This window comes from Salmonella sp. SJTUF15591, from assembly GCF_043356435.1.
In the GTDB taxonomy this organism is placed as follows: Bacteria; Pseudomonadota; Gammaproteobacteria; order Enterobacterales; family Enterobacteriaceae; genus Salmonella; species Salmonella enterica.
The window spans coordinates 1-115343 of sequence record NZ_JBEUJO010000003.1; the positions used below are offsets into that span (position 1 = coordinate 1).

96 protein-coding genes and 6 pseudogenes (1 of these 102 running past the window's edge) are annotated in these 115343 nt (G+C 50.9%); 70 read left to right on the plus strand and 32 right to left on the minus strand.

The window, feature by feature from the left end:
- Both siiE and siiF read left to right on the plus strand, forming a co-directional pair.
- Positions 1–10551 (plus strand): annotated as a pseudogene (gene siiE, locus ABVM99_RS07495) (non-fimbrial adhesin SiiE); the annotation flags it as partial.
- Between the two features lie 39 nt (positions 10552–10590).
- Entirely contained in the window at positions 10591–12657 is a 2067-nt protein-coding gene (gene siiF / locus ABVM99_RS07500) for an SPI-4 type I secretion system protein SiiF (RefSeq protein WP_023194815.1), read from the plus strand.
- Positions 12658–12934: 277 nt separating this feature from the next.
- Here the strand turns inward: siiF and ABVM99_RS07505 are convergent, their stop codons facing one another.
- Positions 12935–13216: a YjcB family protein gene (locus tag ABVM99_RS07505; protein ID WP_000719058.1), complete on the minus strand. Its 282-nt coding sequence runs from the start codon at positions 13214–13216 to the stop codon at positions 12935–12937.
- Positions 13217–13777: 561 nt separating this feature from the next.
- Here ABVM99_RS07505 and ABVM99_RS07510 point away from each other — a divergent pair.
- Positions 13778–15379 carry an EAL domain-containing protein gene (locus ABVM99_RS07510; protein ID WP_001651250.1) on the plus strand — a complete coding sequence of 534 codons (1602 nt, stop codon included), beginning with the start codon at positions 13778–13780 and terminating at the stop codon, positions 15377–15379.
- Here the strand turns inward: ABVM99_RS07510 and soxS are convergent.
- On the minus strand, positions 15367–15690 hold the full coding sequence (gene soxS, locus ABVM99_RS07515) for a superoxide response transcriptional regulator SoxS (RefSeq protein WP_000019483.1): 324 nt from the start codon (positions 15688–15690) through the stop codon (positions 15367–15369). The genes ABVM99_RS07510 and soxS overlap by 13 nt on opposite strands.
- 86 nt (positions 15691–15776) lie before the next feature.
- Here soxS and soxR point away from each other — a divergent pair, with 86 nt between their 5' ends.
- From soxR to ABVM99_RS07535, 4 genes are all read left to right on the plus strand, one after another.
- Positions 15777–16235: a redox-sensitive transcriptional activator SoxR gene (gene soxR / locus ABVM99_RS07520; RefSeq protein ID WP_000412686.1), complete on the plus strand. Its 459-nt coding sequence runs from the start codon at positions 15777–15779 to the stop codon at positions 16233–16235.
- Positions 16236–16527: 292 nt separating this feature from the next.
- Positions 16528–17196, plus strand: coding sequence for a glutathione S-transferase family protein (locus ABVM99_RS07525; protein ID WP_000958582.1), 669 nt, complete (start codon positions 16528–16530; stop codon positions 17194–17196).
- A 346-nt stretch (positions 17197–17542) separates the two neighbouring features.
- The gene (gene ghxP / locus ABVM99_RS07530) at positions 17543–18892 is read left to right on the plus strand and encodes a guanine/hypoxanthine transporter GhxP (protein ID WP_000106907.1); all 1350 of its coding nucleotides are present in this window, start codon (positions 17543–17545) and stop codon (positions 18890–18892) included.
- A gap of 149 nt (positions 18893–19041) precedes the next feature.
- Entirely contained in the window at positions 19042–20688 is a 1647-nt protein-coding gene (locus ABVM99_RS07535; RefSeq protein ID WP_052938312.1) for a Na+/H+ antiporter, read from the plus strand.
- 94 nt (positions 20689–20782) lie between these two features.
- Here ABVM99_RS07535 and ABVM99_RS07540 read toward each other — a convergent pair whose 3' ends face one another.
- Positions 20783–21670, minus strand: coding sequence for a LysR family transcriptional regulator (locus ABVM99_RS07540; protein ID WP_023194570.1), 888 nt, complete (start codon positions 21668–21670; stop codon positions 20783–20785).
- Between the two features lie 103 nt (positions 21671–21773).
- Here ABVM99_RS07540 and ABVM99_RS07545 point away from each other — a divergent pair, with 103 nt between their 5' ends.
- Both ABVM99_RS07545 and ABVM99_RS07550 read left to right on the plus strand, forming a co-directional pair.
- A complete protein-coding gene (locus ABVM99_RS07545; RefSeq protein ID WP_000257347.1) occupies positions 21774–22184 on the plus strand; it encodes a CidA/LrgA family protein in 411 nt (136 codons plus the stop codon).
- A complete protein-coding gene (locus ABVM99_RS07550) occupies positions 22177–22866 on the plus strand; it encodes an LrgB family protein (protein WP_001067096.1) in 690 nt (229 codons plus the stop codon). The genes ABVM99_RS07545 and ABVM99_RS07550 overlap by 8 nt, the downstream gene beginning before the upstream one ends.
- Before the next feature lie 38 nt (positions 22867–22904).
- On the opposite strand, the gene actP is transcribed toward ABVM99_RS07550, so the two are convergent.
- The 3 genes from actP to acs form a co-directional block, all read right to left on the minus strand.
- Positions 22905–24554 carry a cation/acetate symporter ActP gene (actP, locus tag ABVM99_RS07555; protein WP_000832536.1) on the minus strand — a complete coding sequence of 550 codons (1650 nt, stop codon included), beginning with the start codon at positions 24552–24554 and terminating at the stop codon, positions 22905–22907.
- The gene (locus ABVM99_RS07560) at positions 24551–24865 is read right to left on the minus strand and encodes a DUF485 domain-containing protein (protein WP_000999620.1); all 315 of its coding nucleotides are present in this window, start codon (positions 24863–24865) and stop codon (positions 24551–24553) included. The genes actP and ABVM99_RS07560 overlap by 4 nt, the downstream gene beginning before the upstream one ends.
- A 239-nt stretch (positions 24866–25104) precedes the next feature.
- Positions 25105–27063 (minus strand): acetate--CoA ligase, encoded by a 1959-nt coding sequence (acs, locus tag ABVM99_RS07565; RefSeq protein WP_000083878.1) that lies wholly within the window; start codon positions 27061–27063, stop codon positions 25105–25107.
- A gap of 431 nt (positions 27064–27494) precedes the next feature.
- Between acs and nrfA the strand changes: the two genes are divergently transcribed.
- From nrfA to gltP, 7 genes are all read left to right on the plus strand, one after another.
- Complete coding sequence (gene nrfA / locus ABVM99_RS07570) at positions 27495–28931, plus strand: ammonia-forming nitrite reductase cytochrome c552 subunit (RefSeq protein ID WP_023194569.1); 1437 nt, start codon at positions 27495–27497, stop codon at positions 28929–28931.
- Positions 28932–28975: 44 nt separating this feature from the next.
- Positions 28976–29542 (plus strand): cytochrome c nitrite reductase pentaheme subunit, encoded by a 567-nt coding sequence (gene nrfB, locus ABVM99_RS07575; protein ID WP_017441244.1) that lies wholly within the window; start codon positions 28976–28978, stop codon positions 29540–29542.
- Entirely contained in the window at positions 29539–30210 is a 672-nt protein-coding gene (nrfC, locus tag ABVM99_RS07580; protein WP_001278025.1) for a cytochrome c nitrite reductase Fe-S protein, read from the plus strand. Before nrfB ends, nrfC begins: the two co-directional genes overlap by 4 nt.
- Positions 30207–31163, plus strand: coding sequence for a cytochrome c nitrite reductase subunit NrfD (gene nrfD / locus ABVM99_RS07585; protein WP_021001034.1), 957 nt, complete (start codon positions 30207–30209; stop codon positions 31161–31163). Before nrfC ends, nrfD begins: the two co-directional genes overlap by 4 nt.
- Positions 31156–33378: a heme lyase NrfEFG subunit NrfEF gene (nrfEF, locus tag ABVM99_RS07590; RefSeq protein ID WP_023194568.1), complete on the plus strand. Its 2223-nt coding sequence runs from the start codon at positions 31156–31158 to the stop codon at positions 33376–33378. Before nrfD ends, nrfEF begins: the two co-directional genes overlap by 8 nt.
- A complete protein-coding gene (nrfG, locus tag ABVM99_RS07595; RefSeq protein WP_000083233.1) occupies positions 33375–33995 on the plus strand; it encodes a heme lyase NrfEFG subunit NrfG in 621 nt (206 codons plus the stop codon). The genes nrfEF and nrfG overlap by 4 nt, the downstream gene beginning before the upstream one ends.
- A 344-nt stretch (positions 33996–34339) precedes the next feature.
- Positions 34340–35650, plus strand: coding sequence for a glutamate/aspartate:proton symporter GltP (gene gltP, locus ABVM99_RS07600; protein WP_000793278.1), 1311 nt, complete (start codon positions 34340–34342; stop codon positions 35648–35650).
- 157 nt (positions 35651–35807) lie between these two features.
- Here gltP and yjcO read toward each other — a convergent pair whose 3' ends face one another.
- The 6 genes from yjcO to ABVM99_RS07630 all read right to left on the minus strand — a co-directional run bounded on the left by yjcO (position 35808) and on the right by ABVM99_RS07630 (position 41837).
- Entirely contained in the window at positions 35808–36497 is a 690-nt protein-coding gene (gene yjcO / locus ABVM99_RS07605; protein ID WP_000771454.1) for a Sel1 family TPR-like repeat protein YjcO, read from the minus strand.
- 176 nt (positions 36498–36673) lie between these two features.
- The gene (locus ABVM99_RS07610; protein WP_011233236.1) at positions 36674–38821 is read right to left on the minus strand and encodes a formate dehydrogenase H subunit alpha, selenocysteine-containing; all 2148 of its coding nucleotides are present in this window, start codon (positions 38819–38821) and stop codon (positions 36674–36676) included.
- Positions 38822–39186: 365 nt separating this feature from the next.
- Entirely contained in the window at positions 39187–40095 is a 909-nt protein-coding gene (gene lpxO, locus ABVM99_RS07615) for a lipid A hydroxylase LpxO (protein WP_023194567.1), read from the minus strand.
- 257 nt (positions 40096–40352) lie between these two features.
- Complete coding sequence (gene phnO, locus ABVM99_RS07620; protein WP_001526214.1) at positions 40353–40787, minus strand: aminoalkylphosphonate N-acetyltransferase; 435 nt, start codon at positions 40785–40787, stop codon at positions 40353–40355.
- 151 nt (positions 40788–40938) lie between these two features.
- The gene (gene yjdN, locus ABVM99_RS07625) at positions 40939–41382 is read right to left on the minus strand and encodes a VOC family metalloprotein YjdN (RefSeq protein WP_001131301.1); all 444 of its coding nucleotides are present in this window, start codon (positions 41380–41382) and stop codon (positions 40939–40941) included.
- Positions 41383–41501: 119 nt separating this feature from the next.
- Positions 41502–41837, minus strand: coding sequence for a zinc ribbon domain-containing protein YjdM (locus tag ABVM99_RS07630; protein WP_000056482.1), 336 nt, complete (start codon positions 41835–41837; stop codon positions 41502–41504).
- 467 nt (positions 41838–42304) lie between these two features.
- Here ABVM99_RS07630 and proP point away from each other — a divergent pair, with 467 nt between their 5' ends.
- Entirely contained in the window at positions 42305–43807 is a 1503-nt protein-coding gene (proP, locus tag ABVM99_RS07635; protein ID WP_000919710.1) for a glycine betaine/L-proline transporter ProP, read from the plus strand.
- A 69-nt stretch (positions 43808–43876) separates the two neighbouring features.
- Positions 43877–43966, plus strand: coding sequence for an LpxT activity modulator PmrR (gene pmrR / locus ABVM99_RS07640; RefSeq protein WP_000844399.1), 90 nt, complete (start codon positions 43877–43879; stop codon positions 43964–43966).
- Between the two features lie 7 nt (positions 43967–43973).
- Here the strand turns inward: pmrR and pmrB are convergent, their stop codons facing one another.
- From pmrB to melR, 7 genes are all read right to left on the minus strand, one after another.
- A complete protein-coding gene (gene pmrB / locus ABVM99_RS07645; protein ID WP_001212189.1) occupies positions 43974–45044 on the minus strand; it encodes a two-component system sensor histidine kinase PmrB in 1071 nt (356 codons plus the stop codon).
- A gap of 9 nt (positions 45045–45053) precedes the next feature.
- On the minus strand, positions 45054–45722 hold the full coding sequence (gene pmrA / locus ABVM99_RS07650) for a two-component system response regulator PmrA (RefSeq protein WP_000697899.1): 669 nt from the start codon (positions 45720–45722) through the stop codon (positions 45054–45056).
- Positions 45719–47362 carry a phosphoethanolamine transferase EptA gene (gene eptA / locus ABVM99_RS07655; protein WP_000919290.1) on the minus strand — a complete coding sequence of 548 codons (1644 nt, stop codon included), beginning with the start codon at positions 47360–47362 and terminating at the stop codon, positions 45719–45721. Before eptA ends, pmrA begins: the two co-directional genes overlap by 4 nt.
- A 133-nt stretch (positions 47363–47495) precedes the next feature.
- Positions 47496–48833 carry an arginine/agmatine antiporter gene (gene adiC / locus ABVM99_RS07660; protein ID WP_000093130.1) on the minus strand — a complete coding sequence of 446 codons (1338 nt, stop codon included), beginning with the start codon at positions 48831–48833 and terminating at the stop codon, positions 47496–47498.
- A 139-nt stretch (positions 48834–48972) separates the two neighbouring features.
- Complete coding sequence (locus ABVM99_RS07665) at positions 48973–49734, minus strand: AraC family transcriptional regulator (RefSeq protein ID WP_001217083.1); 762 nt, start codon at positions 49732–49734, stop codon at positions 48973–48975.
- A gap of 296 nt (positions 49735–50030) precedes the next feature.
- Entirely contained in the window at positions 50031–52298 is a 2268-nt protein-coding gene (gene adiA / locus ABVM99_RS07670) for an arginine decarboxylase (protein ID WP_001651274.1), read from the minus strand.
- A 232-nt stretch (positions 52299–52530) separates the two neighbouring features.
- Positions 52531–53463 carry a transcriptional regulator MelR gene (gene melR / locus ABVM99_RS07675; RefSeq protein ID WP_000106992.1) on the minus strand — a complete coding sequence of 311 codons (933 nt, stop codon included), beginning with the start codon at positions 53461–53463 and terminating at the stop codon, positions 52531–52533.
- A 268-nt stretch (positions 53464–53731) separates the two neighbouring features.
- Between melR and melA the strand changes: the two genes are divergently transcribed.
- Together melA and melB are read left to right on the plus strand one after the other, a co-directional pair.
- Positions 53732–55087: an alpha-galactosidase gene (gene melA / locus ABVM99_RS07680; protein ID WP_001728428.1), complete on the plus strand. Its 1356-nt coding sequence runs from the start codon at positions 53732–53734 to the stop codon at positions 55085–55087.
- A gap of 83 nt (positions 55088–55170) precedes the next feature.
- Positions 55171–56601, plus strand: coding sequence for a melibiose:sodium transporter MelB (melB, locus tag ABVM99_RS07685; protein WP_000028070.1), 1431 nt, complete (start codon positions 55171–55173; stop codon positions 56599–56601).
- Positions 56602–56689: 88 nt separating this feature from the next.
- On the opposite strand, the gene fumA is transcribed toward melB, so the two are convergent.
- The 5 genes from fumA to ABVM99_RS07710 form a co-directional block, all read right to left on the minus strand.
- The gene (gene fumA, locus ABVM99_RS07690) at positions 56690–58336 is read right to left on the minus strand and encodes a class I fumarate hydratase FumA (protein WP_000037187.1); all 1647 of its coding nucleotides are present in this window, start codon (positions 58334–58336) and stop codon (positions 56690–56692) included.
- 95 nt (positions 58337–58431) lie between these two features.
- Complete coding sequence (gene dcuB, locus ABVM99_RS07695; protein WP_000899149.1) at positions 58432–59772, minus strand: anaerobic C4-dicarboxylate transporter DcuB; 1341 nt, start codon at positions 59770–59772, stop codon at positions 58432–58434.
- Between the two features lie 146 nt (positions 59773–59918).
- A complete protein-coding gene (locus ABVM99_RS07700) occupies positions 59919–60185 on the minus strand; it encodes a hypothetical protein (protein WP_001642024.1) in 267 nt (88 codons plus the stop codon).
- A 316-nt stretch (positions 60186–60501) separates the two neighbouring features.
- On the minus strand, positions 60502–61221 hold the full coding sequence (gene dcuR, locus ABVM99_RS07705) for a two-component system response regulator DcuR (protein WP_000611307.1): 720 nt from the start codon (positions 61219–61221) through the stop codon (positions 60502–60504).
- Positions 61218–62849 (minus strand): sensor histidine kinase, encoded by a 1632-nt coding sequence (locus ABVM99_RS07710; protein ID WP_023194563.1) that lies wholly within the window; start codon positions 62847–62849, stop codon positions 61218–61220. The genes dcuR and ABVM99_RS07710 overlap by 4 nt, the downstream gene beginning before the upstream one ends.
- A gap of 355 nt (positions 62850–63204) precedes the next feature.
- Between ABVM99_RS07710 and ABVM99_RS07715 the strand changes: the two genes are divergently transcribed.
- The 4 genes from ABVM99_RS07715 to ABVM99_RS07730 all read left to right on the plus strand — a co-directional run bounded on the left by ABVM99_RS07715 (position 63205) and on the right by ABVM99_RS07730 (position 67708).
- Positions 63205–65634 (plus strand): DMSO/selenate family reductase complex A subunit, encoded by a 2430-nt coding sequence (locus tag ABVM99_RS07715; RefSeq protein WP_023194562.1) that lies wholly within the window; start codon positions 63205–63207, stop codon positions 65632–65634.
- Positions 65635–65647: 13 nt separating this feature from the next.
- Positions 65648–66274 carry a DMSO/selenate family reductase complex B subunit gene (locus ABVM99_RS07720; RefSeq protein WP_000816143.1) on the plus strand — a complete coding sequence of 209 codons (627 nt, stop codon included), beginning with the start codon at positions 65648–65650 and terminating at the stop codon, positions 66272–66274.
- A complete protein-coding gene (locus tag ABVM99_RS07725; RefSeq protein ID WP_000544921.1) occupies positions 66267–67040 on the plus strand; it encodes a DmsC/YnfH family molybdoenzyme membrane anchor subunit in 774 nt (257 codons plus the stop codon). Before ABVM99_RS07720 ends, ABVM99_RS07725 begins: the two co-directional genes overlap by 8 nt.
- 74 nt (positions 67041–67114) lie before the next feature.
- Complete coding sequence (locus ABVM99_RS07730; RefSeq protein ID WP_001584224.1) at positions 67115–67708, plus strand: molecular chaperone; 594 nt, start codon at positions 67115–67117, stop codon at positions 67706–67708.
- 83 nt (positions 67709–67791) lie between these two features.
- On the opposite strand, the gene ABVM99_RS07735 is transcribed toward ABVM99_RS07730, so the two are convergent.
- Positions 67792–69192: a DUF1996 domain-containing protein gene (locus ABVM99_RS07735; protein WP_023194561.1), complete on the minus strand. Its 1401-nt coding sequence runs from the start codon at positions 69190–69192 to the stop codon at positions 67792–67794.
- Between the two features lie 303 nt (positions 69193–69495).
- On the opposite strand from ABVM99_RS07735, the gene ABVM99_RS07740 reads away from it, so the two are divergent.
- Positions 69496–70401: an SdiA-regulated domain-containing protein gene (locus tag ABVM99_RS07740; RefSeq protein ID WP_031607560.1), complete on the plus strand. Its 906-nt coding sequence runs from the start codon at positions 69496–69498 to the stop codon at positions 70399–70401.
- Positions 70402–70696: 295 nt separating this feature from the next.
- Here ABVM99_RS07740 and ABVM99_RS07745 read toward each other — a convergent pair.
- Together ABVM99_RS07745 and ABVM99_RS07750 are read right to left on the minus strand one after the other, a co-directional pair.
- Positions 70697–70831, minus strand: a pseudogene (locus tag ABVM99_RS07745) (hypothetical protein); the annotation flags it as partial.
- 107 nt (positions 70832–70938) lie between these two features.
- A pseudogene (locus ABVM99_RS07750) lies at positions 70939–71031 on the minus strand (hypothetical protein); the annotation flags it as partial.
- Between the two features lie 23 nt (positions 71032–71054).
- On the opposite strand from ABVM99_RS07750, the gene ABVM99_RS07755 reads away from it, so the two are divergent.
- On the plus strand, positions 71055–71237 hold the full coding sequence (locus ABVM99_RS07755) for an ATP-binding cassette domain-containing protein (RefSeq protein ID WP_001727659.1): 183 nt from the start codon (positions 71055–71057) through the stop codon (positions 71235–71237).
- On the opposite strand, the gene rtsB is transcribed toward ABVM99_RS07755, so the two are convergent.
- The 3 genes from rtsB to ABVM99_RS07770 all read right to left on the minus strand — a co-directional run bounded on the left by rtsB (position 71230) and on the right by ABVM99_RS07770 (position 72877).
- Positions 71230–71517 (minus strand): transcriptional regulator RtsB, encoded by a 288-nt coding sequence (gene rtsB / locus ABVM99_RS07760; protein ID WP_001541332.1) that lies wholly within the window; start codon positions 71515–71517, stop codon positions 71230–71232. The two genes, ABVM99_RS07755 and rtsB, sit on opposite strands and share 8 nt — an antisense overlap.
- The gene (locus tag ABVM99_RS07765; protein ID WP_023195838.1) at positions 71514–72389 is read right to left on the minus strand and encodes an AraC family transcriptional regulator; all 876 of its coding nucleotides are present in this window, start codon (positions 72387–72389) and stop codon (positions 71514–71516) included. Before ABVM99_RS07765 ends, rtsB begins: the two co-directional genes overlap by 4 nt.
- A 266-nt stretch (positions 72390–72655) precedes the next feature.
- The gene (locus ABVM99_RS07770; RefSeq protein WP_031623187.1) at positions 72656–72877 is read right to left on the minus strand and encodes a hypothetical protein; all 222 of its coding nucleotides are present in this window, start codon (positions 72875–72877) and stop codon (positions 72656–72658) included.
- Positions 72878–72993: 116 nt separating this feature from the next.
- On the opposite strand from ABVM99_RS07770, the pseudogene ABVM99_RS07775 reads away from it, so the two are divergent.
- A pseudogene (locus tag ABVM99_RS07775) lies at positions 72994–73879 on the plus strand (IS3 family transposase).
- A 337-nt stretch (positions 73880–74216) separates the two neighbouring features.
- Complete coding sequence (locus tag ABVM99_RS07780; RefSeq protein ID WP_023195840.1) at positions 74217–75218, plus strand: DUF1202 family protein; 1002 nt, start codon at positions 74217–74219, stop codon at positions 75216–75218.
- A gap of 87 nt (positions 75219–75305) precedes the next feature.
- Here ABVM99_RS07780 and ABVM99_RS07785 read toward each other — a convergent pair.
- Both ABVM99_RS07785 and ABVM99_RS07790 read right to left on the minus strand, forming a co-directional pair.
- Positions 75306–76379 (minus strand): annotated as a pseudogene (locus tag ABVM99_RS07785) (IS256 family transposase).
- 142 nt (positions 76380–76521) lie between these two features.
- The gene (locus ABVM99_RS07790; RefSeq protein ID WP_000842411.1) at positions 76522–77274 is read right to left on the minus strand and encodes a non-specific acid phosphatase; all 753 of its coding nucleotides are present in this window, start codon (positions 77272–77274) and stop codon (positions 76522–76524) included.
- A gap of 553 nt (positions 77275–77827) precedes the next feature.
- On the opposite strand from ABVM99_RS07790, the pseudogene ABVM99_RS07795 reads away from it, so the two are divergent.
- The 42 genes and pseudogenes from ABVM99_RS07795 to ABVM99_RS08000 form a co-directional block, all read left to right on the plus strand.
- A pseudogene (locus tag ABVM99_RS07795) lies at positions 77828–77905 on the plus strand (helix-turn-helix domain-containing protein); the annotation flags it as partial.
- A gap of 206 nt (positions 77906–78111) precedes the next feature.
- The gene (locus ABVM99_RS07800; protein WP_058799666.1) at positions 78112–79026 is read left to right on the plus strand and encodes a ParA family protein; all 915 of its coding nucleotides are present in this window, start codon (positions 78112–78114) and stop codon (positions 79024–79026) included.
- On the plus strand, positions 79023–80390 hold the full coding sequence (dnaB-PI, locus tag ABVM99_RS07805; RefSeq protein WP_058799665.1) for an SPI-7-type island replicative DNA helicase: 1368 nt from the start codon (positions 79023–79025) through the stop codon (positions 80388–80390). Before ABVM99_RS07800 ends, dnaB-PI begins: the two co-directional genes overlap by 4 nt.
- The gene (locus tag ABVM99_RS07810; RefSeq protein WP_058799663.1) at positions 80387–82102 is read left to right on the plus strand and encodes a ParB family protein; all 1716 of its coding nucleotides are present in this window, start codon (positions 80387–80389) and stop codon (positions 82100–82102) included. The genes dnaB-PI and ABVM99_RS07810 overlap by 4 nt, the downstream gene beginning before the upstream one ends.
- A complete protein-coding gene (locus tag ABVM99_RS07815; RefSeq protein ID WP_058799662.1) occupies positions 82095–82349 on the plus strand; it encodes a TraR/DksA C4-type zinc finger protein in 255 nt (84 codons plus the stop codon). Before ABVM99_RS07810 ends, ABVM99_RS07815 begins: the two co-directional genes overlap by 8 nt.
- On the plus strand, positions 82342–83085 hold the full coding sequence (locus tag ABVM99_RS07820) for a DUF2786 domain-containing protein (protein ID WP_058799660.1): 744 nt from the start codon (positions 82342–82344) through the stop codon (positions 83083–83085). The genes ABVM99_RS07815 and ABVM99_RS07820 overlap by 8 nt, the downstream gene beginning before the upstream one ends.
- An 84-nt stretch (positions 83086–83169) precedes the next feature.
- Entirely contained in the window at positions 83170–83766 is a 597-nt protein-coding gene (locus tag ABVM99_RS07825; RefSeq protein WP_038161978.1) for a DUF2857 domain-containing protein, read from the plus strand.
- Positions 83766–83996, plus strand: a complete 231-nt coding sequence (locus ABVM99_RS07830) for a hypothetical protein (protein ID WP_058799658.1) — start codon at positions 83766–83768, stop codon at positions 83994–83996. Before ABVM99_RS07825 ends, ABVM99_RS07830 begins: the two co-directional genes overlap by 1 nt.
- A gap of 78 nt (positions 83997–84074) precedes the next feature.
- Positions 84075–85307: an STY4528 family pathogenicity island replication protein gene (locus ABVM99_RS07835; protein WP_058799655.1), complete on the plus strand. Its 1233-nt coding sequence runs from the start codon at positions 84075–84077 to the stop codon at positions 85305–85307.
- A 462-nt stretch (positions 85308–85769) separates the two neighbouring features.
- The gene (locus tag ABVM99_RS07840) at positions 85770–86492 is read left to right on the plus strand and encodes a PFL_4669 family integrating conjugative element protein (protein WP_000818555.1); all 723 of its coding nucleotides are present in this window, start codon (positions 85770–85772) and stop codon (positions 86490–86492) included.
- A 13-nt stretch (positions 86493–86505) separates the two neighbouring features.
- Positions 86506–88515 (plus strand): DNA topoisomerase III, encoded by a 2010-nt coding sequence (locus ABVM99_RS07845; RefSeq protein ID WP_058799653.1) that lies wholly within the window; start codon positions 86506–86508, stop codon positions 88513–88515.
- Positions 88516–89144: 629 nt separating this feature from the next.
- Complete coding sequence (locus ABVM99_RS07850) at positions 89145–89636, plus strand: STY4534 family ICE replication protein (protein WP_032676551.1); 492 nt, start codon at positions 89145–89147, stop codon at positions 89634–89636.
- A gap of 72 nt (positions 89637–89708) precedes the next feature.
- Positions 89709–89912 carry a hypothetical protein gene (locus ABVM99_RS07855; protein WP_032676552.1) on the plus strand — a complete coding sequence of 68 codons (204 nt, stop codon included), beginning with the start codon at positions 89709–89711 and terminating at the stop codon, positions 89910–89912.
- 17 nt (positions 89913–89929) lie between these two features.
- Complete coding sequence (locus tag ABVM99_RS07860) at positions 89930–90478, plus strand: single-stranded DNA-binding protein (RefSeq protein ID WP_058799651.1); 549 nt, start codon at positions 89930–89932, stop codon at positions 90476–90478.
- A 78-nt stretch (positions 90479–90556) separates the two neighbouring features.
- Entirely contained in the window at positions 90557–90799 is a 243-nt protein-coding gene (locus ABVM99_RS07865; RefSeq protein WP_001144085.1) for a DUF4160 domain-containing protein, read from the plus strand.
- Positions 90783–91031: a DUF2442 domain-containing protein gene (locus ABVM99_RS07870; protein ID WP_000155614.1), complete on the plus strand. Its 249-nt coding sequence runs from the start codon at positions 90783–90785 to the stop codon at positions 91029–91031. Before ABVM99_RS07865 ends, ABVM99_RS07870 begins: the two co-directional genes overlap by 17 nt.
- A 266-nt stretch (positions 91032–91297) precedes the next feature.
- Positions 91298–92647 carry a TcpQ domain-containing protein gene (locus ABVM99_RS07875; protein ID WP_058799649.1) on the plus strand — a complete coding sequence of 450 codons (1350 nt, stop codon included), beginning with the start codon at positions 91298–91300 and terminating at the stop codon, positions 92645–92647.
- 1 nt (position 92648) lies between these two features.
- Positions 92649–93092 carry a type IV pilus biogenesis protein PilM gene (gene pilM, locus ABVM99_RS07880; protein WP_058799647.1) on the plus strand — a complete coding sequence of 148 codons (444 nt, stop codon included), beginning with the start codon at positions 92649–92651 and terminating at the stop codon, positions 93090–93092.
- Between the two features lie 19 nt (positions 93093–93111).
- Positions 93112–94785, plus strand: coding sequence for a PilN family type IVB pilus formation outer membrane protein (locus ABVM99_RS07885; protein WP_058799645.1), 1674 nt, complete (start codon positions 93112–93114; stop codon positions 94783–94785).
- 3 nt (positions 94786–94788) lie between these two features.
- Complete coding sequence (gene pilO2, locus ABVM99_RS07890) at positions 94789–96069, plus strand: type 4b pilus protein PilO2 (protein WP_072210498.1); 1281 nt, start codon at positions 94789–94791, stop codon at positions 96067–96069.
- Complete coding sequence (pilP, locus tag ABVM99_RS07895; protein ID WP_058799642.1) at positions 96056–96553, plus strand: type IV pilus biogenesis protein PilP; 498 nt, start codon at positions 96056–96058, stop codon at positions 96551–96553. The genes pilO2 and pilP overlap by 14 nt, the downstream gene beginning before the upstream one ends.
- 7 nt (positions 96554–96560) lie before the next feature.
- Positions 96561–98135 carry a GspE/PulE family protein gene (locus ABVM99_RS07900; RefSeq protein ID WP_058799640.1) on the plus strand — a complete coding sequence of 525 codons (1575 nt, stop codon included), beginning with the start codon at positions 96561–96563 and terminating at the stop codon, positions 98133–98135.
- Positions 98125–99240 carry a type II secretion system F family protein gene (locus ABVM99_RS07905; RefSeq protein ID WP_058799639.1) on the plus strand — a complete coding sequence of 372 codons (1116 nt, stop codon included), beginning with the start codon at positions 98125–98127 and terminating at the stop codon, positions 99238–99240. Before ABVM99_RS07900 ends, ABVM99_RS07905 begins: the two co-directional genes overlap by 11 nt.
- A gap of 9 nt (positions 99241–99249) precedes the next feature.
- Positions 99250–99846, plus strand: a complete 597-nt coding sequence (locus ABVM99_RS07910; RefSeq protein ID WP_058799638.1) for a type 4 pilus major pilin — start codon at positions 99250–99252, stop codon at positions 99844–99846.
- Positions 99847–99850: 4 nt separating this feature from the next.
- On the plus strand, positions 99851–100330 hold the full coding sequence (locus tag ABVM99_RS07915) for a lytic transglycosylase domain-containing protein (protein WP_058799637.1): 480 nt from the start codon (positions 99851–99853) through the stop codon (positions 100328–100330).
- Positions 100327–100995, plus strand: a complete 669-nt coding sequence (locus tag ABVM99_RS07920; protein ID WP_058799636.1) for an A24 family peptidase — start codon at positions 100327–100329, stop codon at positions 100993–100995. The genes ABVM99_RS07915 and ABVM99_RS07920 overlap by 4 nt, the downstream gene beginning before the upstream one ends.
- A complete protein-coding gene (gene pilV / locus ABVM99_RS07925) occupies positions 100995–102362 on the plus strand; it encodes a shufflon system plasmid conjugative transfer pilus tip adhesin PilV (protein WP_223195316.1) in 1368 nt (455 codons plus the stop codon). The genes ABVM99_RS07920 and pilV overlap by 1 nt, the downstream gene beginning before the upstream one ends.
- Positions 102363–103108: 746 nt before the next feature.
- Positions 103109–104230: a site-specific integrase gene (locus ABVM99_RS07930; RefSeq protein WP_058799635.1), complete on the plus strand. Its 1122-nt coding sequence runs from the start codon at positions 103109–103111 to the stop codon at positions 104228–104230.
- Positions 104231–104355: 125 nt separating this feature from the next.
- A complete protein-coding gene (locus ABVM99_RS07935; RefSeq protein ID WP_058799634.1) occupies positions 104356–105303 on the plus strand; it encodes a hypothetical protein in 948 nt (315 codons plus the stop codon).
- A 24-nt stretch (positions 105304–105327) separates the two neighbouring features.
- Positions 105328–106041, plus strand: a complete 714-nt coding sequence (locus ABVM99_RS07940; protein ID WP_058799672.1) for a TIGR03759 family integrating conjugative element protein — start codon at positions 105328–105330, stop codon at positions 106039–106041.
- Positions 106020–106643 (plus strand): transglycosylase SLT domain-containing protein, encoded by a 624-nt coding sequence (locus ABVM99_RS07945; RefSeq protein WP_032676575.1) that lies wholly within the window; start codon positions 106020–106022, stop codon positions 106641–106643. Before ABVM99_RS07940 ends, ABVM99_RS07945 begins: the two co-directional genes overlap by 22 nt.
- Positions 106640–107170, plus strand: a complete 531-nt coding sequence (locus ABVM99_RS07950) for an integrating conjugative element protein (RefSeq protein ID WP_032676576.1) — start codon at positions 106640–106642, stop codon at positions 107168–107170. Before ABVM99_RS07945 ends, ABVM99_RS07950 begins: the two co-directional genes overlap by 4 nt.
- Complete coding sequence (locus ABVM99_RS07955) at positions 107167–107724, plus strand: restriction endonuclease (protein ID WP_000214485.1); 558 nt, start codon at positions 107167–107169, stop codon at positions 107722–107724. Before ABVM99_RS07950 ends, ABVM99_RS07955 begins: the two co-directional genes overlap by 4 nt.
- Positions 107725–107944: 220 nt before the next feature.
- A complete protein-coding gene (gene traD, locus ABVM99_RS07960) occupies positions 107945–110056 on the plus strand; it encodes a type IV conjugative transfer system coupling protein TraD (RefSeq protein WP_058800542.1) in 2112 nt (703 codons plus the stop codon).
- Positions 110043–110804: a TIGR03747 family integrating conjugative element membrane protein gene (locus ABVM99_RS07965; protein WP_058799632.1), complete on the plus strand. Its 762-nt coding sequence runs from the start codon at positions 110043–110045 to the stop codon at positions 110802–110804. Before traD ends, ABVM99_RS07965 begins: the two co-directional genes overlap by 14 nt.
- A 192-nt stretch (positions 110805–110996) precedes the next feature.
- Complete coding sequence (locus tag ABVM99_RS07970) at positions 110997–111323, plus strand: RAQPRD family integrative conjugative element protein (protein WP_058799631.1); 327 nt, start codon at positions 110997–110999, stop codon at positions 111321–111323.
- Positions 111314–111559 (plus strand): TIGR03758 family integrating conjugative element protein, encoded by a 246-nt coding sequence (locus ABVM99_RS07975; RefSeq protein WP_001251235.1) that lies wholly within the window; start codon positions 111314–111316, stop codon positions 111557–111559. Before ABVM99_RS07970 ends, ABVM99_RS07975 begins: the two co-directional genes overlap by 10 nt.
- A gap of 12 nt (positions 111560–111571) precedes the next feature.
- Complete coding sequence (locus ABVM99_RS07980) at positions 111572–111937, plus strand: TIGR03745 family integrating conjugative element membrane protein (protein ID WP_058799630.1); 366 nt, start codon at positions 111572–111574, stop codon at positions 111935–111937.
- A gap of 9 nt (positions 111938–111946) precedes the next feature.
- Positions 111947–112327, plus strand: a complete 381-nt coding sequence (locus ABVM99_RS07985; RefSeq protein ID WP_000268263.1) for a TIGR03750 family conjugal transfer protein — start codon at positions 111947–111949, stop codon at positions 112325–112327.
- Positions 112324–112983, plus strand: coding sequence for a PFL_4703 family integrating conjugative element protein (locus ABVM99_RS07990; protein WP_000086096.1), 660 nt, complete (start codon positions 112324–112326; stop codon positions 112981–112983). The genes ABVM99_RS07985 and ABVM99_RS07990 overlap by 4 nt, the downstream gene beginning before the upstream one ends.
- Positions 112980–113879: a TIGR03749 family integrating conjugative element protein gene (locus ABVM99_RS07995; protein ID WP_058799629.1), complete on the plus strand. Its 900-nt coding sequence runs from the start codon at positions 112980–112982 to the stop codon at positions 113877–113879. Before ABVM99_RS07990 ends, ABVM99_RS07995 begins: the two co-directional genes overlap by 4 nt.
- Positions 113876–115343, plus strand: the 5' portion of a protein-coding gene (locus tag ABVM99_RS08000) for a TIGR03752 family integrating conjugative element protein (RefSeq protein WP_058799628.1). The gene runs 59 nt beyond the window's last position; the window shows 1468 of its 1527 coding nt (coding positions 1–1468); the start codon lies at positions 113876–113878; the stop codon falls past the right edge of the window. The genes ABVM99_RS07995 and ABVM99_RS08000 overlap by 4 nt, the downstream gene beginning before the upstream one ends.

Consider the following 115343-nt stretch of genomic DNA (forward strand, 5'->3'; position numbering starts at 1 on the left):
CCGCAGTTCCAGGTGACGGTACCGACGGATGTCAACGTGGTGCGCCTGAGCATTGACGGCGGCAAAACGTGGTTTAACGCCACACAGAGCTCGACGTCGGGAGTCTGGGATTACACCTGGCTGGCTGATGTGGGAGAGGGGAAGCATACCCTGACAGTGGAGGCGACCGACAAGGCGGGAAACAAGGCAACACAGCAACTGGAGTTCACCATCGACACCCTACTGTCAGAGCCGACTATCGCTCTGGACAGCACGGACGACAGCGGAACAAAAGGCGATAACCTGACCAATGTGAATAAGCCGACGTTTATACTGGGCAATATTGACGCGGACGCACGGTATGTCACGGTTGAGGTACAGCATGGCGGCACGAAAGAGGTGCTGACGGCCACCAAAGGCGCGACCGGCATCTGGAGCGTGACACCGACCGGCACATGGGCAGATGGCGACTATACGCTGACGGTGAGGGTGGAGGATGATGCGGGGAACGTAAAATACTCAGCGCCGCTGACGGTCACGGTTGATACCCAAATCACCATTGATGATATTGAACTGGTTAATGACAGCGGTACTAAGGGCGACAATCTAACTAACGACGCCAATCCACATTTCCGCATCACGGTGCCAGGGGATGTCAACGAGGTCAGTCTGAGCATTGACGGCGGTGTAACCTGGGTTAAGGCGATGCAAAGCTCGAAGTCGGGCGTCTGGAATTATACCTGGCCAAAGACATTGGCAGATGATGACTACACGTTAACGGTGAAAGCGACTGATAACGCAGGCAATACGGTGACCAGGACGCTCGACTTCACTATTGATACCACGCTGTCGACGCCGGTTATCGTACTGGATAGTGCGGACGATACCGGTGTCCAGGGCGATAACATGACCAATCGCACCCAGCCGACATTTAACCTGCAACATATTGATGATGATGCCGTTCGCGTTACGGTCAGCGTGGAGCATGGCGGCGGCGTCACCACATTTGACGCGACTAAAGACGCAGGCGGATGGACCTTTACGCCGCCGACATCATGGGGGGCGGGCGATTATACCCTGAGTGTGTCAGTCGAAGATAAAGCGGGGAACACCAGCCATTCTGCATCGCTGAAGGTCACTGTCGATACCCAAATCGGCATCGACAATATTGAACTGGTTAACGACAGTGGTATCCCCAATGACAACCAGACCAACAACGTGCGCCCGCAGTTCCAGGTGACGGTACCGACGGATGTCAACGTGGTGCGCCTGAGCATTGACGGCGGCAAAACGTGGTTTAACGCCACACAGAGCTCGACGTCGGGAGTCTGGGATTACACCTGGCTGGCTGATGTGGGAGAGGGGAAGCATACCCTGACAGTGGAGGCGACCGACAAGGCGGGAAACAAGGCAACACAGCAACTGGAGTTCACCATCGACACCCTACTGTCAGAGCCGACTATCGCTCTGGACAGCACGGACGACAGCGGAACAAAAGGCGATAACCTGACCAATGTGAATAAGCCGACGTTTATACTGGGCAATATTGACGCGGACGCACGGTATGTCACGGTTGAGGTACAGCATGGCGGCACGAAAGAGGTGCTGACGGCCACCAAAGGCGCGACCGGCATCTGGAGCGTGACACCGACCGGTATGTGGGCGGATGGCGACTATACGCTGACGGTGAGGGTGGAGGATGATGCGGGGAACGTAAAATACTCAGCGCCGCTGACGGTCACGGTTGATACCCATATTGCCATTGATGATATTGAACTGGTTAATGATAACGGTATTCCCGGCGACAACCTGACCAATGACGTTCGTCCACACTTCCGCGTCACGGTGCCAGGGGATGTCAACGAGGTACGTCTGAGTATCGACGGCGGTAATACGTGGGTTCGTGCAACACAGGGCACGGCAGGGATCTGGGATTACACCTGGCCGAAAGATGTGACCGACGGGCTACATACCCTGACGGTAGAAGCGACCGATAAGGCGGGAAATAAGACGACGCAGACGCTCGATTTTACCATTGATACCCGGCTGTCAACGCCTACCATCACTATGGATAGCAGGGACGATACAGGCGCCATTGGCGATCATATTACGAGCGTCAAAACACCGGGCTTTACCATTGGCAATATTGACGCCGATGCGCACTCGGTCATTTTGCGGATCACGCAGGGCAGCAATAGCCAGGAAGTGAAACTGACCCAGGTCGGCGGTCAGTGGCGCTTTACGCCAGATGCTGACTGGGCGGACGGTAGCTATACGCTAACGGTAGAAGTCCAGGATAACGCGGGGAATGTCCGCCAGTCCACGCCGCTGATAGTGACGGTAGATACGCAAACCAGCATTACCGATATTACATTGGTCAATGATCATGGCGTGCCTGATGACAATCTAACTAACAGCACCCGTCCGCAGTTTGAGATCACGGTGCCGGCGGATGTGAATTCTGTGCAACTGAGCATTGATGGGGGCGCAAACTGGGTGAGCGCGGCGCAGGGTATCGAAGGCGTCTGGGGCTATACCTGGCCAACGGATATGGGCGATGGAAAACACACCCTTACCGTCATGGTCACCGACAGAGCGGGCAATACGGCGACGCAAACGCTTGAATTTTTCATCGACACCCGGTTGTCGACGCCGACCATTGCGCTGGATAGCACGGATGATACCGGTACGCCTGGCGATGATATGACCAATCGCACCCGACCGACCTTTATTCTGCAGAATATCGATTCGGATGTTATCAACGTTACAGTCAGCGTCACGCATAATGGAACGACAACCTCGTTTACCGCGACACAGGGGGCTGGAGGCTGGAGCTTTACACCGCCAGCGCCGTGGGGCGACGGTGATTATACGCTGACGGTGACAGTGGAGGATCGGGCGGGAAATACGCGTCCGTCTACGCCGCTGACGGTGACAGTGGATACGCAAATAGCCATTGATCATATTGAATTAGTCAACGATAGCGGCGTCCCTGGCGATAATGTGACAAAACATGTGCGTCCGCAGTTCCAGATCTCGGTACCGGATGATGTGGAAAAGGTTCTTCTGAGTATTGACGGCGGCACGACCTGGGTTACTGCAATCAAGAGTTCGACGGCTGGCATTTGGGATTACACCTGGCCGACGGATATGCCAGAGGGACAGCATACCCTGACCGTGGAAGTGACTGACGGTGCGGGTAATAAGATGACAGAGACGCTCAATTTCACTATCGACATCACGTTGTTAACGCCAACCATTGAGCTAGCGCCCGATCAGGATACCGGACAGAATAAGAACGATAATCTGACCAGCGTCACTCAGCCGGTATTTGTGTTGGGGAGTATCGATAAAGATGTTCGACACGTGGAATTGAGTATTGAGCATAACGGCACGTTTAAAACGGTGGTACTCACCGAATCAGCCGACGGCTGGCGCTATCGACCGGATGCTGCTTTGGCGGACGGTAGCTACACATTCACCGTGACGGTAACAGATGTGGCAGGCAACCAGCAAACATCCGCGCCTTTAAAGGTGACGATAGACGGTACGTTGACTACGCCGGTGATTGAACTGGCAGCTGGCGAAGATAGCGGTACTGTTGGCGATCGCCTCACCAATCACGATCGGCCTGTGTTCGACATACGCCAGGTTGATTCTGACGTTACGCGCGTGATGGTCAAAGTAACTTACAACGGTAAAACGCACGAGGAAGCGGCGGTATTCACCAATGGTCAATGGCGCTTTACGCCTTCTGCGAGCTGGGCTGATGGCTCATATCAGTTAGCCGTTGTGGTGGAAGATCTGGCGGGGAATGTAAAAGAATCTGCGCCGTTAGAGGTGCGTATTGATACCACGACAACCATTAACAATATCGTATTGCTTAATGATACTGGCGTGCAGAATGATCAATTAACGAATGTTGCCAAACCGTCATTCAGAATTGACGTTCCCGGTGATGTCATCCAGGTACGCGTAACCCTGGATGGTGGCGCTAACTGGAATGTGATACGCAAAAATGCCGACGGACAGTGGATTTTTGACAGCCCGAATACTCTGGTTGACGGCACATATACCCTTCGCGTAGAGGCCACGGATCAGGCAGGTAATATTGCGAATAAAGATTTAGTATTTAATATCGATACTAATATACAGGTTCCGACTATTGCTTTAGACGCAGGACAAGATACCGGAGCGAATACCGCCGATAATATCACTAATATTTCACGACCCACCTTTACGATTGGTAATGTTGACCCCGATGTTATCAAAGTCGTGGTGACGATTGATGGTCATGATTATAACGCGACTAAGGTTGGGGCTGGTTGGCAATTTACACCAGGCAATGCCATTCCGGATGGTTCTTATAATATTACCGTTACGGTTGAAGATAAGGCCGGAAATACCGCGACATCGAAACCATTACCTGTTGTGATAGATACAACGGCTGAAATTGAAAGCGTCACGTTGGTTACAGATAGCGGTGATAGCGATGTAGATAACATTACCAAAGTCGACAAGCCGCAGTTTAGTATTGTTACCGCTGATGATATTACCCATGTGCGCGTTAAAATCGATAACGCCGCTAATTGGATTGAACTCACAAAAGGAGGGGATGGTCGCTGGATATTTAATGTCGGTTCGGCATTACCTGATGGGCAACACACTCTCTTGGTTGATGTGACTGATATCGCCGGCAACGTTGCGCAAGAAACGCTGCAGTTTACGATTGATACGACTCTGCGAGAGCCGACAATTGTACTCGATCCCACCCATGATACTGGTGATGATGCTAATGATAATCTTACCAGGATTAACAAACCGGTGTTTATTATCGGTAATGTCGATAATGATGTATCACATATTGTGATTCATATTGATGGTCGGGATTACACCATTGAAAACACAGGGGGGAATTTAACCTTTACGCCGGAACAACCGCTGTCTGACGGTCAGCATACGATCTCTGTTACCGTAACGGATATTGCTGGCAATACCAAAACATCGGCCGAACTGCAGATTGAAATCGACACGCAGGTTCAGATTGACAGTGTTACGTTAACAACAGATAGCGGCGTCAACGATCACGATAATGTCACCAATGCTACCCGTCCCTCTTTTGAAATTGCAACGCCTGATGATGTGACATCGGTGCTGGTTTCTTTCGATGGCGTAAACTGGACGCCTGTCAGTAAAAATGCGGCCGGGCAGTGGCAATTTACTGCAGGTAGCGCATTGTCTGATGGTCATTATACTCTCCATGTCCAGGCGACGGATCGGGCAGGGAATACGGCAAATTCCACGCTGGGCTTCACCGTGGATACGCAGATTGACGGCCTGAGCGTCGTGATGCTGGACGACGCCGGAAAGGATTCTACGGATGGTATTACGAATATTACCTCTCCACGTTTTGAAATTTCAGCCAGAGAACCGCTGCAGAGCGTGACGGTAATTTTAAACGGGAAATCCAGCACACTGACTCAGGGGGCTGGTAATAAATGGCTATTTACCCCTGATACACCGTTAGTGGATGGAACTTACAAAATAGAAATAGTGGCTGAAGATATCGCAGGTAATAAAATTAGCAAAGAGGTATCATTCACAATAGACACTATTGTTTCTGATCCCAGTATTGATTTGCTGGATGCGGATGATACTGGCGAAAGCGCTGTTGATAATATTACGAGTGTCACTAAACCACGTTTCGTTATTGGCAATGTACCCGCCGATATTGATACTGTGGTAATCAGAATTAACGGCGTTTCTTATCCGGTTACGGCAAATGGCAATAACCTCTGGGAATTTCAGGTTCCCGTTGCGTTAAACGATGGCGTATACGAAGCCGTTGTTGTCTTCAGAGATATTGCCGGAAATACTTCTGAAACTAAGCTGCCCTTTACCATTGATACCACGACAAGCGTCAGTGTCAGAATGGAGCCAGCGTCTGATACCGGCAGCTCCAATAGCGATAACCTTACGAATAAGCAAAATCCCAAATTCGAAGGTACTGCGGAGCCTAATGCGAAACTGGTGATTACCATTGTTGACGATAAGTCAGGTCGGGAGGTTCTAAAACACACGATTACGGTTGGCGCCGATGGCAACTGGAGTGTGACGCCGAATATACTGCCGGATGGCATGTATACCATCAACGTCGTCGCAACAGATGTCGCGGGAAATACTGCGCAAACGCAGGAAAGATTCACTATCGATACGGTTACGATCGATCCCACCATTCGCCTTTCGGATCCATCTATTGATGATCAGCATGAAGCAACCAGCCTACGTCCTGAGTTCAAAGGGCTCGCCGAAGCGTTCTCGACGATTATGATTCAGTGGGATGGGAAAGTGGTCGGCTCGGCAAACGCCAATGCGAATGGCGAATGGAGTTGGACGCCGCCATCAGTATTAGCGCCAGGCTCCTATGTTGTGAGCATTGTTGCCAAAGATAAAGCGGGTAATGAATCGTCGCAGGTCGACTTTCCTGTAGTAATACCGGTTATTGATGTCACGCCTCCAACCATAAAGCTCAGCGAGGAGAGCGATAGTGGTGCCTTAGGAGACTTTACCACGAATAATAAAACGCCGACCCTGGTTGGGAACACGTTACCTAATGCGATTGTGAGTATTTATGTGGATGGCGTGAAGGTCGGCGAGGCGACAGCGGATACAGCGGGTCGATATACTTTCCAGTTATCGGAAATGAAAGATGGCCATTATGTCGTCCAGGTGGGTATCGTCAACCCTCGCGATAATAGCGAACTGCGTTCCACCGCCGTTGATGTCACTATCGATACCGAGGTTGCTGAACTGGTATGGAATATATCTGGAATGCATGAGGGCGGATATATCAATACGGTGACGCCGGAGATTGGCGGTACCAGTGAGCCAAACAGCAAAATCACTATCTTTGTGAATGGCGTTGAAAAAGCGATTGCTTATACGACAGGCGCAGGACACTGGGGCGTAGTATTACCCGCTTTGGGTAATGACGGTAATTATGAATTAACGTTTAAAGTTGAAGACGTTGCCGGCAATATCAGAGAGTTTGGTCCGCAGAATGTAATACTGGATACAGTAATTTCGCCGTTAACCGTGGTATTACGCGAAGCTGATGACAGTGGCAAAGTTGGCGACTGGATCACCAATAAATCTCATGTCACCATCGATGGTACTGCCGAAGCCGGAAGTACTTTAACCATCAGGAATCCGCAGGGGGTGGTTATTGCTACCCTGGTGGTAGGCAATGATGGTCGATGGAGCGCAGAATTAGATCTGCGTGAAGGTAGTAATGCCTTTGTCGTGGTATCGGAAGATAAAGCGGGCAACAGTCAACAAAAAGATATTCTGATAGAACATGATACGCAGATTGAAATCAGCGATATTTCATTAAGTCGGGATACTAATAGCGGTGATAAATATGATCTGATTACCAATAATAAGTCTCCGGTACTGGTTGCCATGACCGATCCCGGCGCGACGGTACAGGTTTATATTAATGGTGTGTTACAAGGCACAGTAGAGGCGAGTTCGTCAGGTAATATTAGCTATACCATGCCGGCAAATAGCGCCGACGGCGAGTATCAGGTGCAATTTGTTGCTACGGATACTGCTGGTAACCGGGTTGAGTCTGCGATTACAACCGTGACAATCGATTCTAAAATTGCTGTCTTTGACATTGATGAAGATTCATTACCGGTCCTCTCTAATAACCGGGCGTTGTCAGTCTCAGGTGTCGGGGAGGCTGGTTCTCAGGTCAGCATCTTTGTCGATGGTAAATTAGTCAACGTTGTTATGGTTGAGGCTGATGGCACATGGCGCGCGCCGATACTGCTGCAAGATGATGGTAAGTTTAATATTCATTTCAGCATTACTGACGTTGCTGGCAACACTGAAGTGAGCAAGGATTATAGCGTGGATGTCGATTCATCAACCGCCTTCCCAACGCTCAACCTTGAAGATGCGAGCAACTCTGGTTCACTTGACGATCTGATTACTAGTCACAACAAGCCTGTGTTAGTTGGCACCGCAGAAGCGGGAGCCACAATCCATATTTATGTGGATGAAAAGATCGTGGCAAATGTGCTTGTGCTTGAAGATGGAACCTGGTCCTATCAGTTTGATAATGCGTTAAAAGATGGTGAATATTCTATCCGAGTGGTTGCCGAAGACCCGGCAGGTAATACGGCAGAATCGCCTCGCTTACTCGTCACGATAGATACCAGTACGTTTATCGATAATCCTGTTATGATGGCAGGTTCTGATAACGGTATTTTCAGTAATGATAGTATAACGAGTCAAACCCGGCCTGCGTTTAGTATTTATGGAGAAATGAACCAGAGTGTTCAGATTTTCATTGATGGGGTGTTAGTCGATACGATCACGGTGACGGACAGAAATCAAGTTTATCGACCTGAGTCACCGTTGGGCGATGGTTCCCATAGCATTTATTATGTTATCACCGATAAAGCAGGCAACACGGCTACCTCGAAAACGCTAAACTTTACTATCGATACCTTTAATACGACGCCTGTCGCCATTGATTCTATCGGCGGACAAACGTTAGCAGAGATGACCGGTAGTGATGGCAAAATATATATAACGGACACGACACGTAACTTATTGTTTAGTGGCAGTGCCGAGCCCAATAGTAAAATAGAAATCATCATTAATGGCTTAAATGTGGGGGAAGTTTGGGTTAATGACAAAGGCCACTGGCAGATGCCGGTGAACCCGCTTTATTTCACAGAAGGCCAGCTGGATATCACTGTTAAATCTACGGACCGTGCTGGTAACGTCAATCAGGAAAAGTATTCCATTTGGGTCGATACGCATATCCAGGTATTTACCAGCGAGCTTGATGACAATAAATCATCATCGAAAACGGACTGGTGGAGTAATAGCTCCACTATTACCATGAGAGGTATGGGGGAAATTGGCGCTACGGTATCATTAATCGTGGCAGGGGTCACGCTGGCAACCGCTGTCGTTGCGGCTAATGGGCAGTGGGAGTTATCGACCGATCAGCTTCCGGAAGGGAAATACGATATCACGTTGAGTATTGAGGATAACGCAGGCAACCGTAAGGAAGAGGTACATGAAATATTTATTGATCGAACGCCGCCAAACGCTCCGGTCGTAACGTATTCAGATATTGTCAACGATCTAATTATTATGCAGGGGACGGCGGAAGCCAAATCTCAGCTAATAATAACCGATAGTAATGGGAATACTTATACGTTAACCGTTCCTGATAATGGTAAATGGAGTATGGCGATCCCGTATCCATCGGAAGGGAAGTTTACCATTACGAGTGTGGATGCGATTGGTAACCGGAGTGATGATGTCCCTCTCGATATCATGAAAGAGACTCCTGTTATTTCATTATCTCCAGACTCAGACAGTGGTACGGCGGGCGATAATATTACGCGAGATAATCAGCCTACCTTTATTATCGGGAATCTGGAAAGCGATGTTGTGGTCGTTCAGGTCGATATCAATGGGACCGTATATAATGCTGAAAAAAATGCCGATGGCGTTTGGTTCTTTACGCCAGGTACACCGTTAGCTGATGGTTCCTACACGATATCGGTAATCGCAAGCGATGCCGCGGGTAATCAGAAAAACTCGTTACCCATTACCGTTACGATCGACAGTACGCTGACCGTGCCGGAGATTGCGCTGGCAGCAGGTGAAGACAATGGCGCTTCAGACAGCGATAACGTGACGAATCACAATCACACCCAGCCTAAGTTCACGCTGCAGCATATTGATGCTGATGTGACCGGGGTGACTGTAAACGTGACGCATAATGGCGTGACAGACATCTATCAGGCGACGCAAGGCGCGGATGGCTGGACCTTCACGCCGCCAGCCGCCTGGAATGATGGTACTTACACGCTGAGCGTGACGGTGGTGGATCGCGCGGGGAATTCACTGCAATCTGCTTCGCTGGAGGTGACGGTTGACTCAACGGTGACGGTAACAGCGGATAGCCAGCATGACGATGCGATCGATGACGCCACGGCAACAGCGGTTACTCCACCGGTGTCTGAAACAGTGAATGCCGAAAGCGCTACGCATCTCCGTACAGTGCCGTCTGCGGCGGAAGAAAGCGTGGTGAAGGAGACAGCCTATAGTATTACATTGTTAAACGCTGACTCTGGGGATGAAATAGATCGTTCAATTAGTCAGACACCTTCTTTTGAAATATCAGTACCTGAGAATATTGTTAATGTCAGTGTTATGTTTGAAGGAGAAGAGTTTACTCTGCCGATAACTAACCAGAAAGCAATATTCGAAGTTCCGCTATCTTTGGAAGATGGTGAATATACTATGGACGTGAAATTCATTGATAAGGACGATGATTTCCTGATTAAGGAAAAAACATTCTCAGTCGATCACTCCTCGGCGGATATTGTGAACGCAATGAATGCAAGAGGAAAGACCGAGGACGATATTAATGATTCCCCTTCCACGAGTTCTGTAGGGCACAACAATAACGGCGCTATTGATGTTTTCGCCGTTAATGAAGTTACGCTACCTGTAGATAATCAAGAAGAACACGCATAATAACGGAGACCCCTCACCTTTGGGTGAGGGGGTTTACTTATGGATAAAAAACTAGAACCTTATTATTTAAGTGCGGAAACGGCATTATCTATAGTGTCTAAAAAATTCAACATAAAAATTGACATCAAAGAGGATGATATAAATTTAAGATTTAAAAAATACGACAGAAATAACACTGATGACTCTATACAAATGAAGAATTTCTTTTTGTCGTTAGGGCTTTCTCTACAGGATATATTATTTAATAATGGTGAGGATTTACTAAATGAGCCTATGCCGATTTTACTATTAACACCAGAAATGAAGTGGATGGTGTGTGTGAGTGGCGGGCAAAAAATAAAGTTGGTAAACGCGCGCGGTGAACTCTGTTATGTTGAAATTGAAGATGAATATTTAAAAGAGTTATCTGCATTTAGTATACTACCTTTAAATAAAGTTGTTGATAGTATAAGAGTAAAAAATATCATAAAAAACTCTTTATCGATGAACAAGATTTTTTATACTAAATACTTCTTTTCATCTCTTTTTATGGCAATTTTTGCGTTAACTATTCCAGTATTTAGTAATCTGTTCTATGATAAGCTTGTTCCAAGTGCTTCGGTTTCATCTTTATTTGGCGTGGCTATAATTGTTGCTGTATTTATTGTTTTTGAGTTTATCCTTCGTACTTCGAAAGATATTTATCAGTCTATCACAGCAAGGCAGGATGACGTCGATATTGATATCGCATTTCTTGAAGCGGTCCTGTATAGTAAAAAGAAAAATGGCAGATCCATGTCATCAGCATTTGTGCTATGGAATGAGTTTCAGAAAATTAAACCCGTTTTATTAAACTCGATCTTTCAACGTATAGCCGATATTCCAATATTTATTATATTTCTCATTGTTATATATGTAAATTTAGGTCTGGTCGTTATTGTCCCTGTTGCCATGTTTATCGTCTCTATTATTATTTCCCTCGTTAACCACCATTATACTAATGAGTTAATGAACAAACAAAAAGAAGGACAGAAGAACAGGAATATCTTCATCTCAGAGGTTTTCTTATCTATTAAAATGATCCATACCTTAAATAATCAAGGTTTACTTTTTGATTGGGTCAACACATCAAATGAACAGTCGTATCTTAACCTGAAGATAAGGAAATTAAATCTTATCTATCAATCTATATTGGGGAGTATGTCATCTATTACCCAAATAACTATTATGGTAATAGCCTTTTTTATGGTAATCAAGGGTGATGTTACTACTGGCGCAATTGTTTCATCTGTCATTGTCTCTGGTCGTATTTCCGGGATCATTTCGAATTTTTCTTCTACATTAATCTCTATTTTATCAGCAGAAAAAACCGGTAAGGATCTGCTTTCTTTTTTTGATGAAGATCAGGCAGAAAAAACACCGGCATTACAGTCTATATCAAAGTGCAATGGCGATATCTCTATTCGGGGTGTGAGTTATCAGTATGACGCTCAATCTCCGCTGATTATTAACCGACTGTCTATAGACATACCTGCGGGGCAGCGTGTCGCAGTGATAGGCGAATGCGGTGCAGGAAAAAGCTCATTACTGGGAATGCTATCTGGCTACCTTTCGCCAACAGACGGCGCCATCTTATATGATGGATATAACTTAGGGCATTTATCGCAGAACTTTTTTTCTCAGCATTTAAGCGTGGTGACGACACATGATGTTTTATTCACCGGAACCATTGAAAGTAATTTCGCGTTAAAACCGCAAAACGACAGGGGCCGGGTACTCAAGGCGCTTCATCTGGCGAACTGTGGTTTTATCTTGCAACATCCTATGGGGCTGAAGTTTCCGGTGAATTTTATGGCTAAAAACCTGTCATCCGGACAGCAGCAGCAGTTATTATTAGCACGTAGTCTGAGCAGTAACGCCAGCGTCTTTTTATGGGATGAACCAACATCAAATCTGGATGAGAATACCGAGAAGCAAATTTTTGATAACTTAGATGAGTTTATTCATGGGAAAACGTTGATCATGGTGACGCATCGTCGATATCTGATAAAGTATTTTGACCGGGTCCTGGTAATGAAAGGTGGAAAAATAATCCGTGATTGTTCTCCGGATAAATTATTAATGTAAAATAAGCAGCGCTTGTCGCTGTTATCAGGTGGTACTGCTTAATAAAAAAGACCCGTTGCACAAACGGGTCTTTTTTGTCATTTAACGAGTCGGCAACGTCTTCAATAAGTTTAGCTCGATTCTGTTAGGGCTATTCCACTTGCCATTTTTGGATAACCACACCTGGCGGCCCTCATCAACGGCAATGCGAGGGACGTGATGGTTCGCAAGGCTGCCCCTGGCGCGCGGTTCCGCGTTGAGATAACCGGTGGGCGGCTTCAGCGGCAGCGATAGCCTATCAGGTCAGCACCATCGGCCATTCTGGCGGGGTCTGGCTCATCGTTTCGACCATTACGGCTTCAATGTTATGCCAGATCGCAGCGAGATCCATCATGGTAATACCGAGTAAACCGGTGGCAAACCAGCAGGCGGATACCACGCCCAGACCGCTACTGATCACCGCCAGACCAATATAATCTGATTTACGGAAACGGATATTGAGCGTGCTGGCTAAAAACATGAGCACGGCGCTCAGCAGTTGCCAGCGGAGAAGAACGACACCAGTGGTTATGGCAGCCATGAAACATTTCCTCTGAATAGACCTTTGTCCAGGACAGCACGGCGTTGTTCCCGGGAAACGTGGGACATTCTGGCTATCAACGGACGTCACATCAACATCGAATGAAACATTGTTTCTATTTCATTGTTTTTGTGAACTATATCACAAAAACCAGCTTGTTCGCCAGATCGGCAATGTATTTTTTGTGCGTTTTATAACCGTATTTTTTGTGTGACTTCTACGCGTCCGTAGAGAAACTGCCGGAAAGCAAAGATGTATTATTACTACTCTTTTATTTTTTTCGTGAAATTCAGACCTGATAAAAATATCAAGTTATTTATCAAAAGAAAGGAGTAAAGATGTATACCCCATCGTTTACTTAGGTATAAATCTGATATTATCAAAAATATTTAGCGTCCTGCCTGGTATGCGAAAGAGATTGCGCGTAGTTATTAATGGTAAATGTTGATCGGTAAAAGTCTGTTGCTAATATTGATAAATTCATGCACCGTAAACCTCCGTTTGGTTCATGTCTTATTTTGCCAACAATAGTCACAAATAATGCAGGGAAATAGGCTGAAAATGAGTCAAAGCACACGACGCAAGGTGTTGAGATTTCTCGGAACGATCATTGTGGTGTTACTTCCTGTATTGCTGGCGATCTGGTTTGCTCATATCCGGGCAGTCTCTGAAACCAGAAATCAGTTACATTCATTTGCGCAGTTGGTATTAGATAAAACGGAGCGGGTTATCCTGCAAGCAGATTTAGCCCGCGATGCCGCTGAACAATATCAGGGGCAAGCCTGTACGCCAGCCCATCAACAGCGAATGCTGAATATTATCCGCGGTCGTTTGTACATTAATGAGTTGATTTATGCTAAGGGCCAGCGTTTTCTATGCTCTACGGTTATGACGCCAACAAGTCCTTATTTTATTCCCCGCGCTGACTATAAACGAAAGCCTGACATCGCTATTTATTACTATCGTGATACGCCTTTTTTCAACGGTTATAAAATGACATATATGCAGCGGGGAAACTATGTCGCGGTTATCAATCCCTTATCTTATAGCGAGGTGATGTCAGACGATCCGGCGTTGGCCTGGGGAATGTATGATACGGTGACCAACACCTTTTTCTCCCTGAGTGAACAGGCGCAGGCTGATCAGCTATTACCTTTGGTACGACGGAGTGAACCTGTGTTCCAACAGGGTGAGCGTTTTTATACTCTGGTTAAATCAGCAAAACGACCGGTTGCCGCGATTGTTTCAACCTCAAAGCAACGCTTTTACCAGAACCTCTTTCATCAGCTTACGTTAACGCTACCGTTAGGGATCATCTGTAGCATTATCATCTTATTTATGTGGTCACGATCCCGGCAGGCATATTACTCACCGCGTCGATTGCTGCAACGGGCCATTACCAGGCACCAGCTTTGCCTTCATTATCAGCCGATCATTGATATCCGAAACGGGACATGTGTAGGTGCCGAAGCGCTATTGCGTTGGCCGGGCTATCACGGTCCGGTGATGAGCCCGTGCGAATTTATTCCGCTGGCGGAAAAAGAGGGGATGATTGAGCAGATCACCGATTATGTCGTCGAAGAGGTATTTAATGATTTAGGTGGTTTTCTGGCCTCGCACCCGCATCTTTATGTCTCTATCAATCTCTCTGCCGCCGATTTTCTCTCTTCCCGACTAATTGTGATGATTCATGAAAAAACGCGTCAGCATTCAGTGCTTGCGCAACAGATAAAGGTTGAAGTGACCGAGCGCGGATTTATTGATGTGCCTAAAATGACGCCGATTATTCAGGCGTTTCGCCAGGCGGGATACGAGGTGGCAATTGATGACTTTGGTACCGGCTATTCGAACTTGCATAACCTGTACTCATTAAATGTCGACCTTTTAAAAATTGATAAATCTTTTGTCGACACGCTAACCACTAATAGCGCCAGCCATTTGATTGTGGAACATATTATTGAAATGGCGCAAAGTTTGCGGCTAAAAATCATTGCTGAGGGGGTTGAAACGGCTGAACAGGTTAGCTGGTTGCTAAAACGCGGCGTTCAGTATTGTCAGGGATGGCACTTTGCGAAGGCGTTACCACCGCAGGAATTCATCTCCTGGCTACAACAAACGCCCGCGCCTCTGACGATACGCGGGCAGACGCCTTACAGGCGGTGACGGTAATCGCTGGGAGTGCGATCGAACTCGCGGCGGAATACACGCGAGAAGGTTTGCTGCGATACATAGCCCAGGTCCATCGCGATATCAAAAATCGGGCGCTCGGTCGTTCGTAGCTCAACAGCCGCCAACAGGAGACGGCGCTGGCGAATATACTCGCCTAATGTTTGATGCGTTACCGTACGAAACATCCGCTGCAAATACCACTTGGAGTAGCCCGATTTTTTTGCCACCACATCAATGTTTAGCGGTTGGTCGATATGTTCATCAATCCATTCGATAAGGGTCTGAATTATCTGCTGATGCGACATATTGTTGCCTCTTAAACAGTATTCGATTCGTCGTTTTGTCTGCGGGCGAGTATAATTCCTCAAGTTAACTTGAGGTAAAGCGATTTATGGAAAAAAAATCTCCCCGTTTAAAAGCCTTACTGACGCCGGGGGAAGTTGCGAAACGTAGCGGTGTTGCTGTGTCCGCCCTGCACTTCTATGAAAGCAAAGGGCTAATTACCAGTATCCGTAATAGCGGTAACCAACGGCGATATAAGCGTGACGTGTTGCGTTATGTCGCGATTATCAAGATCGCCCAGCGTATCGGCATCCCGCTGGCAACTATCGGCGACGCGTTTGGTATCTTGCCGGAAGGACATACGTTAAGCGCGAAAGAGTGGAAGCAGCTCTCCTCGCAGTGGCGCGAAGAGTTAGACCGACGTATTCATACGCTGGTGGCGTTGCGCGATGAGCTGGACGGTTGTATCGGCTGCGGCTGTTTATCGCGTAGCGACTGTCCGCTGCGAAATCCAGGCGACAGGCTTGGCGAACACGGGACGGGCGCCCGGCTACTTGAAGATGATTAACATGCACTCGGCCATCGGGCTGAGTTCACCTAAAACTAAAGCGCCGCTAAGGGCGCTTTAGTTTGTTTCCGGTCTTTGTCTTTCGCTCTATCCCGCTGATTACAGGAGGGTTTCCCCCGGCGTCAACACCCCTCATATCGAGCACGTGGTGGAGGTTCCGGTTTGTGTTGATACTGTAAGTGTAAGCGACGACGCCCTGTTCGCCAGCGAAATGCTGATTTTTTAGCCGAAATTTTTACGGCAACTGCCATAATTTTCTATAGTTAGTTGGCATACCTTACAGGAGACAGCCATGCTGACGGTGCACCATTTAAATCAGTCTCGTTCGCAGCGCATCCTCTGGGCGCTGGAAGAGCTGGCGTTGCCTTACCGGATTGTGCGTTACCAGCGTGAAAAGACCATGCTGGCGCCGCCGGCATTGAAAAAAGTGCATCCGCTGGGCAAGTCTCCGGTTATCGAAGATCACGGTATGGTTATTGCGGAATCGGGCGCCATCCTGGAATATTTGCAGGACACTTACGACAGTATCGGACGCTTTAAACCTGCGGATGCGCAGGGGAAACAACACTATCGATTCTGGCTACATTATGCTGAAGGTTCGCTCATGCCCTTGCTATTGATGAGACTGCTCTTTACCTCTCTGGGTAAACCGCCGGTACCATTGGGCCTGCGAACGTTGGGCGGCGTTATCGGTAAGGGCGCGCAAAAAGCGTACCTCAATCCGCAACTGGAAACCCATGCGCGCTTTATTGACGGGCATCTGGCAAATCACCCCTGGTTTGCCGGAGAGCAGTTAAGTATGGCGGATATCCAGATGAGCTTCCCGCTATTTGCGCTGCTTGCCCGAGGTGGAATCGCTCATCTCGACCATATCAACGCATGGAAAGCGCGGGTAGAAATGCGTCCAGCCTGGCAGCGAGCGATTCAGCAGGGCGGTCCGTTTACCATTCCCGGCGGATAATGGCGTTTTTGTGAGCAGATTGCGCAACGTATTTGCTAACAGCGATGCGAAAAATTGTTGCTGGATTGCGCAGGGACGATAACGTTTGCGCATCGTCTGGCGATTTATTGAGCATACTAAGCAGAAAAGCATAAAAAGCGGCAAAGTTCAGTTGAAAAAGCGTTGATGATCGCTGGATAATCGTTTGCTTTTTTTTGCCACCCGTTTTGTATACGTGGAGCTAAACGTTTGCTTTTTTGCGGCGCCCCGGTTGTCGTAAATGTAGCACAAGGAGATAACGTTGCGCTGTTAGTGGATTACCTCCCACGTATACCGACGAATAATAAATTCTCAGGGGATGTTTTCTATGTCTACGCCTTCAGCGCGTACCGGCGGTTCACTCGACGCCTGGTTTAAAATTTCACAACGCGGGAGCACCGTTCGCCAGGAAGTCGTTGCTGGCTTAACCACGTTTCTCGCGATGGTTTACTCCGTCATCGTAGTGCCAGGGATGCTGGGTAAAGCCGGGTTCCCGCCTGCCGCCGTCTTTGTAGCGACCTGCCTGGTCGCAGGCGTCGGCTCTATTGTTATGGGGCTATGGGCGAATCTGCCGCTGGCTATCGGTTGTGCTATCTCGTTGACGGCGTTTACCGCGTTTAGCCTGGTCCTGGGGCAGCATATTAGCGTCCCGGTCGCGCTTGGCGCCGTATTCCTGATGGGCGTACTGTTTACCGTTATCTCCGCCACCGGCATTCGTAGCTGGATTTTGCGTAACTTGCCGCAGGGCGTGGCCCACGGAACCGGTATCGGTATTGGCCTGTTTTTGTTGCTGATTGCCGCCAACGGCGTCGGCCTGGTCATTAAAAACCCGCTGGATGGCCTGCCGGTCGCGCTGGGCGATTTCGACACCTTCCCGGTGATTATGTCGCTTGTGGGGCTGGCTGTTATTCTCGGTCTGGAAAAGCTGAAAGTCCCCGGCGGCATTCTGTTGACCATTATTGGCATTTCTATTGTGGGTTTGCTCTTCGATCCTAACGTCCATTTTTCCGGCATTTTCGCCATGCCTTCGTTGAGCGATGAAAACGGCAACTCACTGATCGGCAGCCTGGATATTATGGGCGCGTTAAACCCTGTCGTTCTGCCAAGCGTACTGGCGCTGGTGATGACGGCGGTGTTTGATGCGACCGGAACGATCCGTGCGGTCGCAGGGCAGGCTAATCTGCTGGACAAAGACGGACAAATTATCGATGGCGGCAAAGCGCTAACCACCGACTCCCTGAGTAGCGTTTTCTCCGGCCTGGTCGGGGCAGCGCCAGCCGCGGTGTATATCGAGTCTGCGGCCGGTACGGCGGCGGGCGGTAAAACGGGCCTGACGGCGATTACCGTGGGCGTGCTGTTTTTGCTGATCCTGTTTCTTTCGCCGCTCTCTTATCTCGTTCCCGTCTACGCAACCGCCCCGGCGCTCATGTATGTCGGTCTGCTGATGCTGAGTAACGTGGCGAAAATCGATTTTGCTGATTTCGTCGATGCGATGGCGGGGCTGGTAACGGCTGTATTTATTGTACTGACCTGTAACATTGTCACCGGGATTATGATCGGCTTTGCCACGCTGGTCGTCGGGCGTCTGGTTTCCGGCGAATGGCGTAAGCTGAATATCGGAACTGTCGTCATTGCGGTCGCGCTGGTCGCTTTTTATGCTGGCGGCTGGGCTATCTAGTTCTGCCTTCATTCTGAAAAACGGGCGGCGTTGGTCGCCCGTTTTCATTTTCAGGACACATCACGTTACCTTTTGCGTTAATCTGAAGAAGGTGAAACCGAGGCATGATGCCTTTCTCCATCATAAAAAACATCGCAAACAGGGAACGCATGGAAATTTTCTTCACAATACTCATCATGACCCTTGTGGTCTCGCTGTCGGGGGTATTTACGCGTGTATTACCCTTCCAGCTTCCTTTACCCCTTATGCAGATTGCCGTTGGCGCGCTGTTGGCGTGGCCGACGTTTGGTTTGCATGTGGAATTTGACCCGGAACTCTTCCTGGTGCTGTTTATTCCGCCGCTGCTGTTTGCGGATGGCTGGAAGACGCCGACCCGTGAATTTCTTGAGCATGGACGAGAGATTTTCGGGCTGGCGCTGGCGCTGGTCCTGGTAACGGTCGTGGGAATCGGCTTCCTGATTTATTGGCTGGTGCCCGGCATTCCGCTGATCCCCGCATTTGCGCTGGCCGCCGTGCTGTCGCCGACCGATGCGGTAGCGCTCTCCGGAATTGTGGGCGAGGGGCGCATCCCGAAAAAAATCATGGGCATTCTGCAGGGAGAGGCGTTAATGAACGACGCCTCCGGTCTGGTATCGCTGAAATTCGCCGTCGCGGTGGCGATGGGGACGATGCTCTTTACCGTCGGCGGCGCGACGCTGGAATTTTTTAAGGTCGCTATCGGCGGTATTCTGGCGGGTTTTGTGGTCAGTTGGCTGTATGGCCGCTCGCTGCGTTTTTTGAGCCGCTGGGGCGGCGATGAACCCGCGACGCAAATCGTCCTGCTGTTTCTGCTGCCCTTCGCGTCTTACCTGATTGCCGAACATATTGGCGTCTCAGGCATCCTGGCCGCGGTTGCCGCCGGGATGACCATCACCCGTTCTGGCGTAATGCGCCGCGCGCCGCTGGCAATGCGTTTGCGCGCGAACAGTACCTGGGCGATGCTGGAATTTGTCTTTAACGGTATGGTCTTTCTGCTGTTGGGACTGCAATTGCCGGGTATTCTGGAATCTTCGCTGGCGGCGGCGGAAGCTGACCCGAATGTCGAAACCTGGATGCTCTTTACCGATATCGTGCTGATTTATGCGGCATTGATGCTGGTTCGCTTCGGCTGGCTGTGGACCATGAAAAAGTTCAGCCTGCGCTTTTTGAAGAAGAAACCGATGGAGTTCGCCAGCTGGACGTCGCGTGAAATTCTGATTGCCTCCTTCGCTGGCGTTCGTGGGGCGATCACCCTGGCTGGTGTGCTCTCTATACCGTTACTTTTGCCGGATGGCAGCGGATTTCCGGCGCGTTATGAACTGGTATTCCTGGCGGCTGGCGTCATTCTGTTCTCGTTATTTGTCGGCGTGATCATGCTGCCGCTGCTGTTGCAACATCTGGAAGTCGCCGATCATGCGCAACAGTTGAAAGAGGAGCGTATCGCCCGCGCGGCGACGGCGGAAGTGGCGATTGTCGCCATTCAGAAAATGGAAGAGCGTCTGGCGGCGGATACCGAAGAAAACATCGATAATCAGTTGCTTACTGAAGTAAGCTCACGTGTCATTGGTAACTTGCGTCGCCGTGCCGATGGGCGAAATGATGTCGAAAGCTCCATACAGGAAGAAAACCTGGAGCGACGTTTCCGTCTGGCGGCGCTGCGTTCCGAACGCGCCGAGTTGTATCATCTGCGCGCCACGCGAGAAATCAGCAATGAAACATTGCAAAAGCTGCTGCACGACCTGGATTTGATGGAAGCGCTACTGATAGAAAATCAGTAGTCCTTGTGGCCCGGTGGCGCCATGCTTACCGGGCCTACAAGTAGGCCGGATAAGGTGCTTGCGCCGCCATCCGGCAAGGGTTTTAACCCATGGTTTACGGTTGATTCAGCCAAAACCCTTCGCAACAGGTTAACCATGCCCGGGCGCTGTGCGACAGATACACGCCCTCTCGCCAAATCATGCCCAACTGCCAGCGGAGATCGCTTTCCAGCGGTAGCCAGCGCAGCGTGGCCTTATCCAGACGCTGACAAATCGGCTCCGGCAAAATGGCGATACCGACGCCCGCTTGCACCATGGCGGCGAGAAAATCCCATTGCCCGCTGCGCACGGCAATCCGTGGTTTTACGTCATGCTGGCTAAATAAGGTCATCAACTGGCGGCTCAGGGCAAAGTCTTCGTTATAGATAAGAAGAGGATGCTCCGCCAGAGCTTCAGGCGCGATGGAGTCGCAGGTTGTCCACTGACCGGAACGGGGAACCAGCACGCACAGCGGATGACTGAACAGCGATAACGTCGTCAGCCCGCTCGCTTCTTCCACCGGGAGCGCGGTCATCGCAACATCCAGCTCACCATTCATTACCGCCTGCTGTACCGTCAGGCCGCCAAACTCCGAAATTTTGAGTTCAACGCCAGGGTAGCGTTGTCGAAACAAACTGATTGGCCCGGCCATCAACATGCCGACCATCGGGGGAATACCCAGCCGCAGCACGCCCTTATTGAGATGGTTAATATCGCTCAACTCAGCCTCTAACTGGCGAAACTCAGCGAGGATCGCCAGACCGCGTTCAAACACCACGCGTCCGGTATCGGTCAGCAATAACTTACGTCCGTCGCGGATCAGTAGCGTACAGTTAAGCTCATCTTCAAGATTTTTCAGCATCTTGCTAATGGTGGGCTGGGTGACAAATAACTTCTCCGCTGCGCGGGTGAAACTTTGCTGACGCACCACCTCGACAAAATAACGCAGCGTTCTGATATCCATGATTATTCCTTCCGACTATGCCTGCAATGATTTTAATTCATTTCTGCCCGTGACGGAGGTTCTCTATACTGGCGCTCCGTATTATTTTTCAGGACATTCCCTCATGGCTGTGGCGATAAGCCGCGTTACGCCTGCCGTTGTGCAACGACTCCAGGTACCGGTTCAGGTACTGCTCTATGCAGGTTTATTCATTTTTTCCCAATATCTTGTCTCCTGGCTGCATCTGCCGTTGCCCGCGAATCTGGTTGGCATGGTGCTTATGTTGGCGCTGATCGTTTGCCGGATTATTCCGCTTAGCTGGGTACGCGCAGGCGCACGCTGGCTGCTGGCGGAGATGCTGTTATTCTTTGTTCCCGCCGTCGTGGCGGTAGTGAACTATGCCCATCTGTTACTGGTGGACGGCTGGCGCATTTTCTCGGTGATAGCGATCAGTACCTTAATGGTACTCGGCGCGACGGCGTGGGTGGTGGATAAAGTGTATCGCTATGAGATGAGTAGGCTAAACCGTGAATAACGTTCAGTTAAGCGTACTGTGCCTGGTGATTACGCTGGGAATTTACTTCGCCAATAAGCGTCTGTATCGCCGTTTTCGCAAATTGCCGTTGATGCCATTAGTGTTGACGCCGGCACTGCTGGTGTTAATGCTGGTGTTCGGTCATATCTCCTGGCAAAACTACATTGGTGAATCGCACTGGCTATTGTGGCTGCTCGGCCCGGCGACTATTGCCTTTGCGGTGCCGGTGTACGATAACCTCGCGATTATCAAACGTCACTGGATGTCGCTCACCGCGGGCGTAGTGACGGCGACGGTGGTGGCGGTCACCAGTTCCGTTTGGCTGGCGCGTCTGTTCACGTTATCGGATGAGATTCAGCGTAGTCTGGCGGTACGTTCCGTTACTACGCCGTTTGCGCTGGCGGCGGCAGAACCCCTGGGCGGGCAGCCGGATCTTGTAGCGCTGTTCGTGGTCGTCACTGGCGTGTTTGGCATGGCGGTCGGCGACGCGCTATTTTTGCGTCTCTCTATCCGGGAAGGCATGGCAAAAGGGGCAGGATTCGGCGCGGCGTCACATGGGGCGGGCACGGCGCGTTCCTATGAACTTGGTCAGCAGGAGGGCGTCGTCGCCAGTCTGGTCATGATGCTGTCCGGCGTGGTGATGGTACTGGCTGCCCCGCTGGTGGCGAGGGTGATGTTCTGATTTTCCTCCGACCCACAGGGCCGGAGGAAACGGTAAGATTAATGCGCACGTCCTTGTTGTACGCCGAATCCCGTTTGGGAGCGGATAAACTGAGCGCGGAACTGCTCACGTTCACGGTTGCCTTCTGCCGAGTTATCGGTGGCCGAGAAGAACCAGATCCCCAGGAACGCCACGCTGATAGAGAACAGCGCCGGATACTCATACGGGAAGATCGCTTTTTCGTGGCCGAGGATCTGCACCCAAATGGTAGGGCCAAGAATCATCAGCACCACCGCTGTCAGTAAACCTAACCAGCCGCCCAGCATAGCGCCGCGCGTGGTCAGTTTTGACCAGTACATGGAAAGCAGAATGATGGGGAAGTTGCAGCTCGCGGCGATAGCAAACGCCAGGCCCACCATAAAGGCGATGTTTTGATTTTCAAACAGGACGCCGAGGATAATGGCGATCACGCCCAGCACCAGGACGGTGATTTTCGACACCTTCAGCTCTTCACGTTCGGTTGCGCCTTTGCGGAACACGTTAGCGTACAAATCATGCGACACCGCCGATGCGCCCGCCAGCGTCAGACCGGCGACCACTGCCAGAATGGTGGCAAACGCCACTGCCGAAATAAAGCCGAGGAACAGGTTACCGCCTACCGCGTTGGCCAGATGTACCGCCGCCATGTTATTGCCGCCAATCAGCGCGCCCGCGGCATCTTTATAGGCGGGATTCGCCCCCACCAGCATGATAGCGCCGAAGCCGATAATAAAGGTCAGAATGTAGAAATAGCCCATAAAACCGGTGGCGTAGAACACGCTCTTGCGCGCTTCGCGGGCATCGCTGACCGTAAAGAAACGCATCAGAATATGCGGCAAGCCGGCGGTGCCGAACATCAGTCCCAGACCCAACGACAATGCCGAAATCGGATCTTGCACCAATCCTCCTGGGCTCATAATCGCCGTGCCTTTCGGGTGTACCGCCATGGCTTCGGTAAACAGATTATTGAAGCTAAAGCCGACGTGTTTCATCACCATAAAGGCCATAAAACTGGCGCCAAACAGCAACAGGACGGCTTTGATAATTTGCACCCACGTTGTCGCCAGCATCCCGCCGAACAGCACGTACATCATCATCAGCACGCCGACCAGCACCACGGCGATGTGATAGTTGAGGCCGAACAGCAGTTCAATCAGTTTACCGGCGCCGACCATTTGGGCGATGAGATAAAGCGCCACCACTACCAGGGAGCCACAGGCCGAAAGAATACGGATTGGCCCCTGTTTCAGGCGATAAGAGGCAACGTCAGCAAAAGTATAACGTCCCAGATTACGCAGGCGCTCGGCAATCAAAAACAGGATGATTGGCCAGCCGACAAGGAAGCCCAGCGAATAGATCAGCCCGTCATAACCGGAGGTAAACACCAGCGCGGAAATGCCGAGAAATGACGCGGCGGACATATAGTCGCCGGCAATCGCCAGGCCGTTCTGGAACCCGGTGATATTGCCGCCAGCGGTGTAGTAGTCGCTACGGGAACGTACGCGTTTAGAGGCCCAGTAGGTAATACCGAGCGTAAACACGACGAAAATCAAAAACATGATAATCGCCTGCCAGTTGGTGGGCTGGCGTTCAACCGCGCCGCTAATGGCATCCGCCGCATGAGCGGCGAAGGGGAGTGCGGCGGCGAGCGCCGTCAGAACTCTCTTCATAATGCTTTCACCTCATGCAGTACGGCGTTATTAAGACGATCGAATTCGCCGTTCGCCCGCCAGATATAAATTCCGGTCAACACAAAAGAAATCACAATCACCCCGACGCCAATGGGAATTCCTCGGGTGACGCTGGTTCCCGCATGTAGAGGCGTGCCCAGCCAGCCAGGCGCGAAGGCGATCAGTAAAATAAAGCTGATATAAACCGCCAGCATGATAACCGACAGAATCGTGGCAAACCGTTGCCGTTTTTCAACTAATTCCCTGAAACGCGCACTGTCTTCTATCCGCTGATAAATTTGGTCATTCATCACAGAGCTCTCCAGAGGTCCCCCTGCGTCTTTCGCGCTACAGGCGCGTTGGCCGCACTCGCGCGCCCCAGCCACATAGTGAACTATGCTGCTGAGGATGTGCTCGCTTGCCGCCTTCCTGTAACACGAAATCCTTTGGGGGAGGGTTTTTTATATTTCCCTCTCCCGGTTTGAGAGAGGGCAGGGGTAGGGTCGTAGGCCGGATAAAACTCGTTCGCGTTGCCATCCGGCATTTATGGTTATGACGGCATCGCGATGGCCTGCTTCTCTTCGAGCAGTTTCTCCACCACGCCAGGATCGGCGAGAGTCGAGGTATCGCCCAGATTGCTGGTATCGCCCGCCGCGATTTTGCGCAAAATGCGGCGCATAATTTTGCCGGAACGGGTTTTTGGTAGTGAGTCGGTCCAGTGCAGCACGTCCGGCGTCGCCAGCGGGCCAATCTCTTTACGTACCCAGTTGCGCACCTCCGCGTACAGTTCTGGCGACGGCTCCTCGCCGTGGTTGAGCGTCACATAAGCGTAAATCGCCTGGCCTTTGATAGCGTGTGGAATACCCACCACCGCCGCTTCGGCGATCTTCGGATGCGCCACCAGCGCTGACTCGATTTCCGCCGTACCCAGACGGTGGCCGGAGACGTTTAACACGTCATCCACGCGACCGGTGATCCAGTAATAGCCGTCTTCATCGCGACGCGCGCCGTCGCCGCTGAAATACATATTCTTAAAGGTAGAGAAATAGGTCTGCTCAAAACGTTCATGATCGCCGAACAGAGTACGCGCCTGGCCCGGCCAGGAATCGGTGATGACCAGATTGCCTTCCGTCGCGCCTTCTTGCGGATGGCCTTCGTTATCCACCAGCGCAGGCTGTACGCCAAAGAAAGGACGGGTGGCGGAACCGGCTTTCAGTTCGATAGCGCCCGGTAGCGGCGTGATCATAAAACCGCCTGTTTCAGTCTGCCACCAGGTGTCGACGACCGGACATTTTTCATTGCCGATCTTCTTCCAGTACCATTCCCACGCTTCGGGATTGATCGGCTCGCCGACGGAACCCAGAATGCGCAGTGAAGAACGGTCGGTGCCTTCAATGGCTTTATCGCCTTCCGCCATCAGCGCGCGGATGGCCGTCGGGGCGGTATAGAGAATGTTGACCTGGTGTTTGTCGACCACCTGGCACATGCGAGCGGGCGTTGGCCAATTCGGCACGCCTTCAAACATTAAGGTGGTCGCGCCGCAGGCCAGCGGGCCATACAACAGATAGCTGTGCCCCGTCACCCAACCCACATCGGCGGTACACCAGTAAATATCGCCAGGGTGATAATCAAAGACATACTTAAAGGTGGTCGCGGCGTAGACCAGATAGCCGCCGGTGGTGTGCAGCACGCCTTTCGGCTTGCCGGTGGAGCCGGAGGTATAAAGGATAAACAGCGGATCTTCGGCATTCATCGCTTCAGGCTGGTGCTCAGGGCTGGCTTTTTCAATCAAATCGCGCCACCACAGGTCGCGGCCTTCTTGCCAGTCAATGTCGCTGCCGGTGCGCTTCAGGACGATCACATGCTCAACGCTAGTGACATTCGGGTTTTTCAGCGCGTCATCGACATTCTTTTTCAGCGGGATACTGCGTCCGGCACGTACACCTTCGTCAGCGGTGATCACCAGCCGCGAGCTGGAGTCGATAATGCGTCCGGCGACGGCTTCCGGCGAGAAGCCCCCGAAGATCACCGAATGCACCGCGCCGATGCGGGCGCAGGCCAGCATTGCCACCGCCGCTTCCGGTACCATCGGCATATAAATCGCTACCACATCGCCTTTTTTAATGCCCAGATCCAACAGCGTATTCGCGAAACGGCAGACATCGCGATGCAGTTCGCGATAAGAGATATGTTTACTCTGCGACGCGTCATCGCCTTCCCAGATAATGGCGGTGCGATCGCCATTTTCCTGCAAATGGCGGTCAAGACAGTTCGCCGCCAGATTCAGCGTGCCGTCCTCGTACCATTTAATCGACACATTGCCTGGCGCAAAGGAGGTGTTTTTCACTTTTTGGTACGGCGTGATCCAATCGAGAATTTTTCCCTGTTCGCCCCAAAACGTATCGGGGTCGTTAATAGACTGTTTATATTTAGTCTCATACTGCTCTGGATTTATCAGGCAACGATCCGCAATGTTGGCGGGAATGGCGTGTTTATGTGTTTGGCTCATGCTGTTGTTCTCCTTGTAGGATGTTAATAATATGTCGCATAAACGTTAAATGTAGGGTCTTAATAAGTTTTGTTTAGTATTTGGGCGACAGATCACGCAAAAAGGGAACTGTGCAAATAAGCAGCAATCTATTTTTTGATTGTGTCCCGCAAAATTAGATAAATTTTCGGGATAACATGACGTTATATGAAATTTTTTAAAAAAGTGATCCGTGTCCGGAAAACAGAAAAGAGAGGGAGTTTTGTCCAGGTTACTAACTCTAAAGTGGTATTTTACATACACTTACAATTGATTAAAGACAACATTTTGAGTGTGGTTATTTGTTACACATAGAGGAGATCAATGTAATAACAGTATTTGTGCGGTTGCTGTTATGGAAAACGATAAAAAATCGCCATTAAAGATAATGGCGCAATCTGGATGAGACCTCTATGGCAAGGAAAACACTACGCGCACGCCGTTTCTTCAGCCTTATATTTCCTTTTTTCTTCATTACCTCTGTTTACGCTGAGCAAACGCCTGAATCCGCAAAAACCGTTACTGTTGAAGCGAAAAATGAAACGTTCGCGCCTCAACACCCCGACCAATATCAGTCATGGAAAGCGACGTCAGAACAGTCTGCCCGTGAAGATGCGCTGGCGGAAGACCCTCGTCTGGTGATCCTGTGGGCGGGCTATCCCTTCTCCCGTGATTACAACAAACCACGCGGCCACGCGTATGCGGTAACTGACGTGCGTGAAACGCTGCGTACCGGCGCGCCAAAAACGGCGGAAGACGGCCCGCTGCCGATGGCCTGCTGGAGCTGTAAAAGCCCCGATGTCGCGCGCCTTATCCAACAAGAAGGCGAAGACGGCTACTTCCATGGCAAATGGGCGCGCGGCGGCCCGGAAATTGTCAACGATTTGGGCTGTGCCGACTGTCATAACACCGCGTCGGACGATTTCGCCCAGGGGAAGCCAGTGTTAACGTTGTCGCGCCCCTATGCTGAACGGGCGATGGAGGCTATCGGCAAACCGTTTGAGAAAGCCGGTCGCTTTGATCAGCAATCGATGGTCTGCGGTCAGTGCCACGTGGAGTACTACTTTGACGGTAAAAACAAAGCCGTTAAGTTCCCGTGGGATGAGGGCATGAAGGTCGAAAATATGGAGCAATACTACGACGCCATCGCCTTCTCCGACTGGACTAACTCGCTGTCGAAAACCCCAATGCTCAAAGCGCAGCACCCGGAATATGAAACCTGGAGCGCGGGCATTCACGGTAAGAACAACGTGACCTGTATCGACTGCCACATGCCGAAAGTACAGAACGCCGAAGGCAAGCTCTACACCGACCATAAAATCGGCAACCCGTTCGACAATTTCGCGCAAACCTGCGCCAACTGCCACACCCAGGACAAAGCGTCCCTGCAAAAAGTGGTCGCCGAGCGTAAACAGGCGATTCATGACCTGAAAATCAAGGTTGAAGATCAGCTGGTACATGCGCACTTCGAAGCGAAAGCCGCATGGGATGCGGGGGCGACAGACGCGGAAATGAAACCGATTCTGAACGATATTCGCCACGCGCAGTGGCGTTGGGATCTGGCGATTGCGTCACACGGTATTCATATGCATGCCCCGGAAGAAGGTCTACGGATGTTAGGCAGTGCGATGGATAAAGCCGCGGATGCCCGAACTAAACTGGCGCGACTGCTGGCGACCAAAGGCATTACCCATGAAATTCCGCTGCCGGATATTTCGACGAAAGAGAAGGCGCAGAAAGCGATTGGTTTGAATATGCAACAAATCAACGCGGAGAAGCAGGACTTCATCAAAACGGTGATTCCGCAGTGGGAAGATCAGGCGCGTAAAAACGGTCTGTTAAGCCAATAACCCCATTCCGCCCCGTAAGGGGCGGATAACTCAACGGAGTGAATATGAGCGTATTACGTTCGTTATTAACTGCTGGGGTGCTGGCGTCAGGCCTGTTCTGGAGCCTGAGTGGAATCACTGCCACGCCAACGCAGCAGGAGTCGGATCAACGCTGGACGGTCACCCAGCAGCGTAATCCGGATGCTGCCTGTCTGGACTGTCACAAGCCGGACACCGAAGGTATGCACGGTAAACATACGGGCGCTATCAACCCGAACAATAAATTGCCGATAACCTGTACCAACTGCCACGGTCAACCGTCGCTTCACCACCGTGAAGGGGTGAAAGATGTGATGCGTTTTAACGACCCGATGTATACGGTAGAGCAACAGAACAGCGTCTGTATGTCCTGCCACTTGCCTGAACAACTGCAAAAAGCGTTCTGGCCGCACGATGTTCATGTTACTAAAGTGACCTGCGCCAGTTGCCATTCCCTGCATCCGCAGCAAGACACGATGCAGACGCTAAGCGAGAAAGGGCGGATCAAAATATGCGTGGATTGCCACAGCGATCAGCGTACTAACCCGCACTTTAATCCGGCGTCCGTTCCGTTGCTTAAGGAGCAGCCATGAGTTGCACCCGACGTCAATTTATTACCCGCGTCGGCGCGCTGGCGGCGGTCAGTGGGATGGCAGGACGCGTTGTAGCGAACACGTTGAATATTAACGGCGTGCGTTATGGCATGGTACACGATGAGTCATTATGCATCGGCTGCACGGCCTGCATGGATGCCTGTCGGGAAGTCAACAACGTGCCGGAAGGCGTATCGCGCCTGACGATTATTCGCAGCGAGCCGCAGGGGACGTTTCCTGATGTGAAATATCGCTTCTTCCGCCACTCGTGCCAGCATTGCGACCATGCCCCCTGCGTTGACGTCTGCCCGACCGGCGCATCATTCCGCGATGCCGCCAGCGGTATTGTCGACGTGAACCCGGACCTTTGCGTCGGCTGCCAGTACTGCATTGCCGCGTGTCCCTACCGCGTGCGCTTTATCCATCCGGTGAGCAAAACGGCGGATAAGTGCGATTTCTGCCGGAAAACCAACCTGAAAGCGGGCAAACAGCCCGCCTGCGTTGAGTCATGCCCGACGAAGGCGCTGACGTTTGGTAATCTGGACGATCCCAACAGCGATATCTCCCGTTTGTTGCGGCAAAAAACTACCTATCGTTACAAGCTGGCGCTGGGCACAAAACCGAAGGTCTACCGCGTTCCCTTTAACTATGGGGAGGTGAGCCAATGACACCCGCTTCTGCATTCCATTTTGCATCACTGGTGTGGGACTGGCCCATCGCCATCTATCTGTTCCTGATTGGCATCTCCGCCGGACTGGTTACGTTGGCGATTCTGCTGCGCCGCTTCCATCCGGAGGCGGGCGGTTCGGACAGCACGCTGTTGCGCACTACGCTGGTGTTAGGGCCGGGGGCGATTATTCTTGGTCTGCTGATTCTGGTCTTCCACCTGACGCGTCCGTGGACCTTCTGGAAGCTGATGTTCCACTACAGCTTTACCTCGGTGATGTCGATGGGGGTGATGCTGTTCCAGTTGTACATGGTGGTGTTAGTGCTGTGGCTGGCAAAAATCTTTGAAAAAGAGGTGATTGCCCTGCAACAGCGTTGGCTGCCGCGGTTAGAGATCGTGCAGAAAGTGTTGGCGCTAATAACGCCGTTTCATCGCGCGCTGGAGACGTTAATGCTGGTACTGGCGGTTCTGCTCGGAGCGTACACCGGCTTTCTGCTGTCGGCGCTGAAATCCTATCCGTTCCTGAATAACCCGATCCTGCCGGCGCTGTTCCTGTTCTCCGGCATCTCCTCCGGCGCGGCGGTGGCGCTGATCGCTATGGCGTTACGCCATCGTAGCAACCCGCACAGCACCGAGGCGCGCTTTGTACATCGCATGGAAACCCCAGTGGTATGGCTGGAGATCTTCCTGCTGGCGGCCTTTTTTATCGGGCTGGCGCTGGGCGATGACGGCAAAATGCGCGCGCTGGCGGCGGCGCTGGGCGGCGGATTCTGGAGCTGGTGGTTCTGGCTTGGGGTCGTAGGGCTGGGATTGATTATCCCGCTGCTGCTGAAGCCCTGGGCAAACCGTAGCGTCACGTTTCACGGCGTGCTGGCCGTTTGCGGCGCCAGTTTGACCGGCGTGCTGCTGCTGCGCTTTTTCATTCTTTATGCGGGACAGCTAACGGTTGCATAATCTGGACATCTTCCTTCCTGAAGCCGGATTTCTGGCGCTGTTGTTGAGTCTCGGGGTCAACGTGTTGACCCCGCTGGCGACGTGGTGCGGGATGGGGCTGCACTGGCGCGGCGTCATGCGCCTGACGACCTGCGGCGCGTGGACGGCGTTCACGCTGCTGCTACTGGCGTTTGCGATTCTGGTTAGCTGTTTTCTGACCAGCGATTTTTCGGTCGTTTATGTTGCGCAGCATAGCCATAGTCAGTTGTCATGGGGACTGAAACTGGCGGCGGTATGGGGCGGTCATGAAGGCTCGCTCCTGCTGTGGGCGCTGCTTCTTTCGGGGTGGACGGCGCTATTCGCCTGGCGCTCCCGGCATGAATCTGACGCGCTTTTTCCGCTGACCCTGAGCATCTTGTCCCTCATTATGGCTTCGCTGCTGCTATTTATTGTGCTGTGGTCCGATCCGTTCCTGCGTATTTTCCCTCCCGCCATGGAAGGGCGCGACCTTAATCCCATGCTGCAACATCTGGGGCTGATCTTACATCCGCCGCTGCTCTATCTGGGTTATGGCGGCCTGATGACCGCGGCGAGCGTAGCGCTGGCCTCGCTACTGTGCGGCGGCTTTAACGCGGCAACCGCCTGGGTGTGCTGGCGCTGGGCGTTACCCGGCTGGTGCGCTCTGACGCTGGGGATCATTCTCGGATCGTGGTGGGCGTATTGCGAACTGGGCTGGGGCGGCTGGTGGTTCTGGGACCCGGTGGAAAATGCCTCGTTGTTGCCGTGGCTTGCCGCCAGCGCGTTGCTGCACAGTCTGTATGTCAGCCGCCAGCGCGGGGGCTTCCGTCACTGGTCGTTGCTGCTGGCGATACTGACGCTGATCCTCTCGTTGCTGGGAACGCTGATTGTGCGTTCCGGCATTCTGCTCTCCGTCCATGCTTTTGCGCTGGATAACGTGCGCGCGGTGCCGCTGTTTACCCTTTTTGCCGCGTTAAGTCTGGCATCGCTTGCTCTGTACGGCTGGCGGGCGCGGGAGCCGTATCCGGCGGCGCGTTTGGGCGGCGGAAAGTGCGAAACGCTCATTCTGACGACGCTGCTGCTCTTTAGCGCCGTCTTGTTGATCGTGCTGGTCGGGACGCTCTACCCCATGATTTATGGTTTGATGGGCTGGGGAAGGCTTTCGGTGGGCGCGCCCTATTTTAATCGCGTCACGCTGCCGTTTGGCCTGCTGATGCTGGTGGTTATCGTGCTGGCGACAATCAGAAGCCGCAAAGTCTCTGTGCATCGTCAGCTTCCGGCGTTGCTGGCGCATACGGGCGTATTTATCTTCGCCGCCGGGATCATGGTTTCCAGCGGCAGTCGGCATGAAATCAGCCTTAACCTCAGCCCCGGTCAGCAGGTGGTACTGGCGGGCTACATTTTCCGCTTTGAGCGTCTGGATCTGGAGGCCAAAGGCAACTACACCAGTGAAAAAGCGCTGATCACGTTGTGGCGGAATGAAAAACGCATTGGCAGCCTGCAGCCTGAAAGGCGCTTCTATGCCGCGCGTCGCCAGCAAATGATGGAGCCGGGGATTCACTGGAACCTGCTACATGACTGGTACGCGGTGATGGGCGAAAAAACCGGAGCGGACCGTTACGCCATGCGCTTATACGTGCAGACCGGCGTGCGCTGGATCTGGGGAGGGGGATTGTTGATGGTGTGTGGAGCGCTGCTGAGCGGATGGCGGGGGAGGAAGCATCCTGAGTTATTGCCTGATGGCGCTGCGCTTATCAGGCCTACGAGTGAAAAGCATGGTAGGCCGGATAAGGCGTTTACGCCGCCATCCGGCAAGACGATGTTACTTGTGGCTTTTCTGATTTTTCTGCCTTTTAGCACCCACGCCCAGGTGGTGGATACCTGGCGCTTTGACAATCCACAACAGCAGGAAAAAGCGCTGTCTATTGCCGGTCAACTGCGCTGTCCGCAGTGTCAGAACCAGAATTTGCTGGAATCCAATGCGCCCGTGGCGGTCAGTATGCGCCATCAGGTTTACAGCATGGTGGCCGAAGGTAAAAGCGAAGCGGAAATCACCGCCTGGATGACCGACCGTTATGGTGATTTCGTACGCTACAACCCGCCGTTGAATGAGCAAACGCTGCTGTTGTGGGCGCTGCCGTACCTGCTGTTATTGCTGGTGGGCGTGGTAGTCTGGCGGGTGAGAAAGCGTCAGCACGCAGAAGAGGGAGAACAATGAGCCAGTCTGAACACTCCACTGCGCCGTTACGTCCCATGCCCGTAAAGCGTCTGGCGGCTGCGGCGGTGTTGATGGTGGCTGCCTGTGTCGGCGGCTATCTGTTGACGCCGAAATGGCAGGCTGTGCGTAGCGAGCAACAGCGTCTGGCCGATCCGCTACGTGACTTTACGAACCCGCAAACGCCAGAGGCGCAGCTTTCCAGGCTGCAAGAAAAAATCCGCGCCAATCCGCAGGATAGCGAGCAATGGGCGCGGCTGGGCGAGTATTATCTCTATCGCAATGCGTATGACAATGCGCTGCTGGCATATCGTCAGGCGTTGCGTCTGCGAGGCGATAACGCGCAGCTTTTCGCCGCGCTGGCAACGGTGCTGTATTACCAGGCCGGACAACATATGACGCCTGCGACGCGTGAAATGATTAATAAAGCGTTAGCGCTGGATGCGACAGAAGTGACCGCGCAGATGCTGCTGGCGGCGGATGCGTTTATGCAGGCGGATTATGCGCAAGCCGTGTCGCTGTGGCAAACCTTACTGGATGCTAACTCGCCGCGAGTGAATCGCACGCAGCTGGTAGAGGCCATTAATTTGGCTAAATTGTTACAAAATCGGCAGAAATAATTTTTTCTTTTTTGTGACTTTTGTCATGTGTGCTGTTTAAAAAAACGGCGAATGAGACACAAGTAAAAATTAATTACCTCAGTGTATTATTCGTTTTTGACGAAGTAAAAAACTTTCCATAACAAATAGTTATTCATCATTAACGCCATAAACTCGCGTTATTATGCATAAAAACAGCCAAAAGCCCTGTTATGAAAGGGTTGCGCAAGACGCTATGCAAATGATACTGATTATGCGCGTTAAAAAACTCTACAAACCAACGCAACACAAATCATACCCTTTCAGTATGTATTGCTCTCATGCTTTCGGCGGAGAGCAACGCTTCATCGAGGAAGTCTGTTGTTATGAAAAATTTGAAAGTCAGCCTGGCCTGGCAAATTTTGCTGGCTATGGTGCTGGGCATTCTGTTGGGCAGCTATCTGCATTATCACAGTGACAGTCGTGAATGGCTGATTGCCAACCTGCTGTCGCCTGCTGGCGATATCTTTATCCACCTGATTAAAATGATCGTCGTGCCGATCGTGATCTCGACTCTGATTGTCGGCATCGCCGGCGTTGGCGATGCAAAACAGCTAGGCCGTATCGGCGCCAAAACCATTCTCTATTTTGAACTGATCACTACGGTGGCGATTATCCTCGGCATTACGCTGGCGAATGTCTTTCAGCCAGGCTCAGGCATTGATATGTCGCAACTGGCGACCGTCGATATTTCGAAATACCAGAACACCACGGCGGAAGTACAAAGTCATGCGCATGGGCTGATGGGGACGATACTGTCGCTGGTGCCGACCAATATCATCGCATCGATGGCCAAAGGGGATATGCTGCCAATTATCTTTTTCTCGGTCCTGTTTGGGCTGGGGTTGTCATCCCTGCCGGCAACGCACCGCGAACCGCTGGTGACGGTATTTCGTTCCATCTCTGAAACCATGTTTAAAGTCACCCATATGGTGATGCGCTATGCGCCAGTGGGCGTTTTTGCGCTGATCGCCGTCACGGTGGCGAATTTTGGTTTCGCGTCGCTGTGGCCGCTGGCGAAACTGGTGCTGCTGGTACACTTTGCCATTATCTTCTTTGCGCTTGTAGTGCTGGGCATCGTGGCGCGCCTGTGCGGGTTAAGTATCTGGATTCTGATTCGCATTCTGAAAGATGAATTGATTCTGGCGTACTCGACCGCCAGCTCTGAGAGCGTGCTGCCGCGCATTATCGAGAAGATGGAAGCTTACGGCGCGCCAGCCTCTATCACCAGTTTCGTGGTACCGACCGGTTACTCATTTAACCTCGACGGCTCCACGTTATACCAGAGCATCGCCGCCATTTTTATCGCGCAGCTATACGGTATCGACCTGTCGCTGTGGCAGGAAATTGTACTGGTGCTGACGCTGATGGTGACGTCGAAAGGGATTGCCGGCGTGCCTGGCGTTTCCTTCGTGGTGTTACTGGCGACGCTGGGCAGCGTGGGCATTCCGCTGGAAGGGCTGGCGTTTATCGCTGGTGTCGACCGTATCCTCGACATGGCGCGTACTGCGCTAAATGTGGTGGGGAATGCGCTGGCGGTGCTGGTGATCGCCAAGTGGGAACACAAGTTTGACCGCAAAAAAGCGCTGGCCTACGAGCGCGACGTGCTGGGCAAATTTGATAAGACCGCCCAATAACGGATTGCCGGATGGCGCTTTGCTTATCCGGCCTACAGCGAAAGAGAATGTAGGCCGGATAAGGCGTTCACGCTGCCACCCGGCAACCTACTCCGGGTTGCCTGATGGCGCTACGCTTATCAGGCCTACAACGACTACGTTCATCCGACAATAAACATCAGCCATTTGTTAGCGTTTCGAACTCTTCGCAACCGGTATCAAACCCTTCCAGACAGCTTAGATTCAACCAGTGCAACGCCTTCTGCTTGTTCTTTTCAATAAAGCCCGGTTCACCGTTTAAAAACATCATTCCCGCCCAGTATTCTGAATAGCCGGTACGGGAAATGGCGGAACTGCGTTTGAAATACCAGGCGGCTTTTTCATCATCGGCGGCAATGCCCACGCCGTTGGCGTAAATCAGGCCAAGCAACATTTGCGCATCCACCGCGGAGTCGTTATCCAGATCTTCAGAGGCCTTTTGCAGCAGCGAGATGGCTTTTGGGTAGTCCGGGCGCCCGGCCTGGGTGTTGACCAGGATCCGCGCCAGCGTAATTTCTCCCGCTTTACTGCCCGCGTTAGCCGCCTTTTCAGCCAGCTTTTTCGCGTCGGGATAATCCAGGCTTACCGGATTAGTGATTTTGATTTGCGCCAGTAGCGCGCAGGCGTCGGCGTCGCCACTGTCGGCGGCTTTTTGCGCCCAGTATTCAGCTTTGTTCAAATCGCCATAGCTCAACCAACTGTCGGCCAGAAAATATTGTGCGCGTCTGTCACCTGCCTCTGCTGCCTGCAAATACTGGCTACCCGGCTCAGGATCTGCGGCATGGGCAAAGAATGTCATAAACAACATCAATGCAAGAAGTAGTTTCATTTTGAGTTTTATTTAGGGTACGGAAAAGACAGTATAAAGAGATCGTATGGATAAAAAAACAGCCTCCGGGCGGAGGCTGTTATAGGGAAAATGCCTGATGGCGATGCTAATGCATCTAATCAGGCCTACAGTAGACGCAGGCCGAATAAAGCATTCTGATGCCGCCATCCGGCAGATCAACCCATTGCGCTTTCGCGCAGGCGGGTTTTCAGCTTGTTGTACTCATCAATCACATACTGCTCGGCGGCTCGCTGATCGGCGATCGGCTCAACGCGTACGGCGCAGTATTTGTACTCCGGCGTTTTGGTAATCGGGCTGAGGTTTTCAGTCACCAGCTCGTTACAGGCGCCAATCCACCACTGGTAGGTCATGTAAATCGCCCCTTTGTTTGGGCGATCGCTGACCTGCGCGCGGGTGATGATTTTGCCTTTGCGCGAATGAACCCACACCAGCGCTTCATCTTCAATGCCCAGACGCGCGGCGTCGGCGGTATTGATTTGCGCATAGCCCGGTTCATCGGCCAGCGCGGCCAGCGCCGCACAGTTACCGGTCATTGAGCGGCAGGAGTAGTGGCCGACTTCGCGCACCGTCGACAGTACCATCGGGTACTCTTCGGTGAGTTTATCGATAGGCGCTACCCAGTCGCAGGTGAAGAACTGCGCCAGACCGTTGGGGGTATCGAACTTCTCTTTAAAGAGGTACGAGGTTCCCTGATCGGCATCCGACGTGTCGCGGCATGGCCACTGGATATAGCCCAGCTCGCCCATTTTCTCGTAAGTGGCGCCGTAGAAATCCGGGCACAGATGACGCAACTCATCCCAGATCTCCTGGGTATTGTTGTAGTGCATCGGATAGCCCATCCGGGTGGCGATTTCACTGATAATCTGCCAGTCGGTTTTCAGGTCCCACTTCGGTTCAACGGCTTTAAAGAAGCGCTGGAAGCCACGGTCAGCCGCAGAGAAGACGCCTTCATGCTCGCCCCACGAAGTGGAGGGTAAAATCACATCCGCCGCCGACGCGGTTTTGGTCATGAAGATATCCTGCACGATGACCAGTTCCAGATCCTCAAACGCTTTACGTACTGCAGAGAGTTCCGCATCGGTTTGCAGCGGATCTTCACCCATAATGTACGCCGCGCGCACTTCGCCATGCGCCGCACGGTGCGGCAGCTCGCTGATGCGATAGCCGGTATGCGCAGGCAGACTTTCTACGCCCCAGGCTTTAGCGAACTTCTCGCGGTTTTCCGGGAACTTAACGTACTGGTAGCCTGGATAAGTATCCGGCAGCGCGCCCATATCGCACGCGCCCTGAACGTTGTTCTGGCCGCGAACCGGGTTAACGCCCGCGCTTGGCTTGCCGAGGTTACCGGTCAGCATCGCGAGGCTGGTCAGTGAACGCACGGTTTCCACACCCTGATAGAACTGGGTGACGCCCATACCCCACAAGATCGCTGCGCTTTTCGCGCTGGCATACATCCGCGCCGCCTGACGAATTTCCTGTGCGCTCACGCCAGTGATCTCTTCGACGGACTCCGGCGTATAGCCTTCGACAATCTTACTGTACTCTTCAAAACCTTCGGTACGGCTGGCGACAAACGCTTTGTCGTACAGGTTTTCTTCAATAATGACATGCCCCATTGCGTTGAGCAGCGCGATATTCGAGCCGTTTTTCAACGCGATATGCATGTCAGCGATGCGCGCGGTTTCAATTTTGCGCGGATCGCAGACGATAATTTTCGCCCCGTTGCGTTTAGCGTTAATCACATGATTCGCCACGATAGGGTGGGAATCCGCCGGGTTATACCCGAAGACGAACACTAAATCAGTGTTATCAATTTCGTTGATCGCATTACTCATTGCGCCGTTACCGACCGATTGGTGCAGACCTGCAACCGATGGGCCGTGTCAGACGCGAGCGCAGCAGTCAACGTTATTGGTACCAATAACGGCGCGTGCGAATTTTTGCATTACATAGTTGGTTTCATTTCCGGTACCGCGAGAGGAGCCGGTTGTCTGGATTGCATCCGGACCGTACTTCGCTTTGATGGCGCTCAAACGTTCAGCGACGTAATTGAGCGCTTCATCCCAGGAAACAGATTCCAGTTTGCCGCCACGCTGGCGACGGATCATTGGGGTTTTCAGGCGCGGGGTCAGGATCTGGGTATCATTAATAAAATCCCAGCCGTAGTAGCCCTTCAGACACAGGGTACCCTGGTTGGTTTTCCCCTGCGCCGCCTCAGCCCGGACGATTTTGCCGTTATCGACCACCAGATTGATTTTGCAACCTGATGCGCAATACGGGCAAACCGTGACGACTTTTTTCATCGGTTTCGCTCCAGTTAATCAAATCGCGCATACGCGCTGTCGCCCTCAGTATGCATGTTTTATGCCACTTTTTTAGTATGGGCTTTCCCTGATATTACGGGCGAATTTTGCTCAAAACCCTGACGAAAAACAGGCTATCGTCAGTTTTGACGTGTCGAAAGAAAATACCGCATGACATTTATTATGGGGAGAAACGCGGAGCGCAGGCCAGATAGGGCGGAGCCGCCATCCGGCAATCTGCTCTGCCTGAAGTGGGGGTTTTTAATAAATTATCCGGATGGATAGACTCAAGGCCAGGGAACGCTTTGAGACTAACGCCAGGATAGAACAGGCCGCGGCAGGCAGTTCCATACCGCGGCCCGGCTTCAGAGGAGGCTGAAAAGGATTATCGCGGCAAAAATAGCGGCAATAACGAGATATTTCAGCGCGTAATAGAGAGTGCGGTTTTTCTTTTTCAGCCGTTGCCCGGCATCGCGTGCTGCGTGAACGTATTTAAAGATGCGATTAATCGCACCGGTGCGATCGTTCTCGTCGTTTGGCGAACTGGCGGCGGACATCAACGATGCGCCGACCCAGTGGTTTACGCTCTGCGCCCAGCGCCATTTCATTGGGCGCTCAATATCGCAAAAGAGGATAATACGCGTCTGCTCAGTTTTATTTTCCGCCCAATGAACGTAGGTTTCGTCGAAGATGACGGCTTCGCCGTCGCGCCAGCTATGGCGCTGTCGATCAACTTCAATAAAACAGCGGTCGTCATTCGGTGTGCTTAATCCAAGATGGTAACGTACTGAACCGGCATAGGGGTCGCGATGTTTTCCCAGATAGGCTCCGGGAGGCAACTCGGCGAACATCGCCGCTTTAATAGAGGGGACGCTGTTGACCAGCTTTGTCGTTATCGGGCATAACGTTTCCGCCGACGGGTGGGCATCGGAATACCATTTAAGGTAAAACCGTTTCCAGCCGCGCTTGAAAAAGGTGTTGAATCCGGCGTCGTTATTGGACTGCGCGGCTTTTATGTGATGCTGAAGCCGTAGCGCCTCTTCACGAATCACCTGCCAGTTTTCCGTCAGCTTCTGCAGCTCTGGAAATGCCGTGGTATCAAAGTACGGCTGCTTTGCCGGTAACGTTGAGAAGCGAGTCATGAACATATTGATCGGCGCCATAAACGTCGAGTGGTCAAAGAGCTGACGGGAAAGTTTTTGTTTTTCCACACCGCGTGAATGCGCATAAATGACGCTGATAATAAAAATACCGATAATGATTGCTGCGAACATAACGTCACTGTCCTTCTAAGAAAACCTCATCCCGGGATTTTCAGGCAACCCTCCCGGTGATGCCAAAGAGAAAAGTGTAGTTCGTTGACAATAAATTTACATTTCTACAACTTAAAAGGGCCATTTTTGCTAAAGAAGCGAGTCAGCCCGTTTAACCTTTATCCAGGCTTGCCGACAGTAGAATTGAGATGGCTCCGCTACTTCACCCGGTGACGGCTGATTACGTTATGCCTTATCTCCTGATGACGGCTGCCCGATCACAATGCTTTCGTAAACCGAAAATGACTTTGCTTGTAACCTTCGCGAAGATAAAAACGGTGTGCATCGCGGCGTTTAATATTTGTGGAAAGCTCCGTTAGCTCGGCGCCCGCCTGACGTGCTTCTTCTTCTGCCCAGGCCAGAAGCTGACTGCCAATTTTTTGTCCCCGCATCGGCGGTAATACCACCAACTCCTGAATTTCGCCAATCCAGTTGGCATGATGGAGATGAAACTGCATATGCAGGCTGATCATGCCGACTACCTCTCCGTTGCGCAGCGCTAAACGATAATGAACGTTGGGGTCCAGTAAATTAGCGGCAAATCCATCCCTGAAAGCCTGATAATCAAGCTCATTTTTAAGTAACTCACAGATAAGCGCGTAAACAGAATCGGTATCCTCTGTTGTCGCGTGGCGTAATTCACAGACTGGCATAATGTCCTCCCGACGCTTCATCAGGATCAACCATCTTTCGCCAGACTGTAGCAAACTACCGTCATGATTTATTCTATGACAGTTAAACGGCGGATAACGTACAGCCAAAGATCACTCTGATGGCAAGGGGGAGGGCGATCCTCCCGGGGAGTTAGGTGGCAGGCTGATGTTTAACCACGTTAATCATCCACGGCACACCGAAACGATCGCTGACCTTGCCGAAACCCTGCGCCCAGAAGGTCTCCTGCCAGTCCATTTCGATTTGCCCTTGTGCGGCAAGGTTATCAAACCAGCGCTTCCCTTCTGCTACATCCTGGGTATCAAGCACCAGCGTAAAGCCGGAATAATGCGCCGTTCCCGACGCGCTGGCATCACTCATCATGATATCGCTGCCGGCAATGCGCATGTTGGCGTGGGCGATAGCAGTATCGGGAAAGCGCATTCCTGACGGGCAGCCCTCTTCGTTATCCGCCGCCGAGGGGGGCATTTCACCGAAGCTGAGTTTATAAAGCAGTTCTGCGCCTAACGTTTGTTGATAATACGCGATGGCGTCGGCACAGTTGCCGGCAAAAGAGAGATAGGGACTTAACGGCATGATGGTTACCTCAGGTAAGAGATGCTCGTTAAGTGTAGTTCGAAATTGGCACAATATTGTTGGTGGCAGGGCCGCTCAGGCCCGGTAAGCGAGGCGCTACCGGGCAATGACGCGGTAAATCAGTTCTTTTTCACGAACTCGGATTTCAGTTTCATCGGGCCAAAACCATCGATTTTGCAGTCGATGTTATGGTCGCCTTCAACCAGACGAATGTTCTTCACTTTGGTGCCGATTTTCAGCATGGAAGAGCTGCCTTTTACTTTCAGATCTTTCACGATGGTGACGCTATCGCCGTCCGCCAGCAGGTTGCCGTTGGCGTCTTTGACAATCAGTTCATCGCTCTCCTGAGCGGGTTCCGCATCGTTCCATTCGTGAGCGCATTCCGGGCAGATGAACATGCCGTTATCTTCGTAGGTATATTCGGAGTTACATTGCGGGCAGTGGGGTAATGACATGTTGGTATCCTCAAAAAGTCAGCGGGGGCAAACGCGCCCAAAAATGGCAGATCGCCGAAAAAGGCCGCAATTATACACAAAATCCTTAGCGTTGTCGGGACTATTGCCGCTTTTATAAAAGGGTCTGCGCCACGCCAGTCAGCAATGGTTTACACTCGAATAACCGCTTTTTTACTGTCACCACAGCGCATTAGGGCGTCCTTATTTACACCTTTTGACCGAATTGACATATATGTGTGAAGTTGATCACATATTTAAACCCTGTTAGGGTAAAAAGGTCATTAACTGCCCATTCAGGCGTCAACAGGTTCGGTTGTACAGTCCGTAACCGGACAGTGTAAGTAAACCTGCTACGCTTGTATGAGGGATAGCGTTCGCGCCCCTCCCTCCGCTCGACGGCGACGCTGGCGCGGTATGCCAGTGCCCGCCGTATATAGCGCTACAGGGCTTAGCCTATGAGGACAGCTATGCTGAAAAGGAAAAAAATAAAACCGATTACACTGGGCGATGTGACCATCATTGATGATGGTAAACTTCGCAAAGCGATTACCGCCGCCTCGCTGGGCAACGCGATGGAGTGGTTTGATTTTGGTGTTTATGGATTTGTTGCCTACGCGTTGGGTAAAGTCTTTTTCCCCGGCGCCGATCCCAGCGTCCAAATGATTGCCGCGCTGGCCACGTTTTCCGTTCCCTTCCTGATTCGTCCGCTCGGTGGGTTATTCTTTGGTATGCTCGGCGATAAATACGGGCGCCAGAAGATCCTGGCGATCACGATTGTGATTATGTCGATCAGTACCTTCTGTATCGGGTTAATCCCCTCTTACGCGACGATCGGTATCTGGGCGCCAATACTGTTGTTGCTGTGTAAAATGGCGCAGGGCTTCTCGGTTGGCGGGGAATATACCGGCGCGTCGATCTTTGTCGCGGAATATTCGCCGGATCGTAAACGCGGATTTATGGGAAGCTGGCTGGATTTTGGTTCCATCGCCGGGTTCGTGCTGGGCGCGGGCGTGGTGGTCTTGATCTCGACGATTGTCGGCGAGGAGAATTTCCTGGAGTGGGGCTGGCGTATTCCGTTCTTTATCGCCCTGCCATTGGGGATTATTGGTCTCTACTTACGCCATGCGCTGGAGGAGACGCCAGCGTTTCAGCAGCACGTGGATAAACTGGAGCAGGGCGACCGCGAAGGGTTGCAGGATGGGCCGAAAGTCTCCTTTAAAGAGATTGCCACCAAACACTGGCGTAGCCTGTTGTCATGTATCGGTCTGGTGATTGCCACCAACGTGACCTACTACATGCTGCTCACCTACATGCCGAGCTACCTGTCGCATAACCTGCACTATTCTGAAGATCACGGCGTGTTGATTATCATCGCCATTATGATCGGGATGCTGTTTGTGCAGCCGGTGATGGGGCTGCTGAGCGACCGTTTCGGTCGACGTCCATTTGTGATTATGGGCAGCATTGCGCTGTTTGCGCTGGCGATCCCGGCCTTCATCCTGATTAACAGTAACGTTATTGGCCTAATTTTTGCCGGTTTGTTGATGCTGGCGGTGATTCTGAACTGCTTTACCGGGGTGATGGCCTCGACATTGCCGGCGATGTTTCCGACGCATATTCGTTACAGCGCGCTGGCGGCGGCTTTTAATATCTCTGTATTGATTGCCGGTCTGACGCCAACGCTGGCGGCCTGGCTGGTGGAAAGCTCGCAGGATCTGATGATGCCGGCGTATTATTTGATGGTCATCGCGGTGATCGGCTTGATTACCGGTATTTCCATGAAAGAGACGGCCAATCGTCCGCTAAAAGGCGCAACGCCAGCGGCGTCGGACATCCAGGAAGCGAAGGAAATTCTGGGTGAGCATTACGATAATATTGAGCAGAAAATCGACGACATCGATCAGGAAATTGCGGAGCTGCAGGTCAAACGTTCGCGTCTGGTACAGCAACATCCGCGTATCGATGAATAAATTTCGCGCTTAAGGTTCGCTTAATCTCTCGCGGGCATACTCTCCTCCATACCTTTGGAGGAGAGCGTCATGAAAAGCTATATTTATAAAAGTTTGACGACCCTGTGTAGCGTGCTGATTGTCAGCAGTTTTATCTATGTGTGGGTCACGACGTATTAAACGCCTGTTATGCCTTTTTCAACAGCACCCAGGCACGGGTGCCTGTTCTTTCCGTACGGTTTTGCAGGAAAAACTGTCCCTGATGTAGCTGGGTGATGCGGCTGACGATACTCAGCCCCAGGCCAATTCCGCCATAACGGCTGTCCATCCGCACGAACGCTTCGCTTAGCTTCCCGCATTTGCTTTCATCAATACCCGGCCCCTCGTCTTCGACCGCCATAATAGCGTCGGGGTCGGCGCTAATGTGGATAGTGATATGGGTTCCTTCAGGGCTATAGCGATGCGCGTTTTCCACCAGATTTCGCAACAGCATACGCAGTAATGTCGCGTCACCGCGCACCACCACGTCCGCCGCGCTTTCCGGCAGCAACAGAGTTTGCTGGCGCGTTTCCAGCATGGTGTTCAGCTCATCGTAGGAGGGGAGGATCACATCTTCCAGCAGTTTTACTTCCTGATAATTCCCGGAAGAGAATGACTGGCCCACGCGCGCCAGTTGCAGAAGCTGGGAGACGCTATCCATCATCTGGTCAAGACGGGCGATAAGCGGCGCGACATCAACATTGTGGGTTTTTGACAATAATTCCAGATGCAAACGCACCCCCGACAGCGGCGTGCGTAGCTCATGGGCCACATCGGCGGTAAAAAGGCGTTCATTGTCGAGCGTGGTGGTCAAACGCGTAACCAGTTGATTGATCGCCGAGACGACGGACTCAATCTCAAGCGTGGAGCTGTGAATGGCGATCGGCGCCAGATTATCCGCCGTCCGCGCTTCCAGCTCTTTTTGCAGTTCGGCGAGCGGACGGGTAATACGCCGTACCGCCTGGTAACAAATTAGCAGCGTCAGGCTAACCATAAATACGCCGGGGACGATCAGGCTGGCGACCGCCTCGCGAATTTCGTGCATGATATGGCGATCGTTATTGCGATTATCCCGCAGCGCCTGCTCGAACAATTGGATTTGCTCAGTGCTTTCATGCCATAACCAGAAGGTACTGATTAACTGGAACACCAGCAGAATAAGACCAATTGTCAGCATTAAACGCTGGCGAAGGGTCATCGCTCTTCGCTGAAAACGCATCAGGCTCACTTAGCTTTCCTCAGTGGCAACCAGCATGTAGCCAAACCCGCGAACCGTGCGAATGCGCGACTTGCCGACTTTGTCGCGCAAATTATGTATATGCACTTCCAGAGTGTTGGTCGAGGGTTCGTTATCCCAGTTGTAGATATCGTTATAAAGAATTTCCCGGTGCACCGGACTGCCTGCCTTGAGCATCAACCGTGAGAGCAACGCGTACTCCTTAGGCGTCAGGGTCAGTTCCTGTCCATCCCTCCATGCCTGATGGCGGCCTATATTGAGCGTCAGATTGCCAACCGTCAGTTCACTTTCACCCTGATTATTATGGCGGCGCAGCAGCGCGCGGATGCGGGCGTGCAACTCCTCCAGGGCGAAGGGTTTAACCAGATAATCATCTGCGCCGACATCCAGCCCGGTAATGCGATCGTTGAGCGTATCGCGGGCGGTCAGAATGAGTACCGGCAGGGTGTATTTTTTCTGTCGGATTCGCGTCAGGAAATGCAGGCCATCCTCATCGGGCAGCCCTAAATCCAGCACCATCAGACTGTAATGACCAGACTCCAGACTATGCTCGGCGGCACGCGCTGTCGAAACGCCATCACACGCATAGCCTTCGGTTTGCGCGGCGAGTATTAACCCCTGTAATAATAGCGTGTCGTCTTCAACAATCAGTATCTTCATTCGCTTAGTCTCCTGCACGGTTGCAGAATATCATCTGCGGCCTGGTAATACGTCGTTTGTACGCCGGTTAATCCCAGCATGGTTGAGAAAAGATTGTCCTGTGAATAATCCAGCGTGCTCGCCCGTTTTTGCAGGCAGGCCTGATCCACCTGATAACGCTGTTGATAATCTTTAGAAAGCCAAATGAGCATCGGGACATGTTTTTGCGTATCCGGCGCAATGGAATACGGCAAACCGTGTAAATAAACGCCATTTTCACCCAATGATTCGCCGTGATCGGAAAGATAGACCAGGCTGGTGGTGAATTTATCCTGATGAGATTTCAGCAGGTTAATAGCTTTATCTACAATATAGTCCACGTACAGCACGGTATTATCATAGGTGTTGATCAACTGCTGTTGGGAACAGTTCTGAATTTCGTTAGTGTCACAGGTTGGGGTAAATTTTTTAAACTGCGGTGGATAACGGTTGTAATAGGTTGGGCCGTGGCTGCCGATGGTATGTAATACAATAACGCCATCGCCTTTCAAATGGTCGATATAGTCTTCCAGACCGTGAAATAACACTTCATCGTAGCACTCGCCGTCGATACATTGTCCGGGCAGGTTTAGTTCGGTGACATTTTGATGCGGAACGCGATCGCATGCGCCTTTACAGCCGCCGTCATTATCATTCCACAGTACGTTAATCCCCGCGCGCTGGATAATATCCAGCAGCCCTTCCTGGTGATGCGCCAGCTCTTCATCATAATGTTTGCGCGGCATATCAGAAAACATGCAGGGAACGGAGATCGCGGTCGCCGTACCGCAAGAGGTGGTATGCGGGAAGTAGATCACATCGTCTTTCGCCAGCCGCGGATTGGTGTCGCGCGGATAGCCGCCAAGAGAGAAATCATCGCCGCGCGAGGTTTCGCCAACGATGAGAATCGTCAGGTTTTTGCGATCGCCTTTCAGCATTAATGGATTGCGATGGGCATCCTCGCCAATGCGTACCAGCGGCAAATTCGCCAGCCGTTGATGCGAATACCATGACCAACTGGCGACAATACTGTTCGATGGGCTTAACGCTTTGATCAACTGTTTATTATTTCGAAATAACGAGGCGTAATCTTTATAGAAAAAGGCGGCGACCAGAATAACTAATAAAATAGAGATCAGGACGCTGGCCAGGCGGTAAAGCCCGCTACGTAAGCGCGGCGTCGCCGGACGGATTTTGACCCAGAAGGCAATCACGGCTGCCAGAACGCCGCTTAATCCCAGCGTCAGCACCATTTGCGGCGTCATCAGCGCAAAGGTTTCCGCGGGCGTGGTATCCATCATATTGGCGATCATGGAACGATCGATGATGATGCCGTAAGTCAAAATAAAATACTGCGCGGCAGCGCCGACCAGAATAAAAACGCAGGCCAGCAGTCGGTTTAGCCAAATAAATGAGGCCAGCGTCAGCACACTATTGACCACGCTAAACGCGACGACCGGCATGGAAATAAACACCAGCACATTGCGCAGCGAGTTTAACGGTAGGTCTTGTAGTACCTGCTTGTAGAACGCAATGTTCAGGCAGACGGCAATATAAAAGGAAAAAAGCAGAAGCCAGGCGATTTGCCCAAGAACAGGTCTTTTAAGAAAGCGCTTTAACATGTTGATGCGTCCATCGATTCGGTGACGCTAATCGTGACAAAGTAAAATTAAGTGAACCTTAAGAACTTAATGTTGGTGGCGGCCGGATAACCTGCGCTATCCGGCCTGTTGCGATAACATTAACTACACGTGGTCAATCCTGTTTAACCGGCGCATCCAGCGGATACGGGTTTTTGTGAATACGGTTGTAGTTCAACGCATACAGCGCGGTGATCACCATCAACGTGACGAACGACCACATCACTTCTTTGGCGCCGGAACCGATGACCGCCCAGATGCAATACACAAACGCGACGAAGGTAATCAGCAGATACAGCGGGCGCGCTTTACCAAAGTGACCGTGGCCCAACAGCAACAGCGCGGCACAGGTGTAAAGATAAGGCACCAGGGTGAAGATAACCGACACGGAGGAGACCAGACCAAACTCTTTCGCGGCGTTCGGCGACATACTGCTGAACTGGAAGATAGTCATCAGCACGCCGACGATAAGCAACCCAGCCACTGGCGTACCGGCTTTATTAACCCGCGCGAAGATTGGCGGGAAGAGACCATCGTCCGCCGCCGCTTTTGCGGTTTGACCGGCAAGCAGCGTCCAGCCGCCGAGAGAGCCCAGGCAACCCGCTGCCGCACAGAAGGAAACAATAGCCCCTGCGGTATCGCCCAGCGCCATACGCGCCGCGTCACCGAAAGGCGATGCCGACACACGCAGCGCCGCGTTGGGGATCATCCCCATAATCGCCGTTGTGGAGAGTACATAGCAGACGGCGGCGATCAGTACCCCGCCGATGGTGGCGATAGGCACGTTGCGTTTCGGGTTTTTTACCACCCCGGCCGCAACGGAGGCGCTTTCTACCCCGATGAATGACCACAGCGTAACGTTCAACGTGCTTTGAATTGCGCCGAAAGTATTCATGCCGCTCACGTTCCAGGCCGCCATATAGGTTTCGCCTTTAAACCAGAACCAGCCGAAGACCGCAATCCCTACGATAGGCACCAGCGCCAGTACGGTGGCGACGGCCTGTACGCGGGTAATCATTTTCGGCCCGACGATGTTCAGCAGAACAAAAATCCACAGCACCGCGACGCAGGTAAGCGTTAATACCAGCGGATCTTTCAGAATCGGGAAGAAATAGCTCAGATAGCCGACGCCGATAACGACCATCGCGATATTACCGATCCAGCATGCCAGCCAGTACAGCACGTTCGTTTGATAGCCCAAAAACGGCCCGAAGCAGCGGCGTGCGTAGGCATAAGAACCGCCGGGACTGGGATCTAAGGACGACATTTTGGCATAAACCATCGACAGCGCCAGGGCGCCGATGATAGTGACCAGCCATCCGTAGATTGCAATCCCGCCAGTGGCCGCCAGGTTGGCAGGGAGTAAGAATACCCCTGAACCCATAATATTCCCCGATACCATTAAGGTGACGGGGATTAGGCCCACTTTGTGAGCATCAGCATCCGAAGACATAATTTGGACTCCTGAAAAGGTGACTTCGTTACGATAAATTACGTCGTATCATACCCCCTCAGAATGCCGCTGAATTATGTCGGAGACGGGTTATCGCCAATGCTGTTATTATCGTGTCTTATCGTTGAGTGTAGAAAAATTAGGCAGCCGATCGTTCCCGATGTTGGCTAACATAATGCAGGGGGGTCATACCATAAAACTCTTTAAACACGGAAATAAAGTACGATGTGCTGTTATACCCACACAGCTGTGAGACTTGAGAGATATTCTTTCCGTCCATTAATAATTGGTTTACGGCATAACGCATTCGGCAGGTCGTGATTATTTGGCTATAACTGGTATTCTCGTTTTTGAGCTTTTTCTTTAACAAGCTTGGACTCAGGCACAGGCAGCTGGCAACGGCGCTCAGATTCCAGTCTTTATGAATATCGCTCTGAATGATGTGGTAAACGCTGTCACTGATGCGGCTGCGCAGCATGTGCATTAACAAAGAAATAAATTTTTTGTGGTCAAGAAAGCGGGATAAAACGGTGAAAAGGAGCGCACGGGTACGTTCACTAACAATTTCATCCGGTGTTTCCATCGCGCTGTAGCGGGCGGCGACCCTGAAGATATCCGGCGTCAGACAGTTGGCGGTCAATAAGGGATCGGCGTTGCGTTGCCAGACGGGAAGGTGTGAGAGATCTTTATTCAGGAATTGTAGATAGTCTTTAATATTATTGCGACTCACTTGTATTACTAGCACGCTATTTAATGATGAAATGTCAATAACGTTATTTTCACAAGCCAGAATGGCCATATAATTCGCTTTTAAACTGATTGGCTCCTTACCATTTACTCGTAACCATGTATCTTTTTCGGTTAATAACACTATGCAAGGCTCGTTGCTGCAAATCCTCATACCCGAACTCCTGGAATATGAACATAAAAGACCGGATCTCGCCAAACGGGAGAGATAACGGGGACTGAGTCAATTGTGTGATGAATTGAAACTGCACTAAAATAACTTTCCTGAATAATATTACAATATTTGTACGATGAATTAGGGTGTACAAAAAGTTGTACGCGAGTGGCAACTTGTCATTTTTGTATAAAAAAAGCGCGGGATGGGGCCCGCGCAAAAAGGTATGACAGTATTATTGTTTTGCAGCAATACTCAGGGAATACATGCCATCCTCAAAAAAAGACTCTTTGTGATTAGGCTTTCACGCACATAACGTGATATACGCCATCAATAATTTCCGTGCCTTCGGTTTCATGCTCAAAGCCAGGGAAGTGATGATCCCAGGATTGCAGTGAGCGTAAGTAACCCACCTGCGGACTGTTTTCATCGCCAAAGTTTTCACCGGAGAGCAACATCGGGATGCCTGGCGGGTAAGGAATAACGGAGTTCGCCGCAATGCGACCCGGTAGATTTTCAATCGCCACCATTTCAATATTGTCGTTCACGATCGCGTTGTAGGCGTCGCGCGGGGTAATCTCCGCAACCGGCAGGGTGGAATAGGCGGCGTTGAGACGGGCGCCCGGGTTATTTTCACGTAGCCAGGCAAACATTTTATCGCCCAGGTCATGAATACCCATGTTCGCGTAAGTGTCAGGATAATCCTGCACCAGTTCCGGCATCACCTGCGCCAGCGGCGTATTCGCGTCGTAATGATGTTTGAAGGAGCACAGCGTGTTGATCAGCGTTCCCCATTTCCCGCGAGTTACCCCCATAGAGAACAGGAACATAATCTGAAAGTCGGTGGTGCGGGTCGGCACGATACCGTGGCGGCCAAGCCATGCTGTGACCAGCGCAGCAGGTACGCCGGATGCTTCCAGTTCGCCATCGTCGCCCATACCCGGCGCCAGGATACTGACTTTAATCGGGTCCAGCATACTCCAGTTATCCGGCAGGTCTTTAAAGCCGTGCCAGGTTTCCCCGGGGCGCATGACCCAGCAGTTCTGGTCGGTTGCCAGCAGTTTTGCCGGCGCGTCAGCGAAGTCATATGTTTTACCGGTTTGTGGATCGGTGACGACGTCTTTATTCCACGGTTTAAAGAACCAGTCGCCTTCATCGGTAAACTCTTTATAAAGACGCGCCATCGCCTGACGGAAATCAACCGCTTCGTCAATCACCTCTTGAGTCAGGGACAGACCGCTGTTACCGTCCATCATCGATACCGCCACATCGTTGGATGCGCAGATGGCATATAACGGAGAGGTGGTGGCATGCATCATATATGCCTGGTTGAAGCGGGAGAAATTCACCGCGCCACGGCCTTCACGGACGTGAATGTAGGAAGCTTGTGAAAGCGCATTCAGTAGTTTGTGCGTGGAGTGGGTGGCAAACACGGTCGGACCGTTATGGTCGCCTGGCTCGCCGCGCATCGCGTAGTGATCGCAATAAATCGGGTTGAAGCGCGCATAGCCGTACCATGCTTCGTCGAAGTGAATGCGATCGCTGGTTTTTGCCAGCAGATCCTGCGCCTCTTTGGCGTTATAGCATACGCCGTCATAGGTACAGTTGGTCACCACGCTGTAAGACGGTTTCTGTCCGGATTTGGTTTTGGTCAGCGGGCTGGCGCTGATTTTTTTCTGCAAGGTTTCAGGCTGCATTTCCTGCGGGTAGATTGGCCCGATAATGCCGTAACGGTTACGGCTTGGCACCATATATACCGGTTTGGCCCCAGTGAGGATCAGCCCCTGCTCGATGGATTTATGGCAGTTACGATCCAGTACAACGACATCATTATCCGTCATACAGGCCTGCATAATAGTACGGTTAGAACCGGAGGTCCCGACAACCACGGACCAGGAGCGGTCAGCACCGAATACGCGGGCGGCATTTTTCTCGCTTTCGCCAAACGCGCCGGTATGGTCGAGGAGTGAACCGAGCGTGGTACGCTCAATCCCCATATCGCTGCGGAACAGGTTTTCGCCATAATAATCGTGATAAAAGCGACCGGCAGGCGTTTTAGTGAAACCGACGCCGCCCTGGTGTCCCGGCGCCGCCCATGAATATTCATGAATGTCGCTGTATTTCATCAACGCGTTAAACAGCGGCGGTAACAGTTGCTGGCGATACCGGGTCATGGCGGCAACGGCGCGTCCGGCGATAAAGTCAGCGGTGTCTTCCAGAATCCAGGCGAATTCATCGACAAGCTCCAGCAGGTCGCGGTCCAGCGATGCCGTCGCTTTTTCCCTGTCGCCTAACAGGAAAACGGGCACGTTTTGCTGACGCTCGTGAAGCTTACCGATCAATTGCCTGACGCTCAGGTGCTCATCCGGTTGTTCCATTTGGTAGCTAAACATCAGACAGTCAATGGCTTCGTTCGCGGACAAGATGGCATAGCCGTCATCGAAGGATGTCGATTTAATGACGGTAACATTTTGTTGGCTCAAGGCATCCGCCAGACGCTCAACCGCGTTGCCAACCCAGGTGTCCTGATGCAGAAACTCACTTTCAACAATTAATACTTTCATCATCTTTTACCCGGTTGTGGAGGCCGTGCAATTTACGCCTTGCCGACCCGCCGTATGAATGTGACGTGGGCAAGTATTACCCCGTCAAATAGGGGGTGTAAAGTGATGGAATAATGGTCAGTTATTGATATTTATTTTTAATAAACAATGGGTTAATTATTGATATCGAGCGATTTCACCCGCCGTTTATCGACAGGTGAATTATTTTTTTGGCTGATAGTGGTATCCGGCTTTAGCCGGGCATCGTCTGGCGTCGTTGCTGGCTAAGCTTGCGGTATTGTTGCGGCGACATGCCGACAAATTTGCTAAAAGTACTGTAAAAACGGCTGCTGGATCGGAACCCGGCAGTCAGAGCGACATCGAGGATCGTTTTGTCAGTATCGCTCAATAAGGCACGTACGTGATTGATGCGCATCGCCGTGATGTACTGCTTCATCGTCAATTGCATAACCCGCTGGAATATTCCCATCGCGTAATTAGCATTGAGTTTGACATGCTCCGCGACGTCGTTAATGGTGAGCGCCTGATCGTAGTTATCGGCAATAAATCCCAGCATCTGGCTTACGTAAAACTGCGCATGGCGTGAGACGCTATTCTTGTGGGTGCGTGATGTTTTATTGAGCAAAATGGGTTGCCAGCCGGAAAGGCTAAAGCGTTTAAGCATCAGGCCGATTTCATCGATCGCCAACTGGCGAATTTGCTCATTCGGGCTGCTTGTTTCCTGCTGCCAGCGCAACACTTCAAAGGTGCTAAGCTGCTGGGTCGCCAGTGATTTAACCACCATCCCGTGCGTGACATGGTTGATAAGATCGCGATCCAGCGGCCAGGAGAGAAACAGGTGCATCGGCAAACTGAAAATCGCCATCTGGCGGCAGTTGCCGGGGCGGGTAAGTTGGTGTGGCGTACAGGCCCAAAACAGGGTGATATGCCCCTGCTTTATCTGCACGACTTCATTGTTGATTAAATACTCCACATCGCCGTCAAACGGAACATTCACTTCTACTTGCCCATGCCAGTGACTGCTGGCCATTCTGTGCGGCGGCCTCAGTTCAACGTCCAGTCGTTGATATTCGGAATAGAGCGACAGCGGGCTACGGGTTTGCTTTTCATCGCCGTTGCACATGTGCGGGTCGGGCGGGAGGAGGGATATTGCTTGCGTACTCATCGTCACTCCATTTCCTGAATTATCAGAATTATGCCCCTTTAGCCGGGAGGAAACCGGGAATCCGGACACAGAATCCGTCGATATTGTAGAGCGTAGCCTGACTATCAGGCCGAATACTCTGCTTTTTACGCCATTTTGTCCCAAAAACTCAGATCTCCCGCGCGCCAGCATACGATCTGAGTTTTCGGGAATGCTCATCGGGGAAGACGGAGGTTTTCACCGGGAACGCGTGCCACCATGAAGGTGTTCACTACTGTTCTGGAGAGTCATGATGACGGCACCCAAAATTACCTTTATCGGCGCAGGTTCTACGATTTTCGTCAAAAATATCCTCGGCGATGTGTTTCACCGCGAGGCGCTAAAATCAGCGCATGTCGCCCTGATGGATATTGACGAAACCCGGCTGGAAGAGTCGCACATTGTGGTACGGAAACTGATGGACTCAGCGGGCGCTTCTGGCCGGATTACCTGCCATACCCACCAGAAAGCGGCGCTACAGGATGCGGATTTCGTGGTGGTCGCCTTTCAGATTGGCGGCTATGAACCCTGCACCGTGACCGATTTTGAGGTTTGTAAGCGTCATGGCCTGGAACAGACGATCGCCGATACGCTGGGGCCGGGCGGCATCATGCGCGCGCTGCGGACCATCCCGCATCTGTGGCGGATTTGCGAAGACATGACGGAAGTCTGTCCGAAGGCCACCATGCTCAATTACGTCAACCCGATGGCGATGAATACCTGGGCGATGTATGCCCGCTATCCGCATATCAAACAGGTCGGCCTGTGCCATTCGGTACAGGGAACGGCGGAAGAACTGGCGCGCGACCTGAATATCGATCCCGCCTCGCTGCGCTACCGCTGCGCCGGCATTAACCACATGGCGTTTTACCTCGAACTGGAGCGCAAAACGGCTGACGGGACTTATGTCGATCTCTATCCTGAATTGCTGGCGGCCTATGACGCCGGACAGGCACCGAAGCCCAATATTCACGGCAATGAACGCTGCCAGAACATTGTGCGCTATGAGATGTTCAAAAAGTTGGGCTACTTCGTCACCGAGTCATCAGAGCATTTTGCCGAGTACACGCCGTGGTTTATTAAACCGGGACGCGAGGATCTGATTGCGCGCTACAAGGTGCCGCTGGATGAATATCCGAAACGCTGCGTAGAACAACTGGCGAACTGGCATAAAGAGCTGGAGGAGTATAAAACCGCCGAGCGTATCGACATCAAACCGTCCCGCGAGTACGCCAGCACCATTATGAACGCTCTGTGGACCGGCGAGCCGAGCGTGATTTACGGCAATGTGCGTAACGAGGGGCTGATTGATAACCTGCCGCAGGGAAGCTGCGTGGAAGTGGCTTGTCTGGTGGATGCCAACGGCATTCAACCGACGAAGGTGGGGACGATCCCTTCTCATCTGGCGGCGATGATGCAGACCAACATCAACGTGCAAACGCTGTTGACCGAAGCCATCCTCACGGAAAACCGCGATCGCGTGTATCACGCGGCGATGATGGACCCTCATACCGCAGCGGTGCTGGGTATCGAAGAAATCTATGCGTTGGTTGACGATCTGATCGCCGCGCATGGCGACTGGCTTCCGGCCTGGTTACGCCGTTAATCTCCAGCCGCGCTGGACGGCAGATCCGGCGTTTAACCTCTACTAACAGAAGGCGGGCGCTGGTAACAGCGACCCGGTACCCTATGAGCATCTCTCTGACAACAAAGCTGAGTTACGGGTTCGGTGCGTTTGGTAAGGATTTCGCCATCGGCATTGTGTATATGTACCTGATGTATTACTACACCGATGTGGTGGGACTCTCGGTCGGCCTCGTCGGCACCCTCTTTCTGGTCGCGCGAATCTGGGATGCGATAAACGATCCCATCATGGGCTGGATTGTCAACGCCACGCGTTCGCGGTGGGGGAAATTTAAGCCGTGGATATTGATCGGCACCTTAACCAATTCGCTGGTGCTTTTCCTGCTGTTCAGCGCCCATCTTTTTGAGGGAACCGCGCAGGTTGTATTTGTCTGCGTAACTTACATCCTGTGGGGCATGACGTATACCATTATGGATATCCCATTTTGGTCGCTGGTGCCGACCATTACGCTTGATAAGCGAGAACGCGAACAACTGGTGCCGTTCCCGCGTTTCTTCGCCAGTCTGGCTGGCTTCGTCACTGCCGGTATAACGCTGCCGTTTGTGAACTACGTTGGCGGAGCGGATCGTGGGTTCGGCTTTCAGATGTTTACGCTGGTACTGATTGCGTTTTTTATCGCCTCGACTATCGTGACATTACGCAACGTACATGAGGTGTACTCCTCCGACAACGGTGTAACGGCGGGCCGCCCACATCTGACGTTAAAAACGATCGTTGGATTGATATACAAAAACGATCAGCTCTCTTGCCTGTTGGGAATGGCGCTGGCGTATAACATTGCCTCCAATATTATCAATGGGTTTGCGATCTACTACTTCACCTATGTGATTGGCGATGCCGATCTTTTTCCCTATTACCTTTCTTACGCCGGCGCGGCGAATCTGCTGACGCTGATTGTCTTCCCCCGGCTGGTGAAAATGTTATCGCGGCGGATATTGTGGGCGGGCGCCTCCGTGATGCCCGTTCTGAGTTGCGCAGGGCTCTTCGCGATGGCGTTGGCGGATGTCCATAATGCCGCTTTAATCGTGGCGGCGGGTATTTTCCTGAATATCGGGACCGCGCTCTTTTGGGTGCTTCAGGTGATCATGGTGGCGGATACGGTCGATTATGGGGAATTTAAGCTCAATATTCGCTGCGAGAGTATCGCTTATTCCGTACAGACGATGGTCGTGAAGGGCGGCTCGGCGTTTGCGGCGTTCTTTATCGCTCTGGTGCTGGGGCTGATTGGCTACACGCCGAACGTGGCGCAGTCTGCGCAAACCCTGCAGGGGATGCAGTTTATTATGATTGTCCTGCCGGTACTGTTTTTCATGATGACGCTGGTTCTCTACTTCCGCTACTACCGTTTGAACGGCGATATGTTGCGCAAGATTCAGATCCACCTGCTGGATAAATACCGGAAAACGCCGCCATTCGTCGAACAGCCGGATAGCCCGGCGATTTCTGTGGTAGCGACCAGCGATGTAAAAGCGTGAGCATGGTCTCTCGTGCAGGCCGGATAAGCGTAGCGCCATCCGGCAATTAACCGATAACGCGGCCCGGGAGAACGCCGGGCCTGCCAGGTTATTTCGCGCAGTTAGCGCACTGTTTGCTGACAATCTGCTGGAAGAAATCGTTGCCTTTGTCATCCACCAGGATAAAGGCCGGGAAATCTTCTACTTCAATTTTCCAGATAGCTTCCATGCCGAGTTCCGGATACTCGACGCACTCCAGATGCTTAATGCTCTGCTGTGCCAGTACCGCCGCCGGGCCGCCGATACTGCCCAAATAAAAGCCGCCATGTTTTTTACAGGCATCCGTGACCTGCTGACTACGGTTGCCTTTCGCCAGCATGATCATACTGCCGCCGTGGGATTGCAGTAGATCGACATAAGAGTCCATTCGGCCTGCGGTGGTGGGGCCTAATGAGCCAGATGGATAACCTGCCGGCGTTTTTGCCGGACCTGCGTAATAGATGGGATGGTCTTTAATATACTGCGGCAGGTCTTCGCCGGATTCAATACGCTCTTTTAGCTTCGCGTGGGCGATATCGCGACCTACGATAATGGTGCCCGTCAGCGACAGGCGAGTCGAGACCGGGTACTGCGATAGCTGGGCGAGGATCTCTTTCATCGGACGGTTAAGATCGACTTTCACCGCGTCGCCTTCGCCCGCCTGACGCAGCGCTGGCGGAATATACTGGCCCGGATTGTGTTCCAGTTTTTCGATCCAGATGCCTTCGCGGTTGATTTTCGCTTTGATGTTACGGTCTGCCGAGCAGGAGACGCCCATCCCCACCGGACAGGAAGCGCCGTGACGCGGCAGGCGAATTACGCGAATATCGTGGGCGAAATATTTCCCGCCGAACTGGGCGCCGAGGCCAAGTTTATGCGCTTCTTCCAGCAGTTCCTGTTCCAGGTGGAGATCGCGGAATGCCTGGCCGTGCTCGTTACCTTCCGTCGGCAGCGCGTCGTAATAGTGGGTGCTGGCGAGCTTAACGGTTTTCAGCGTGCTTTCCGCCGAGGTGCCGCCAATGACAAAGGCGATATGGTATGGCGGACAGGCCGCGGTGCCCAGCGTGCGCATTTTCTCAACGAGGAAGTTTTTCAGCTTGCCTGGGGTGAGCAGCGCTTTGGTCTCCTGATAGAGATACGTTTTGTTTGCTGAACCGCCGCCTTTCGCCACGCAAAGGAACTTGTACTCGTCGCCGTCGACGGCATAGAGATCGATTTGCGCTGGCAGGTTGCTGCCGGTATTGACCTCTTTGTACATATCCAGCGGCGCGTTCTGCGAGTAGCGCAGGTTATCTTCGATATAGGTATTAAACACGCCTTTGGATAGCGCGGCTTCATCGCCGCCGCCCGTCCAGACGCGTTGGCCTTTTTTACCCATGATAATCGCCGTGCCGGTATCCTGGCAGGTCGGCAGAATGCCTTTGGCGGCGATCTCGGAGTTTCTCAGGAATTGCAACGCCACATATTTGTCGTTTTCGCTGGCTTCGGGGTCATGGAGAATGGCGGCGACTTGCTGCTGGTGTTCAGGACGGAGCATAAAAGACGCATCATGGAAGGCCTGCTGAGCCAGCAACGTTAACGCCTGCGGCTCAACGTTGAGGATAGATTCTCCGTTGAATTCACTGACGCTGACATAATCGGAGGTGAGCAGATAATACTCTGTTTTGTCCTCTCCCATCGGGAAAGGCGCCTGATAGATAAACTCTTTTTTCGACATGTGCTTCCAGCCTAATAGTAAGAAAATGTATTAAGAGCCTCATGGGCCAGACTCTAAGTCGCGCGCCGCGCATAACCGGGCGGCGCGCGCGGCCATTACAGGAATCCGTACATTGCGGCAAAGATCCAGCCAAAGACGCAGGAGACGCTCACGCCAATCAAACCCGGCAGAATGAAGCTGTGGTTAATGACGAAGCGGCCAATACGGGTTGTGCCGGAACGGTCAAACTGAATCGCCGCCAGATCGCTTGGGTAGGTCGGCAGGATATAGTAGCCATAACATGCCGGCGCAGAGGCCACGATATACGCCGGATCGACACCGATAGCCAGCGCGACGGGAACAATCGCCGCCAGCGCCGCTGCCTGGGAGTTAACAAACTTGGAGACCAGCAGCAGAACGATGGCATAGGCCCACGGATACTCTTTGACCATTTCGCCCAGCACGCCCTGAATTTCCGACATATGCGCGCCGAACATGGTTTCCGCCATCCAGGCGATCCCGTATACCGCGACAATCGCAATCATACCGGAACGAAAAACTTCGTTTTTTGAGATAGACGCAGGATTGGTTTTGGTCAGGATGATAATGAGCGCCCCGGTCAGCAGCATGAACATCTGAATGACCAGCACCATCGACAACGGTTTGCCGCCGAAGGTTGGACGTAAGTCGGAGTCCGCGCCCAGGAGAGCGACCACGGCAATCGCCGCCAGGAAGATCCACATCGCCAGCCAGTTGCTTTTCGGCAGTTTTTTATCCAGCAGCGTCGCGGTATCGCCGTACACGTACTGACGGTTTTCCGGTACGGAAATAAATTTCTGAAACGCTTCGTCTTTATCCAGATCTTTACCGCGGAACCAACTAAAAATACCGATTGCCAGGATACCGAGCAGGGTAGACGGGATGGTGATCGACAGCAGATCGAGGAACTCCAGATGTTTTCCGTCAAATGTCACGTTGCCCAGCATCGCTACCAGAGAAACAACGGCGACGGAAACCGGACTGGCGATGATGCCCATTTGCGCGCCGATAGAACTGGCCGCCATTGGACGTTCCGGACGGATATTATTCTTGATCGCCACATCATAGATAATCGGCAAAATGGTGTAGACCACGTGGCCTGTCCCACACAGAATCGTCAGGGTACAGGTGACGAACGGCGCCACAATAGAGACGTATTTGGGGTTGCGACGCAGCAGCTTTTCGGCAATCTGCAGCATCACATCCAGCCCGCCTGAAGCCTGCAACGTTGCCGACGCGGCGACTACCGCGATAATGACCAGCATTACGTCAACGGGCGGTTTACCTGGCTGGAGATGGAAAACAAACACCAGAATGACCAGACCAATACCGCCCAACAACCCGAGCGCGATCCCGCCCTTTCGGGCGCCATAAAACAGACATATTAATATTATGAGAAGCTGTATACTAAATAACATTTTTATTTATCCTCGCGATAAACCCAGTCAATTTTGATAAATGGATCACAGCCATCCTCTGATTTGTGTGAATGAGCATCAGGAAATGGCGAATATTCAATGCGCCAGTGGCGACGATTAACGATTAAGGTTTTTACAGAGTTGCTTTAAGTAATTATTTTCTTGCGATGGTGATGTTCAGAGGGAAGCACCCTCTGGCGATGGGCAGGTGGAGTCAGCGAGAGCAGTAAATTATGATTTGTCTGTTTTAAAAACAGGCGTTTATTATTTAATTTTTGTGTCTCGCCATCAGGTAAATCACGAGATAAATCCAACAGAATGTGACTTATGTGATCATTGTCACGCCATTTTTTTAAATTATTAGTATGGCGTGTGGAGACGCGTATCTGCTCACCAATATACGTATTGTCCATAGGCGTAGCACAAGCTCCATTGCTACAAACATAATTTTATTTAAGTGTCAGGAAAATTCCGGACAAATCCCTTTTTTAATAAAAATACACACTCTCGGCATGGGATAATACTTAATTAACTTTTGTTAGCGTTTTGAAATTAAAAACAGCGCAGAGCGCTGTAATAATAGAAAATAACGTTAACAGGCCTGGGTTGAGTATATTTGATCTGACACAATTTCCCAGATTTGTTATTAATGTGATAGCGTTTTTATTGGCATTGTTATAATAAATGTTACCAGGATATAACGCTTCGCGTCGGCTTTATGCGGTATCCTTACTGACAATATTGTTTCAGTAAAGAGTAATGTTCCGGCTGAACGCGGTAGCGGTAAACCGGCCTGCCGGTCACGCCGTAATGAATACTGGTAAACAAGATATGGCAATTCACCAGCCAGATGAGATATTTACGGCAGGAGACGCGCGAGATATTCACTTCGTTGGCCAACTCGTCGGTAGAAAATTCCTGCTCCTGATGCGCATCAATCCACTGGCATAAGGTGCGTAGCGTTTGCTGCGTCAGCCCTTTTGGCAGCCGGCGAGGCTCCTGCTCGCTGGATGAATTACCGTGAATGAGCAGGTCAAGCTCAGACTGTTCGTAATACTGGCGTTTTTCCATCGCCGTTTTCTTACGTAGCCAGCCGGTCAGCGCTTCTTCAAAGCGCGTGGCCTGAAAAGGCTTGATCAGATAATCCACCACGCCGTAGTGAAGCGAATCTTTAATGGTGGCGGCGTCAGCGGCAGAAGAAATGACAATAACGTCGCTTTTGCAGCCTGCGCTGTGCAGGACAGGCAGCAGATCCAATCCGTTTTCCTGCTGCATGTAGATATCCAGCAGGATTAGGTCAATGTGATTTTCACTGTTGAAGATAAACTCTTTCGCTTTTTCCAGCGTCGAAGCGGTTCCACAACAATGAAAACCGGAGATTTGCGCGACATAGCGGCGATTTAACTCCGCGACCATCGCATCGTCATCGACAATTAATACATTGATCATAGGCTGGTCCTTTCTCCATCCCAGGGTAACTGTACAAAAAATTGTGTGAAGATCCCAGGCTCGGACTCCACGGAAATTACGCCGCCAAGCGCTTCAACCTGCTGTTTAACCAGCGCTAAACCGACGCCGCGTTCGGCGCCTTTCGACGAGACGCCTTTTTCAAAAATCGCCTCGATGCGCTCAGGTTCGATACCCGGACCGTCATCGCTCACTTCGCAATGCAGCCAGCCATGGCGGTAGTGTAACGAGACGCTGATTTCGCCGCCGGATTCCTGGCTCAATGCTTCCAGCGCGTTTTCAATCAAATTACCCAGCGCCGTAATCAGCACCGTAACCTGATCTTCATTGTTATTATCCGGTAACTGGCTGTCGCTGCTTATCACCAGGCTGTGCCCGAAATCAGAGGCGCGAGTAATCTTACTGAGCAAAAAGCCAGCGATAATCGGCGACTTTATTTTACCCAGCAGCAAACCGATCTCTTCCTGATAGTTATTGGCCGTCTTGATAATATACGCTTCAAGCTGCTTATAACTCTTCAGGTGCAATAATCCCAGAATCACATGTAATTTGTTCATGAATTCGTGGGATCGTTCACGGAGCGCATCCGCGTAGTTCACCATCCCGTCCAACCGCTGCATCAGTTGGCGAACTTCTGTTTTATCCCTGAAGGTGGATATCGCGCCGATAATTTCGCCGTTGCTGCGCACCGGAACGGTATTCACCAGCAGCAGGCGGCCTTTGACGATGATCTCTTCATCGCGGCGCGGCGTACCGTCACGCAACACTTCGCTAATGTCCACCACCTGCGACCAGGCATGACTCAGGGTGGATAATCTGGCGTCATCCTGCGTTTTTCGGTAATCGAGCAGCGCCTGCGCCGCATGGTTAATCAACGTGACTTCGCCGCTACCATCCACGGCGATAACGCCCTCTTTGATTGACTGCAGCATCGCCTGGCGTTGTTCAAACAGGGTTGAGATCTCATAGGGTTCGAGGCCAAACAGGATACGTTTTAGCACCTTGACCAGCGCATACGTGCCTAATAACCCCACCAGAGCGCCGAACAGAATGGACCAGATAATACTGCCGCGGCTATTGTTGATCTGCTGCGTAACGTGACTGAGTTCCAGGCCAATCGCTACCACACCGATCTGCCGGTGGCGTTCATCATAAACCGGTGTGAAAACGCGCAGCGCTTTGGCAAGAAAGCCGCGATTAATGGCAACGTTTTCCTTTCCCTGCAGTGCGAGCAGAATGTCATCGCCTTTGAACGGTTGACCGATTCGCTGCGTTTCTGGGTGCGAATAACGGATGCCCTGCATATTGGTCACCACAATAAACAAAAAGCCATTATGCTGGCTCACCGCTTCGGCGAGCGGCTGAATGCCGCTTTCCGCAGGCGGTTTTTTCAGCCCCTCGCGAATTGCCGGAGAGTCCGCCAGCGAGCGAGCCACCGCCAGCGCTTTATCTGCCAGCGCGTCGCGCGTCATGCTGCTGATTTGCGAAAAATAGATCAGATGGACCACAACGAGCACCGAAAACAAAACGGCGCTGACCATCAGAATGACGGTAGTGCCGAGTTTCATGGGGCGTTTGCGTAACGCCCGGCATGGCAGGGAGTGTTTCATAGTGGACCTGAGCGGACGAATCGTAAGGTTATTATCCCTGATGAGGCGTCTAATTCAAAGGCATAGGCGATGTTGCTCCAGTGTTGAAAAGCCCGTCTGGTCTTGCAGGGCGCGCTACCTGCTCATGTCGTTAATTAATATCGCCGGATACCGTGATGGGTAATTTATTTTCATCAGAATTACATAAAATAATTTTTCATTAATTTTTATAATAACGTATGCGGTATCACATTTTATTTTTACTGACGTTCAGAATGCGTTTGATCACAATCAATCAGCACAAATATTTAATCTATTATGATTAGTTTTCATTACATATTATTAATAATTATGGAAGCAATGTGAGAAATAAAAAATGGAAATAAAAAAATGGCTGAACACAACCATAACCCGACGTGATGCTATTGTCGCTACCGCAAAAGTAGGGGCGGCGGTGACGCTAAGCCAGGCGATTACGCTGCCTTTTGCTACCACTGCCCAGGCGCAGGATACCCCGACACCGAAGGATGCCAACGGCGAAACCGTCAGGCACAGCGCCTGTCTGGTCAACTGTGGCAGCCGATGCCCGCTTAAGGTTATCGTGAAAAATGATCGCATTGTGCGTATTGAACCGGAAGACGCGAAAGATGACGCGGTATTCGGCGAGCATCAGATTCGTCCCTGCCTGCGCGGGCGTTCCAGTCGCTGGCGGGTCTATAGCCCGGATCGCATTAAGTATCCGATGAAAAGAGTGGGAAAACGCGGCGAAGGAAAATTTAAACGTATTTCATGGGATGAGGCCACGGCCTTTATTGCGGCGGAATTAACGCGCGTTAGCGAAAAATATGGCCGGGAAGCTATTTATTATAATTATCAATCCGGCGCGTATTATCACACGCAGGGTAGACCCGCCTGGATAAGATTACTAAATCTCACCGGCGGTTATTTAAATTATCACAACACCTATTCCACGGCGCAAATCGCCACCGCCACGCCTTATACCCACGGCGATTATGTCGGTAGCCATTTTACGCAGATCGCGCATTCCGATCTGGTGGTGCTATTTGGCCTGAATCTCTCAGAAACGCGGATGTCCGGCGGCGGTCAGGTTGAAGAGCTGCGCCGGGCACTGGAGACCTCGAAAGCCCGGGTCATTATTATCGATCCGCGCTATACCGATTCGGTGATTACCGAACACGCCGAATGGCTACCGATTCGCCCAACCACGGACGCTGCGTTAGTCGCCGGCATAGCGCATACGCTGATTACCGAACAGCTTTTCGACGAGGCGCTGGTAAACCGCTATTGCGTCGGCTATGACCGTAGCACATTGCCGGACACGGCTGCGCCTAACGCCAGCTATAAAGATTATGTTCTTGGCACGGGCGATGACGGTATCGCGAAAACCCCGGAATGGGCGGCGGATATCACCGGAATTCCTGCAACGCGTATTCGCCAACTGGCGCGCGAAATCGCCTCGGCGCGCGCCTGCTATATTTGCCAGGGCTGGGGGCCGCAGCGTCATGCCAACGGCGAACAAACCGTGCGTGCTATTCAGACGCTGCCTGCGTTAACCGGCCACTTCGGGCGGCCCGGCACCAACAATGGCAACTGGCCTTACGGTACGCCGTATGGCGTGCCATTGTTGCCTGTCGGTAAGAATCCGATCAAAACCTCTATTCCTTGCTATCTGTGGACGGACGCCATTCAGCATCCGGAGAAAATGACCGCGACGACAATGGGTGTGAAAGGCGCGGACAGGCTAAAAACCGGAATTAAGCTGTTTTTCAACCAGGCCGGTAATACCTTGCTGAATCAGCACGGCGAAACGAACCGCACCCGACAAATTCTCGCGGATGAATCGCTGTGTGAAACCATTATCGTGATTGAAAACCATATGACGCCCAGCGCGATGTATGCGGATCTGCTGTTGCCGGAGACCAGCTATCTTGAGGCGGAAGACCTGGTGGACAGCTCCTATGCGGCGGGATCGCATAACTATATGATTGCGATTCAGAAAACCGTTAAACCGATGTGGGAAGTGCGCAGCACGTATGACATCTGCGCGGATATCGCCGGGCATCTTGGACTGCGCGAGCAATATACCGAGGGCCGAACTCAGGCGCAGTGGGCGGAGATGCACTATCAGCAGATCCGTGAAAAACGTCCATACCTGCCGGAGTGGAGCGTGGCGAAAGAGATGGGCGTGATTGACCAGCGTATCGCTACCGAGCAGCAGAGCCTTGCGTTTGCCGATTTCCGCGCCGACGCCGAGGCTAATCCACTCTCCACGCCGTCGGGCAAAATTGAAATTTACTCCCAGGCGCTGGCGGATCTGGCGCAAGCGTGGACGTTGCCAGAAGGCGAGCGAATTCCCGCATTGCCGGAATTTTGTCCGGCGAAAGAGTCGCACCTTAACAAAGCGCTGACGGCGAAGTATCCGTTGCAGTTAAGCGGCTTCCATACCAAAGGGCATACCCACTCGACCTACAGCAATGTGCTGATGCTGCATGAGGCGGTGCCGGATGAAGTCTGGATTAACCCGATTGACGCCAGCGCCCGCCAACTGAAGTCCGGCGATCGGGTGCATGTATTCAATGACCGCGGCGTGGTGGAGCTTCCCTGTAAAGTGACCCAGCGCATTTTACCCGGCGTGGCGGCGATGCCGCAGGGCGCGTGGACGCGGCTTGACGGCAACGGCGTTGATGTCGGCGGCTGTATCAATACGCTGACCAGCCACCATCCTTCGCCGCTGGCGAAAGGCAATCCGCAGCATACCAATCTGGTTGAAATTAAACGCGCTTAAGGAGTGATGTACGATGAAACAGTATGGCTTTTATGTTGACTCCTCGCGCTGTTCAGGCTGTAAAACCTGCCAGGTAAGCTGCAAGGATAATAAAGATCTGGATGTCGGTCCGAAACTGCGCCGCGTCTATGAATATGGCGGCGGAAGCTGGGTGAAAGAGGGGGAAAGCTGGCATCACGACACCTTTACCTACTACCTCTCTATTGCTTGTAACCATTGCGATGAGCCGGTATGTGTCTCCGGCTGTCCGACCGGGGCGATGCATAAACGCAAAGAAGATGGTCTGGTCGTGGTGGATGACAGCGTATGCGTCGGCTGTCGCTATTGTGAAATGCGTTGCCCCTACGGCGCGCCGCAGTTTGATACGCAAGCAAACGTGATGCGTAAATGCGACGGTTGTCTTGACCGACTGGAGAACAATCTGCGCCCTATCTGTGTGGATTCTTGCCCGCAGCGAGCGCTGGATTTCGGCCCTGTCGATGAATTACGGGCAAAATATGGCACGGAGAATCAAATCGCGCCGCTGCCTTCAGCGTCGTTCACCCATCCTAACCTCATTATTAAACCGCATCCGAAAGCGAGACCCACGGGCGATACGGAAGGCGCAATCATGAACATTCGGGAGGTGCGCCATGCATGAGTTACCGCTGGTCTTTTTTACGGTCTTTACCCAGAGCGCGGTCGGCGCGTTTATTCTGCTGCTGATTGGCGGCGCAATGGGGCTGGTCGCGCCGCGGCGTAAGGCTATCGGTCTGTTCTCGGTGATGTGCCTGTTTGGGCTTGGCGTCATTGTCGGCATCTTCCACGTCGGGCAACCGCTGCGCGCGCTGAATATGCTGCTGCGCGTCGGACATTCGCCGATGAGTAACGAGATTGTCTTGTCGGCGGCTTTTGCGGCGCTCGGCGGTCTGGGGGCGCTCGGTTTGTTGCTGAACCGGGCGACGCCGCTGTGTAACGCGTTGGTATGGTTGGCAGCGATAGTCGGGGTGGTCTTCTTATACGCCGTTCCGCAGATTTACCAACTGCCGACGGTGGCGACCTGGCGTTCATCTTACACCACGGCAATGATGATATTGACGCCGTTGATTGGCGGCGGCGCGTTGGCGGCATTGTTTGGCGTGCGCCGTCTGGGGCTACTGGTCAGCGTGTTGGCGATTTTGGTGAGCTTTTGTCTGCGCCCGGGCTATATGGCGACGCTGATGAGCGCCGATAGCGCTCTGACCGCCGCGCAACATAGCTGGTTTACCGCCCAGGCGATATTGCTGGCGGCGGGCGTGGTCGGGGTGGTGGTCTGCGCGCGCCTGAAATCGAGCGCTGCGGTGCTGGCCATGACGGCTGTGGTGGTTATCGCGGCGGAGTTGGCGGGTAGGATTGCGTTTTACAATCTGTGGACGCTGCCAATGTAGTTTTTGCCCGGCTTGTGCCATGTAAGCCTGATCAGCGTAGCGTCATCAGGCGAAATATTTCAGGAGCTATTGCTATGCCTTCCCGTGCTGTTTTGCCGCGTATCCTCGGCGCACTGTTTTACTACTCCCCTGAGAGGCCGGAGGTGAAAGCGTTGTTCGATTGTTTGCCAACGTTGCCTGAGCTTTACCCCTGGCGCGATCGCGGACATATTGAATCACTGTGTGCGTCATGGTCGCTACCGGATGATGATGCGCTTACATGGCAATTTTCTGTGTTGTTTGAAGGCCAGGGAAAGATGCCCGTCCCACCCTGGGGATCGGTCTATCTGGAAAAAGATAATTTGTTGATGGGGGAAACTACCGCCGATTATCGAGCTTTTTTACAGTCGCAGGGCATGGTATTCACTGACCGTGAACGCGAGCCGGAAGATCAGTTTGGCCTGATGCTATTGGCCTGTAGCGATCTGCTGGCACGAGGCGACAACGTGGCGGCCAACCGGTTACTGGAGGCGCATCTGCTGCCCTGGGGATTCCGCTATCTGGAATTGCTGCAACGCAATACCGTTAGCGCCTTCTATGCCCGGCTTGCCGTCGTAGCGACCTGTTATCTGCAGGATGTTCAGCAGCAACAGGGACTACAGCCTGAGAATAAACGGTTGTTTTTCTGAGGTATTGGTCGGGTTTTGATGGCGTGCCGTAATACTTGTGCCGCCATCGTGCCCGCTGTTGCGTCAGCGGGCACAGTTTACTATTACAGCTCCGGCGTCTTTTTGAAACCGGTCAGCATCAGCACCAGGCTCTGTTTTGAGTCCGCTGGCGTGAAGTCGTAGTGATTTCCCTGACGGTCGCCGCCGATATACCAGGATATTTCCGTTTTCCCTTCCGCCAGCGCTTTTCGCACCGCTTTATCGACATCAACCATGCGATACTCATGTGAATGGTCCAGATATAACACGGCATCGGAACGGTAGTTGATCGCTGGTTTATTGTTCCAGGACACAGTACTGACGTGCCAGTCACTGCTGGTCGGGTAAAAGAAAATTTGATCGGCGCCGTTCGCTTCCGTTTTGCCGCCAAAAAGGCGAATACGGTATTTGAATAGCGAAGCGTCCATATTGGCAGGCAGGGGCGGGATCTTAAATTTCACTAGCGTGAGCGTTTCCGGGTGCTGCGTGCGTCCGCCATTTGTCCAGTCATCCTGTACGTACAAGGTATCGACGCTGGCATGAGGCTTGTCGTCTTCGCTGCTTACCCAGGTATTTTCTTCCGCTTTACTGTAGGCGTAAGGAACCGTAGTGCCGCAATCCAGTCCCTGATTCATACACAGATCCGTCATAAACTGCGCGCCATCTTCCGTCCAGCCATTCATAAAATCGGCATGGGCGGTATAAAGACTTCCCCAGCGCTCTTCCCGGGTTTCGCCATGCATTACCGGGTCCATCGACAATTCCACTTTAGACGTATCCAGCGAGGAGATCTGCGGGAGTACCCAGGCGATGTTCATATTCACCGTCGGGATTTTGACCGGATAGTCTGCGGAACATTTCCCGTGGTCGGCATAGATAGCGTTATTGTGGCTATGGGTCGGTTTCAGGTTGACGCCATCCCAACAGTTGGGGAAAGCGATCCCGATATTAAACTGGACGGCATCGCCCGCTTTACGCAGGCCGCATATTTCGCCTACCTTGTTGGTGTAACCTTTGCCGTTGGCACATAAAAAGGTGATTGCGGAACTGGGGCCAGTACCGTGATGATCGCCTGCCAGTAACTCCAGCCCGGCCGGGAATGGATGGAGCGGATATTGCGCTACATTTGTGGATTGATAATAGGTCTTTTGGTAGGCCGGATTTACGATTTCACCATCAGGTAATTTCATGGACGGCGCCCAGTAAGCGGAGCTGTCGGCTTTATTATCACAGGTGGTATCGGGTTGCGCGCGCAACGTCTGGTAGGTAGAGACCGCGTCGGTGTGGGTGTTGCCAAAAAAGTCATGCCACATCGCCTGATTCGCTTTACCAAACATCATAATCGCGTCATCGCCCAGCGTGTGGTGATAGCCGCACACGACATGTGCCTGAGGGTCGGCATGGGCCGGGAATGCGCCAGCGGCAACGAGCGTAGCCAGGCTGACGGTAATAAGGTTGAGTTTCATTTTTTTGCTGCCCGGTTGAATAGAAGTGGGAGCAGCAATAGCAGATCAGATTGCGGTGTTACATCTCATTAATTATCACTTTTTGTCATTTGCCCTGCATACAGGGGCGAATTTGCAGACGTACTATTTAAATAATTAGCCGAAACTACCCTCCTCTTGATTATGTCAATTTACAAAAAGGGTACGTTAGTGATTAAAATCGGGCTTTTTGTGATAACCCTCACTATTTCATTTTGCCTATGCTAATGGCGCTCGCCATAACCGAATAACGATTCTATCGGACATCGGCTTTATTTTTAAGAAATGCGTTACGACATCAGTCGTGACGCGATCTGCTATGGGTTTTTTATGAGATTACTAAAACGCGTTATTGTGGTTGTACTCTTGGGCGTGATTTTATTTATGGTCAGGGACGATATACGCTATGTTTATCAACTGATCCTCAAATATGGTGATAAACCCTCGGCGCTGGCACTGAGTAGCTATAAAGCGGTTATTCAGCAAAAACCAGTCGCAGGAGTTAAGAGTAACCTTTCAGGTTTGACCTACTCCGCCGAAGACAGGATGCTTTTCGCCGTTATTAATAATCCCCCTGAACTGGTCTGGTTAACGACAGAAGGGCAGTTGGTAGGGCGGATGCCGCTCCAGGGCATCCACGACCCGGAGTCTATTGCATGGAGTGGGGGCAACCAGTTCCAGATAGGCAGTGAGAAAGATGGCGCGGTCTATAAAACACAGGTGGATATTCAGCGCGGCACCATGCAGATAATCTCCATGGTGAAGCTTGAGGGCTATGACAAAGCAAAAAATAAAGGGCTGGAAGGTACGGCATGGGATGCGAAAAATGAGAGATTATATGCCGCAAAAGAAAGAAAACCCATAATGATCAAAGAAGTAGAGATGAGCAAAAATGGTATCACCAGAGCGTTGCCTTCTGCCATCACTGCAAGTGTGAGCGATGTCTCCGGACTTGAATACCATGCCCCAACGGATTCGCTGCTGGTGTTGTCGGACGAGTCAAAAATGATCCTTGAGGTCAGTTCCGAGTGGCGGGTGCGCGATCGATTGTTCCTGACGGCGGAGTGGTCAGGGCTCAGAGACGATATCCCCCAACCAGAAGGGATTGCCATGGATAATGAAAATAATTTGTATATTGTGAGTGAACCAAATCTGTTTTATAAATTTTCGTGTGATATACAGAATGGCTAAAATCTATTTTTACTGTCACAGTATGCTAAAACAGAACAAGGTTATTAATACCATGATTTGACGATTGTTTGATTCGTTGATTCATTGTTGGGGATATTTATGTTTTACTTACCTCAGTAACGGATTACTTTGTGGTGTAGCGTAACGGTAATTGTCCTCCTCATATTTGCGGCAGCATAGTCTGCCGCTTTTTTTTTATAAATTAACTCTCTCTGTAATAATTAACAGACAATAAATGTTATTCTGTTTTTTTCAGCAGGCCTCCGAAGAGGCCTCGCAGGGTGATGTTTAGTTATCAGGCATAATATTCTTCATCAACACTTACCGAATGCCATGTCACCTCGCTAAGTGAAATCATTTCATCTACGCCGGAACTCTTGTTAACCGGGGTTTCCGTCGGCGATGTACCTGTAAATGTTCCATTGGCTGTGGCGCTATTCCCGGCGGGATCGGTGGCCGTTATGATGTACTGATTTGCCCCCGACAGAATAGCGGATTGCGGAACAGAAACATGCCAGTTACCGGTATCGTTATCAACACTGGCGGTGTAGAGTTGATCGTCAGCCAGCCGATAGACAGCGAAGAATTACCCATAGCGTTTGCGACGAACACTGATTGATCAGCTTTCATTCACTGCTGTTCCCGGAGAATTTATGGGTATTATCGGTACATCAGGTTCAGGTAAATCTTCTTTAATCAAAGCACTATCAAATTCCAGTCATTGCTATACGGGAACAGTTAAATTAAACAACGTAGATATCACACCGATCTCTGAAGATGATATCCAGAATTGCCTTGCCTACCACTCTGGCAACATTTTAGAAAAAATTACGTAATATCGACTGATATGTAAAACTCATTCAGCATCAAATGGATTAATTCAACATCAGTAGTAATATCCATTTTTTTATAGGCTGATCTCTTTTGTGTTGAAATCGTTTTTATATTTCGATCTAATAAATTTGAGCAACTTTTAACAGATAATCCTGCTGCCACGTAATAAATAACTTTTTTCTCACTCAATGTTAGATCGAATTTTTTAGCGAGCAACAGAATTCCATCTTTTATATTAATATGTTTTGCTTTGTTCTTATACTGCATTGTCAGATATCTCAATTAACATATTGGTGACGAGAGGAAGATAAAAACGCTAAAAATTCTGATGGTGTAGTTTTGAAGTGTTTTTTAAAAACGCATGTAAAATAAGAAGCACTATCATAACCACACATATAAGCCACTCGGGTAATATTATATTCACTATTGCGTAGAAGTTTTGTCGCTTTATTCATTCGCGCATTAAGGTAAACTTCGCTGAATGAGGTGTTCTCTTGTTTCAATTTCCTTTTTAATGTGGAACAACTCATATAGAGTGAGTCAGAAATATCCTTGAGTGCCCATTTTCGACTTATGTCGCTTATAATAATATTATAAATGTTTTCGGCTAATGTATTTTGCGATAGTTCTCTGAAGAGAGCAAATGCTTCGGGTTCATAGATGAACTCTGAAAGTAGAAATCTTATTAAATATTCCTTTTTATCTTGGGATAGTTTTTGGCTTTTATTTGAAGAGTGTAAGAGGTTGAATACTCTTGCTACGCCTGTTTCTATTGGCGCTAACAGATGTTTTGTCATCGGTTTTGTTAATGGGGCCGAAAAGTCTGCATGTTCATACAGAAAAAAATTATAAGCATTTTTTATTGACGCTGAATCTAATTCAATTAAATTATAATTTAACTGTTCATGAGTCTCTTCCATAGTGATATGAATAGTTTGATCTTTAGCTAAAAATATTAACATTGGCCCTGATGCCGTAATATACTCCCCGGACGATGTCGTAATTGAAATTTTACCCGTGGTGAGCTTGATGAGTACGGACTGCAGTAAATTTAATCCCTGGAGTGATAAGGATTTCCTCTGCCAGTTTTGCGCTGATTGTAAACATTCAATGCTCCCCACCTGGACAGGTGAGGGATTAAATACTTTTAGCATGATAATTTCCTTTTATTAAATGTGCGTGTAAATCAAAAATTATTCTGAAAAAATATTTCAAAAGAAAACTAATATATAGCTATATAATTATTTGCGAACTTAAGGTATCAGGTGGCGATCTTTTCATTTTCTATGGAAAATGCTATTTTATATTGCATTTCTACATATTATAGTATCGTTAAAAAACTATGTCGCGTATAAAAAAAAGATGGAAATTTACAAGAATTGGCTCATGTTATTATCAAATTATCTCTTTAAAATTTGAATTAAGTAATAATTGCCTTTAATCTTTTAGAGAATAGCTCTTTAATTTCATGGAGGTAGTTAGCATGAGGTATAAGATCTGATGTTAATTTGTGATAAGGTTTATCCTGGAGGTAAATATTAACGTTCTCGATCAGGAAAGGCATACAACGCGGTAAATATATACGGCGGCGGATAGACGGTGTAGCGATATCCGGAAGTTTTAGGGGAGGGGAAGCATTCAATCGTATGGTTGGCTTTATGAAAAACTGTATAACACGTTATTGAGGATCTTTGATCTTACCCAGCAATAGTGGTCACGTGACTAAGTGAGTAAACTCTCAAGCAAGAGGTGACTCATATGAAAAAACCAGCATCAACCACCAAAAAGCCACGCAAGCAGCACACGCCTGAATTTCGTCAGGAAGCCCTGAAACTGGCTGAACGCATTGGGGTGGCCGCTACCGTCCGCGAGCTTAACCTGTATGAATCACAACTCTATAACTGACGAAGCAAACAGCAAAATCAGCTCTCTTCTTCTGACCGCGAACAGGCGATGCCCGCAGAGATCGCCCATCTAAAACGTCCACTGGCAGAAGGGGATGAGGAACTGGCCATTCTCCAGAAGGCCGCGGCATACTTCGCGAAGCGCCTGAAATGAAGTATGTCTTCATCGAAAAACATCAGGCTGAATTCAGTATCAAAGCCATGTGCCGTGTATTTCAGATTGCCCGTAGCGGCTGGTACGTCTGGCATCAGCGTCTTCATCAGATAAACCGGCGTCAGCGGTTCCGCCTTGTCTGTAATAACGTCGTCCGGGAAGCATTCAGTGACGCAAAACAACGCTATGGTGCGCTACGCCTGACGGATGTATAACATAAAAACCGTGGCGGTCAGCCTGCGATGCGTTACAGATGGTGCAATGGCGGCGTAAACGACTGGGAAAAGTCAGCGTGCATACAGACAGAGGTGGTCAGTACTATTCAACGGATTAGCAGAGCTTACTGAAACGACATAATCTGCGGGGGAGTATGAGCGCCAGAGGCTGTTGTTATGACAATGCCTGTGCAGAAAGCTTCTTTCACACGCTGAAGGTGGAATGTATCCACGGAGAGGACTTTGCCAGCTGGGAAATAATGCGGACAGCAGTGTTTAATGATATCGAGTGTGATTACAATCAATGGCGTCGTCACAGTGCCTGTGGTAGTCTCAGTCCGGAACAATTTGAAAACCAGAACCTTGCTTAGGGTTGTGTCCATATTACGCGGGTAGGATCAGTCCATTTCTGTAGTCTGCCTGTTGTTCTTCATCGTCAGTTGAAGTAACAGCTTTACCTCCGGCTACAGTAAGGATGATTGAAAAAATCATTTTAATGGCTTCAGCCAGCCCATTAAAAAATTACTTTCCAACTATCTGATTTATTAGAGGTATTGTCTTTCATTAAGATAGCGAGTCCTGGTGGTTTAAAAATAAAGACACAGTATTATAATGAAAATAACGCATCATTAAATATTGAATTTGCTAACTCGTTGTGTGATGCTGAAATGATTTTATTGCATATTATTAATTTCTGGGATGAATGTTATGAATGGAAAATTTTTGTGTGGTTTATTGGTTTCGCTATTAATTAGCGGATGCGGTGACGATAACACCCCTACAGAGAAAGTCTTGAAAGAACAATTTAGTAATCAATTTCATGGGCGTCTTATCCTTGATTCAATTGATATCAAGGAAACATCGGTTGATGGAAATAAGAGAACATATGCTGCTGATGGCTTACTTTCTACTGGCTACGATCTGTATACGCCAGTTGCCTCGTTAACTGATTATATTGTTGTTCAAAAATCGTGGGATAAAGGCAAAGATATTAAATTCTCAGCAACTTTGAACAGTCTTGGTAATAAAGATACTGGATGGAAAACAATATTTTCTTCATTACAAATGTCAGAAACACCAAAAGGCAATCCAATTCCTAATGTTGAAACTGACGGTAAATATATCATCATGGATGGAGTAGGTTTTGATGATAAACTAAATGCAATTAAAGATGAATATGCCAGGAAGAAATCAAAACTAAACGAATTAAATAATGATATCGCAAAAGTTAAAACTAATATATTAGTTATTAATAAAGAAATCGATGAGTATTGGGGGAAAGGGGAAGATGGAAAAACACAAAGCCGTTATTTTGTTCAGCGTGATTTGAATAAAGAGCTGGAACTCTTTAATAAAGAAAATGCTCCTTATTATTTTGAGAAAAAGTACAATGCTGAAGTTTTCGACCCAGCAATGAAGGCTCGCCGGGAAAAATTAAAGAATTACAGGTTGAGTGATTTTGATGACATAAGGGCGGAGAAACGTGCTGTATTAGAAAAACATAAAGAAGAATACTCCGTAAAATATAATGAAATTAATGAGAAGATAAAAGCGAAAATGAAGGTGCTCGATGATGGTTTACAAGAGTTGATAGCAAAGAAACGTGGTCTCATACAGCAGCAATCAACCATCTCAGACGAGATTCACAATCTTGATTATCAATATAAAAATTGGGTAAATTTTATGGAAGAGCTAAATAAAAGAAAATAACTGACTATTATTATGAGTGATAAAAAAGAGACTGAAATCTGGTCTCTTTTTTGAGCCTGTCAGTAATTCTATATAACTGCCAATATATTAAAGGTGATTGCTCAGGCGGTCACCGAATTCGATAATAAAGCGGCCCATCGCCAGTCGCCAGTTCTGGATCGGCATACTCCATTTTTTTGATGCATCCTTGATTGCCAGATAAATAACTTTTCGTACCGAGTCATCCGTCGGGAACACTTTGCGTTTCTTAATCGCGGCACGGATCACGCTGTTCAGGGATTCGACTGCGTTTGTAGTGTAGATGGTAGATGGTAGATGGTAGATGGTAGATGGTAGATGGTCTTGCGGATATCCGGCGGATAACTGAAGAGCGTATTGAGGTTTTCCCAGTGCGCACGCCAGCTTTTGCTGATTTGCGGATATTTCGGGAAGACGCTGTTTATCGCATCCGGGAAGCCCTTCAGACCGTCCACACAGGCAATCAGGATGTCCTGAAGGCCCCGCTTTTTCAGCTCCGTCAGCACGCTTAGCCAGAACTTTGTGCCTTCATTTCCGGACAGCCACATGCCGGCAACCCTTTCTGACCTTCGGTATTGATCCTCAGCGCAGGGAAAACTGCTTTGTTTATCACACTGCCATTCTGATGAACTTTGACAACATACAGTCCATATAAACAAAGGGATACAGCGTATCCATTTGTCGGTTTTGCCACTCAGTGACCTGCTCTTTTACGGCGTCGGTGACTTTAGATGTCAGCGTTGGCGACACATCGGAGTCGTACATTTCTTTGAAGGTGGCAACGATTTCGCGGGTAGTCATGCCTTTGGCGCAGAGGGATAAAATCTGGCTGTCCATCTGCGTAATGCGCGTCTGGTGCTTCTTAATCAGCTGTGGTTCGAAGGTATTTTCACGGTCACGCGGCGTGTTCAGTTCGATCTCGCTGTTATTGCATAACACCGTTTTTGACGAGTAGTCATTGCGGGTGTTTGAGCCTGTTTTGGGCGCATTTTTCTCATACCCGGGGTGGTCAGCCAGCTCCGCATTGAGCACTGTTTCGACGGTAAGCTTCGTCAACATGCGGGAAAAAGCATGGAGATCGGCTTCGGTTTTAAGGCCTTCAGCCACTTCAGCCGCAAGGGCTTTAAGTTTCTTTTCGTCCATAATTGCCTGTCTCTGTTGTTGGAGTGAACATATCAAAAACAGGCAATTACACAATTTTAATTACAGTCTCACGCCCGGTCGTCCCTACGCAGTTGCACTTCCTTTCATTTGCTGTGGCCAGTTTGCGGGAAGACTTTCACCTTCAGTAATTAAGTTTGGGGTGATCTTCTTTACTCAATAAATTATTTTTGTCGTTCAGCTCCTCACGGACTTTTGCCAGTGACTTCTGAAAAGCCGGGATTGTTTGCAGCCTTGCAAACTCTACTGCTCCCACATAACGGCCAGCATCAACATCGCTTTGCCAGTGAGCACCGCATATCACTCTGCTTTGCCCGAACTCCCATCCTCGTCTGGCGAGCTCCTGCGCGCGTTCCGGTCTGGCCTGGGATAATACTAATGCCAGAAGTGTACCATAAGCAGTATGCCCGGAAGGGTAAGAGCCATCTTTTCTCAAAGTATCCTCATCTTCAGGACGGCAGGTAGAATGATTAAATAAGACAAAGGGACGAGTACGCATATAATATTTTTTTGCCGAAGCAGTAGCGTAGTAGCCGCCCATTTTCAGAAGATTCTGTAACATATTCCAGGTTTCTGGCGTATCTTTGGGATTAATTTTAGCACCCACTACTGGCGAGAATATTCTGGCTATATTTTCCACGCTTACATCTGCATCCTCAGCAGCTTGTTTCCATCGTGGGGAACCTTTTATCGCATAGCCCTTAAAATAAGCCTCCTTATCATAGCGGAAAGCCGGATCATCATTACCTGGCGGTGGTGGTAAGTAGAACTGACTGTTCACTGATTCTTCAGGAGAATGAAAGGGTTGCACTGTTTCTGCTGATGTATATTTAGCTACGATCAGTGGTAGAAAAAATAGTAAATAACGACTTTTCATAAAGACTCACTCCGGATCAGGAAATAATAAACAGATGTAATCCTATAATGATTTATTGCAATGGTTATTCAACATACAGGTAAAAAAGCAGGACGCTGTACTGGCATTATCGTCTGTCCATACCGGACTGACTGCAACGGACAACAGAACAATACTGGTACTTCCGGCTAACAGCATTTTGTTTAACTTTTGTCCCCGGTTATTTTTTATCTGCGTGCCTGACTGACACGCATTAGGTTAAAATGTTTACGTAATAACAAAGTATGAATAAGTATTTTAAAATATGTGCCCTGTTACCCCGACAGTTACCACCAGTTATGATGTGCTGAGTATTAATTTATGATTATGAACAAGAGTCGGAAACAGTATTTAAGAATAAAGAAGCCGACAAAGAAAAAATGCCAAAATTGGCGAAGGGATTATTGTTTTCAGTGATGAAAAAGTTCATGGCGGAGATATTGGATTCACTTGTCGGGGTTAGCGAACCGTCAGATGAAGTGATAGGCGTTATTACTGGTAATAATCTCCCTGTAGCTAAGTAAGCTTTTGACCCTGGCCCAAAGGGGAAAAGCTGATCGACGAAGCGCTGGGCGTTGCGCCAGAGAAAATCTGGCCTTCTCGTTATAGCTAGTCAGGCCAGAGATGGGGGCTACGGATTTCCATTCCCAGAAAAGCAAAAACCCAGCCATAGGCTGGGTTTTCTGAATAAGTGGTGCCCGGACTCGGAATCGAACCAAGGACACGGGGATTTTCAATCCCTGTGACAAAATGTTAAATTCCATAGAAGAATGATCGGTATTTGTTGAATCGCATCCTGATTAATTTTCAGGTGCTAAAATGCATTTACAATCAATCGATTATCCAACGTTGGGCGTTAAGCCTCGTATTATACCTGTTGTTTCCACTAAGGGCGGCGAGGGTAAGTCTACTCAGTCAGCTAATCTTGCAGGATTTCTGGCCGATGCAGGCATCAAAACACTTCTGATTGATGGCGATCATGCTCAGCCAACGGCCAGCAGTATATTCCCGCTTGAATACGAAGCCCCTGGTGGTTTGTACGAACTGTTGATGCAGACAGTTGATCTATCCGATCCCGATAATCTGATCTCCCGTACGTCAATCAATAATCTGGACATTATCGTTTCCAACGATCCTCGTAATTTTCTCCCTACTGCAATGCTGAATGCGCCTGATGGGCGAGTTCGTCTCCGAAATGCTCTTTCACATCCCCTTTTTAATTCATATGGCGTGATTATTGTCGATTCACAAGGCTCGCGGTCAGTGATGTCTGAGTTAATCATCCTTGCTTCCACCGGAACCATGGTGGGTATTGCCAAACCAATTCTTCCTGATGTCAGGGAGTTCATGCGCGGTACAGTCGCGCTGATGGAAGAATTGCTGCCTTATTGTGCGTTTGGCATTCAGCTTCCGGTCACAAAATTGCTTATCAACTGTATGGAATACGACAATCTGTCTGTTGAGACCCTCGCTGAAGTCAAAGCGATCGTTGAAGATAAACGCTACAGCGCCCATGCAGACAAAATTCATATCGACCTGCTGGAGACATGTATCTATGACCTGACTGTCTATGTTCTTGGGCATGTTAAGGGCGTACCGGTACATCGTCTTGAAAAAAATACCCGACGTAAAAGCGACTCAGCGTTTACGTCAATGTATCAATTGGCTTGTGAACTTTTCCCAGAGTGGAAAACGAATTTTGATGCGTTAGCTAATGCGGGGGGCGAGGAATGACCTCTAACAACCGCAGAAATGTTTCGGGGCTGTTTTCTCAGGATGCTGAGCAGAGCGTCATTGGTGGCCTGATGCTGGATAACGACTGCTGGGATGAAGTGGCGCTCCGTCTCGATACCGATGATTTTTATTTCAAGGTTCACCAGGTCATCTTTCATGAAATGGCGCGTCTGGTTGCAGCAGGGCGTCCGATTGACCTGATCACACTTGCTGAGAGCATTGAAAACCGTGGTAAGGATGCGCTTGAGCAACTTGGCGGATTCGCCTATCTGGCAGAACTTTCAAAAAATACTCCAAGTGCGGCCAATATCGTCGCTTACTGTGACATTGTTGCCAGATACAGCCAGGGGCGACAGTTGGTCGCCATTGGTGCTGAGATAACCGAAACTGTTAAGGCATCCGGTGCTGATATCGGGGCGGTGATGGAAACCGCAGAGCAAAAAATTACCCGGCTGGCAGAACGTTCAGAACCACAGCAGGCCGTGACGCTGCTTGACGGCATGGAAAAACTCCTTACAGAGCTGGAACGTCGTTGCAATGTGCCTGATGGTATTACTGGTACGCCTACGGGATTTGAAGATTTTGATGCCATGACCAGCGGGCTGCAGGCAGCTGATCTGATACTTATAGCAGCAAGGCCTTCAATGGGGAAAACTGCCTTTCTGATCAGCCTGATTTTGAATTCACTTCTGAAAAAAGCCGATACACATGCGCAGTTTTACAGCCTTGAGCAGCCCACCGAGCAGATCCTCATGCGTATGGTCGCTTCACTTGGCAGTGTAGATTTAACACATTTAAAAAATGGCCAGATGGATGATGAGGACTGGGCGCGTGTTTCAAACGCGTCTTCACTATTGATGGGTGACCTTAAAGACCGCCTCATCATAGATGACACAGGCTCATTGACCCCCGCCATGCTCAGAATTCGCGCCCGTCGTAACGCCCGCCGTTATGGTCACCCTTCAGTCATCGGTCTTGATTACCTGCAACTGATGCGTTGTCCGGATCAGGAGAACCGCACACAGGAAATTGCTGAAATCTCGCGGTCACTCAAAGCGCTGGCGAAAGAAATGGGTTGTCCGGTTGTTGCCCTTTCGCAGTTGAATCGTCAACTAGAGAGTCGTGCTGATAAACGGCCTAACAATGGCGATCTTCGTGATTCCGGTGCACTGGAACAGGATGCTGACGTAATTGTCTTTATCTATCGTGATGAGGTCTATCACGAAAACACTGAAGACAAGGGGGTTGCTGAAATTATTGTCAGCAAACAGCGTCAGGGACCAATTGGTACCATCCGACTGCAATACGAAGGCCGATATACGCGTTTCTCTGCTAACCCTGGTCAGACCGGGAGGTTTGCATGAGCAATGCCCGTGGTCTCAACCTTGGCGACGCCATGTTGCAGCGAGGAAAATCACCAGCTCAGGCTGCTGATAATAATACTCCCCCTGTAACACAGCCAGTAAACGAAATGGCAATGGTTCTTACCCTTGACCAGCTTCGCCCCAATCCGGATAACCCGCGCAAAGGGCGCAACCCTCGTTTTGAGGAAATCAAAGCTTCCGTCCGTGCTCGAGGATTGGATTCGATTCCAAAAGTAACCCGCGATCCGGATGGTGATGATGTTTATATCTTTAGTGACGGAGGAAATACCCGGTATCAGATCCTCTGCGAACTCTGGCAGGAGACTGGTGATGAACGTTTTTATCGCGTTCATACAATCTTTAAACCCTGGCCTGGACGTCTAAAATGTCTGGTTGGTCATCTGGCTGAGAATGAGGTCAGGGGAGATCTTACCTATATAGAAAAGGCATTTGGTGTTCATAAAGCGCGCGTAATTTATGAAGAGCAACTGGGTCGAAGTGTGACTTTGCGAGAGCTTTCGGATCTGTTGGGTAAGGAAGGTTATCCTATTGATTACTCCAGCGTAAGCCGAATGGAAGATACGCTTAATTACCTGTATCCACATATGCCCCAGTTGCTTGAAAGTGGTATGAGTCGTGGTCAGGCAACACCACTCCTGAGCCTTCGTTCTTCTGCTATGAAGGTCTGGAAATCTTTCAGCGGTGACGTAAACCCAGAATGTTCTCTTGATGATGTGTTTGGTGCAGTTTGCCGGTGTTTTGATGAACCTGAAAGCTATGCCCTTGATATTTTCAGGGATGAGTTTATCGGTCAACTGGTTAAGGCTCTTCCCCATCCAAGCCTGAATTATGACCGCTGGTTAATTGAACTTGATCCTCGTGAGCAAAAACGCCGGGAACAGTTTGGCGAGCCACCTCCACTGCCAGCACCTACACCTGCGTCTGAACAGTCAGGTGGGCGGGAGCGCACAACACCACCAGTTACGACCCTGCCTGCAGATAAATCATCCCAGCCCCCTGTTACTGGTCTGCGTAGCGGTACGCTGACCACGCCAGGGCGTCCGGAAGCTGTACCAGAACTTCAGGACAATACTGCACTTCCCGGCGGTATGTCTGTTGGAAGTGAGACGCGTCGTGAAGTACAGAATGACCTGTTTGGCGGAAATCCTGTGGTTACCGGTCAGACAGAGAATCCTGATAGCGCCGGAGAATGGCAATTTAAGTCAGATGTTAATTCCAGCGCCCTCATTTCTGCTTTTGGCGAACAGGATGAGTCCTCCATCTCTTCAGTTAGCTCAGTGGCCTTCGCGGCAACCGGGCTGGAGCCGGTCAATGATATCTGGCACATCCCTGCATTACAGGACGACATCGAGCACCTGCAGGATATGACTTATCGGCTTACTTTCGAAATTGCTGAAGCGATGGGCTGCGCGGACTGTGTTCGGGAGGATAAAGACCATCATTCAGCTGGTTTCTCCATTTCAGAGAACGCCAGCGAGTTTACTCTTTTCCTCGCCGGGCTATCAGGTTCACTGCCTAACAAACAGTTCAATATGTTCATGTTCTGCCTAAATTTTTTTGGCTCTCAGGAACCTGCAGATACTGCCGTTTTCGATGATGTCACTGTTGTAAAAACAATGCGTCTTATTCGTGTAATACGTCGTCTGCGTGAGCTGCAGCGTCTGGCTGCGAAGGGAGGGGAAAATGTCTGAAGACCTGAATGATGAAATGGCTCAGGCCAGTACCGCTATTTTCACCCAACGCGGTATCGATGCTATCAGGGCAAAAGTGCACTCATTACGCCCGTCAAAAGAGATTTGCGAATGCTGCGGCGCGGACATTCCCGCAGCCCGCCAGCTGGCAGTACCGGGCGTGGAGTTGTGTGCTGCTTGTCAGGATGTGAAGGAGAAGCAGGATGTTCACCGTGCTGCCGGCAGCAGGGGGCTACACCATGTCTGAAAACACAAAAGTGATTGCACGTATCCGGCGACTGATGGCGCTGGGTACCCGGAACAGTAATCCACACGAGGCGGCCCGTGCAGTGGCGCTGGCTCAACGGCTGATGCAGCGTCATGGCCTGACCCCTGACATGCTTTCTCTTCATGATATCCAGGAGTCCGTTTGCCAGAACCTGACCAGTAATGCTGAAAAAGTGCCAGCCTGGCTAAGTTCTCTTGCAACGGTGGTTTGCATGGCTACGGGCTGCCGCTGCTGGTTTGGCTGGCATGTCCACACAAGTTGCAGTGGTGTAAAAAGCGTCCGCCGATCTCTGCACTTTTATGGTTTCAGCGGGAGAGCCGAAGTTGCGCTCTATATCTATACCGTTTTACAGCGGCAACTTCGTGCAGACACTGACGGTCAGATTGCCGGATACCGGAAGCGCCGTATTCTTAAGAACACGCTCCGTCGCCGAGCCGATCAGTTTCGTGAAGGGTGGGTATCTGGCGTCTGGCAGGTACTGCAGTCATTTGCGCCTTCAGAATGTGAGAATTCCATGCTTCAGCGCTGGCTTGCCCAGCGTCACACCGGCGACACCCTGGGGACTGTAAGCGTCAGGGCAGCTGGTAAATGCCGTGGCGACAGAGCAGCACGCGTAGCGGGCTGGCTCGCAGGGCGGGATACCGAAGTTCATCAAGGCCTGACTGGTGCGCAGGCTCAACAGCAGATTACGGCGGGAGGCTGTACACATGAGTGACATTTTTTTATGGAGTGCCTGCCTGTCGGGCTGGCTTTTTGATGTTCTGCTTGTTGCCGATCAGATGATATCAGGAGGGGGCCTATGAGCCAGCACAATCTTTCACAGGCCACCACGGCCATCCTTTCTTCACTGCTGATGGATGTCAAAAACGGCAATATCCGCCGCTGTGAGTCGCTGGGAATGTCTCTCGAGGAGATACGCGCACTGAGTCAGCTAAGCCTTGATGAGCTGCACTATTTGAGCCAGTCACACGTTTCTGTGCTTGATGTTAGCCTGAATCACGAAAATTTTTGGCTGATGCTCAACCAGGCACGTAATGAGCAGAAACGAATGCTGATGATAGACCGGGCGCTTGAGCTTGGCGGTTCAATGGAACTGATTGATAAATACTTCGGCCTGTCTCCATCAGAGGTTAGTGCACGGCGTCGTCTGATGGGGATAGAGTCTCGCCAGGGCCGCACACAGTCTCTGACGGAGCCACAGGATTCGGCACTATGGATCGAGTGGAAGGCTGCCGGGCTATCATCCCCGGACTCTCATCAGGCTCTGGAAGCGATGATGCTTGCCGCTGAGCAGCATGGCCTGTCACTGACCGCAGTCTGGAGCAGGGTCTGCCAGTGGTGCAGGGAGACAACGCCAACCCGCAAGAGTGAATCACAACAGCGCAAGGAAGCATGATGCAGATGACCGACTTTTCTTCACGTCAGCACGTTTCCCCCTCGGTTCGTCGCAGGGCGCAACGGCTGTTCAGCGCAGTATGCTGCGGTGAGAAGGTGTTCCGTCGGTTGACGATGAACGGCTATCTCAAGATAGATGTTGGGCCGTTCTGGCGCATCCTCAGTAAGGATGGAGGTAAACACTGGTGGCTGATGGATCATGAGACCTATAACCGTGAAATACGGCGGTAACGGAATGCCGCTGCTGACCGTACAATGCCGGGTTCGTCCCGGCATTGTGCTGTCTCAGGTTGAAGAGGAGAGCAGAAAATGACCATTCCGGCAGACAGCATAGTTGCTCATACACTGTCCAGGATGCAGCGTAGTCTCGAACGGCGTACAGACACTGGTGATGTCGGTCAGGAGCGCAGCGGGCTTCTTTTTATGGGAAATGTACATGATGCGTTTCCCCGGCAGCTGTTTCTGGATACCCGCCTTTCGCCACTGGATAAAACCGCCTGGGTGATGATCCGGTTGTATGCACAGCAGAATGAAGGTGCTGTTTTCCCGACTTATGATGAGCTCCAGGTTCAGCTGGCGTCGGCACATTCAGAGAAGGCCTCCAGAGATACGGTCAGCCGCGTTCTGCTGATGCTGCGTCTTACAGGCTGGCTCAGCCTGTGTAAGCGTGTTCGCGACGACCATGGTCGTGTGCGGGGCAATATCTATGCACAGCATGATGAGCCGCTGGGCTACCGTGATGCTGAGACTTTTGATCCAGGCTGGCTGACCCTTGTTGAAGAGAGTTGCCTGAGCAGGAATAAAGCCGTCCGTATGACGGCGCTGGCTGTAGTCAATGATATCCTTCATGATCCGGGAATGCGCCACCGTCACAGCCGCCTGGCCATTATTGAGAGCCGGCTAAGTGCACCTGCCACACCAGAACAAATGGCTCGTCAGCGACAGGCTGTGCAACCGAGTCCGAAATCAGGACTCAGTAAAAAACGCATAAAAAACAGCCCGAATTCACTGAGTCCGGAAAACGGACTCAGTTCCCTTAAACCTGATAATTCACAGAGTCCGGAAAATGGACTCAGTAAAAAATCAAGGACTTACACCGGAGTCCGAAATTCGGACTGTAACGTACGTTCTTTCACACACAGTGTGAATAAAAAAACGTACGTACCGTGTGGTGAGCAATTCCTGCCAGATGATTTTCTGAACGCTCTGAACAGTGAAGACAAGCAGATGCTGAGTACGCAGATGGCTTCGCTTCCGGAGACAATGGCAAAGGCCCTTGCTGATATGCTGCGTGAGCAACAGGCCCTTGGAAGGCTCAACAATCCGGTGGGCTGGATGTTCTCTATGCTTCGCAAGGCGCGAAGTGGTGAGCTGAAAATTTCAGAGGATACGGCGACTGCCAGTTCTGGTGGAACAATTTCCCGCCCGGTTGAATCACGTACTGTACCCACAGCCAACATCCCTGTTCAACCTGCGAAACGCCCGTCTCAGGGGCAGGTAAGGGCGATGATTGCGGCTATTCGGCAACAGGTCCAGAAATGATTATGGCATCAAATATCTTTTCTGATTAAAAAGTGAGCTTGTTGCGGGGCGCAACAAGTATAAAAAATAATCAACTCTGATGTGTAGTGGTTAATGTTTCGCGGGATGGTTTCACAGCTGATTAAAAAGTGAGCTTGTTGCGGGGCGCAACAAGTACAAAAAATAATCAATTCTGATGTGTAGTGGTTAATGTTTCGCGGGATGGTTTTACTACTGGTTAAATAATGACCTTGTTGCGGGGCGCAACAAGTACAAAAAAGAATCAGGTTTCGAGGTGTTGTGGTTGGGGTCTTGCGGGAAAGTATTGTTGCTGGTTAAAAAACGAGCTTGCTGCGGGGCGCAGCAAGTACAAATTTTAACCAACTTACAATTTCGTTCTTGGAATTATGAGTTTCGCGTTGTTGGAGATACCGGTGTTTCAGGACTATGCCTGCTCATCTTAACTGAGCACAGGTGACAACGATGGCAGAAAAAAATGAGAAAAGAACTGGTGCGCTGCAGTCTGAAATGACGATCGCACTGCATACGAATTACGCAATCGGGCTATGGCAAGGGCGTCAGCCTGAAAAACAGGACGGTGAAAAGCCTGCAAGGCATGGAATTATCGGTATGCCTCAGTTTTTCCACCGTGCGACTCTGATTAACCAGGATTCCCTGCGAAATAATCCATGGGCTGATGTTGCTATGTTTAACCTGGAAGAAAAGATCAAGGTTGCATCAGATTCTATGACTGCTTTGATACAGCAACTTGATGCTGAAATGTCCATGCTGCCGCCAGGTATTACATTGACAGAAGTTGCATCTGTTGAGCCACTCGATATCCAGGTATTTACACGAACCCCTCTGGGTTACAGGTGTGTATTTCTGTTAGTAGGTTTCGATCAGTTTGCGAAAAAGGCACTACAGGCATCGCATTATGGATTAATTACACGTTCTCGCCGTGATCATCATCTTAGCGAAGGCGGCAGATTAATTCGTCAGGTCTATGGCTCTGTTTTATCTTATCGCCGTATCGATGCTACCCGGTTTGATGCTGTGGAAAACAACGAAACATGGAAACAAGCCTGCGAGGTGGCGGGAGAGCCAGATTTGTCTGTTCTTCTTGGTGAAAAACGTTCAGCTTTCTCACCGCCGGTTAATGAATCGAGCGTTAACCTGCTTCGTATGCGATATCGGGCTGCCTGACCGGGGAACCACCATGCGGTTGTTTATCTGCGAAAAGCCCTCACAGGGGCGAGATCTTGCGAATGTTTTGGGTGCCACCCGACGTGGCGACGGTTTTCTAACTGGCCCTGGCGTCACTGTTACCTGGGCAGTAGGGCATTTGCTGGAGACCGCACCGCCTGAAGCATACGGTCAACAGTATGGCAAACCATGGTCGCTCTCTGCTCTGCCGATCCTGCCTTCCCCATGGCAGGTAGTGGTAAAAAAGGAGACGCAGTCTCAGTTCAAGGTTATTGAGCGGCTGCTGCGCCAGGTCGATGATGTGGTTATCTCCACTGATGCGGACCGGGAAGGAGAAGTAATTGCCCGTGAATTGCTGGAATACTGCCGCTGGGACGGTCCTGTACAGCGGCTTTGGCTTTCTGCCCTTGATGAAATGAGCATCCGTGCAGCTCTCCAGGATCTGCGCCCGGGTGCCGAAACTCTTGGAATGTATCATGCGGGACTTGGTCGCGCTCGTGCCGACTGGCTCATTGGAATGAATCTGTCCCGTTTGTATACATTGCTTGCGGTACAGTCAGGATTCGACGGTGTGATTTCTGTCGGGCGGGTGCAGACTCCCACCCTGGCACTGGTTGTCCGACGTGATCGGGAGATAGCGACATTCATCCCTAAACCTTTCTGGCAGGTTAAGGCGCTTCTGAGTGCGGGAGGAAAAACTTTTCCGGCGCAATGGGTACCAGCTAAGGTTTATACCGACGAAGAAAAACGCTGTGTACACCAAAACATTGCGCAGCAGGTAGCGCATCTTTGCCGGCAGGCTGGCGCAGCGACAGTAACAGAATGTGAGACGAAGCGTGAAAAAGCGTCTGCGCCGCTGGCTTTTTCGCTCGGCACTTTACAACAGGCCTGTGGCCTGCTCTGGGATATGTCCCCCCAGCAGGTGCTTGATACTGCGCAGAGCCTCTATGAGAAACACAAGGCAACCACTTATCCACGAACTGATTGTGGATACCTTCCTGAGTCTATGCGTGAGGAAATCCCCTCGGTTCTTTCCGCTATTGGCCTGTCTGATCCAGAGTGTAGTTCTATTCTTTCAGGTTTAAACACTTCGTTTGTTTCACGGATATGGAACGACAAAAAAATCACAGCTCACCATGGCATTATCCCTACCCGAAACGCGTTTAAGTTTTCTGCGTTAAGTGAGGCAGAGCGAAGGGTATACACCCTTATCCGCCGAAATTATCTGGCACAATTTCTTCCCCTGCACGAATCTGATATTACTCGTCTGCAGTTTGACATTGGCGGGCAACTGTTCCGCACAACAGGAAGGACGGAGATTGTAATGGGCTGGAAGGTCCTTTTCAGTAAGGAGGAAGAGGATAGTGCAGGGGATGATGATCTCAGTATTGAACTTCCTCCTCTCAGGAAGGGTGACCGTTGCGGAGTAATCGGTGCAGAGGTCGTGCAGCAAATGACTCGTCCGCCGGCTCACTATACTTTCGCAACACTCATCGGCGCTATGATGAACGCGTCAGCGTTTGTTACCGATATTGCTCTTCGTAAGGTACTGAAGGACAACGCCGGACTAGGCACGGAAGCCACCCGTGCAGGTATCGTTGAGCAACTGCTGAACCGCAGATTTATTGTGCGCAAAGGTAAGCAGCTTCGCGCGACTGATCTTGGTGCTGATGTCATTGATGCTCTGCCCTCGCAGTTAACCGACCCGGGAATGACTGCACTTTGGGAACAGGCTCTGGATGAAGTAGCAGAAGGACGCCTTACCCTGAATGATTTTTTGCAGCGACAGGTCGGATGGACCCGTAACCTTGTCAGCTTGGGGGGGCAGCAGCGGGTAAGCATTAGAATACCACCCACACCATCGTGCCCTTTATGTGGGGGGAAAACTCGCCTAAAAAAAGGACAGAAAGGAGAGTTTTGGGGGTGTATTCGTTATCCTGATTGCAAAGGGATCATAAACAACGACACCCAGAAACGTAAAAGCGCGCGTAGCTCTAAGGCTGTAAAACCAAAGAATAATTAATTCCTTGTCATTCATTGCGGGGACAGGATGCCTTTGCTATTGTTGCGACGGCTCTGAAGCCGCACCCCGTGACTGCGGGTCCTGTGAGCATCAAATGCAGTGCTTGCTGGATACAGTCTTGTTGGCCGCGTCCACACCTGAACGTGAGTCAAAAAGGCACAAAACTCCGTGAAACCGTGCCGGGTCCTGAACACACCCCCGGAGCAACTGCGTAAGCAGGTCAACATCAGGTCTAATGGTGCAGACCTCACAGGCGGTGCCGAAAGGTGCCGCTTTTTTTATTTTTTGGCATTGATGATTTTTTACGCACACTGGCGTTGACATCTGCTGCGTCTGAATAAATGATAAAGAGGCTAATCGTTGTCATCGACAACTGCCAATGCCCTGGTGATTTGAGAAGGGCGCCTTCGGGTAATCACATGCCAATGCCACATAAAACCTGAGAGTGGCGCCTTCGGGTGGTAAACCTGTTTAACCTCTGAGAACAGGTACTCCTGGCGAGTTGAGGTCCATTTCACAAATACAGCCCAGTCGGCAAAAATTTGCTGACTTCCCTGCGGGAAACGTTATCCCGCAAGGGATAGATGTTTCTCCGCTACCAGTTTAGTTTTCACTCCGGAGATAACATCATGACTGCTACTACAACTGCATCTTCTTCCACCACCTCTTCCTCTGCCAGCCAGAAAAAAGAGTATTTCAATCTTAACGTAAGCGGTATCGGCTACCTGAGCTCGATTCGTCGTGTACAGGGCCAAAACGGTGAATTTACCTGCGCTGTCATTAATGCCCTGACTGGACCTACCGACAATGCGTCATACACTCGTTTCGATGTCACTGTTGCGGGCCCAGAGGCTACAAAACTCATCAACCGCTGCCAGAAGGCCGTGGATGAAGAGGAGAAAGTATTGCTGGGGTTTGTGCTGAGCGGCCTGAAAGCTGACGTGTTTACCCTTCAGTCGGGTGAACATTCCGGTGAATCCAGACCTTCTCTGAAGGCTCGCCTGATTAAGGTCGAGTTCATTAAGAAAGGCCAGGAAGTCGTTTACACAGCGCCAAATGCATCTCAAACCCCGGAACAAGGTTCTGCGGCTCCTAAAGACTACGATCCGAACTCGTTTTAATTCTTTTTTCTTACATCCGGTAAATCTCTTTCGGGAGATTTACCTCTCTCGATAACGTAACGGAGCTCTCGCATGGGAAATCCATTCGGTTTACTGGCTTCAGAAGCTGGATATCAATTACAGATCCAGGTTCTGTCCAGTCAGCGCGGTTTTTATATCGGAACCGCGAACGAAATGGGACCCGTGTCCCGTGAATCAGTCGAATACTACAAAACCAGTCTGCAGGCCGATATTGCTCTTGAAAAAGGGGAATGGACGCAGCGTGAATATGATTAGGTACAGGAGATTACATCATGGCAAGTCGCGGAATTAACAAAGTTATTCTCGTTGGCCATCTCGGTCAGGACCCCGAAGTACGTTATATGCCCAATAGCACAGCTGTTACAGGGTTCAGTATTGCAACGTCGGAGTCATGGCGTGATAAACAAAGCGGTGAAATGAAGGAAAACACTGAGTGGCATCGCGTTGTGTTGTTTGGCAAACTCGCCGAAATAGCCGGTGAATATCTGAAAAAAGGTTCACAGGTATACATTGAAGGCCATCTGCGGACCCGCAAATGGACTGATAACGGCGGGGTTGAACGCTGGACAACAGAAGTTGTGGTTGGCGTGAACGGTACGATGCAGATGCTGGGTAGTCGTAATGCTCCAGCAGGTACCGGTAATGCTCAGCAGCCTGGGCAAGCTCAAGGTGGTTGGGGGCAGCCTCAGCAGCCTCAGCCTCAGCAGTCAGCTGCGCCACACAATCCTGCTAATGAACCTCCGATGGATTTTGATGATGACATACCGTTTCTGGGGCATGGTTATGGGATCTGCCGAAAAGCGATCTACGCCATTTCCTGATTGGATTTTACAGAGGCGCCAGTTTGACTGGCGCTTTTTTATTCAAGATAATCTTGGCAGGAGCGGGGTACTTTTTTAATGCCAGTTATACTGAGAATTAACGGATTCAAATTTTTCTTTTACTCGAACGAGGGAAATCCTCTAGAACCCGCTCATATTCATGTCCGTAACGCTGATGGTGAAGCGAAATTCTGGCTTGAAGATGAAGTTAAACTGAGCAGGAACGATGGCTTCGATGCCCGGACTCTTAAAGAGTTGACTAAGATGGTTCAACATAACCAGACGATGTTTGTGGAGGCCTGGAATGACTATTTCAGCTAAAAATGTACGATTTGATGAGACCACCATGTGGGTCGAATTAAACGATGGCAGGGTGATGGGCGTACCAATCGCCTGGTTTCCTCGTCTGCTGAATGCCACAGACAAAGAACGTAATGACTATGAACTGAGTAAACGTGGTATTCACTGGGATAATCTCGATGAGGATATCTCAGTCGATGGCTTGCTCGCTGGCCGTGGTGACGTGACCCATGTTCCACATCGCGTAGCCTGATAATCACAAAGTTGCAGACTAAGGCGCCGGATTTTCCGGCGCTTTTCTTTTAAAAGTATTGCCAATTGGCTGGATTAATCGGCCTCGTGTAGCTCCTTTCCCTGTGTCCGAAAACGGTGAAAGCCCTTGGAACTGGTTATCCTGGTCTTTCGCGGTTGCCCCACCGAGGAAATTTTCTTCAGTTCGCAGTAATAGTTTTGCATTGTCCGAAAAGGCATCCCCGCCAGAATATCCGACTTGTTTCGGACAACTCCTGGGGATTCCTGATGGTAAAAATAAACCTGCAGACACGTTATCGGCTTGGGGCCATCACGCTATGTCTGCTTGCCGCTGGCTGCACAGACTTTAGTTCTCGCTCTGAACCCATGAGTAGGCTTCAGGGTTCTCCCCGTGTTCAGGATCTTTATCAAAACCGTTCCCCTGAAGTTGTTCGTTACGATCGTTACACACTTGCCAGTACGCGACCTGTAGATGCTCAGCGTGACCCACTGAATCAGATTATCGATATCAGGATGCCTTTGCAGATGGTGAATACCATTGGGGAAGGTATGCGATACGTGATGCTTGAATCAGGTTATTCACTGTGTTCAGGCGAACCGGGTGTATTCTCTGAATTGTTCGTTAAACCATTACCGGCTGTGCAGCGTTCAATAGGACCTGTGAAGCTTGGAGATGCTTTACAAATCCTGGCCGGGCCTGCCTGGCGTATGCGCGTAGATGACCTGAATCGAGAAATTTGTTTTGTTCTGCGTGATGAATATCGACATCTTGCCCTCTCAACAACAGGTCCCTTGCAGGCGAGTGTAGCAAGTCATGGAACAGGGAAATCTGCTTCTACAGGCACACTACTTAACGGTTCTAAGGGAATTTCTGGTACTGGAAATAATAGCTATCCGTTGCCTCCGGCTCGGCCAGAAAGTTCCATTTTGTCACCAGGGACACCAAAAGTTACCTCTCAAGCTGTTTCCCCTTTATCTGTTGCAACGACAGCAAAAACACCTCGTAACCCGTTCTCTGCCAGCGAGCCTGGGGAAAAATCTACGGTTCCGGTGCAGAAAACACAGGCAGGTCCCGCAGCTAAGTTAACATCTGGCAAGGTAAAACCATCAACAGAGTTGGCTCCTGCGCCTGCGCCGTCAGCATTGTCAGTTGCGTCAACACCTCTGAATAAAGCTGCTCTTGGTGTGCCTTTAACTCCATCTGGTGCAGTGAAACCAGGTGGAACGGTTCAGAACAGTAATCCACCTTCCACTGTCATCTCTCCTACTGCTCCGGTCAGCGGAAAAACTGTTTTCACTCCGGGAGCAATGCTTTCCTCGTTACCAGACGGACAGGCCTGGACCGCGCAGGCAGGCACTACGTTAAAAGAGACTCTGATCCAATGGGCTACATCGGTTCGCTGTGAGAGTGGCAGTAGTCCTACCTGGGTAGTTATCTGGCCAACGCCTGTGAACTACCGCATCGATGTACCATTTACGCTGCGCGGTAATTTCGAGTCGGTTATCGTGCAGCTGTTTAGGTTATATCGCCCTGCAGAAAAACCCCTCTATGCAGCACCAAATCGTCTTCAGTGCCTGGTATTCGTGGACGATAAGCCGATTCAGGACGGGAAATGATATGGGATATGCGCTGCCAGTTTTCGCGCTTTGTCTTGTCATCATCTTGATAGCCGGTGATGCACAGCACCACTCATCAGAGCATGTACGGCTTGCGCTGCAGCAGACTCAGCCTGAACAGCTTGCAGCAGACATGCTTCGGACTGCTGATGTCGTAAATAACTGGCGTCACGGGCGGTCCATAACAGATGGCCCCGTATCAACCGCACTGACTGGAATGGTGCCGTTACCAGACAGTCGCATCAAAAGCATTATTCAAAACGGTCGCCTGTGGATCTGGGTACCTGAAACAGACGGTGTTTATGCCGCGTTGCGCGCCCGCTCAGTGACTTCTGCGCTTGCCCTGACCGTAAGCGGCGGTCGTCTGCGGATGGCGGATGGCACTGATATGAACCTGTCTCTGCCGTCTGGTGTGTCGGAAGGCAGCATTGTTTATCTTAACTAACAGAATCAGGGAGCTGCGGATGCCGCGTATACCTTTCTGCCTGACAGTACTTACCGCTGCGTTTGTGCTGTCATCATGTTCGCTGAATGAAATCAGCAAAATAGACAAGGAAGCCGTTGGGCAGGCCGATACGGCTCAGCGAGTGTTGCAGAGTCGTCAGTCCATATCACAACCATCTGTTGTCTGGATGGATAAGCCCTGGGTAAACCTGCAGCCAGTCACGCCGGTGGTCTCCACTCCGGACGAAAAGAATCTGCCTCCCTGTCAGATAACGATTAATCGTCCTGACGGCATTTCACTGCCTGAGCTGGGACAGCGCATCACTGCGCTATGTGGTATACGAGTCTCCATCACACCAGATGCATTTGCTGCGCTGAGCAACGTGAGTACCGGCAGCGTGGTAACTTCTCAGATGAGTGGTCAACTGCCGGCGCCGGATGACAATGGTCGGGTTCCCCTGGCACAGATGGGGGCTACGTCAGCTCAGCCCGTCTCCGTTCAGCCATCACCGGCGCTCATGCGTGGCCTTAAATTCCAGGGAGATGTTCGTGATCTGCTCGATGTCGAAGCCAGCGGGTACGGGCTGTCATGGCGCAGTGACGGAAACGGAGTTTATTTTTATCGACAGGATACCCGCACTTTTCAGCTCGTTATCCTGAATACGAAAGTAAACAGTAGCGCATCAATTAACTCCGGCTCTGGCAATCAGCTGGGCAGCGGTGGCGGCACATCGGGGGGGACGAGCGGAGACATTAGCTCTAATCAGAAGACCGATTATGGCATGAACAGCGACCTGTACGACGACATTCGTAAAACCATCGAGCAGATGCTGACGCCAAAATCTGGTCGTTTCTGGCTTTCAGCAGCTACTGGCACGTTGAGTGTTACTGACACACCGGACGTTCTGGAGCGTATTGGTCGTTACATTGAGTATCAGAATAAGGTTCTAAGCAGGCAGGTCCAGCTCAACATACAGATTGTCAGCGTCAACCAGACGCGTAATGAGCAACTGGGTCTTGACTGGGGGCTAGTATACAAATCCCTGCACAATTTTGGCGCCACTCTGACCGGTTCAATGGCCAATGCTTCGACTTCAGCAGGCAGTGCCGGCATTTCGATTCTCGACACGGCAACAGGCAATGCCGCCAAATTTTCCGGCTCCAGCCTGCTGATTAAAGCGCTTTCCGAGCAGGGCAACGTCAGCATGGCGCTGAACCAGACCGACCCAACAGCAAATTTGACGCCGGTAGCTTATCAGCTCTCAAACCAACAGGGCGTTCTGACAAGTTCCAGTTCAACTGCAACAGCTAACGTCGGGGTTACTTCCTCACAGACCGTAACCACAATCACCACCGGTTTGTTCATGACCATGCTGCCGTTCATCCAGGAAAACGGTGACGTGCAACTGCAGTTCGCTTTTAGCTATACCAGTCCACCGCAGATAGAGAAATTTATCAGTAGGGACGGGAATACCCGTAACGATATACCGAATACCTCGACACAGGGGCTGGCACGTAAAGTTAACCTGCGCTCAGGCCAGACACTGGTATTAACCGGATCTGAGCAACAGAACCTTTCTGCAAACAAGCAGGGAACATTCACACCCGACAACTTTATCCTGGGCGGTGGCCAGAACGGTACGCGCGGTCGTAACACGCTCGTGATTATGATCACCCCTGTTCTGCTGAGGTAATCCATGTCATCAAAGAAAAAATCTTCACTCCGTAGCGGCATTCGTGTCACCCACCACCGTCGCGACTGGATGGCAGGACTTCATTGGGAGCAGCAGCGGAGCGCACTGTTAACGCGATTCCGGGGAAAAGCCTCACCTGACACGCATGTAGTAGTTGCCGGCAGGCGTAACGCATCAATGATGGGGGTCGTTTCCCCCGGGCGTGTGCGACGGAGCCCTTACTCTCTTGCAGTAGCATTCCTGCTGTCTGAAGGGGGAAATACATGGGGGATATACCGTCTCAGCCGCAACGAAGATCTCTGGGTTTTCTTTGCAGCCAGCGGTGGGCAGCTTTCTGTCATGGGTGATGTGACCGGTTCACGCGCGAAGATAGAATCAGCAGCAGAAAACTTCCTGCGTTTTAACGATGCTGATACACCGGGTCTGCGCTGTGCTGCAACCGCAGATGATAATTGTGATGCAACCTCGCTCACTGACAGGCTGAACCGTTCTCAACTGAAGCGTTGCCGCCTGGGTAAGCGCCTGACGACGATGTCGCTCATTATGCCTGCTGCGCTTATTACACTCGTGGCAGCAGCAGGAATTTACTGGTACGACGACGTTCAGCAAAAAGCGGAACAGGCTGCTGCAATGGCAGAGTTTCGCGCCCGAATGGCGATGTCTGCTGATAAGCCAGCTGCGCCAGCCCGAGCGCCGCATCCGTGGGCCTCTCAGCCACCAGTTTCGCTTTTACTTGGTAATTGCTGGCTGACACGCGAACCACTTTTCGCCTCGGTGGCTGGCTGGCGCTTTACGGACGGTGAATGTGTCCCTGAAGGCCTGCGCTTGCGTTACCTCGCCACACCTGGTGCGACGGTGGAGGATTTCTCCCACCGCGCAAGGGTGCTTCTTGGGCATTCTGCTGTTTTCAACCTTCAGGAGGGAGGTAAAAACGGCGACGTATTCATTCCCTTCCGGAAATACAGCGTGAGTGAGTATACCGACGAGGCCTTGCCTGGCGCGGATGCCCAACTGATGCGTTTCATTTCGCACCTGCAGCGCCGCAACCTGGAAGTCAAGTTCAGTGAAGTGAAACCGCCAGCGGTCGCGCCAGGACAAGAGAAAGCCATGCCCGTACAGGACTGGCGCGAATTCACTTTCACTGTCAGCTCTCGTTTGCAGCCTGAACGTCTGCTGCAGGATTTTGATGCGACCGGGCTCCGCCTGAACAGCGTGTCAATCACTATGAGCCCGCAGGGGCAGTTCGACTACACCATGAAGGGGAGCATTTATGCGCAGAATTAATCCCGCCGGAACGGGCCTGCTGCTGTCCGCTCTGTTCTGTGGGCAGGCAGTGGCAACCGTAACCAGTGATGCGCTTCCGCCGAACGTTACGCTTGGCGAACTCGAAGCAGCTCAGGCGCGCAACCTCATTCTGGAGCAGAAAGTGCAGACGGCGCGTCTGGAGCAGCAGCTACGCGAAAGCCAGTCCGGACAGAGTACTGACAGGAATTATCTGTCTACTGCCGCCCAGCCTGCCATGCCGCTTATGGCGCAGCCAGCTCCTACACAACAGACTGCCAGTGCTGCCAGTGAAAAGCGGACCGGTGGTGTGCGCCTTCAGGAGATTTACGGTCGCGGCTCGCAGTTGCGTGCACGCATTGTTCTGCCGGATGGCGGAGTCACAGAAGTAGCAAAAGGCGATCAGCTTCCCGGAACCTCAAAGCGGGTCACGGAGGTTACGTCCACGATCGTACGCCTCAGCGACAATTCTGAACTTTCATTCTGAGGTGATGATGTCTCCTGATAAAGAAATCATGGATTTTGTCTTTGCCGAGCAGCATCCATCCGGTGGGGTTACGCTACTCATCGACGGCAACCGGCGAAAAGACCCTGGCATACAACGCTGGGTTATGGATGTCACCCGTACATGGTCTGACGCAAAAACTGAGTTTGTTACTCTCAGCGAACTGAACCGGCGGCGTGAAGTGGCAGAACGTCAGGGCCGAGGGCTTAACCAGGGCGTGAGCGAGGCGGATCTAAGTAACCGTGACGTCAGTGTGTCGCAGGATAAGGTCATCAGCTATATGAGGCTGGGTAACGACTTTAATGCTTCTGATATACATATGGAAATCAGCGGTGACCGCAAGATTTGCATCGTTCAGCTGCGAATTCACGGCGAGCTGGAGGTGGTGGATGAAGTGAAAGATGTGGAGGGTATGACGCTGGCCTCCACATCTTATCTTTCCATGTGCGACGTGCGCGAGCAGTCATTCTTTGCCGGTCGTGAGCAGTCAGGGCGCATCGATGCAAAGTTCGCCCGCCGCGCCGGCCTTTATGGCGCGCGCTACGAACACCGTCCTACTCCGGATGGGCTGATAGTGGTCATGCGTCTGATCCCGGATGACGGGGACAACATACCGACGCTACCGCAACTGGGTTTTCTGCCGGAGCAGATTAAGCTCATCATGCAGATCCTGCGTATGCCGGAAGGCATGACGCTGCTGACCGGGCCTACTGGTTCAGGGAAGAGCGCCACGCTGCGCGTGCTCAGTGATATCTGGCTAAAACTGACCGGCGGTAAAAAGCGCCTGCTCACGCTGGAAAACCCGCCCGAAGGGCGTATTCCGGGTGGTATTCAGACCCCTGTTATGCCGGATGACAATTCACCGGAGGCCATCAGCCGCGCCTGGAGTAACGGAAACGCCTCTGCACTTCGTCTCGATCCGGATGCCATCCTGAACGGTGAGATCCGTGACCTGTATTCCCTTCTCGCCGCCATTTTCGCCAGTGAAACCGGCCACCTGGTGCTGTCGACCCTGCACACCCAGAGCCCTATCGGTTCCCTGCGTCGTATGGAGCATTTCGGTATTGATCGCCACCTTCTGGCGGATGCTGCACTCATCACCGGCCTGATTGGCCAGCGTCTGGTGCCGCTGTTGTGTGAACACTGCCGGGTACCGTGGGAAGTCAAAGCCCCTGAGCTTGATGAAGAAACCCGCGCGCGTCTCGAAAAATATTGTTCTGTCGCTGGCCTGTGTGAACCGAAAAATCTCTTCTTCCGCAACTATGAGGGATGTGAACACTGCCGGAAAACGGTACCACTGACCGGACGCATTATCAGTCGTGGCGTTACTGGGCGAACGGCAATTGCCGAAGTTGTCCGGACAGATGCTCGCCTGATGCAACTATGGCTTTCACATGGGCCTTCAGTTGCCAGACAGTACTGGGTAAACCAGGGGGGGATTACTCGCCGCATGCATCTGTTGCGTTATCTGGCAGAGGGTCTCGTTGATCCGCTGGAAGGCGATCTCATCTGTCCGCTGGATGAGGATGACATCATGGATTGTGAGGTGCCTGATGGAAAGTGACAGCCATTTTTATCCATCCCGGGAAATGTCGATCCCTGAAAGGATTCGCTACCGGCTTGTCAGGGCCACTTTTACCGGAAAATACCGCCAGCCCTTTTACGAAACGCTGCGCTTTCTTCTTGAAAACCGTAAGGCCCTGAAAGACGCGCTGACCATGATCGGCGATGTACATACTGATTTTGGCAGGCGCTGGCATCCTTATTATGAACTTGTTCAGGACTGCATCGAGGGTGTGAACGACAACCGTCCTGGCCGCGCGCTGCAGGATGTTCTGGCTGCCTGGGCACCTTATGAAGAGGCCGCGCTTATCAGCGCCGGGATGGAAACCGGTAATATTCCTGCCGCGCTGATGCAGGCTGATAAGTTGATTGTTGCCCGTAGGCGAATTCTTGGGCAGGTCATTTTTGCCTCTGTATTTCCTGCCGCGCTTGCCATCCTGAGTACGGGGCTACTTCTGGCCAACAATCTCGCACTTGTTCCCACCATGAGCAAAATGTCCGATCCAGCTCGCTGGACCGGTGCACTCGGGTTTATGAATGGAGTAGCGAAGTGGAGTTCCGAGTGGGGTGTTGCTTCTGCCGCTACAGCCGCAGGGCTTGTGCTGCTGTCTTTCTGGTCGCTGCCCCGCTGGCGCGGCCGTCTCAGGCGCTGTGCTGACTGGTTACTACCATGGTCTGTTTATAAAGACCTGCAGGGAGCTGTATTCCTTATGAATATTGGCGCGCTTCTTGGTTCGGGTGTCCAGGAACTCAAAGCTTTGCAGATCCTTAACGGTTTTGCACCGCCCTGGCTGCAGGAACGCATCGAGGCCGCGATGGAGTGCATGAGTGAAGGCGATTCACTTGGCAGAGCTCTGCGTAACAGCGGATATGATTTTCCGAGCCGTGAGGCTGTGAACTATCTCTCTCTTCTGGATAAGGGGGATGGTGCTGCTTCGCTCATCACCAATTATGCGGACCGCTGGCTGGAACAGGCGCTCGCGCGCGTCGCGCGTCGGGCGAATGCCACCAAACTCTTTTCTCTCGTTCTGATTATGAGTTTCTTCTTACTCATCCTGACGATGGTGATGCAGATTCAGGACATGAACACTTTCAACTTACATTAAGGAACCGCCATGTCAGCTCAGACATTACCACATCGCCAACATCAGCCTGACCGGGGCTGGGGCATTCTTGAACACGGTACCATTGCGATCGGGACGATTATCGTACTGGCTCTGGTTGGTGCTCTGGTCTGGAGTCTTTGGGGGAAAAAGTCCGTTGCCGTTGAGGTTTCAAATCTCCAGACCGTCGTGACAAACGCGCAGCAGCTTAAGCAGGCGCAGGGGGGATATAACTTTACGAGCGGTACAACTATGACGGGAACGCTTATCCAGCAGGGGGGCGCACCAAAGGCTGGCTGGACTATCCAGGGAACAGCCAGTTCCGGTACCGCTACGATGTGGAACGGTTATGGTGGTCAGGTCGTTCTGGCACCTGTGGCATCGAATGGATTTAACAATGGATTTTCAGTTACATCGCAGAAAGTTCCGCAGGCAGACTGCATCTCTATCACTACTCAACTCGGTTCCGGTGGAGCATTCAGTGCTATCACCATTAATAGTACCGATTACAGTGACGGTCTGGTCAGTGCAGAAGAGGCAGGCAAATCCTGCTCATCAGACAGCGGAATGACAGGTAACAATACACTGGTCTTCACCCATAACGGCTGATGACATGCTGCGCCTGTCCGCCTTTCTGCTGCTGATTTTGGTTTGCCCACGGGTGGATGCATTCTGCTTTGAATCGGCGGGCGCTAAATACCACATTGACCCGCTACTGGTTAAGGCAATAGCCATAGGTGAAAGCAGCCTGCGACCGGGTGTCACAAATATTAATCGTGACAAAAAGACCGGGCAGGCACTCAGTACCGATTATGGACTGATGCAGGTCAATTCATCGCATATCCCTTCGCTGATAGCGCAGGGTTACATTCGCAGCTCACAGGACCTCCTGAACCGTCCGTGTCTCAACGTTCAGATTGGGACATGGATACTGGCGAAACATTTTCAGGTATGCGGCATAAGCTGGAGCTGTCTTGGCTCTTATAACGCAGGTTTTCGTAAGGACCGGCATGAAACTCGCGAGTCCTACGCCAACCGGATTTATGCCATTTATCGTCGGCTTTTACTTAATGAACGGGGAATAAAACTGTGACACTGCTGACGCTGAGTATGCCCTGGCCAACTGTCATTATCATTTTTCCTCTATGCCTCAGCTTATTCAGTTTTATGAGGAGCCTGGTTCGTCTCAGCCTGATGATATTGGATGATGATCAGGAATGGTCCGCTGCTTTTTTGGCACCTGCATCCACCGGCTTCATCTGGCTTTATGCAATAGCGGCAACAGGCATGATGCTGTCCCCTGTGCCGCTACTGGAGCGACTGATGTCTCTGTTGTTCTGCCTGTTTCTTTTCAGGATGACGCTTACAGATGCGCTCACAGGATTTCTGCCCCGGGAATTGACAATAAGATGCCTTATTGCCGGTCTTGTTTCCGCTCTTATCGCTCCCGGCTTTACAGGGCACCTCCTGACAGCTACCACTGCGCTGGTGATTTTTGGTGTCTGGCGTTACGTCACCTTTAGGATTCATGCCCGTGAGTGTCTGGGGCTGGGCGATGTCTGGTTGGCCGGTGCTATTGCGGCCTGGTTGGGAGGGCGAGAGGGGCTTTATGCTCTGCTGATCGGCGTGGTGCTCTTTGTGCTCTGGCAGATATCTGTTCGTCGCATAACTGAAGGAGGGCCGATGGGACCCTGGCTGTGCGCCGGCGCGATTTCTGTGACCCTGTTTAAATTGTATCAACCGCTTATTACATGGTGATGCCTGTGTTCACATATAAAACGACTGACCGGGGCTGGGCTATCCTCAGCACTGGTGCTTCATTGATTATTCTCCTTGTTGTCAGCGTCTGGGGCTTTACGCTTATCAGTGACTGGATGCAAAAAAGGACCTGGCTGAATACTGCGTCACAGGTTTCTCGCTTTACACAGGCTGTGAAGAGCTATACGGGCCGTTATTACGATACTTTGCTTTCAACTGCCACCACCACGATCCCGGTTACGGTTACTCCCACTATGCTGAAAAACACCGGATTTCTGGAGCAGGGGTTCAGCGAGACGACCGTAGACGGACAGGCTTACCTGGCTGCAGTTGTTCGTAATGCCACCAATACAGATCAACTGCAGGCGCTGGTTTACACACAAAACGGTGCGGCACTGCCTTTTCTCGCACTGCGCCAGATATCAATGGATATCACCTCGGGTATGGGCGGCTATATCTGGACGTCGGGAACTGCTACCGGCGCCATGGGCAGCTGGACTCTACCTCTTTCTCAGTTTGGGATAAGCACAACTCAGGGGCATATTGCGGCTTTACTGACCACAGATGAACTGGGCGCTGCTCGCGGTGAAAATGATCGTCTTTATCGTTTTTCGGTAACCGGCAAGCCAGACCTCAACACGATGCATACCAGCATTGATATGGGAGGTAACAATCTTAATAACACAGGCACGATTAATGCCGTAACGGGTAATTTCAGTGGCAATGTGGCGGCCACCGGAAATATAACTGCGAATGGAACTGTTACAGGACAGAATGTTACTGCCGGTTCAAACGTCACCGCAGGAAATACAATAACGGCTAACAACGACATACGTTCAAATAATGGCTGGTTTATAACTCGAGGGAGTAAGGGATGGTTAAATGAAACGTATGGCGGCGGTTTTTATATGTCAGATAATGACTGGGTACGAGTCATAAATAATAAGAATATTTATACAAGCGGTCAGGTTCGAGGCGGAAGTGTGCGGGCTGATGGAAGACTTTCTACAGGAGAAGTTTTGCAGCTCGACGGAGTCAATACTGCTGGCGCAGTTTGTTCACCAAACGGCCTTGTAAGCCGTGACGCCACTGGAGCCATACTTTCCTGTCAATCCGGTGCGTGGAAAGCTCCTGATAAAAGTCAATATATTGATATAGGTGGTTTCTCCACGACATCAACTCGTGGTGTTACTTATTCGATACCTGGTACGCATAAGTTCTGCATGATTTCAGGTTTTCAAAGTGCAGGGGACAATGGTACATGTCGGGTTTATTCCTCTCAATCAGGCAGTGTTAATTGGAAGCTGGATATGGTTGGCTATAACGGGTCAAGTACACAGACATGCTATATAAGCTGCTTGGACTAACTACTGACAAACGGAAGTTCGTAGCTGTGACCGACGACTGTCAATCCGGTGTGTGGCGTAGCTCCTCTGGTTCAACAGTTTATCCAGGGTACATTGACTACGGTACGCACGTTGAAATGTACGGGACTGTATATGGTATTGGCGATGATAGCTGTGTTAATTCGGGGTTCCCCGTTAGTGTTAACCTGGTATTATCTCTAACCGGGAGTGTTGTTGATCTTAGTTCACTGTCTAATGCAGGGGTAAGTTCTGCTTACTTTACTGTTATCAATCAAAGCCAGTTTCGGGTCTGCGTAAAAAACAAAGATGCCAGTCGCAGTAACAACGTAAGTTGGCGTGCAATCGGGATAAGATGATTTGGCCAGTCCTGCCACTGGCATAAGGCGCTATTACCATAAACAACCACAGCTGCCCCAAGACTAGCGCTTTGCCACACACCTGATTGGCAAGGTCAAATGAAGCAGTGGATTCCCATGTAATAAGATGCGTATTGCGTTGCATTGTAAGCGTACCAATTCATGTTTCCATTTGAATCAGGTTCATCTGTTGGAATTAGCTGTGTGAGTGCCATTTCTTTACCGTCGATTCGGTATGTATTAATGCAAAGTTTGTATCTTCCAAGATTTGCCGATTGCCCGGGCCATACCTGAAAGGTTGCGCCTACTCGCCATGTGATACCACCTTGTTTCCACACACCGGATTGACAGTAGCATGTGTTATATTCCTAATTTTTTTAGGAATATGCGATGCAACTCAGACGGCGAATTAAGAAAATGGAGCTGGGAGTGGCTCTTGATAAATATTACGGTTGTGCATCTGTGCAAAAGCGTGGTCATCTTCAGGAGTTTTATCGGATAAATGTTATAAAACGTTCAGCTATTGCCAGGCGATACATGCATGAGATTACTTCGGTTGATATCGCAGAATATCGTGATCAGCGACTTTCTGAGGTAAGTGGTAAAACGGGGCGAACTAATAGCCCCGCAAGTGTCCGACTTGAACTTGCGTTGCTATCTGCCCTTTATAACCTTGCTCGAATTGAATGGGGAACATGTACTCATAACCCTGTTGAGCATGTACGAAAACCACCGGCCTCAAAAGGGCGAACCCGAAGGTTGACATCTCAGGAGGAGCGAAAGATTGGCAGGGCGCTGGCAAAACGAAATATCGAGTTGGCAGCCATTTTTCATTTGGCCCTTGAAACGGCTATGCGTCAGGGGGAGATCCTCTCACTTCGCTGGGAGAATATCGACCTGCACATTGGCATCGCTCATTTGCCTCTCACTAAAAATGGGAGCGTCCGGGATGTTCCGTTGTCGTTTAAAGCCAGAAAGGTGTTAAGAGAGTATTCCGGACCTCTTTCCGGACCTGTTTTCAGTTATACATCAAATGGGTTTAAAAGCGCCTGGCGAGAAGTTATACAGGCTTTAGGCATTGTCGATTTGCATTTTCATGATCTACGACATGAAGCTATAAGCCGTCTCTTTGAGCTCGGAACACTGAATGTTATGGAAATTGCAGCAATATCAGGACACAAGAGCCTGACGATGCTAAAACGCTATACCCACCTTCGTGCGACGCAGCTGGTTAGTAAACTCGATATACGTAAACGACAGGCGCAGAAACTGGCGGCGATCTTTGTTCCGTATCCTGCTGAACTTGAGAGCAGCAATAACGGTATTGTTTTACGCTTCCCTGATCTTGAACATCCTTCACTTGAAGCGCAAACAAAGGAAGACGTTATCCAGAAAGCCTCTTTTGAGCTTCTCAGAATTCAGGCTCTTGCTGCTCGTTCTGGAGAACGACTCCCCCCACCAGGCAATATCAAAGCCAATGACTCAACTCGTGTGCTTATTAATCCGCTCTGAAATTCTGTGAACCCCTGGATTCAAACACATCATAAACAAGGACGTTTTTGGCTGCGCTGTTATGAAAGTGGCTTTTCCAGATAATCCCATCCTTGCCAGGTAATCTCTCCAAAAAAACTTCAGAAATGGCTGATGAGTTAATCATCGCCATAGAATGGCGTTTTTTGCACCTTATGGCTGTTCTGCGCAGCTATAAGGATTTTGAAATGTCAGTCAGTCAAGTCATCCAGGAAGAAGTTATACCAGAAAATCAGGAGGTTACTTCTTCGCAAGTTGAACCTGCTGAGATAGAGACTCGCCGGTTGGTTCCCATTAACCTGAAAAAAATAGTCCGGATTGGAGGACTGGGATTCCTCATTGTTTCTCTTGTTGGTTCTGTGGCCACGATTGTGATCATGGCACAGCAAATCTCTGACCTGAGTATTCGGGTGAACTCCCTGGATGCCGCTTTTCGCAGCGGTCAGATGAGCCAGTTGTCTGGTTCGGTTACTTCGCTCGAAGCTCAAAGCCGGAAACACGAGAAGCAGCTCGAGTCTGTCTCATCAGGGCTTGAATCAGTACAAAACCAGTTAGCTGATTTCCAGAGGGAACATTCAAAATTAACAGGAAGCATTAACAAACTTTCCTCAGAAGCTCAGGCGCGGCGTACCGCGATAGACGAATATTCTGAACGTATTGATGACATTACCTCACGGTTATCACAGGTTGAAGGGCGAGTTGCCGGGCTGAGCAAAGCTGAAAGCAACACTTCTCAGAAAGAATCGAAGCAGAACCAGCAACCAGTCACTAAGAGCAAAACATCTTCAAAATCCGGGACAGGCCAGATCGTAAAAAAGCCTGAGCGGTCAGTCAGGCGCGCAGCTGTTGAAGCACCGTTTGTACTGACCGGCATTGAGCGGCGCGGCGGGCAGATGTTCGCCGTCGTCATCCCCCGCGGAAATTCCCAAATATCAGATATGCGGTTGCTTTCACCGGGAGACGGGATGCTTGGGTGGACGCTTCGTTCTATCCAGGACAGTGGTACCGCTGTTTTCAGCGTGAACGGTGCCCAACAGAGTTTACAGGTTCAATAAGAGACCAGGCATATGAAGCATCAGATGAGAAGAATTATGATGGCAGGTGTCCTTTCCTTGCCGCTGTGTGTAGCGGCATCAACAGTTACCACCTCATCGAATCGGAGTCAGCAGACATCCCTGCAGGCATCATCAACAAACCAGGTTCAGACGCAGCAGCAGGGTCAACAATGGGGGCTTTCAGATGAGGACTGGAGTCGCTATCAGTCGTTGATGAAAGGAGCCAGAGGAATTATGTCCCCTGGTCTTGATCCTCTCACTGCCCTGGGCGTCGAGACAGACAATTCATCTGATCGCCGTCGGCTGGCTGAATTGTGGGTAAAACACGAATACGCCCGTACCGAGAAAGAACTCGCATTTCAACGTGAAATAAATGCTGCCTGGCTTCGTCTTTATCCTGAAACATTGGCCGTGAATATGGGGAATGCCGCGGGTATCGCTCATGACACACAAGGAAGACTGGCGTTATTTGTCAAAGAGTCATGTTCACGCTGTGATGCCCGGCTTGCTGCTGTTATCGCCGACAACAGACCGGTAGATATTTACCTTGTCGGAAATGACGTGAGCGACGAAAAAATCAGATCATGGGCAATAAGCCATGGCATACCAGTCGAAAAAGTGCGTAATCGGCAAATTACCCTAAATCATGATCGCGGTTTGTGGCAGCGCTATGGGCAAGGTCAGATGCCAGTTATTTTGCAGCAGGGAGAAGAGGGATGGCAAATTGCCGCATTCTGAAACTGGCTTGCTGTTTATGGTTTGTCAGCACTGGTTGCCTGGCGGTCGTGAATGTAAATAGCAGTGTTCAGGTAGTTCCGCAGGCTTATCGGGTCATTGCTGCTGCCGAGCGCGTTCCGGCAGAATCGCTTTACTCGCTGGCGATGGCCGAAAGCACCCGTAAAACCGCATGGGGGTCTAAACCATGGCCCTGGACTATTAATGTAGCAGGGAAAGGATACCACTTTGAAACCCGCGAGGAGGCCTTTGCGGCACTTCTTGGATTTATGCAGCGCTACCCTCTCAAGCGTATCGATGTCGGTGTAGCTCAGGTCAATCTTGGGTGGAACGGGCATCTTTTCCCATCCTTTCGTGATGCTTTTGATCCCTACACAAATCTTCGTGCAGCGGCCCGAATTCTCCGTGCCTGCTATGACGCTCAGCCTGGAAGCTGGATTAAAGCTGCTGGCTGTTATCACCACCCGGCCGGTGGTAAGCCGGCAGCAAAATATATGGCTATCGTACGCCGCAAGCTAAGTCAGATCGCACCTGATATTAAGGTCCCTGAAGGGGGGCCGGTTGCTCTGGCCAGTCACTCATTAACCTGGGTTGAACCTCAATGAAAAAAAATATCGATAAATATTTCAATGGCATCTTTTGTGTATCACTGCTTACAGCAGCGTTTAGTTGTTTTGCTTCGCTGACAGTGGTCGGGGATCTGGGCGGGGAGTCAACCAGACCATTATTCGAGGCGATTAATTCAGGTGAGGAGTCGCATTTGTCCGATGTTTCTTCCTTGCCTGAACCACCGTCATCGCTGTCTATTTCCGATATGTTGCCCGTTAATACACCGGAAATGACACCCGGAAAGGTGACGTCTCGCCCTCTGCAGTTACCCGGTTTGCCCCCTGTTTTTGTGATTGGCGATGATGATATTTCCCGAGCCTGGCTGCGGCAGCGTGGTGCTGAACTGAAAGGGATGGGCGCCACAGGAATGGTAGTGAATGTTACGACTGAAAGTGCGCTCAATACGCTTAGAGGACTCTTGCCAGGTACTGAGATGGTCCCTGTTCGCGGCGGTGATTTGGCACAGCGATTGAAACTGACGCATTACCCTGTCCTGATTACCGCTGATGGATTAGCGCAATGACCACAGTGGTTTTCATATTATTGGCTTTCATTTCACTCACAGCTTTTTGGCTGCGGTGTAATACAAGAAGTGCCCGTGTCCGCAGACATCAGCGTAATCGACAGACGGCTAACAGGGTGTTGCTAAAACTGCCTGAGCTGAAAGCGGGGCAGCAGGTTTTATATTTACGGAAGATTAATCCCTATGTTTTCGAGGAGATGATTCTGACCGCCATAGAGCGGCGAGGAATACCGGTCAGGCGTAATCCGAGTTACAGCGGTGATGGTGGTATTGATGGTCAGTTCTGGATTGGTCAGGAAAGGTGGCTTGTCCAGGCTAAACGATTTGCCAGTGCTGTTCGTCCTGAACATGTCCGCCAGTTTGGTGAGTTAGTCCGACAAGAAAAATGCAGAGGTCTGTTTGTACACACAGGACGAACAGGTTTTATCAGTTTTAAGTATTTCAGTGATTACCCGGAAATTTTGCTCATAAGCGGGTCTTCCCTTTTGCTACTGCTGTCTGGTGAATCCGTTGAACATGTTCTCCGGCCATTAAAAAAGAGGCAATACAGATGAATTTTTCCACATCAACATTACCGTTTATTGGTTCGGTGTGGCTTTTGGTTTCTTTCCGGATTTTCATATTCCGGTCTGTAATGATTTCTTTGCTGATGTTTGGGTTATTTCTTTTCTTTTATTTATTTCTAGCCGTATTCCACAAGGCCACAGATTCTGCTCATTTATTCCTCAAACTCAATGATAAAACTTTTGCTCTGTTCCAGGGGAGGGCTTTTATATGAGCGACAAGTACGTGATGGAATCCCTCCTTCGCCCGGCGGTTGAACTGTATTCCGCTGCGGCGGCGGGTAGCGCAACCTTTATTTGCCTTACGGCCCCCTGGGCTGTCGCGCTCGCACCATCGGTCAGTTGGGTGACCGCCGCGGGGTTTGGTGTACTGGCGCTGAAGCGTACATCTGAGGGGATGAAAATACTCCGTTACCGCCAAAACATTCGCCGTTTGCCCCGATATGTACTGACCAGCGAGCAGATCCCCGTCAGCCAGCGGCACTTGTTCCTTGGCAAGGGCTTCCAGTGGTCTCCCCGCCATACGCAGCGTCTTCTGGAAGCGAGGCGTCCGGAGTGTGAGGTCTACGTACAACCTTCTGTTATTTATCGCCTGGCACGCGATCTGGAAAAAAAGATGGAGTACAGCTTGCCGTGGTTGTGCAGGCTGACACGAACTGATTCGGCGCTCAACCCGTTTCGCCCGTTGCCTCCTGTAGGAGGAAGCCCCATTTACCATGGTGTGGAACTGGATGAAACTACGGTCACCTATGATCTCGGAGAACGTGTAGGGCATACACTGGTTATCGGCACCACACGAGTCGGTAAAACCCGGCTTGCTGAGTTAATTATCACACAGGATATTCGCCGTAAAAACGCTGCAGGCGAGCATGAAGTTGTCATCGTGTTTGACCCGAAAGGAGATGCCGATCTGTTGAGGCGAATGTATGCCGAGGCACACCGTGCTGGTCGTCAGGATAACTTCTGGGTGTTCCACCTCGGATGGCCAGATATAAGCGCTCGCTACAATGCCGTTGGACGGTTCAGCCGTATCTCGGAAGTAGCATCACGAGTTGCAGGACAGCTCTCCGGAGAGGGCAATTCTGCTGCATTTCGGGAATTTGCCTGGCGATTTGTCAATATTATTACCCGTGCGCTGGTCGCACTTGGCCAGCGTCCTGATTACGGTCTCATACTGCGTTACGTGACAAACATAGGTGAACTGTACGAAACCTATGTTGAGAATATGCTGAGTGAAAAGGCACCACAGTTGCTGAGTACAGTCGAAGCGCTGTTAGGTAGCGGTATAAGCGAGAAGGATCTGCCGCGTCACATGCAGGGCAGGCCTAATGGCATGAATATCTGGGCTATTGAGCAGGTACTGGCCAGCGAAGAAGGAAAAAAACTGTGGGACCCGGTGCTGGATGGGCTACGTAGCGCTGTGCAATATGATCGAACGTATTTCGACAAAATTGTTGCGTCACTGCTGCCGCTGCTTGAAAAGCTTACAACTGGTAAAACGGCCGCATTGCTGGCACCTGACTATACGGACCTGAACGATCCGAGACCGATCCTGGACTGGCATAACATTATAAAATCGCGCGGCGTGGTTTATATCGGCCTCGATGCACTATCCGACCCTGTTGTCGCAGCAGCAGTCGGCAACAGCATGTTCGCTGATCTCGTTTCCGAAGGTGGACACATCTATAAATTCGGTCTCGGTGATGAGGATGGTAGAAAAAGTTCGAAAGTGGCGATAAATCTTCACTGTGACGAGTTTAACGAGTTAATGGGTGATGAGTTTATTCCTCTCATCAACAAAGGGGGTGGTGCGGGCTTCCAGGTGACTGCATACACGCAGACTCTTTCGGACATCGAGGCCCGTATAGGCAGCAGTGCTAAAGCGAATCAGGTAGTGGGGAACTTCAACTCATTGATAATGCTCCGTGTGCGTGAAAAAAACACTGCCATGCTCCTGACCGACCAATTACCGGAAGTTGACGTCTACCAGAAAACCCTTACATCGGGTGTCACTGACGTATCCCGGCCGGGAGAGGGTACTGATTTTAACAGTAACGTTCAGGACCAGGTCAGTCTGGTTAAAGTCCCGATGCTCAACCCTTCAGACGTTATCAACCTGCCGAAAGGGCAGGCATTTGCCCTGCTTGAAGGAGGGCGCCTGTGGAAAATCAGGATGCCGTTGCCGGCTGATAACGACGATCCTTACATGCCCGCGAGCCTGAAGCAGCTGGCTGACAACATGGAGCAGAATTACCGAACTGGAGAATCCTGGTGGACAGGCGGTGATGCGGCATATTCGGGGGGGCAAAATGTCTCAGCATGACAGAGATACTGCCAATCGCAGTTCGCCATCCCGACAGAAACAATCCGGACCATTCGGCATGTTGCTCTGGGATTTGCCTGTCAGTTTAATTGGCATTCTGCTGGGGTCGCTTCTGGTTAGCCTGCTGATCGAATATGCCTGCATTGCCTTACTCTGGCCTGACGAAGGTGCTTCACACAGCTACCGGGTGATGGTTGCAGAAAGCCACTGGTTGTCGGAAGGGTACACGCGGAGTTTACTGATGGCAGCGCCGGTTGAGACGATTTCGCGGTGGGTACATACCGCCTGGAACTGGTTGTTTGTCGATAGCGGATTCAGCCATTGGCTTCAATCATTCAGGGAAACTGGTCAGAAGGGGACTGGAGTTATCCCAACGATAAACCGGTTCGGTGACTCACTAATCGGCTGGCTTGGGGAGTACCTGCAAGCTACGCTCTGGGTAACTCTGATTTTCTTCATCAGGGTGATGATCCTTTTCCTGAGTCTGCCGCTGTTCGGCCTGGTGATTATCACCGGCATAGTTGAAGGGCTGGTCCGTCGAGATTTGCGTCGTTACGGAGCTGGATATGAATCGAGCTTTGTCTACCATCACGCCAAACGTTTTATTAAACCCGCACTTTACGGCCCCTGCATGTTGTATCTGGCCTGGCCGACTGCTGTCTGGCCAAATCTCCTGTTGCTGCCATCAGCATTATTTCTTGGCGGTGTTCTGGCCATCGTCACGGCGTCCTTTAAAAAATACCTATAGCCCAGGAAGTAGCTGTTTCGGGAATTCCCCGGAGCCCGCTTGATGTCGCGGGCTTTTTTTTTGAAGGTTCATCTGTATTAACCGGCTCACTTTGTGGCATTTAATTTTCTGACCTTCATAAATATTTTCCTGCTGCCAGCATGTCCTGTTTGCGTCAATCTCCCGACGACAAGTTATTAGGGAGAGTCGCAAATGCGTCACACCACAATCATCCTGGCAATGTTATTGCCCGTTCTGCCGGTGCTGACCTGCCAGGCGTCAGAAAAAGATGAGCTGGCACTCGTGATGCGCCAGCTGGATCAGGTTCAGGCTGGCCTTGATCGCGCCCGCGTCGTAGCCAATCAGAATCAGGACGCTCGCTTTTATTTCGACTATCAGCAGGCAACCCGTGACATCTCAACGATGAGGCAGGGCATATCCACTTATCTCGAGCCGTCGCGCGCGCAGCCAACAGCACCCTCCACTTTATCCACTTTAGTCACCGGGCAGTACCGTGCTGAGGAGCCCTCATGGCGATGAATGGCTCTCAGCTAAATGGATGGAGTGCGGGCACCGGAAGCAGCCTCACGCCCGGGCAACTGAACCTCTTGATCCTCGGTACGCTCGCCATCGTCGTTCTCCTTTTCAGCGCATGGGCACTGGTGCAGGCCTACCGTGGCCTGGTCAGTAAATCAGTGACGTTCAGGCAGTTCAATGAGCTGCTAATTCGACTGATTGTGCTTTATCTGCTGACCCTGTTTCTGTTTTTCCACTGAAAGGATGACTCAATGAAATTCACTTTCTTCAGGCATTTTCGTTCTGCCTATTCCCGTGCGGGATATTTGTTGTTTACCGGTCTCTTAACTGCAAGTCAGGCTATGGCAGACTTGCCAGCTGTTGAACAGCCAACATCTGGAGGCGGTGGCGGAACCTACAACACCGTTATGGGCTACATCAAAATGGGGGCACTTGCGATAGGGCTTCTCGTATGTGTCGGTGCTTTTTTTGCCGTAGCGCATGCCGTGATTACCGCATTTCACGATATCCGTCGTGGTAAGGGGGAATGGACTCAGTTCCTGGTCTATCTGGTTGTCGGCATCATCCTCATCCTTTTGGTTATTTACCTCGCAACTAAAGCTTCAGATATCCTGTAAGGAGCCCATATGGCCGTCATTGATTTCCTCCCTGACAGACTGAACAACCCCCCCGTGGTCTGGAAAGGGTTCACATCCGGGGAGTTTGTGCTGGCGGCCGTCATCGGTGTTATTGCCGGTATCCCTCTGGCAATACCGTTAGCTCTGGTTCCTTTTGTCGGATGGCTGGCTTTTCCGACGTGCATGCTGCTGATGCCGCTGTTGGTCATTTTTTTTGGCGGCAACTGGATTGCCAGCTACAAGCGCGGTAAGCCAGAAAATTATATCTGGCAACGTCTGGAGGAATTGCGCTGCCGTGCACGTATGTCCCGAACCATGATTCTGGATAGCAGGGCGTGGGAACTTAAACGAACGAAACCTGTTCCGTTGATGCGCGGAGGGAAAGTATGAGTCGTTTTCGTAACGGTATAACCGCCCGCGATAATCATATTATTTCGCTACGTATCGCTTGTGTTTTGCTGGCTCTGGGACTGTTCGTCACCAGTCTGGGATGGATGCGAGCGCCCTCGGAACTGACAATTCACAACCCACCCGACCTGCGTTCCGGCAGCACCCGAAAATGGTGGGAGGTCCCGCCATCTACGGTTTACAGTTTTGCTTTTTACATTTTTCAGCAACTGAATTCCTGGCCGAAAAATGGGGAAGCTGACTACACAGCCAAAATTGCCCAAATGAGCCCGTATTTGACGCCGTCCTGTCAGGATTTTCTCAATAAGGACGCCGAGATGCGCAAGAATAATGACGAGCTGCGCGATCGTGTACGCGTGGTATACGAAATCCCCCGTCGTGGTTACAGCAACCGCAGCGTGACCATCATTGATGAAGATCATTGGGTGGTACGGCTGGACCTGGTAGCTGACGAATATTTCCATACCGAACCCGTTAAGCGTGCCCTGGCGCGTTATCCAATGAAAGTGGTTCGCTGGGAAGGTGACCCAGAGCGAAATCCGTTTGGGCTGGCACTGGATTGCTATGACAGCGCGCCACAAAGACTTGAGGCGATCTCCTTGCCTGAGCCAGAACAAAAGTCGGGAGCATTCAATTGAAAAAATTCTCAGTGATCCTGCTGACCCTGGTACTGGTCTCAGCCGGAGCTCGTGCTGTTGAGCTTATGAAATGGGAACGGATACCTTTGCAGATTCCCCTGACTGTAGGGCAGGAGCGAATCGTTTTTGTAAACAAAAACGTGCGAGTGGGGTTTCCGCCCGCACTCAACGACAAGCTGCGTATTCAAAGCTCCGGAGGTGTAGTTTATCTCGATGCGAAAGAAGCCTTTCCGGTGACGAGACTGGAACTTCAGAACAAGGAAAACGGGGAAATACTTCTACTTGATGTTTCTGCTGCCCCCGGTAAAACCACGCGGGAACCTGTCAAAATTGTCTACGACGGAGAAGTGGCTACCGCTTCGGCGACCGATAAACAGACGGTCAGCAGTGATGGGGACAGTGCCGGCCGTCAGTCGTCGGCAGAGGCAAAGGCAGAAAGCCGGAGGCCCTCAAAACTCAATGCGCCGCTGCCCGTTGTCCTGACTCGTTATGCCGCACAGAACATGTATGGACCGTTGAGAACGGTAGAGCCCGTACCGGGAGTAAGTCCGGTTTCACTGAAGCTTCCCCCCCGGATCACCACACTTATGCCCTCTGAGTCCGTCAGCGTCACGCCGATGGCTGCCTGGAGTCTGCAGGGCAGCAGTGTAATTGCGCTGCAGGTGCGTAACCGATCAGCAGTAAAGGTCATCCTCGACCCTCGTTCGCTGCAAGGTCAGTTTACTACTGCGACTTTCCAGCACCGTTGGCTGGGGCGTGCCGGTACACCGGAAGACACGACAGTTCTATATCTGGTTACTACAGGACGTCCCGAAAGTGCCTTTATTGCTGAACAGCGTTTACCCGAATCTGAAGGAAAGGAGAGTAAGCGGAGTAACCGAGGAGCGCATAAATGAAAAAGCCTGCTTCAAACCTGCTTGTGAAAATTGCTGTTCCCGTCGTAGTGGTGGGCGCCATCATGATTGGGGTTAAATCCTGTACAGATAAAAACGATAAAAATGAAGCAGGCCAGAAAACCTCTAATGTCGCCCTTAAGGATCTGACACCAGAAGATCTCAAAGCGCTGGGTGTGGAAGGTGACACAGCGCAGGATACTTTGCGTACCCTGGTTGGTAGTTATCGTAAGGTTCAGGGGCGGCTTGACAGCCTTGAAAGCGATAATAAAACGCTTGCTGATGAAAATAAGGAGCTGAAAAAAAACAATACCAATGTTGATCAGCAAATCAGCCAGGCTGTGGGGCAAGTTCGTTCCGAAGAGGCCCAAAAACGTGCACAACTGAGTTCTCAGGTCACTGATCTGAGCTCGCAGGTGAACCAACTTCTTGATCAACTCAAAAATGGGTCCTCCGGCTTAACGGCAGGAAATAAAGGTAACGCTGCAGGCAGCGATATTCCTGTGGGACTGGGTTATGACAATGGTCTGACCGGAGGCGCGGGAAATATATCCCAAACAGATGGCAACGGGTTGCAATGGGTTGAGCCGAAAGATGGTATTGCCACGGATGCGAACGGTCGACCTGTCTCAGATAAAAACAGTAATAACGCGACTGGTTTTTCTTTTGCCACCTCCTTTGGCGCTGCAGGTGATGCAGCCAGGCAGGCAACGTCAGCAGTAAGTACAACGGTCCAGAACAACATTCCCGGATCTGAAAAAAATGCCGCCCCTGTTTATACCCTTCCGGAAAACTCCACGCTTGTGGGCAGTCGGGCCATGACCGCTCTGTTGGGACGTATTCCCATTGATGGCAAGGTGACTGACCCTTACCCGTTCAAAGTGATGATCGGAAAAGACAACCTGACGGCAAATGGCATTGAATTACCTGATGTACAGGGGGCGATCGTTTCAGGAACCGCAACGGGGGACTGGACGCTTTCCTGCGTGCGTGGCGCCATAACCAGCATCACTTTTGTTTTTACTGATGGCACTGTTCGTACGCTTCCTTCACCTGAGGGGCAAGGCAGTAATGGTGGTAATCAGAACAGCCAGGGTGGGAATAACAGCAGTATTGGCTGGTTGTCAGATGACAACGGCATTCCATGCATTTCGGGTACCCGAAAATCAAACGCTTCTACTTATCTGCCAACCATTGCCGCACTTGCAGCTGCCAGCGCAGCTGGTGATGCCGTGGCCGAAAACCAGAATACCAGCCAGACCAATGGCTATGGTGGTGTGACGTCAACGCTGACGGGGGATGCCGGTCAGGCAGTGTTGAGTAAGGCGTTATCCGGCGGTATGCGTGAGACCGTTGACTGGGTTAAAGCGCGATATGGTCAGACGTTTGACGCGATCTATGTACCGCCTGGACAAAAAGTGGCTTTACATATCACTCGTCAGCTGGCGATTGATTATGAAGAAAAAG

Bases quoted from the DNA above. Each gene is read 5' to 3' on its own strand.
- ABVM99_RS07855 (WP_032676552.1), top strand. From the start codon at position 89,709: ATGGGAAATCCATTCGGTTTACTGGCTTCAGAAGCTGGATATCAATTA.
- soxS (WP_000019483.1), bottom strand. From the start codon at position 15,690: ATGTCGCATCAGCAGATAATTCAGACCCTTATCGAATGGATTGATGAA.
- ABVM99_RS07945 (WP_032676575.1), top strand. From the start codon at position 106,020: ATGGCAAATTGCCGCATTCTGAAACTGGCTTGCTGTTTATGGTTTGTC.
- ABVM99_RS07950 (WP_032676576.1), top strand. From the start codon at position 106,640: ATGAAAAAAAATATCGATAAATATTTCAATGGCATCTTTTGTGTATCA.
- melA (WP_001728428.1), top strand. From the start codon at position 53,732: ATGATGACGGCACCCAAAATTACCTTTATCGGCGCAGGTTCTACGATT.
- nrfC (WP_001278025.1), top strand. From the start codon at position 29,539: ATGAGTTGCACCCGACGTCAATTTATTACCCGCGTCGGCGCGCTGGCG.
- ABVM99_RS07915 (WP_058799637.1), top strand. From the start codon at position 99,851: ATGCTGCGCCTGTCCGCCTTTCTGCTGCTGATTTTGGTTTGCCCACGG.
- ABVM99_RS07525 (WP_000958582.1), top strand. From the start codon at position 16,528: ATGCTGACGGTGCACCATTTAAATCAGTCTCGTTCGCAGCGCATCCTC.
- ABVM99_RS07905 (WP_058799639.1), top strand. From the start codon at position 98,125: ATGGAAAGTGACAGCCATTTTTATCCATCCCGGGAAATGTCGATCCCT.
- ABVM99_RS07725 (WP_000544921.1), top strand. From the start codon at position 66,267: ATGCATGAGTTACCGCTGGTCTTTTTTACGGTCTTTACCCAGAGCGCG.
- ABVM99_RS07720 (WP_000816143.1), top strand. From the start codon at position 65,648: ATGAAACAGTATGGCTTTTATGTTGACTCCTCGCGCTGTTCAGGCTGT.
- ABVM99_RS07780 (WP_023195840.1), top strand. From the start codon at position 74,217: ATGAATGGAAAATTTTTGTGTGGTTTATTGGTTTCGCTATTAATTAGC.
- proP (WP_000919710.1), top strand. From the start codon at position 42,305: ATGCTGAAAAGGAAAAAAATAAAACCGATTACACTGGGCGATGTGACC.
- lpxO (WP_023194567.1), bottom strand. From the start codon at position 40,095: ATGTTCGCAGCAATCATTATCGGTATTTTTATTATCAGCGTCATTTAT.
- ABVM99_RS07840 (WP_000818555.1), top strand. From the start codon at position 85,770: ATGGCAGAAAAAAATGAGAAAAGAACTGGTGCGCTGCAGTCTGAAATG.
- melB (WP_000028070.1), top strand. From the start codon at position 55,171: ATGAGCATCTCTCTGACAACAAAGCTGAGTTACGGGTTCGGTGCGTTT.
- ABVM99_RS07885 (WP_058799645.1), top strand. From the start codon at position 93,112: ATGCCGCGTATACCTTTCTGCCTGACAGTACTTACCGCTGCGTTTGTG.
- pmrB (WP_001212189.1), bottom strand. From the start codon at position 45,044: ATGCGTTTTCAGCGAAGAGCGATGACCCTTCGCCAGCGTTTAATGCTG.
- pmrA (WP_000697899.1), bottom strand. From the start codon at position 45,722: ATGAAGATACTGATTGTTGAAGACGACACGCTATTATTACAGGGGTTA.
- nrfB (WP_017441244.1), top strand. From the start codon at position 28,976: ATGAGCGTATTACGTTCGTTATTAACTGCTGGGGTGCTGGCGTCAGGC.
- ABVM99_RS07740 (WP_031607560.1), top strand. From the start codon at position 69,496: ATGCGTTACGACATCAGTCGTGACGCGATCTGCTATGGGTTTTTTATG.
- ABVM99_RS07940 (WP_058799672.1), top strand. From the start codon at position 105,328: ATGAGAAGAATTATGATGGCAGGTGTCCTTTCCTTGCCGCTGTGTGTA.
- ABVM99_RS07710 (WP_023194563.1), bottom strand. From the start codon at position 62,849: ATGAAACACTCCCTGCCATGCCGGGCGTTACGCAAACGCCCCATGAAA.
- ABVM99_RS07790 (WP_000842411.1), bottom strand. From the start codon at position 77,274: ATGAAAAGTCGTTATTTACTATTTTTTCTACCACTGATCGTAGCTAAA.
- ABVM99_RS07875 (WP_058799649.1), top strand. From the start codon at position 91,298: ATGGTAAAAATAAACCTGCAGACACGTTATCGGCTTGGGGCCATCACG.
- pilP (WP_058799642.1), top strand. From the start codon at position 96,056: ATGCGCAGAATTAATCCCGCCGGAACGGGCCTGCTGCTGTCCGCTCTG.
- ABVM99_RS07815 (WP_058799662.1), top strand. From the start codon at position 82,095: ATGTCTGAAGACCTGAATGATGAAATGGCTCAGGCCAGTACCGCTATT.
- dcuB (WP_000899149.1), bottom strand. From the start codon at position 59,772: ATGTTATTTAGTATACAGCTTCTCATAATATTAATATGTCTGTTTTAT.
- pmrR (WP_000844399.1), top strand. From the start codon at position 43,877: ATGAAAAGCTATATTTATAAAAGTTTGACGACCCTGTGTAGCGTGCTG.
- eptA (WP_000919290.1), bottom strand. From the start codon at position 47,362: ATGTTAAAGCGCTTTCTTAAAAGACCTGTTCTTGGGCAAATCGCCTGG.
- ABVM99_RS07900 (WP_058799640.1), top strand. From the start codon at position 96,561: ATGTCTCCTGATAAAGAAATCATGGATTTTGTCTTTGCCGAGCAGCAT.
- ABVM99_RS07860 (WP_058799651.1), top strand. From the start codon at position 89,930: ATGGCAAGTCGCGGAATTAACAAAGTTATTCTCGTTGGCCATCTCGGT.
- ABVM99_RS07975 (WP_001251235.1), top strand. From the start codon at position 111,314: ATGGCGATGAATGGCTCTCAGCTAAATGGATGGAGTGCGGGCACCGGA.
- yjdN (WP_001131301.1), bottom strand. From the start codon at position 41,382: ATGCCGTTAAGTCCCTATCTCTCTTTTGCCGGCAACTGTGCCGACGCC.
- ABVM99_RS07930 (WP_058799635.1), top strand. From the start codon at position 103,109: ATGCAACTCAGACGGCGAATTAAGAAAATGGAGCTGGGAGTGGCTCTT.
- dcuR (WP_000611307.1), bottom strand. From the start codon at position 61,221: ATGATCAATGTATTAATTGTCGATGACGATGCGATGGTCGCGGAGTTA.
- ABVM99_RS07990 (WP_000086096.1), top strand. From the start codon at position 112,324: ATGAGTCGTTTTCGTAACGGTATAACCGCCCGCGATAATCATATTATT.
- nrfA (WP_023194569.1), top strand. From the start codon at position 27,495: ATGGCAAGGAAAACACTACGCGCACGCCGTTTCTTCAGCCTTATATTT.
- ABVM99_RS07810 (WP_058799663.1), top strand. From the start codon at position 80,387: ATGAGCAATGCCCGTGGTCTCAACCTTGGCGACGCCATGTTGCAGCGA.
- ABVM99_RS07540 (WP_023194570.1), bottom strand. From the start codon at position 21,670: ATGGATATCAGAACGCTGCGTTATTTTGTCGAGGTGGTGCGTCAGCAA.
- nrfG (WP_000083233.1), top strand. From the start codon at position 33,375: ATGAGCCAGTCTGAACACTCCACTGCGCCGTTACGTCCCATGCCCGTA.
- siiF (WP_023194815.1), top strand. From the start codon at position 10,591: ATGGATAAAAAACTAGAACCTTATTATTTAAGTGCGGAAACGGCATTA.
- ABVM99_RS07700 (WP_001642024.1), bottom strand. From the start codon at position 60,185: ATGGACAATACGTATATTGGTGAGCAGATACGCGTCTCCACACGCCAT.
- pilM (WP_058799647.1), top strand. From the start codon at position 92,649: ATGGGATATGCGCTGCCAGTTTTCGCGCTTTGTCTTGTCATCATCTTG.
- fumA (WP_000037187.1), bottom strand. From the start codon at position 58,336: ATGTCGAAAAAAGAGTTTATCTATCAGGCGCCTTTCCCGATGGGAGAG.
- ABVM99_RS07970 (WP_058799631.1), top strand. From the start codon at position 110,997: ATGCGTCACACCACAATCATCCTGGCAATGTTATTGCCCGTTCTGCCG.
- ABVM99_RS07825 (WP_038161978.1), top strand. From the start codon at position 83,170: ATGAGCCAGCACAATCTTTCACAGGCCACCACGGCCATCCTTTCTTCA.
- adiA (WP_001651274.1), bottom strand. From the start codon at position 52,298: ATGAAAGTATTAATTGTTGAAAGTGAGTTTCTGCATCAGGACACCTGG.
- traD (WP_058800542.1), top strand. From the start codon at position 107,945: ATGAGCGACAAGTACGTGATGGAATCCCTCCTTCGCCCGGCGGTTGAA.
- ABVM99_RS07505 (WP_000719058.1), bottom strand. From the start codon at position 13,216: ATGGCTGCCATAACCACTGGTGTCGTTCTTCTCCGCTGGCAACTGCTG.
- acs (WP_000083878.1), bottom strand. From the start codon at position 27,063: ATGAGCCAAACACATAAACACGCCATTCCCGCCAACATTGCGGATCGT.
- ABVM99_RS07735 (WP_023194561.1), bottom strand. From the start codon at position 69,192: ATGAAACTCAACCTTATTACCGTCAGCCTGGCTACGCTCGTTGCCGCT.
- ABVM99_RS07910 (WP_058799638.1), top strand. From the start codon at position 99,250: ATGTCAGCTCAGACATTACCACATCGCCAACATCAGCCTGACCGGGGC.
- ABVM99_RS07755 (WP_001727659.1), top strand. From the start codon at position 71,055: ATGGGTATTATCGGTACATCAGGTTCAGGTAAATCTTCTTTAATCAAA.
- ABVM99_RS07850 (WP_032676551.1), top strand. From the start codon at position 89,145: ATGACTGCTACTACAACTGCATCTTCTTCCACCACCTCTTCCTCTGCC.
- ABVM99_RS07965 (WP_058799632.1), top strand. From the start codon at position 110,043: ATGTCTCAGCATGACAGAGATACTGCCAATCGCAGTTCGCCATCCCGA.
- pilV (WP_223195316.1), top strand. From the start codon at position 100,995: ATGCCTGTGTTCACATATAAAACGACTGACCGGGGCTGGGCTATCCTC.
- ABVM99_RS07835 (WP_058799655.1), top strand. From the start codon at position 84,075: ATGACCATTCCGGCAGACAGCATAGTTGCTCATACACTGTCCAGGATG.
- pilO2 (WP_072210498.1), top strand. From the start codon at position 94,789: ATGTCATCAAAGAAAAAATCTTCACTCCGTAGCGGCATTCGTGTCACC.
- ABVM99_RS07535 (WP_052938312.1), top strand. From the start codon at position 19,042: ATGGAAATTTTCTTCACAATACTCATCATGACCCTTGTGGTCTCGCTG.
- gltP (WP_000793278.1), top strand. From the start codon at position 34,340: ATGAAAAATTTGAAAGTCAGCCTGGCCTGGCAAATTTTGCTGGCTATG.
- ABVM99_RS07870 (WP_000155614.1), top strand. From the start codon at position 90,783: ATGACTATTTCAGCTAAAAATGTACGATTTGATGAGACCACCATGTGG.
- ABVM99_RS07715 (WP_023194562.1), top strand. From the start codon at position 63,205: ATGGAAATAAAAAAATGGCTGAACACAACCATAACCCGACGTGATGCT.
- ABVM99_RS07980 (WP_058799630.1), top strand. From the start codon at position 111,572: ATGAAATTCACTTTCTTCAGGCATTTTCGTTCTGCCTATTCCCGTGCG.
- ABVM99_RS07800 (WP_058799666.1), top strand. From the start codon at position 78,112: ATGCATTTACAATCAATCGATTATCCAACGTTGGGCGTTAAGCCTCGT.
- ABVM99_RS07935 (WP_058799634.1), top strand. From the start codon at position 104,356: ATGGCTGATGAGTTAATCATCGCCATAGAATGGCGTTTTTTGCACCTT.
- ABVM99_RS07545 (WP_000257347.1), top strand. From the start codon at position 21,774: ATGGCTGTGGCGATAAGCCGCGTTACGCCTGCCGTTGTGCAACGACTC.
- phnO (WP_001526214.1), bottom strand. From the start codon at position 40,787: ATGCCAGTCTGTGAATTACGCCACGCGACAACAGAGGATACCGATTCT.
- ABVM99_RS07985 (WP_000268263.1), top strand. From the start codon at position 111,947: ATGGCCGTCATTGATTTCCTCCCTGACAGACTGAACAACCCCCCCGTG.
- ABVM99_RS07765 (WP_023195838.1), bottom strand. From the start codon at position 72,389: ATGCTAAAAGTATTTAATCCCTCACCTGTCCAGGTGGGGAGCATTGAA.
- ABVM99_RS07510 (WP_001651250.1), top strand. From the start codon at position 13,778: ATGAGTCAAAGCACACGACGCAAGGTGTTGAGATTTCTCGGAACGATC.
- nrfD (WP_021001034.1), top strand. From the start codon at position 30,207: ATGACACCCGCTTCTGCATTCCATTTTGCATCACTGGTGTGGGACTGG.
- soxR (WP_000412686.1), top strand. From the start codon at position 15,777: ATGGAAAAAAAATCTCCCCGTTTAAAAGCCTTACTGACGCCGGGGGAA.
- ABVM99_RS07820 (WP_058799660.1), top strand. From the start codon at position 82,342: ATGTCTGAAAACACAAAAGTGATTGCACGTATCCGGCGACTGATGGCG.
- ABVM99_RS07665 (WP_001217083.1), bottom strand. From the start codon at position 49,734: ATGAGGATTTGCAGCAACGAGCCTTGCATAGTGTTATTAACCGAAAAA.
- ABVM99_RS07865 (WP_001144085.1), top strand. From the start codon at position 90,557: ATGCCAGTTATACTGAGAATTAACGGATTCAAATTTTTCTTTTACTCG.
- ghxP (WP_000106907.1), top strand. From the start codon at position 17,543: ATGTCTACGCCTTCAGCGCGTACCGGCGGTTCACTCGACGCCTGGTTT.
- ABVM99_RS07630 (WP_000056482.1), bottom strand. From the start codon at position 41,837: ATGTCATTACCCCACTGCCCGCAATGTAACTCCGAATATACCTACGAA.
- actP (WP_000832536.1), bottom strand. From the start codon at position 24,554: ATGAAGAGAGTTCTGACGGCGCTCGCCGCCGCACTCCCCTTCGCCGCT.
- ABVM99_RS07730 (WP_001584224.1), top strand. From the start codon at position 67,115: ATGCCTTCCCGTGCTGTTTTGCCGCGTATCCTCGGCGCACTGTTTTAC.
- ABVM99_RS07560 (WP_000999620.1), bottom strand. From the start codon at position 24,865: ATGAATGACCAAATTTATCAGCGGATAGAAGACAGTGCGCGTTTCAGG.
- ABVM99_RS07845 (WP_058799653.1), top strand. From the start codon at position 86,506: ATGCGGTTGTTTATCTGCGAAAAGCCCTCACAGGGGCGAGATCTTGCG.
- yjcO (WP_000771454.1), bottom strand. From the start codon at position 36,497: ATGAAACTACTTCTTGCATTGATGTTGTTTATGACATTCTTTGCCCAT.
- melR (WP_000106992.1), bottom strand. From the start codon at position 53,463: ATGAGTACGCAAGCAATATCCCTCCTCCCGCCCGACCCGCACATGTGC.
- adiC (WP_000093130.1), bottom strand. From the start codon at position 48,833: ATGTCTTCGGATGCTGATGCTCACAAAGTGGGCCTAATCCCCGTCACC.
- dnaB-PI (WP_058799665.1), top strand. From the start codon at position 79,023: ATGACCTCTAACAACCGCAGAAATGTTTCGGGGCTGTTTTCTCAGGAT.
- ABVM99_RS07830 (WP_058799658.1), top strand. From the start codon at position 83,766: ATGCAGATGACCGACTTTTCTTCACGTCAGCACGTTTCCCCCTCGGTT.
- ABVM99_RS07955 (WP_000214485.1), top strand. From the start codon at position 107,167: ATGACCACAGTGGTTTTCATATTATTGGCTTTCATTTCACTCACAGCT.